The sequence below is a fragment of the Undibacterium sp. FW305-107 genome, from assembly GCF_058788535.1.
The window spans coordinates 388939-504281 of the sequence record NZ_JBYTAV010000005.1 but is presented as its reverse complement, the minus strand read 5'-3'; the positions used below and the strand labels follow the sequence as shown (position 1 = coordinate 504281).

Annotated in this window: 104 protein-coding genes (1 of these 104 running past the window's edge); 74 read left to right on the top strand and 30 right to left on the bottom strand. The window is 49.8% G+C overall.

Annotated elements, in window-relative coordinates; translation table 11 throughout:
• Positions 1–502 precede the first annotated feature (502 nt).
• Positions 503–754, top strand: coding sequence for an acyl carrier protein (locus tag AC3WQT_RS14020; RefSeq protein WP_492704564.1), 252 nt, complete (start codon positions 503–505; stop codon positions 752–754).
• Positions 755–756: 2 nt separating this feature from the next.
• Complete coding sequence (locus AC3WQT_RS14015) at positions 757–1974, top strand: beta-ketoacyl-[acyl-carrier-protein] synthase family protein (RefSeq protein WP_492704563.1); 1218 nt, start codon at positions 757–759, stop codon at positions 1972–1974.
• Positions 1975–2034: 60 nt separating this feature from the next.
• On the opposite strand, the gene AC3WQT_RS14010 is transcribed toward AC3WQT_RS14015, so the two are convergent.
• Positions 2035–3480: an eCIS core domain-containing protein gene (locus tag AC3WQT_RS14010; protein ID WP_492704562.1), complete on the bottom strand. Its 1446-nt coding sequence runs from the start codon at positions 3478–3480 to the stop codon at positions 2035–2037.
• Positions 3481–3515: 35 nt separating this feature from the next.
• Entirely contained in the window at positions 3516–3899 is a 384-nt protein-coding gene (locus AC3WQT_RS14005; RefSeq protein WP_492704561.1) for a Rap1a/Tai family immunity protein, read from the bottom strand.
• A gap of 465 nt (positions 3900–4364) precedes the next feature.
• On the opposite strand from AC3WQT_RS14005, the gene AC3WQT_RS14000 reads away from it, so the two are divergent.
• The 31 genes from AC3WQT_RS14000 (at position 4365) to AC3WQT_RS13850 (ending at position 38577) form a co-directional block, all read left to right on the top strand.
• On the top strand, positions 4365–4772 hold the full coding sequence (locus tag AC3WQT_RS14000; protein WP_492704560.1) for a hypothetical protein: 408 nt from the start codon (positions 4365–4367) through the stop codon (positions 4770–4772).
• Positions 4773–4813: 41 nt separating this feature from the next.
• On the top strand, positions 4814–5698 hold the full coding sequence (locus tag AC3WQT_RS13995; protein ID WP_492704559.1) for a hypothetical protein: 885 nt from the start codon (positions 4814–4816) through the stop codon (positions 5696–5698).
• Positions 5699–5708: 10 nt separating this feature from the next.
• The gene (locus tag AC3WQT_RS13990; RefSeq protein WP_492704558.1) at positions 5709–6515 is read left to right on the top strand and encodes a hypothetical protein; all 807 of its coding nucleotides are present in this window, start codon (positions 5709–5711) and stop codon (positions 6513–6515) included.
• The gene (locus tag AC3WQT_RS13985) at positions 6512–7162 is read left to right on the top strand and encodes a Pvc16 family protein (RefSeq protein ID WP_492704557.1); all 651 of its coding nucleotides are present in this window, start codon (positions 6512–6514) and stop codon (positions 7160–7162) included. The genes AC3WQT_RS13990 and AC3WQT_RS13985 overlap by 4 nt, the downstream gene beginning before the upstream one ends.
• Positions 7159–7740 carry a peptidase associated/transthyretin-like domain-containing protein gene (locus AC3WQT_RS13980; RefSeq protein ID WP_492704556.1) on the top strand — a complete coding sequence of 194 codons (582 nt, stop codon included), beginning with the start codon at positions 7159–7161 and terminating at the stop codon, positions 7738–7740. The genes AC3WQT_RS13985 and AC3WQT_RS13980 overlap by 4 nt, the downstream gene beginning before the upstream one ends.
• A 20-nt stretch (positions 7741–7760) precedes the next feature.
• The gene (locus tag AC3WQT_RS13975) at positions 7761–9419 is read left to right on the top strand and encodes a phage tail sheath C-terminal domain-containing protein (RefSeq protein ID WP_492704555.1); all 1659 of its coding nucleotides are present in this window, start codon (positions 7761–7763) and stop codon (positions 9417–9419) included.
• Between the two features lie 50 nt (positions 9420–9469).
• Positions 9470–9916 carry a phage tail protein gene (locus AC3WQT_RS13970; protein WP_423004975.1) on the top strand — a complete coding sequence of 149 codons (447 nt, stop codon included), beginning with the start codon at positions 9470–9472 and terminating at the stop codon, positions 9914–9916.
• Positions 9917–9933: 17 nt separating this feature from the next.
• The gene (locus tag AC3WQT_RS13965) at positions 9934–10260 is read left to right on the top strand and encodes a hypothetical protein (protein WP_492704554.1); all 327 of its coding nucleotides are present in this window, start codon (positions 9934–9936) and stop codon (positions 10258–10260) included.
• 17 nt (positions 10261–10277) lie between these two features.
• On the top strand, positions 10278–10445 hold the full coding sequence (locus tag AC3WQT_RS13960) for a DUF6760 family protein (protein ID WP_422640262.1): 168 nt from the start codon (positions 10278–10280) through the stop codon (positions 10443–10445).
• A gap of 1 nt (position 10446) precedes the next feature.
• Positions 10447–10959: a phage tail protein gene (locus AC3WQT_RS13955; protein WP_492704553.1), complete on the top strand. Its 513-nt coding sequence runs from the start codon at positions 10447–10449 to the stop codon at positions 10957–10959.
• 11 nt (positions 10960–10970) lie between these two features.
• Positions 10971–12860: a hypothetical protein gene (locus AC3WQT_RS13950; protein WP_492704552.1), complete on the top strand. Its 1890-nt coding sequence runs from the start codon at positions 10971–10973 to the stop codon at positions 12858–12860.
• Positions 12860–13504, top strand: coding sequence for a CIS tube protein (locus tag AC3WQT_RS13945; protein ID WP_492704551.1), 645 nt, complete (start codon positions 12860–12862; stop codon positions 13502–13504). Before AC3WQT_RS13950 ends, AC3WQT_RS13945 begins: the two co-directional genes overlap by 1 nt.
• The gene (locus tag AC3WQT_RS13940; protein ID WP_492704550.1) at positions 13497–14543 is read left to right on the top strand and encodes a phage late control D family protein; all 1047 of its coding nucleotides are present in this window, start codon (positions 13497–13499) and stop codon (positions 14541–14543) included. The genes AC3WQT_RS13945 and AC3WQT_RS13940 overlap by 8 nt, the downstream gene beginning before the upstream one ends.
• Positions 14540–15154 carry a phage baseplate assembly protein V gene (locus AC3WQT_RS13935; RefSeq protein WP_492704549.1) on the top strand — a complete coding sequence of 205 codons (615 nt, stop codon included), beginning with the start codon at positions 14540–14542 and terminating at the stop codon, positions 15152–15154. The genes AC3WQT_RS13940 and AC3WQT_RS13935 overlap by 4 nt, the downstream gene beginning before the upstream one ends.
• A gap of 16 nt (positions 15155–15170) precedes the next feature.
• The gene (locus tag AC3WQT_RS13930; protein ID WP_492704548.1) at positions 15171–15578 is read left to right on the top strand and encodes a PAAR domain-containing protein; all 408 of its coding nucleotides are present in this window, start codon (positions 15171–15173) and stop codon (positions 15576–15578) included.
• Positions 15579–15580: 2 nt separating this feature from the next.
• Entirely contained in the window at positions 15581–15973 is a 393-nt protein-coding gene (locus AC3WQT_RS13925) for a GPW/gp25 family protein (protein ID WP_492704547.1), read from the top strand.
• Positions 15974–15991: 18 nt separating this feature from the next.
• Positions 15992–16177, top strand: coding sequence for a hypothetical protein (locus AC3WQT_RS13920; RefSeq protein WP_492704546.1), 186 nt, complete (start codon positions 15992–15994; stop codon positions 16175–16177).
• Positions 16178–16188: 11 nt separating this feature from the next.
• Entirely contained in the window at positions 16189–19521 is a 3333-nt protein-coding gene (locus tag AC3WQT_RS13915; RefSeq protein WP_492704545.1) for a baseplate J/gp47 family protein, read from the top strand.
• A 5-nt stretch (positions 19522–19526) separates the two neighbouring features.
• Positions 19527–20642 (top strand): hypothetical protein, encoded by a 1116-nt coding sequence (locus AC3WQT_RS13910; RefSeq protein ID WP_492704544.1) that lies wholly within the window; start codon positions 19527–19529, stop codon positions 20640–20642.
• Complete coding sequence (locus tag AC3WQT_RS13905; RefSeq protein WP_492704543.1) at positions 20639–21619, top strand: phage tail protein; 981 nt, start codon at positions 20639–20641, stop codon at positions 21617–21619. The genes AC3WQT_RS13910 and AC3WQT_RS13905 overlap by 4 nt, the downstream gene beginning before the upstream one ends.
• Entirely contained in the window at positions 21616–22440 is an 825-nt protein-coding gene (locus tag AC3WQT_RS13900; protein ID WP_492704542.1) for a hypothetical protein, read from the top strand. The genes AC3WQT_RS13905 and AC3WQT_RS13900 overlap by 4 nt, the downstream gene beginning before the upstream one ends.
• Before the next feature lie 13 nt (positions 22441–22453).
• Positions 22454–26671 carry a beta strand repeat-containing protein gene (locus AC3WQT_RS13895; RefSeq protein WP_492704541.1) on the top strand — a complete coding sequence of 1406 codons (4218 nt, stop codon included), beginning with the start codon at positions 22454–22456 and terminating at the stop codon, positions 26669–26671.
• Complete coding sequence (locus tag AC3WQT_RS13890; protein ID WP_492704540.1) at positions 26671–27315, top strand: hypothetical protein; 645 nt, start codon at positions 26671–26673, stop codon at positions 27313–27315. The genes AC3WQT_RS13895 and AC3WQT_RS13890 overlap by 1 nt, the downstream gene beginning before the upstream one ends.
• 27 nt (positions 27316–27342) lie before the next feature.
• Positions 27343–28116, top strand: coding sequence for a hypothetical protein (locus tag AC3WQT_RS13885; RefSeq protein WP_492704539.1), 774 nt, complete (start codon positions 27343–27345; stop codon positions 28114–28116).
• Positions 28117–28123: 7 nt separating this feature from the next.
• Positions 28124–28618, top strand: coding sequence for an aspartyl/asparaginyl beta-hydroxylase domain-containing protein (locus AC3WQT_RS13880; RefSeq protein WP_492704538.1), 495 nt, complete (start codon positions 28124–28126; stop codon positions 28616–28618).
• A 2-nt stretch (positions 28619–28620) separates the two neighbouring features.
• Positions 28621–30858: an ATP-binding protein gene (locus AC3WQT_RS13875; protein WP_492704537.1), complete on the top strand. Its 2238-nt coding sequence runs from the start codon at positions 28621–28623 to the stop codon at positions 30856–30858.
• Positions 30859–31058: 200 nt separating this feature from the next.
• Positions 31059–31946, top strand: coding sequence for a hypothetical protein (locus AC3WQT_RS13870; RefSeq protein ID WP_492704536.1), 888 nt, complete (start codon positions 31059–31061; stop codon positions 31944–31946).
• Positions 31947–32097: 151 nt separating this feature from the next.
• Positions 32098–34929: an eCIS core domain-containing protein gene (locus AC3WQT_RS13865; protein WP_492704535.1), complete on the top strand. Its 2832-nt coding sequence runs from the start codon at positions 32098–32100 to the stop codon at positions 34927–34929.
• A gap of 164 nt (positions 34930–35093) precedes the next feature.
• Positions 35094–37403, top strand: a complete 2310-nt coding sequence (locus AC3WQT_RS13860) for an eCIS core domain-containing protein (RefSeq protein WP_492704534.1) — start codon at positions 35094–35096, stop codon at positions 37401–37403.
• A gap of 355 nt (positions 37404–37758) precedes the next feature.
• The gene (gene dksA / locus AC3WQT_RS13855) at positions 37759–38226 is read left to right on the top strand and encodes an RNA polymerase-binding protein DksA (protein ID WP_492704577.1); all 468 of its coding nucleotides are present in this window, start codon (positions 37759–37761) and stop codon (positions 38224–38226) included.
• 87 nt (positions 38227–38313) lie between these two features.
• Entirely contained in the window at positions 38314–38577 is a 264-nt protein-coding gene (locus AC3WQT_RS13850) for a GlsB/YeaQ/YmgE family stress response membrane protein (protein WP_492704533.1), read from the top strand.
• Positions 38578–38670: 93 nt separating this feature from the next.
• Here the strand turns inward: AC3WQT_RS13850 and AC3WQT_RS13845 are convergent, their stop codons facing one another.
• Positions 38671–39660, bottom strand: coding sequence for a lipase family protein (locus tag AC3WQT_RS13845; RefSeq protein ID WP_492704532.1), 990 nt, complete (start codon positions 39658–39660; stop codon positions 38671–38673).
• A 349-nt stretch (positions 39661–40009) separates the two neighbouring features.
• Here AC3WQT_RS13845 and AC3WQT_RS13840 point away from each other — a divergent pair, with 349 nt between their 5' ends.
• Positions 40010–41755, top strand: coding sequence for a patatin-like phospholipase family protein (locus AC3WQT_RS13840; RefSeq protein WP_492704531.1), 1746 nt, complete (start codon positions 40010–40012; stop codon positions 41753–41755).
• A 92-nt stretch (positions 41756–41847) separates the two neighbouring features.
• Here AC3WQT_RS13840 and AC3WQT_RS13835 read toward each other — a convergent pair whose 3' ends face one another.
• Together AC3WQT_RS13835 and AC3WQT_RS13830 are read right to left on the bottom strand one after the other, a co-directional pair.
• A complete protein-coding gene (locus AC3WQT_RS13835) occupies positions 41848–42081 on the bottom strand; it encodes a hypothetical protein (RefSeq protein WP_422639042.1) in 234 nt (77 codons plus the stop codon).
• Between the two features lie 264 nt (positions 42082–42345).
• Entirely contained in the window at positions 42346–42621 is a 276-nt protein-coding gene (locus AC3WQT_RS13830; protein ID WP_492704530.1) for a hypothetical protein, read from the bottom strand.
• Between the two features lie 323 nt (positions 42622–42944).
• Here AC3WQT_RS13830 and AC3WQT_RS13825 point away from each other — a divergent pair, with 323 nt between their 5' ends.
• Positions 42945–43235, top strand: coding sequence for a helix-turn-helix domain-containing protein (locus AC3WQT_RS13825; RefSeq protein ID WP_492704529.1), 291 nt, complete (start codon positions 42945–42947; stop codon positions 43233–43235).
• 199 nt (positions 43236–43434) lie between these two features.
• On the opposite strand, the gene AC3WQT_RS13820 is transcribed toward AC3WQT_RS13825, so the two are convergent.
• Positions 43435–44490 carry an AraC family transcriptional regulator gene (locus AC3WQT_RS13820; protein ID WP_492704528.1) on the bottom strand — a complete coding sequence of 352 codons (1056 nt, stop codon included), beginning with the start codon at positions 44488–44490 and terminating at the stop codon, positions 43435–43437.
• Between the two features lie 112 nt (positions 44491–44602).
• Between AC3WQT_RS13820 and AC3WQT_RS13815 the strand changes: the two genes are divergently transcribed.
• Genes AC3WQT_RS13815 through AC3WQT_RS13795 form a run of 5 tightly spaced genes read left to right on the top strand, consistent with a single transcriptional unit; the run spans position 44603 to position 51153 of the window.
• Positions 44603–46213 (top strand): FAD-binding oxidoreductase, encoded by a 1611-nt coding sequence (locus AC3WQT_RS13815; protein WP_492704527.1) that lies wholly within the window; start codon positions 44603–44605, stop codon positions 46211–46213.
• A complete protein-coding gene (locus AC3WQT_RS13810) occupies positions 46210–47835 on the top strand; it encodes a glycerol-3-phosphate dehydrogenase/oxidase (RefSeq protein ID WP_492704526.1) in 1626 nt (541 codons plus the stop codon). The genes AC3WQT_RS13815 and AC3WQT_RS13810 overlap by 4 nt, the downstream gene beginning before the upstream one ends.
• A 17-nt stretch (positions 47836–47852) precedes the next feature.
• On the top strand, positions 47853–49415 hold the full coding sequence (locus AC3WQT_RS13805) for an FGGY-family carbohydrate kinase (RefSeq protein ID WP_492704525.1): 1563 nt from the start codon (positions 47853–47855) through the stop codon (positions 49413–49415).
• 38 nt (positions 49416–49453) lie between these two features.
• Positions 49454–50146, top strand: a complete 693-nt coding sequence (locus AC3WQT_RS13800; RefSeq protein WP_492704524.1) for an alpha/beta fold hydrolase — start codon at positions 49454–49456, stop codon at positions 50144–50146.
• Positions 50143–51153, top strand: coding sequence for an AraC family transcriptional regulator (locus tag AC3WQT_RS13795; protein WP_492704523.1), 1011 nt, complete (start codon positions 50143–50145; stop codon positions 51151–51153). Before AC3WQT_RS13800 ends, AC3WQT_RS13795 begins: the two co-directional genes overlap by 4 nt.
• Positions 51154–51224: 71 nt before the next feature.
• Here AC3WQT_RS13795 and AC3WQT_RS13790 read toward each other — a convergent pair whose 3' ends face one another.
• The 5 genes from AC3WQT_RS13790 to AC3WQT_RS13770 form a co-directional block, all read right to left on the bottom strand.
• Positions 51225–51758: a response regulator gene (locus AC3WQT_RS13790; RefSeq protein WP_492704522.1), complete on the bottom strand. Its 534-nt coding sequence runs from the start codon at positions 51756–51758 to the stop codon at positions 51225–51227.
• Complete coding sequence (nosR, locus tag AC3WQT_RS13785) at positions 51755–53068, bottom strand: response regulator c-di-GMP phosphodiesterase, NosR family (protein WP_492704521.1); 1314 nt, start codon at positions 53066–53068, stop codon at positions 51755–51757. The genes AC3WQT_RS13790 and nosR overlap by 4 nt, the downstream gene beginning before the upstream one ends.
• Positions 53065–54621, bottom strand: coding sequence for an ATP-binding protein (locus AC3WQT_RS13780; protein WP_492704520.1), 1557 nt, complete (start codon positions 54619–54621; stop codon positions 53065–53067). Before AC3WQT_RS13780 ends, nosR begins: the two co-directional genes overlap by 4 nt.
• An 85-nt stretch (positions 54622–54706) precedes the next feature.
• Complete coding sequence (locus AC3WQT_RS13775) at positions 54707–56332, bottom strand: EAL domain-containing protein (protein ID WP_492704519.1); 1626 nt, start codon at positions 56330–56332, stop codon at positions 54707–54709.
• A gap of 64 nt (positions 56333–56396) precedes the next feature.
• Entirely contained in the window at positions 56397–57719 is a 1323-nt protein-coding gene (locus AC3WQT_RS13770) for an ATP-binding protein (RefSeq protein ID WP_492704518.1), read from the bottom strand.
• A 632-nt stretch (positions 57720–58351) separates the two neighbouring features.
• On the opposite strand from AC3WQT_RS13770, the gene urtA reads away from it, so the two are divergent.
• From urtA to AC3WQT_RS13740, 6 genes are all read left to right on the top strand, one after another.
• Positions 58352–59605, top strand: a complete 1254-nt coding sequence (gene urtA / locus AC3WQT_RS13765; protein ID WP_423032630.1) for an urea ABC transporter substrate-binding protein — start codon at positions 58352–58354, stop codon at positions 59603–59605.
• Between the two features lie 99 nt (positions 59606–59704).
• On the top strand, positions 59705–61303 hold the full coding sequence (gene urtB, locus AC3WQT_RS13760) for an urea ABC transporter permease subunit UrtB (protein ID WP_492704576.1): 1599 nt from the start codon (positions 59705–59707) through the stop codon (positions 61301–61303).
• Positions 61300–62409, top strand: a complete 1110-nt coding sequence (gene urtC, locus AC3WQT_RS13755) for an urea ABC transporter permease subunit UrtC (RefSeq protein WP_492704517.1) — start codon at positions 61300–61302, stop codon at positions 62407–62409. Before urtB ends, urtC begins: the two co-directional genes overlap by 4 nt.
• Positions 62410–62420: 11 nt before the next feature.
• On the top strand, positions 62421–63263 hold the full coding sequence (urtD, locus tag AC3WQT_RS13750) for an urea ABC transporter ATP-binding protein UrtD (protein ID WP_492704575.1): 843 nt from the start codon (positions 62421–62423) through the stop codon (positions 63261–63263).
• Between the two features lie 12 nt (positions 63264–63275).
• Positions 63276–63974: an urea ABC transporter ATP-binding subunit UrtE gene (gene urtE, locus AC3WQT_RS13745; protein ID WP_422640600.1), complete on the top strand. Its 699-nt coding sequence runs from the start codon at positions 63276–63278 to the stop codon at positions 63972–63974.
• 28 nt (positions 63975–64002) lie between these two features.
• Positions 64003–64881: an urease accessory protein UreD gene (locus AC3WQT_RS13740; protein WP_492704516.1), complete on the top strand. Its 879-nt coding sequence runs from the start codon at positions 64003–64005 to the stop codon at positions 64879–64881.
• Here the strand turns inward: AC3WQT_RS13740 and AC3WQT_RS13735 are convergent.
• On the bottom strand, positions 64825–65892 hold the full coding sequence (locus AC3WQT_RS13735) for an NAD(P)H-binding protein (RefSeq protein WP_492704515.1): 1068 nt from the start codon (positions 65890–65892) through the stop codon (positions 64825–64827). The genes AC3WQT_RS13740 and AC3WQT_RS13735 overlap by 57 nt on opposite strands.
• Before the next feature lie 99 nt (positions 65893–65991).
• Here AC3WQT_RS13735 and AC3WQT_RS13730 point away from each other — a divergent pair, with 99 nt between their 5' ends.
• Entirely contained in the window at positions 65992–66888 is an 897-nt protein-coding gene (locus AC3WQT_RS13730; protein WP_492704514.1) for a LysR family transcriptional regulator, read from the top strand.
• A gap of 4 nt (positions 66889–66892) precedes the next feature.
• Here the strand turns inward: AC3WQT_RS13730 and AC3WQT_RS13725 are convergent, their stop codons facing one another.
• The 5 genes from AC3WQT_RS13725 to AC3WQT_RS13705 form a co-directional block, all read right to left on the bottom strand.
• Entirely contained in the window at positions 66893–67837 is a 945-nt protein-coding gene (locus AC3WQT_RS13725; RefSeq protein WP_492704513.1) for a VTT domain-containing protein, read from the bottom strand.
• A 178-nt stretch (positions 67838–68015) separates the two neighbouring features.
• Entirely contained in the window at positions 68016–69089 is a 1074-nt protein-coding gene (locus AC3WQT_RS13720; protein ID WP_492704512.1) for a threonine ammonia-lyase, read from the bottom strand.
• A 395-nt stretch (positions 69090–69484) separates the two neighbouring features.
• Entirely contained in the window at positions 69485–70696 is a 1212-nt protein-coding gene (locus AC3WQT_RS13715) for a hypothetical protein (RefSeq protein WP_492704511.1), read from the bottom strand.
• Positions 70697–70762: 66 nt separating this feature from the next.
• On the bottom strand, positions 70763–71257 hold the full coding sequence (locus AC3WQT_RS13710) for a hypothetical protein (protein ID WP_492704510.1): 495 nt from the start codon (positions 71255–71257) through the stop codon (positions 70763–70765).
• An 8-nt stretch (positions 71258–71265) separates the two neighbouring features.
• Positions 71266–71868 carry an RNA polymerase sigma factor gene (locus AC3WQT_RS13705; RefSeq protein ID WP_492704509.1) on the bottom strand — a complete coding sequence of 201 codons (603 nt, stop codon included), beginning with the start codon at positions 71866–71868 and terminating at the stop codon, positions 71266–71268.
• A 289-nt stretch (positions 71869–72157) separates the two neighbouring features.
• On the opposite strand from AC3WQT_RS13705, the gene AC3WQT_RS13700 reads away from it, so the two are divergent.
• The 14 genes from AC3WQT_RS13700 (at position 72158) to AC3WQT_RS13635 (ending at position 84070) form a co-directional block, all read left to right on the top strand.
• Entirely contained in the window at positions 72158–72460 is a 303-nt protein-coding gene (locus AC3WQT_RS13700) for an urease subunit gamma (RefSeq protein WP_492704508.1), read from the top strand.
• A 9-nt stretch (positions 72461–72469) separates the two neighbouring features.
• Positions 72470–72775 carry an urease subunit beta gene (locus AC3WQT_RS13695; protein ID WP_492704507.1) on the top strand — a complete coding sequence of 102 codons (306 nt, stop codon included), beginning with the start codon at positions 72470–72472 and terminating at the stop codon, positions 72773–72775.
• Positions 72772–74469 carry an urease subunit alpha gene (ureC, locus tag AC3WQT_RS13690; protein WP_492704506.1) on the top strand — a complete coding sequence of 566 codons (1698 nt, stop codon included), beginning with the start codon at positions 72772–72774 and terminating at the stop codon, positions 74467–74469. Before AC3WQT_RS13695 ends, ureC begins: the two co-directional genes overlap by 4 nt.
• Before the next feature lie 3 nt (positions 74470–74472).
• Positions 74473–74991, top strand: a complete 519-nt coding sequence (gene ureE / locus AC3WQT_RS13685; RefSeq protein ID WP_492704505.1) for an urease accessory protein UreE — start codon at positions 74473–74475, stop codon at positions 74989–74991.
• Between the two features lie 2 nt (positions 74992–74993).
• Positions 74994–75674 (top strand): urease accessory protein UreF, encoded by a 681-nt coding sequence (locus AC3WQT_RS13680; RefSeq protein WP_492704504.1) that lies wholly within the window; start codon positions 74994–74996, stop codon positions 75672–75674.
• A 24-nt stretch (positions 75675–75698) separates the two neighbouring features.
• A complete protein-coding gene (gene ureG / locus AC3WQT_RS13675) occupies positions 75699–76343 on the top strand; it encodes an urease accessory protein UreG (protein WP_492704503.1) in 645 nt (214 codons plus the stop codon).
• Between the two features lie 20 nt (positions 76344–76363).
• Positions 76364–76966 (top strand): HupE/UreJ family protein, encoded by a 603-nt coding sequence (locus AC3WQT_RS13670; protein ID WP_492704502.1) that lies wholly within the window; start codon positions 76364–76366, stop codon positions 76964–76966.
• Positions 76967–77291: 325 nt separating this feature from the next.
• Positions 77292–78188, top strand: a complete 897-nt coding sequence (locus tag AC3WQT_RS13665; RefSeq protein ID WP_492704501.1) for a dihydrodipicolinate synthase family protein — start codon at positions 77292–77294, stop codon at positions 78186–78188.
• A 41-nt stretch (positions 78189–78229) separates the two neighbouring features.
• Positions 78230–79357, top strand: coding sequence for an NAD(P)/FAD-dependent oxidoreductase (locus AC3WQT_RS13660; protein WP_492704500.1), 1128 nt, complete (start codon positions 78230–78232; stop codon positions 79355–79357).
• Complete coding sequence (locus AC3WQT_RS13655; RefSeq protein ID WP_492704499.1) at positions 79350–79634, top strand: 2Fe-2S iron-sulfur cluster-binding protein; 285 nt, start codon at positions 79350–79352, stop codon at positions 79632–79634. Before AC3WQT_RS13660 ends, AC3WQT_RS13655 begins: the two co-directional genes overlap by 8 nt.
• 2 nt (positions 79635–79636) lie before the next feature.
• Positions 79637–80929, top strand: coding sequence for an FAD-dependent oxidoreductase (locus AC3WQT_RS13650; RefSeq protein ID WP_492704498.1), 1293 nt, complete (start codon positions 79637–79639; stop codon positions 80927–80929).
• A gap of 65 nt (positions 80930–80994) precedes the next feature.
• The gene (locus AC3WQT_RS13645) at positions 80995–82425 is read left to right on the top strand and encodes an aldehyde dehydrogenase family protein (protein WP_492704497.1); all 1431 of its coding nucleotides are present in this window, start codon (positions 80995–80997) and stop codon (positions 82423–82425) included.
• A 237-nt stretch (positions 82426–82662) separates the two neighbouring features.
• Complete coding sequence (locus tag AC3WQT_RS13640) at positions 82663–83037, top strand: hypothetical protein (protein ID WP_492704496.1); 375 nt, start codon at positions 82663–82665, stop codon at positions 83035–83037.
• A gap of 40 nt (positions 83038–83077) precedes the next feature.
• Positions 83078–84070: a hypothetical protein gene (locus tag AC3WQT_RS13635; RefSeq protein WP_492704495.1), complete on the top strand. Its 993-nt coding sequence runs from the start codon at positions 83078–83080 to the stop codon at positions 84068–84070.
• Between the two features lie 3 nt (positions 84071–84073).
• Here the strand turns inward: AC3WQT_RS13635 and AC3WQT_RS13630 are convergent, their stop codons facing one another.
• Positions 84074–84730 (bottom strand): TetR/AcrR family transcriptional regulator, encoded by a 657-nt coding sequence (locus tag AC3WQT_RS13630; RefSeq protein ID WP_492704494.1) that lies wholly within the window; start codon positions 84728–84730, stop codon positions 84074–84076.
• A 141-nt stretch (positions 84731–84871) separates the two neighbouring features.
• On the opposite strand from AC3WQT_RS13630, the gene AC3WQT_RS13625 reads away from it, so the two are divergent.
• Positions 84872–86014: an acyl-CoA dehydrogenase family protein gene (locus tag AC3WQT_RS13625; RefSeq protein ID WP_492704493.1), complete on the top strand. Its 1143-nt coding sequence runs from the start codon at positions 84872–84874 to the stop codon at positions 86012–86014.
• A 27-nt stretch (positions 86015–86041) separates the two neighbouring features.
• On the top strand, positions 86042–87193 hold the full coding sequence (locus AC3WQT_RS13620) for a CaiB/BaiF CoA transferase family protein (protein WP_492704492.1): 1152 nt from the start codon (positions 86042–86044) through the stop codon (positions 87191–87193).
• 5 nt (positions 87194–87198) lie between these two features.
• On the opposite strand, the gene AC3WQT_RS13615 is transcribed toward AC3WQT_RS13620, so the two are convergent.
• The gene (locus AC3WQT_RS13615; RefSeq protein ID WP_492704491.1) at positions 87199–91095 is read right to left on the bottom strand and encodes an ATP-binding protein; all 3897 of its coding nucleotides are present in this window, start codon (positions 91093–91095) and stop codon (positions 87199–87201) included.
• Positions 91096–91341: 246 nt separating this feature from the next.
• On the opposite strand from AC3WQT_RS13615, the gene AC3WQT_RS13610 reads away from it, so the two are divergent.
• From AC3WQT_RS13610 to AC3WQT_RS13590, 5 genes are all read left to right on the top strand, one after another.
• On the top strand, positions 91342–94614 hold the full coding sequence (locus tag AC3WQT_RS13610; RefSeq protein ID WP_492704490.1) for an amidohydrolase family protein: 3273 nt from the start codon (positions 91342–91344) through the stop codon (positions 94612–94614).
• 259 nt (positions 94615–94873) lie between these two features.
• Positions 94874–96067, top strand: coding sequence for an amino acid aminotransferase (locus AC3WQT_RS13605; RefSeq protein WP_492704489.1), 1194 nt, complete (start codon positions 94874–94876; stop codon positions 96065–96067).
• 81 nt (positions 96068–96148) lie between these two features.
• The gene (locus AC3WQT_RS13600; RefSeq protein ID WP_492704488.1) at positions 96149–96646 is read left to right on the top strand and encodes a hypothetical protein; all 498 of its coding nucleotides are present in this window, start codon (positions 96149–96151) and stop codon (positions 96644–96646) included.
• Positions 96647–96741: 95 nt separating this feature from the next.
• On the top strand, positions 96742–97257 hold the full coding sequence (locus AC3WQT_RS13595) for a hypothetical protein (RefSeq protein ID WP_492704487.1): 516 nt from the start codon (positions 96742–96744) through the stop codon (positions 97255–97257).
• Between the two features lie 15 nt (positions 97258–97272).
• Positions 97273–97620: a hypothetical protein gene (locus AC3WQT_RS13590; RefSeq protein ID WP_492704486.1), complete on the top strand. Its 348-nt coding sequence runs from the start codon at positions 97273–97275 to the stop codon at positions 97618–97620.
• A gap of 18 nt (positions 97621–97638) precedes the next feature.
• Here AC3WQT_RS13590 and AC3WQT_RS13585 read toward each other — a convergent pair whose 3' ends face one another.
• From AC3WQT_RS13585 to AC3WQT_RS13555, 7 genes are all read right to left on the bottom strand, one after another.
• Positions 97639–98196, bottom strand: a complete 558-nt coding sequence (locus tag AC3WQT_RS13585) for a redoxin domain-containing protein (protein ID WP_492704485.1) — start codon at positions 98194–98196, stop codon at positions 97639–97641.
• A 68-nt stretch (positions 98197–98264) separates the two neighbouring features.
• Positions 98265–98813 (bottom strand): carboxymuconolactone decarboxylase family protein, encoded by a 549-nt coding sequence (locus AC3WQT_RS13580; protein ID WP_492704484.1) that lies wholly within the window; start codon positions 98811–98813, stop codon positions 98265–98267.
• 30 nt (positions 98814–98843) lie between these two features.
• The gene (locus tag AC3WQT_RS13575) at positions 98844–99608 is read right to left on the bottom strand and encodes a hypothetical protein (protein ID WP_492704483.1); all 765 of its coding nucleotides are present in this window, start codon (positions 99606–99608) and stop codon (positions 98844–98846) included.
• Between the two features lie 237 nt (positions 99609–99845).
• Complete coding sequence (locus AC3WQT_RS13570) at positions 99846–100505, bottom strand: MarR family winged helix-turn-helix transcriptional regulator (protein ID WP_492704482.1); 660 nt, start codon at positions 100503–100505, stop codon at positions 99846–99848.
• 140 nt (positions 100506–100645) lie between these two features.
• Positions 100646–101500, bottom strand: coding sequence for a glutamate racemase (gene murI, locus AC3WQT_RS13565; RefSeq protein ID WP_492704481.1), 855 nt, complete (start codon positions 101498–101500; stop codon positions 100646–100648).
• Between the two features lie 46 nt (positions 101501–101546).
• A complete protein-coding gene (locus AC3WQT_RS13560) occupies positions 101547–103070 on the bottom strand; it encodes a fumarate hydratase (protein WP_492704480.1) in 1524 nt (507 codons plus the stop codon).
• A gap of 58 nt (positions 103071–103128) precedes the next feature.
• Positions 103129–103728, bottom strand: coding sequence for a TIGR00645 family protein (locus AC3WQT_RS13555; protein WP_492704574.1), 600 nt, complete (start codon positions 103726–103728; stop codon positions 103129–103131).
• Positions 103729–104064: 336 nt separating this feature from the next.
• Here AC3WQT_RS13555 and acs point away from each other — a divergent pair, with 336 nt between their 5' ends.
• The gene (gene acs, locus AC3WQT_RS13550; protein ID WP_492704479.1) at positions 104065–106059 is read left to right on the top strand and encodes an acetate--CoA ligase; all 1995 of its coding nucleotides are present in this window, start codon (positions 104065–104067) and stop codon (positions 106057–106059) included.
• Positions 106060–106128: 69 nt separating this feature from the next.
• Here the strand turns inward: acs and AC3WQT_RS13545 are convergent, their stop codons facing one another.
• A complete protein-coding gene (locus AC3WQT_RS13545) occupies positions 106129–106992 on the bottom strand; it encodes an AAA family ATPase (RefSeq protein ID WP_492704478.1) in 864 nt (287 codons plus the stop codon).
• Between the two features lie 282 nt (positions 106993–107274).
• Here AC3WQT_RS13545 and AC3WQT_RS13540 point away from each other — a divergent pair, with 282 nt between their 5' ends.
• The 3 genes from AC3WQT_RS13540 to AC3WQT_RS13530 all read left to right on the top strand — a co-directional run bounded on the left by AC3WQT_RS13540 (position 107275) and on the right by AC3WQT_RS13530 (position 108384).
• Complete coding sequence (locus AC3WQT_RS13540) at positions 107275–107598, top strand: c-type cytochrome (protein ID WP_492704477.1); 324 nt, start codon at positions 107275–107277, stop codon at positions 107596–107598.
• Between the two features lie 15 nt (positions 107599–107613).
• A complete protein-coding gene (locus tag AC3WQT_RS13535; protein ID WP_492704476.1) occupies positions 107614–107961 on the top strand; it encodes a c-type cytochrome in 348 nt (115 codons plus the stop codon).
• A 165-nt stretch (positions 107962–108126) separates the two neighbouring features.
• Positions 108127–108384: a hypothetical protein gene (locus tag AC3WQT_RS13530; protein ID WP_492704475.1), complete on the top strand. Its 258-nt coding sequence runs from the start codon at positions 108127–108129 to the stop codon at positions 108382–108384.
• A 306-nt stretch (positions 108385–108690) separates the two neighbouring features.
• On the opposite strand, the gene AC3WQT_RS13525 is transcribed toward AC3WQT_RS13530, so the two are convergent.
• Positions 108691–109824 carry a JmjC domain-containing protein gene (locus AC3WQT_RS13525; RefSeq protein WP_492704474.1) on the bottom strand — a complete coding sequence of 378 codons (1134 nt, stop codon included), beginning with the start codon at positions 109822–109824 and terminating at the stop codon, positions 108691–108693.
• A 78-nt stretch (positions 109825–109902) separates the two neighbouring features.
• On the opposite strand from AC3WQT_RS13525, the gene AC3WQT_RS13520 reads away from it, so the two are divergent.
• Entirely contained in the window at positions 109903–110460 is a 558-nt protein-coding gene (locus tag AC3WQT_RS13520) for an FKBP-type peptidyl-prolyl cis-trans isomerase (RefSeq protein WP_492704473.1), read from the top strand.
• 65 nt (positions 110461–110525) lie between these two features.
• On the opposite strand, the gene mutS is transcribed toward AC3WQT_RS13520, so the two are convergent.
• The gene (gene mutS / locus AC3WQT_RS13515; RefSeq protein WP_492704472.1) at positions 110526–113156 is read right to left on the bottom strand and encodes a DNA mismatch repair protein MutS; all 2631 of its coding nucleotides are present in this window, start codon (positions 113154–113156) and stop codon (positions 110526–110528) included.
• 259 nt (positions 113157–113415) lie between these two features.
• On the opposite strand from mutS, the gene AC3WQT_RS13510 reads away from it, so the two are divergent.
• Entirely contained in the window at positions 113416–114213 is a 798-nt protein-coding gene (locus AC3WQT_RS13510) for a bestrophin-like domain (protein ID WP_492704471.1), read from the top strand.
• A gap of 64 nt (positions 114214–114277) precedes the next feature.
• Here the strand turns inward: AC3WQT_RS13510 and AC3WQT_RS13505 are convergent, their stop codons facing one another.
• On the bottom strand, positions 114278–115343 hold the 3' portion of the coding sequence (locus AC3WQT_RS13505; RefSeq protein ID WP_492704470.1) for a DEAD/DEAH box helicase. Its footprint extends 317 nt past the window's final position; the window shows 1066 of its 1383 coding nt (coding positions 318–1383); its start codon lies beyond the right edge, outside the window — the gene reads right to left on this strand; the stop codon is at positions 114278–114280.

Here is a 115343-nt window from a genome sequence, read left to right as displayed (position 1 = left end):
CAAACCAGCTCATCGGATTTGCCGGGTTCTTGCATAGTTTTCTGGGAAATATTTGGCAGCACGATGAACCAATAAACTTGAATCAGAAGTTTTATCATGACTACCATGCAAATCAAACATGAGTCTTTCATTTTCCAACGCAGTGGCTTTGGCCTGGTCCTGGGTAATACGGGCTGTGAGCTTAGCCAGCGACCCCTGCATGAGTAGCGCATTTTTTAAAACTTGTAAGCGTCATTCCAGCCTCACACATCCAAAGGATGCGGCAATCAAACAACACTTCGCCGCTGAGTGTTGAACCTTGTGCCTGGAAATGGGCGCATATATCCGTAGATGTTAAAATTGCATTTTAATTGCCATTTAATTACTCAATGACAAAGGCACTTGGCGCATGCTGGCAGCCAATATTTTAAGTAAATTATTGAGCAAATAATTCGGTGGCACCTGTGGTACGCATATGTGCAGGTCTTCATCATCAACTGATCTAAAATTATCGGGTGCTTCTATGTTGAAAAATACTGAGTTAAAAGAACGTCTTTTCTCAATGTTGCCGAAAGAATTGACGTTGCCACATGAAGAGTTGACGCGCGAATCTAAGCTTCAGGAAATTGGATTTGATTCGTTGGCTCTCATTGAATTTAAGTTTGAAGTTGAAGATGCATTTGGTATCCGTTTTGGTCAATTCGTCAGTCCACCAGTTACATTGGGCGAAGTATTCGACCAAATTGAAGAAGCGATCAATCTGGCGGCAGGGTGATCATGAATTTAACGCGTGTTGTTGTCACCGGGATAGGCATCGTCTGTCCCTCCGGTAATTGGCCTGGGCAGGTGTTTGATAACGTTGCTGCCGGGCGCTCTGCAATTCGGCTGTTGCCTGCATCTGCCCGTCAGTCACCTGTGCTGTTGGCAGCCTTTGTTGATGAAGCCGTGGCGCAGGAGAGTGCTAGCAGCGATCGTGTTGCTCAGTTATCACTGGCCGCTGGGCGGCGTGCTTTGGACAATGCCGGTCTGCTGGAACGTCCAGATTTGTTGACCGAAATGGCTATCCATTTGGGTACGGGCAGTGGTGGCAACGCAACGCAAGATGCTGCATTCCATCGGCTATACGCGGAGAATAAAGATCGCATTGCGCCAATGTCTTTACCGCGCGGGATGATGAGTGCTTCTGCGTCAGAGATATCGATCAAGTTTGGTATTCGCGGCCAAAATAATACCTATGCGGTGGCATGCGCGTCTTCTTCTGCGGCTATTGGCGAAGCCTCGCGAACTATCCGGCACGGGTATGCCGATCGTGTGCTGGCCGGGGGTAGTGAAGCATTGCTTACTTATGGTGTGCTGCATGCCTGGCATGCACTATGTGCCTTGGCTCCGGCGGATCAGGATGTTGCTGCTTCGTGCAGACCATTTTCAAAAGACAGGAATGGGCTGGTGTTGGGGGAGGGGGCAGCATTTCTTGTGTTGGAGTCTTTGGATTCTGCATTGTCACGTAAGGCAAGCATACTTGCTGAACTTGTCGGTTTTGGCAGTTCCTGTGATGCCAGTCATATTACCCACCCGTCGGTGGATGGGCAGGTAAGAGCCATGCGCCTGGCTTTGAAGGATGCAGGTATAAACGCGGACGCAGTTGATTACATCAATGCTCACGGTACGGCGACAGTGGTAGGGGATGCCATTGAAGCGGAATCGATACGAACGGTATTTGCTCATCGCAGCGAGGCAGTGCCGGTCAGTTCAACGAAGGCCGTGCATGGTCATTTGATGGGGGCTGGTGGCGCAGTTGAACTTGCTCTCTCGTTGTTGGCGATGGAGCATGATCTGATTCCGCCAACGGCAAATTGTCGTGAGCCGGATGAGAGTTTGGGAATCGATGTAGTGACTTCGGCTCGCCACAAAAATATTGATTGTGTCATGTCGAATTCTTTTGCGTTTGGCGGAAGTAACAATGTGCTGATTGCGAAAAAATACCGGGCCACATAGGCACTGCGCAATCAGATTCAAGGTCAGGAAAATGTCTTGCCACAATCCTTGCGCCAATGATCAATCAAAATTATTTTCATCATCAGATTTGTCACTGACATATTCCGATTTTTCAGACTCCGATTTTTCAGATTCATTATCTGCCTCTTCTTCCTTTTCATCGTCCAGTCTTTGTTTTTTTAGCGCTTGTTTCTCTTTCAGTGCGATTTTTTTGCGTTTTTTCTTGCCTTCATCCGACAATTTGCGCTTGCCCTTCACTTTGGGTACGCCTTTAAGGTTACCCAGGCCATTTCTGCGCATGTACCGACCCGCTTTGGTTCTGTCTCCTGCAAATTCAGCAATAACAAATTCGCTAAAACTGCTGTACTTGTTGTACAGTTTCCGCGCTTCGTCAATTTGCTCTTGACGGGCCAGTAATTTAAGTTGTCGCTGCCTGTCGGCCTCTTTTTTGAGAGTTTTGGCATGTTTTTTTGTTATACCACCTTCTTTGATGGCATTCTTGATGTTTGGTATGTCTTCCTTGGTGACGGATTCGAAGTAAGCTTCTGCGACGTAGACATAGCGTTCGCTAGTGGTCCAGCCACCACTTTTACCCAGGATGTGACGACGGTCTGAGGTGATGTCGATCAATCCTTCTTTTTTGTCATCCAGATGGAGAACGATATCGGGATATGAGACACTGCCCATGTCTTCGGAACGCTGCCTGGTCCAGTTCAGTGGCAGGTCGGCTTCATTCATCAGCGCATATACCCGCTCTTCCATGGCATTACCGACATGCGTGACAGCCATATTGCTATTACGCTGAAGTAAATTGAGGAAAGTGGCAATTTTTGCGCCAGTCCAGTCCTGGATTTTGCCTGTCATCAATTCATCATAGGCTTGGTCGACCAAGTCGCTGACAATGTTGGCAAAGTCTTTGCAGGCCTTCAGGTTTTTTTTGCTGGTGGTTCCGGCGGCATCAAAATCTTCATCCAGTTGGCGTTGGATCAATCCCCTGTCGCTGGGTAGTACGAATCTCTGTGGTTGAGAGGCGCTGCTCTGCAGTTGCATGGCCTGGCTGCCACGCTGGTCGGCCTCTTGTTCCAGTTGTTGATTGTCGTTAATGGCAAGGCCATTGGCATGTAGCGTGGGCTTGACCCGGCCTTCGGCTTGTTGTACTACGTGCCAGGCTTCATGTGGCAAGTGCTGCTCTTGCCCCTTGGCCAAATGGATATTGCTCCCTTGGGCATAGGCCAGTGCATTGAGTTGTCGCGGTTTGCTGGAGTTGTAATGGACGCGAACATGATCCATGGACATGCCGGATAAAGTTTCTATGCCAGTCTTGAGTGAGTCTGACAAACCAGTCTGGTTAGGCTTGTTGCGCAACTGCATGGGGCTGCGTGCATATTGGTAGTTGCCCATGGGATCAAACCCGGGTTGTTGGGCTGATGCTGGTTCGGCAGCGTGTGCAGGTTCATCTGCCTTGACCCTGGTTTGTTTTGCCGGGCGAGTGAATTGACCATGCATGTTTGTCTCGCTTGGCCGGTAAACTGGTCAGCGCATCAGGAGCCAACGCATGGGTAGTTCTTGCTAAGTGCTATGTACAATGACAGGCTGCCACTTTGGCTTAAGGATTCCGGGTTGCTCTGCAAGAATTTGGTAAACACGCGGGCCACTTGCTCGTGGGTCACGCCACCTTCGGGTGGGCAGTAGAGTTTGGGTGTCTTGCTGATTTTGCTGTTAAGCGCCAGGGCCTCGCGAAAACCGGAAATATAGGTCATGCAATTGAGGGCGGACAAGCTGTCTTCCAATGTCATTTGCGCTCCATCTGCCTGTTTCACAGCAGCCTCACATGCCCTGAGAAAATATGCGCCGTCTTTGGCTTGCACCTGTGGCGTCAGGCTAATGCTGCAAATGAATATGCATGTCCAGAATAATTTTTGCATGTCAATCTCCGTTGCTGTTGAATGCAGGGTGCATGCCACGGCACGATGCGTCGCCGGAATCCGGCAAACTCTTTTACATCACCTGATCAGACCAGTTTTTTGCAATGCCTGTCTTTATCAGGATGAGAATCCTGCACAACCTGCCATCGACAGAACTTGCAGGGAACCCCCTATCAATTCAAACAGGCAAATTAAAAGCCGATTGCCATATTAGCATTTAAAATAATAAATAAGCTAAATAAAAAGACAATATTGTTGCGAAAAAGCTAAAAAATATTTAGTTTTAAAAAGATAACTTTACTTATGGATTTTTCATCTAATTCGGATGTACGATGACCGCTCGTAATTGAATCGGTTACGAGAGAAACAGGAGCGACGAATTTAGCCATGCTGCAAATGTTCTTTGCTTTTGCGATGTTTAGAAGTCTTTTTTGGAATAATTTTCTAATTTAAAAGGATGCTATTATGTCTACTTTTGCGTCAGGTACTATTACAGTCAGTAATGCAACTCCTGGTCAGTCAGTTGCAATCAATATTGCTCCTCAACAGGGCTTCGCATGGAGCTCAGGTAACCCAAGTGATCCCAATAATAGTGGCATCACGCTGTCAACAACCTCTGGTTCGCCTGTTCCTGTCAATTCTTTCAGCATGACAAATCAGGTCATGCAAACAATTACGGCTTCCGGTGGCTCCAGCTCGGGCTCTTCAACTGTTTCGTTCAGTATCGCCACTTATATTTCTAATGCGAATACTGGCGGTTACGTTGGCATGAGTTGTACTGCAGATCCAGGTGTGACGGTGACGTTTGCATTCTCCAATTCCAAGTCAGTCACTCTGACCAGCGCACAAGTTGGTGTGATGTGGCCATCCTGAGTCTGATGACCAGTTAGCCATGCCCGAACCCCGCACTCAGGTTGCCGTCAGACCTGTTGGGCGGGTATGGGGAAAACAAGAATCGAAATAATTGTGGATGTGATTTTTCCAACACGAAGGAAAGTTTCATGAGTGCCCGCAAAAATGGTGCCCCATCCAAGACAAAATCGCCTGAGGTTGCTGCAGGTGATTCGACTGTTCCGGCTGCGGAGGCAGCAATAGAGCAGGTGGCACCAGTCCATGTTGAAGATGCTGCTGTAGAACAGGTGGCCTCAATTCATGCTGAGGGCGCTCCAGTTATCGATGTGCCTGAACCGCAGGCTACATCGGCAGCTGCACCCGTGATTCTTCCCGAGGTTGCCATTCCACCTGAAATAGGCAGTCATCCGGACTCGGATGTTTTGCGATTATTGCAGGAGCAAGCCAGCTCTTTAGGTGCAGACGGTAGTGACGATGTTGATGTTGAATTGAGCGAAGAGGAACGGCTTTATCTAAATTCGCACCTGAAAGCCAATCCCCTGCACCAAGTTAATGAGCATTGCTTTACCGAAGTCAATGTATTCCGGCAAATGAATATCACGTTTTATAACTTGCGGGCCAACAGCAAGGCGTTTCTATCTATCCGGCCTGATCAAATGGCGATCTGGAGCGAAGGGGGGGAAAGCAGCAAGATGGTGGGCTTGAGTTTTTCAACCAGTACTCAACCAACCCTGTATTTGCGTAATTTTCTGATCAATGCACGTGAAATGTATTTGGAAACTTATCAGGACTGCAGTGAAATCAATATTGGCCTGTACGTACGCACTGAACAGTTTCAGTTAAAAGGCCGAGTCGATTTGCCTCCTGGTGCAAGCGTCACGATGCAATCGCGTTGCGACCGCACCAGCATCATTGGCCTGAGCTCGTTTGGTATTGATCTGGAATAGGGAAAACACCATGATCCGTGAACTAATACCTGTTGTTCTGAAATTTGACAACGTCGCGGCCAATTCAAATATCAATTTCATGTTTACCACGGCAGGGGTGAGTTGGTCCTTGGGTGCACGTTCAGGTGACAGTTTGGGGTTTTCCATGTTATCCGAACAAACGGACGACAGTTTTGAGTCTTGTATCCAGAAAATCGAATTCAATGAGCAAATGCTGGCGATTACGACCGCCAACAACAATGGAGGCTTAAGTTCGTTTGCTCTGGCTTTGTCTCTGAAGGTGACACCAGGGGTTGATTATCTGCAAGGGTATTGCACGCTCAATAATGAAGCCAGCGTGATGGCGTATTTTGGTGCGCAACGTGCCAACGAATGGCGTAACGGCCGCATCAGCGCGGCGTTGCGTGATCCTGCTCATGAGTATCGCAGTGTCTTGATTTCAGTGCATGGTGCGCGACCTGGAAACCGGATTTCGCTTGATGTCACTACCAAAAAAGGCTTGGGTAATGTCTATTGGTGCCTGGGACCACCGTTCTCAGAATCGGGTGGTATACGGCTCATGGGCTTGAACGGCGGAGTCCCCCTCAACTACATGTCGTATGGCACTTCGGTGTTGACCTTTGAAACCGCGAAAACCCAGGACAACGATAATGAAGAGATGGAGTTTTTAATGCTGGCATATATAGGCTGGAATCCTGAGACTTTACCTTACATTTATCTGAAAGCCAGTTGTGACGGTCATATCAGCATGTATGCGCATGTCGGCAATCGTCAACCACAATTGGTCAGTCAAACCTATACGGTGTTTACGCTATGAGTGACGCATCGTCCAGCGTTGACAGTGGCCAGGTGCTGCGCTGTGTCAGCGAATCGCTGCGCAACCTGATTCGCGCTCATATTTCGGAATTGTCGTCGGAATCGGCGGTGGTGTTTGAATCGCCTGCTGACATCGACAGCCAAGGGGAAACCAAGCTGTCATTATTTTTGTATCAGCTTGAAATCAATCCGTTTTTGCGCAATACACCGGCGACACTTAATCGCCAGCAAGGTGCAAATGGCATGCCAAATTCACTGACGGTGACGGCACCTCCGCTGGTGGCAGACCTGCTGTATATGATGGTGCCGTATGCGCGTTCGGCAGAACTGGAACTGGTACTGGTGGATAAACTGGTGCGACTGTTTCATGACGTGCCAGCCTTGTATGGACAATGGCTGCATCCGGTGTTGCGCCAAAGCGGCAATGAAGTGATTCCCATTGTGCCGGACTTTAGCAATTTTGAACGCTTGCATAATATATGGAGCGGCTTTCCCAACAAGCCCTATAAATTAACCAAATTGTATACGCTGTCCCCTGTTCGCATACCGTCAGGGGATGTAAGCCAGGTCAATATGATCACGGAAGGTGATTTAGTGGCGGAGCAGCGACCAGTTGACACATTGCTGCAAACGGTGGAGCAAACATGATCAAGCTGTCGGCAGTGGTGCAGTTGATTGACGGTTTTACAGGTCAACCAGCAGAAGCGCTGGCGGTGAGTTTTCTGCTGGACGGCAAACCAGTGGCAGCACAGGCAAAGCAGCAGGCGTTCTATGCATTCCCTGACCTTGATGATGGGCAATACCATCTCAGGATTATTTGCCATAAGCCGTGGTTTCTGGATCAGGAAGTCAAGTTGCAGGTGCCGTTGAGCGAGCCATTGGTTGATGCCATTACGGTTGTCACGATGCTGCCCGGACCAGCCTACCCTTATCCGCCGGGCACTACGCTGATTGCAGGGCAGGTGCTCGCAGCCCGACAGCAGCCAGTGTCAGGAGTTGACGTGATGGCGAATTACCAGACTGCACGCGCCAACGCCAAAACGGCCAGTACGCGTTCTTTTGGTGATGGTCGTCATGCGGGCTGTTTTACTCTGGCCCTGAGGGGTAATCTTGCGCCACAAAGTGCGGTGGTATTGAGTTTCAGTAAACCCGGTTTGAAGAGTGTGCAAAAGAGCGTCACAGTGCAAAGCGGAATAATGCAGTGTGTGTCTGTTGAAATGCAATAATTGATAAGGGAAGAACTATCTTGGCTACTTATAAACATCCCGGCATATATATACAGGAAGTGCCAGGCACTCGCAGCATTCAGGGCGCCTCTACTTCAACTCCGGTCTTTATTGGGGTGACCGAATTCGGGCCCATTGAACAACCGACACTGATCACCAGTTGGAATGCCTACCAAAGTGCGTTTGGGAATCTGGCCTGGTACGCGATGGTGTCCTGGACTGTCTATGAATTTTTTAACGAAGGCGGTACGGCATGCTGGGTGGTGCGCTGTTCCGATACGGCTGCGGCCAAGGCGGCGACCGCGACCCTGAGCAGCCTGGTTGTCAATGCAGTGACCGCCGGTACCTGGGGTAATTCGCTGGGCGTCATGATCAGCAATGGCAGTACGCCGCTTGCCGCTGGTGGTAGCACGCCGGTATTTAATCTGAGCGTCACGGTAGATCAATCTAAAATTGGCCTGAGCAGCACGGCGGCACCGACGCAGATCGGGATGCCGAATGCTTTATTGCAGCGCTATGTGCTGCAGAATAATCTGCAAGTTGAGTCTGGGCAAACCTATTATGTGCTTGAGTCGTTTAACGGATTTACTGGCAACAGCTTGATAGGCGATGCCGGAGCATATAGTCCGATCGCGACCAAAATCAACAGCAGTTCCATGTTTATCCGCATTGCACCGAACGCAAAGGCGATTACCACCAGTTCGCGGCCAGCCAATACCGCCACGCCGTCGGCTTTAAAAGGTGGTACCTCACCCAACTACAATTTTACCGCGGCCACTGCCTTGCTGCAAAAAGTCCAGGGTATCAGCCTGCTTTCTGTTCCTGATATCACTACCTACGAAAAAACAGGGGACAGCAATCCATTATTAACTCAGGGCACGCTGATCAACCAGGAGCTGTTATTCTGTGAAAACTCGCAACAGCGAAATCTGTTTTATGTCATTGATCCTCCATTTGGCCTGGATGTACAAGGTATTTTGTCATTCAAAACCGGCCAGGGTAGTGCCACATCAGGCAACCCCAATGCATTGAGTTCGGACTTTGGTGCAATTTACTATCCGTGGGTGTACATCTACAACCCGATTGCTGGTGCCAATGTGCCGATTCCTCCCTCTGGCCCCACTTTAGGTCGTTATGCTTATACCGATACCAATGTCGGGGTATGGAAGTCACCAGCTGGCGTGGATGATGGTGCCTTGTTGACGGCGGTGTTGCTGGATCAGAGCATTACTGATTCGGATCAGGATCAACTCAACCCTGAAGGCATCAACGCGATTCGCAACTTTATCAATTACGGCAACGTGATTTGGGGCGCGCGTACACTGGCTTTGAATACTGAATGGACGTATATCAGCATTCGCCGTTTGTTCATCTATGTCGAGCAAAGCCTGAAACAAAGCTTGCAATGGGTAGTGTTTGAACCTAATGACCAAACCACCTGGTCGTCAGTGACGCGGGATGTGACCGCTTTCCTGACTACGTTATGGCAGCAGGGTGGCCTGTTTGGTGCGACTGCACAGGAGGCATTTTTCGTGACTTGTGATGCGTCGAACAACCCGCCCAATACCAGGATGTTAGGGCAGATGTTCATAGATATTGGTCTGGCACCGGTTTATCCGGCTGAGTTTGTGATTTTGCGGATGTCGCAAAAAACGGCTGCGCCGGATTCGGGCGGTTAATCTGACCCGACTCCCCTCAAAAAACCAGATGACAGATTGCGGAGAAAACAATGGCTACAACTTTAACTGACCCCTACCGTGGGTTTCTCTTCCGGGTTGAAATTTCCGGCATTCAGATTGCAGCATTTTCTGAGGCAACCGTGCCTGATATCACGGTTGAAACCGTGGACTATCGCGAAGGCACCGATCCGGTGTGGAAACGGCCATATTCTGGCCTGACCAGCTATGGAAAACTGACCTTGAAAAAAGGGCTGACAGATTCCATGGATTTATATAACTGGTTCACCCTGGTATCGACCCAGGGTTCAACTGCCACAGGTGCCCAGAAAAATGTGTCCCTGATCCTGGTGGATACCACCGGGGCTGACAAGGCACGCTGGAACGTTATTAATGCCTTTGCCAGTAAATATGAAAGTACTGGCTTGAATGCATCGACCAGCGATGTGATGGTGGAAACTTTTGAATTGACCATGCAATACATGGTGCGTGTCTCTTAACCCTGGAGTTATGTCTCATGAATGTGATCAGTACAGAAGTGGAATTTACCTTGCCCATAGGCTATCGCGACGCCGACGGCAATTTGCACAAGAACGGGGTGATGCGGCTGGCCACTGCAGGGGATGAAATCTTGCCGCTCAAAGATCACCGGGTCCAGAATAATCCGGCTTATCTGATCATCATCGTGCTCTCACGTGTGATTGTGCGTTTGGGAAGCCTGGATATTATTAATACTAAACTGGTGGAAGATTTGTTTTCTGCCGATTTTACTTATTTGCAAACACTCTACAACAAGATCAACCAGGTTGATACGGACGAAGGGCAGGGCGGGGCGGGAAAGTAGGGCGCGTACCCGAGCAGCTGTATGCAGAAATCGCTTTTATTGCTTATCACTTTCACTGGTCGTACGAGGCAATTTTGGCGATGGAGCATGCAGAACGGCGACGGTGGTGCGAGCAAATTTCCAAAATCAACAAAGCCATGAGCAGTGATGATAATCATAAGAGTTTGAAAAATCTGGGAGTATGAGATGGTACTGGGTGTAAATGCTGCCGCTGGTTTAGCTCAACGTCAGTTGGGTGTGCATATTGACCCGTTCAAGGCTTACAATTTTTTTGTGGAAGTCGAAGGTATCCTGGTAGGCGGGTTTTCATCGGTGGAGGGGCTGGAGTCTCGCACGGAAGTCAAAACCGTACGCCAGGGTGGAGTCAATGATTCGGAATACAAACTACCCGGTCAGATGACTTATTCCGATATCGTGTTAAAAGCTGGAGTCACAGCACTTGACCCTATGTGGCTGTGGTATCAATCCACCTTGCAAGGACAGATCAAACGCAAGAACGGTTCAATTTATATTCTGGATGATTCCGGTTTGCCCAGTGTGTGGTGGGACTTCTTCAATGCCTGGCCAATATCCTGGCAGGGGCCAAGTCTGGATGCAGGGCAAAACATGATTGCGACCCAAAGTTTTACCCTGGCGCATGAAGGTATCAAGAAAAGCCTGGCAAGCGTCGCATATTCAGCCGCCAAGGGGATACTTTGATGGCACTGGGCATGCGCACCGCTAGTGCCAATGCTGCCAGGGCGAACAGGCCGCAGGTACTACGATTGATCAGCCTGCTTAAACTGAGTCAGACCATGCAGGTAAATCACGATGCAGATATGCCACCCACCATGGCGTATTTGAAGTTGCCGCAGAATGTCACCCAGAATCATTTCACCCATATTGTTCAACGCATTCAGTGGCTACAAATGCAGCAACGATTGCTGGCGCAGGGCGTGGGTAAATTCCTGCAAAAAGAAATGCAGGCCAGCAGAAGCCCCTTGCAGAAAGGGGGCAAGGCCGGACGGCAGGCAGAAAGTAATGCGTTGGGTAAGCGACTTTCTCATGCCATGCTCTCGCAACAGACCTGGGTGCGCTGGCTGCAAACTTTAATCATCAAGTCGCAAGCCCGCAATGCCGGGCTAGTGCCAGTGCTGGCTCCTGCATTACTGACCATGCCGAGCATGCCACTGGGTAAACTGGCCGGACAAGGTTCATCACCTTTGCTGACACGTCTTTTGATGCAGCACAGCGCTGCGCTCATGATGGAACTTTCTGGTCAACGGAGCAGGCAGACTGCCCATGCGCAACTCAGTCCAGGCATCCATGCCGGAACCAGTTCTGCTTTGGTCCTATTGCAGCGTCAGGTTATGGCGCGAGCTCGCCCGGTCAGAAGCAGTATTGGGACCGACAGAAAAATATCAAAAATCAATTCCAGGTCCACAGCGCAAAGCCATGTCGGCAGCATGTTTTCAGCCATGCACGCACTGAGTGTGACACGTAGCAACAGGCTTGAACGCATGTTACTGCGCCTGCTGACACCACCGGGCAAGATGAAATACGAATTTGCTGAGCAGGGGCGACATCTGATCAATGTGATGCGTACTCATTCGAGTGTAGCGTTGGAAGTGCGGTCTGGAGCAAGAGCGCTCATCGAAACCCTGTTACCCTGGTATTTGCGTTCCCGTTTACGTGATGTTGGCAATTCATTGGCGCAAACTTTTTTGCAACAAGGGGCGCAGAAACGCTGGCAACGCACTGTGATGCGGGCACATGAAGTACGCGGAGCGGCTGCCGAGAGTATGTTGTTGCGTGTATTACATATGCGACCGGCCACAGTTAAGGGCATGTCAGGTGCAGCCCGCCAGAACCAGTCAGCGGGGCACGCAGTGGCGTCGATGCTACGTGCGCAAGTTGATATGATCTGGCAAACCAGCTTGCGTCAATATGTATTAAGACAAACTGGACGTCGCTTGCCAGCCTATTCGTCATCACCAGTTCTAGGGCGACGACAGGCGAATCTGGAACAGCCCATGCTGCGTCAGTCTGATGCAGACCGTGCCAGTCTGTCACATTTGGGTAAGGTGGCGCGCTGGCGTGAAATGGCGAGTCGTATGAATGTTCCTGACATGTTGGCATTGATCAGGCGGCGTAGCTCACTGGTCGCCGTGCATCGTATTCATCCGCCAGCACAAGCCGAGCACAACACGATGTCTGAGCCAGCATCGGTGCGACTTACTTTAGCGCAGCAGGCATTAGGACCACCTATGGTTCAGCCACTGTATCAACACGGTATAGCTGCACAGAATGCAGAACTGATACCTTATCGTTCACGTCAGAGCGTGACACAGGTGTTGCGCGAAACCCATACCAACCGTTCCTGGCAAGCTGGTTTGCAAGTTGAAATGAAAAAACTGATAGAAAGCCAGTTGACGACAGTAGAACGTTCTATTCAAATGAAAGTCGTTCAGGAGCTGACTCAACGCAATCAAAATACCATGCATCAGGTAGTGGTTGACTCACTGTTTTCCCCACCCGTCATGCGGGTTTTGACGGACCGCTTGTGCAGCGCAGTTGAAAAGCGTACTGCGATTGAACAATATCGCAAAGGAGCCAATTGATGCTGGAAATGGCCAAGATCGTGGTGCAGCAAACCCGCGAAGAAATTCCGGTGATGTACAACCCGACAGAGTTGTCGCTCAACAAAACCGTGATGGTGCAGGGTGAGGGTTCGAACATCCAGTTTCAGCGCGTCAATAACGATGACCTGACGGTATCACTATTTTTTGATACCTACGAACAGCAAATCGATGTGCGTACCAAGACCAATAAAATTGTAGCATTGACAGTACCCAGCGTAGGTACCAATATCCGCAAGGAACCACCAGTGGTGGTGTTTACCTGGGCCGGGCCATTGTTTACCGGTATTGTGACCAAGCTGGATCAAAAATTCACGATGTTTTTGAGTTCCGGCATACCGGTTCGGGCAGAGCTGTCGGTGACGTTCAAATCCGTTCTGACGGAAGAAGAAGATTTGCAGGCGCGCGGTTATTTTAATTGTCGCCAGTTATGGCGCATCAAGGAAAGTGACCGTCTGTACCTGATTGCCCAGGATACGTTGGGTGATGCCAATCAGTGGCGCTTGATTGCTGATGCCAACCAGATTTACGACGTACTCAATTTCCCCCAGATTAAGGATATCGGACGCAACCTGATTATTCCCGACGTGCATGCTGATGGTTTTCCGGGAGTGAGCAATGCTTAGCGTCAATACTGGGGCTTTCAAGATTCTGAAAAATCGCAGTGCCTTGCCCAATTCGATTTTGGCGAATATTCATGACGTGCAAGTGACCAATGAAATCAATGTGCCAGGCATGTTCAGTTTTTCGCTCAACATTGTTTCCAGTAATGGTACATGGGAAGATGTTGATCTGGATGTGTTCAAGCCAGGTGATGAAATTACCATTTTCATGGGCTTGAATACGCTGCATCAATTGATCAGTGGCGATATTACCGCAGTCGAACCGAACTTCAGTACCCGCTCATCCAATGCAGTGATCCGCGGGTTTGACCGCATGTACCGACTGAAGTTTGGCAAGCAAACCAAAACCTATGAAGACTTGAACGACAATGCCATTGTCACCCAAGTCGCACGCTCTTGCAGCCTGACCGTTCAAACCCCTGGTAACCCGGCACTGGTGAATCAGTACGTTTTGCAAAGAAATATCTCCAACTACAAGTTTGTGCTAAATCGCTGCAAGCAATTGAACTATGAAATCCTGATGGATGATACTGCGTTGATATTCCGCCCTTCTGCAGAAGGTGGCAGTGCACTCAAGACCTTGCAGTTTCCACGTGACATGGATGATGTCAACCTGAACATGAAGCTGCCTACGCAGGGGGATGAAGTCACGGCTACGGGTTACGACATTGAGACCAACAAAGTGCTGATAGCAGTGGCAGCGTCAAGCACGCCACAGGAAACCATGGGAGGCAGCGAAACCGGATATCAGGCGGCAAATGATTTTCCCAGTAGCCAGATTTTGGTGGAGTGCCCCAATATCAGCGACCCGCAAGCCTTGCAGGCGGTGGCCAAAGCGCAGTATCAGGCCAATTTACAAAGCTTCATCGAAGGCAGCGTGAACCTGGTAGGTGACAACCAACTGGTGGCCGGCGTCAATATCAAGCTGACCGGCCTGTCAACCCGCTATAACGGTATTTATTACATTACCTCCAGCACACATAGCTACGACGATAGTACGGGTTACAAAACCACGCTGAAGATCAGGAGAACCGGCATATGATGAATGACGATATGGGCGAATTCAGCCCAGGGGTAGCACTGGCGACGGTCAGCAACACCCGAGATGAGCAAAATCTGGGGCGTATCAAAGTGAAGTTCTCACTCAAAGGCGCACAGATAGAATCGGACTGGGTTCAAATCATGAGTTTCTTTGCCGGAACCAGTAGCGGGGCTTTTTTCTTGCCGCAAGTCGGCGATTCTGCGCTTGTGGCTTTTGCCGATGGCGATCCGAGCAAACCCTATGTACTGGGCTTTTTGTGGAATGGACAGCAAAAACCGCCGGTTGCCAATGTGGAGCAACAGCAAACTATCCGTGTGATTAAAACCAAAGGTGGCAAGACCATTACCTTTGACGATTCTGATCAAGGAAAAATCAGCATTGTCGACAACAAAAATAATCAAATCCTTATTGATACCAGCGCTAATAAAATCAGCCTGATCAGCCAGGGTGATATCAGTATCAGTGCTGTTGGCAGCATCAATATCAAAGGTGCCCAGGTGGTGATACAAAATACCGGTGGCAGCGTCAAGGCTGATCTCACTGCAGCCAGCATGCAACTGACAGGCGGTACCAGTCTGAAGCTGTCGGCCAGCATGATCGATATCAACTAGGGAGCAGGGAATGGGTATGCCAGCGGCAAAATTGGGCGACAGCATAGTGAATGCGGCCGATATTCATATTGTACTGGTGCCTTCGCCAGGCGGCCCGGTACCGACTCCACAGCCGTTTCCATTTAACGGCAAGATCAATGCCAATACCAGTTTGAATGTGCGTATCAATAGCCGGCCTGCAGCTACTGTCGGATCGATGGCGACTAATATTCCACCGCATATTCCAACCAGTGGTACGTTTCAGGTGCCACCAACCAATCTGGGGCGGGTGATCATAGGCAGCATGCGGGTGCGCATCAATGGCAAGGCTGCGGCACGTGCGGGTGATTTTTGCGAGACCTGTCACGATATTCCACCTGTGGGGCCACAGGCGCCACCGCCTACAGTGCAGGTATTGGGTATGTCCACCGTCCTGATAGGCTAGTCATGGCCAACAGCGCAGATTTTCTGGGGAAAGGTTGGGCCTTTCCGGTAGCCACCCAGGGAGGGCGGGTGTTGATGGCTAGTGATGCCACAGACATTGAGCAGGCAATTTTGATCATCCTGCAAACTGCACCTGGCGAGCGTGTGATGTTGCCCAGTTTTGGTTGTCGCATCAATGAACTGGTGTTTGCAGCGGGAAATGCCACCTCGGTCAGTCTGGCACAGTTGTATGTCAAGCAGGCACTGGATCGTTGGGAGCCGCGCGTCGTCGTGACTCAGGTGGCCGCAGGAATTGATCCTAAAACGCCGAATTGCCTGACCATTTCGGTCAGTTATGTCATTCGCACCTCGAATCAGCCGGGTAATCTGGTCTACCCATTTTTTCTTAAATCATAAGTACGGAGTCAAACCAGCATGGACATGGAAATTATCAAAGCAAGGATACAAGATCTGAAACGCAATCAAGAAGCCGGAGAAGCGCAAATGCTGGACATGGATCAGAAAAGACGTGAGTTGCAGGCCACCCTGATACGCATCAGCGGTGCGATTCAGGTGCTGGAAGAATTGATGGCCGAACATGAGCAGGCGACCAAAAACTGACTGAACTGACAATGACAGACCCTATCCTTGATTTTCGTGATGACGATGCTTTTTACAGCCAGGTGCTGGAATTGGCATTGGCGTATGCGCCAGAGTGGGCCGACTACTGGCCCACTGCTGTGCCGACCAAACAGGATATTAATCAGGATCCGGGGTTGGTACTACTGAATCTGTTTGCACACCTGGCAGCTTATACGGCCAAAATCGAAAACCAGATGCCCTTGCAGAGACGGCTGGCATTTTTTCAGTTCATGAACATGAACCTGCGCCCGCCAATTCCAGCCCAGGCGGTATTGCAATTTCAATTGCAACAGGATCAAGCTGCGCAAATGGTAGCAGCCCAGACGCCAGTGCTGGATGGCGACAATCAATCTCTGCGTTTTCAAACAAATAGCGATTTGCTGGTACTGCCAGCCAGCCTGGTGGCAGCCATGACCATCATTCCGGCACAGGACCAGTACATCGATGCCTTACCCTTGATTTTAGGAGGGCAGGTCGGGGTGGTCGCCAGCACTGCCGCCAACGGTGGCAGCGTAGTATCCCCTGCTGCCAGCATTCCCTTGTTTGTCGCTGATCAAAGCAGTGATCCGGTTGAGCAAGCTTTGGGACACTGGTTCATGATGGGGGACAGCCAGTTATTTAAACCGGACGATTCCTTGCAAAACATCGTCATCAGCTTGACCGGCAAGAATCTATATCCCGAATATTTTGAGCAATGGTTCGATGGTGCCATGCAGCCTCTGGAATCGACAGTTGTCGCTTCGCCAGACAATCTCAGGCTCGATATCAGCTTGCAGAGCACACCAAGGGCAGATGCACTGACAACAGCGCAGTTGCAAGAGGAGTTGTATCACGCCGAAGAGATTGAAGCCGGATTTGCAGCTTCACCCAAAACCAGTAGCGATGACCCGGCGATGTACTGGTTGCTGGTCCAGCCTGCACCTGGCATGAAGGTTTTGTCAGCGCAGGAAGCGCAGTTGCCGGTGATTACAGGCTTGCAATGTACGATGAATGGCAAGCAAATTCAGCCTCAACAGGCTGCCTATAACACGGTGTTGCTTGATGTTGGCAATGGTGTCTATCCCTTTGGCGAAACGCCTGCTCAAAACGATGCGTTTTACCTGCGTTCCGATGCGGTGTTTGGTAAAACTGGTGCCAGGATAACGATCGCGTTTCAGGTGGTACCGGTCAAAGTCGTCATGCCCGTCGTGTTGAATTGGCAGTTTTGGGATGGCGCGGCATGGCAATCGTTCAATGAAACCCAAACCGATGTCAGTACCTATGATTTTGTCGATCAATTCAATAATCTGCAACAGAATAATGCCAACGGTCCTGCATATATCCAGTTTCAATGCCCGGTTATTAGCGAAACCACGGTAGCTGGCGGTAAAGGATTGTGGGTGCGGGTAGTGATCGCCAGTGGTGGTTACGGCCAGGATGGCGGCTTTGAGACCAGTAGTGTCAGTGCGACGATTAATGGTATTCCTGATTCCATCCTTGACTCCAGCGTCAAACCAGATGTTATCAATTACCTCAATAATACGGCTGGAGTGAATTTTTCTTATACCTTTACCAGTTCCAAATATTTTCCACCTTTTATCCAGTCGACACAAATTACCTATGCATATGTCAACAAGCCAAGTAGCTACTGGTGCTATAACGCATTTGACCTGAGTCGTTTTTTGTTCAGCCCATTCAAGCCCGTGAAAGAGTTGCTGACCAGTTTTTTCTTTGCCTTCGCGCCCGGTGATTTTGGCAGTATGAGCCTGGGCAATAAAATGACGCTGTATTTTTATCTGCAACAGGAACAGGCCCAGGCAGGCGGCACTTTGGTCTGGCAATATTTTGATGGGCTGGGATGGCAAAAACTGTCGGTCGATGACAGTACCTATGGCTTGTCACGGTCAGGCATAGTCAGTTTTACGATACCCGCCACCATGCAAGAAGCGTATCTGTTTTCTCAGTCCGCTTATTGGTTCAGGATTGTCAATGCGTGTGTGGATCGTACTATCCGCATTTATGGCATGTACCCCAACACGGTGATGGCCAGCAATATTACCAGCGTGATCAATGAAGTTCTGGGTTCTGGTAATGCGCAGCAGTTTCAGACTTTTGAATTGAATTACACACCTGTGCTGGCCAATCTGAAAGTGGTGGTGCTGGAGCCAATAGGCTTGCTGGTAGAAGACCTGGTCGCAACGGATGCCGCCAATACTGCCAGCGGTACTGGCTTTGACAGCAATAATGCAAAAACAAACAGCGGCAAGAATGGTATCAGTCTGGGCGATGTGATCGCCAAAGTGGCCAAGACCAATGCCAGTACATCAAGTTCCACAGCCAGCACCAGCAATAACTCAACAACAGATGGTGCCAGTATGGTGACGGATGGCCCAAACAGCAGCAACACCCTCAGCGCGCAAACCGGTGCAGCTGTGGCAACTGAATTTGGCATCAGTGTCGGCAGTGATGAAGTGGCAATGGCCTGGGAGATGGTAGATAATTTTGTGTTCAGTGGCCCTGACAGCCGGGTGTATACACTGGATTTTCAAACTGGGCTTGTCACCTTTGGCGATGGTTACCACGGCATGATTCCACCCGTTGGTCATAATAATGTCATTGCGGCTTATTATGAATATACCCAAGGCTTGCGAGCCAATGTCCCCGCGCAGACCATTAACTTGCTGCGCCCCGGTATTAGTAATATTACGGCGGTATTCAATCCCGCGGCGGCCAGTGGTGGTGTAAATGGTGACACCATTGCCAATATCAATGCTACCAGCCCCGCTAAGATCCGCAGCGGTGGCTATGCCGTACAATTGGCAGATATCACCACTATCGCGGCAGCAGCCAGTGCTGAAGTGGCTAAAGCCCGTGCGGTCGAAATCGGTAGCATGATACAGATTTCCGTGTTGGCCTTGTCGGCAGATCCTGTGCCTTATACCACACCCGCCCTGCAAAATACCGTACTGACTGCTGCACGCCAGCATTGCCTGGCAGCTCTGGCGCAGCGCATTACCGTCTCGCCGCCCGATTTTGTGCCCGTGACAGTGACGGCCCAGCTTTTGGTCAATATCTCACCGGACCAACTCAATGCAGTGCAAGAACAGATTATCAGCCTGTTACAGGCATTTTTTCAGCCAGTATTTGGTGGCCTGCGCGGACAGGGTTGGGATTTCGGGCAAACCGTATTGGCTTCTTCTGTCAGTACATTCCTGGCGCATATCCCGCAAGTGGTACTGGTACAGGGCTTGAGTCTGAATAACAAGCAAAATGGCAATGTGACGCTGGGGCAAACTGAATTACCTGTTGCAGGACGTATGCAAATTTATCTTTCGCTGGGGTAATCGCCATGTCTTTCGAATTGCCTAACTTGGATAGAAAAAACTGGCAGCAATTGGTGCAGGACTTGATGCGGCGCATTCCGCAATATACCAGTCAATGGACTGATTACAATGATTCTGACCCCGGCATCACCTTGCTACAGTTATTGGCCTGGTTGGATGAATCGCTGTTATACCAGGCAAATGCCATCCCGCTTGCCACTCAGCAAAACGATTTGCGCTGGGTGCTGGGTCTGGCATTTTCGAGCAACCAGACGGCTTACAGCCAGGCCGCGATAGATAATTATGACTTTGCATTTTTGGCCTTACAAGAGGTGCTGGCCAAAATGGAGGCTGGTGCCAGCCTCTCGGCCACAGACTTGCAAAAAGCAGTGCTCAGTTATGTTGATCATCCCTATCTGGCACTGACGCTGGACAACATTGAAACCCTGGCGCGTGAAACTAATCAGATGATTGCCCAAAATATGGGCGAATCTTCAACCAGACCCTTGCTGGTGGCCAATGCGTATGCCCAGGTAGCACAGGAGGGCAGTACTGCCTATATCTTGAGCGATGCCCGGCCCAGCTATCAATTTCCAATATACCCAAATCAGCAACAATATCAAGGCTCTGCCAATACCATGCGTAAGCTGGCGATGGTAGTTCCCAATAACAATAGCGCAGCATTGCAAACCTTGATCAAAAACGTACAGCAATATCTGGCGGCACGGGTCATAGGTGGCAATGTCGTCCGGGTGCGGCCTGCGCAAAGGACAGATATCAATTTGTCGATTACGATATTGTGTGCTGCCAATACCCGTATCGATGTGACCCTGAACGAAGTGTTTGGCAAACTGTTTCGTTATTTTTTACCTTTGCTGGGTGGCCCCAATAACCAGGGCTGGGAATATGATGTGGCTCCTGTTGCCGACGCGGTGCAACACCTGGTATTGAATGTGGCAGGGATAGAAGCGATTTCATCCTTTGACATGAATTATTTCCCTACCATTGAGTTGTCGCAAACTGCTTGCCTGGACGTGAACGCGCAACTGGCCAATTTGCCATCGGGTACCGCAGGTCAGTTTTATCATGGCTTGCCGCGTTTGCGCTGTCTGGATATTACTGCCATGGGGAGCCAGGCATGAGCCAGACACCAGGTTACCTGCGCTATTTACCGGCGGTCTACAGCACCACCAGCCCGGCTTTCCTGACCCAGTATTTGCAGATTTTTGAAAAAATTCTGACTGGCATCCCCGATACCGAACTAGATAGCCGCAAGGGCATTGCCGAGCTGCTGGCCGCGCCAGTGATTGGTAATCTGTTTTATCCGCGCTTGTCATTCTTGTTTCCGCCTGCCGACACTGACTTCGTTCCGCCCATTTCGGGAGCGGGTACGAATGATGAGAACCAATTATTGATTGAATTAAATACTTATATCGGCGTGCCAGATAGTACCGATCTGATGGCTGGATATAGTAATACTGAACAAACTGCACAGACTGATCCGCTGGCAGGGATTACTGGTTGGTTGAATGATTTCCTGATATGGCTGGGGAGTTGGGTTGATCTGGTGGTGGACAATAGCTGGAGTATTGATAAGAAACGTACTGTAGTGGCCGAAATCATGGCCCTTTACCGGCTGCGAGGTACCCCACAGGGTATGAGCATGATGATCAATCTGCTGCTTGATTTGCCAACGACAATGACAGGTGTGAGCTTCAGTGCGAATAACACGCAAAGCAGCATCACCGGTCAAATGTCTGTCGTCGTCAGCAACCCGACCGTACCGGCATTCCCGGTCAGTAACCAGGTCAGCCAGGCGTTTGTGCTGCAAAGTGCATATCAGACTGGCTCGCCCGTGGTATCGGGATATTTGCCGTGGTTGTTTGTGGTCAAGCTGCTGTTACCGAATGCCTATAACAGCAACTATATCCTGACCAGTGAGAACGTAGCACAGATCCAGTCGGTATTGAGGCAATTGCGCCAGATATTACTCAAGATCAGACCTGCAGGCAGTCAATTCGATATCTTGTTGATCCCCAGCATGCAGTTGCAGGCAAGCGGTCATGCTTCGCAACTGGGCATCAACTCTTTACTTGGTGAACAAGGAATAACAACATGAGTCTGACCATACCTTCCAATATCATGCAAAGCCTGTTGTATACCGATGGCATGTTTTTGACTTCGGCCAACATGACGGCAGAGCAGGCATATTTCAACAATTGGATTTACCTGCAAAACCAATGCACGTTTACGCCAGGGGTATTTGCCGGGGGGATGCAGGTAACACAGCAAGGTAATTCCCTGATCGTGTCATCGGGTGTCGGGATTGATAGTGCCGGGCACTTGCTCGTGGTAGCCAGTAACGGCACACCTGTCTCTATGCCTGCGACCCTGACCAATCCATTTTATGTATATGCCCAGTACCCCGCTATTGGTACTCCCATCGCTGCTGGTTCGCCAGTGCTGAGTTATACCGCACAGGTAATGATAGGTAGCAGTGTTCCCAGTGGGGCGGTGCAGTTGGCAACTGGGGTAGCCAGCGGTACCACCATCAGTAGCGTCACCAACAACAGCCAGCCAGTGTATTTGCAACCGACAATGCTGAATTCATCGCTGGTGAGTATGGCCAATGCATTGAAAGGTAGTGTCACTGTTGATAGCAGCAATATGAAAACGGCGGGCAGCAGTACCACCGCGACGGTAGTGTTCCCAACCACGGGTACGACGTTCACCTCCGCACCCATGGTCACAGTAACGGTGCAGGGCAGCATTCCTTATGCCTTGGCAGTGGCATCTGATACTACCCAGTTTGTCGTGACCCTGACTGCTGTACAAAGTGCACCAGCCACCGACAGTAAAACCGCCAGCACCACCAGTACCACCAGCTCAACCACTAGCAGCAGTGTGGTGTTGAACTGGATTGCCGTTTCCAATCCTTGAAAATGCTCTGTTCATGAACTCTTTACGTATAGAACGCCCACATTATTTCACTGGCGAAGCATTGCTGACCGATGATTTTGTGTGCGAACAGTCATTTCAAATGGGTATGCTGGCGACCCATAATGCCAGCTTGTATACCTATGGCATTGCGACCGGGCTAGTCGTATCAGAGCCGGAAGCCAATAATGGTGTGCAACAGGTACAGGTGTCTGCCGGAGTGGCGATTGACCAGCTTGGGCGGCAAATCATTTTATTGCAAAAGATGGCATTGCCATTGAATGACATTCAACCATCCACCACCTATTTCATTACCATCAACTATGCTGAAGTTTTTGCCGATTACAGTGATGAGACCGGCACGCCAGGTTACAAGCGTATAGTCCAGCAACCACAATTGAAATACCTGCGTAATCTGGATGAGCCGGGCATCAACATCTTGCTGGCTGCGGTGTCGTTTGATGACAATAGAAACATCAGCAATCTCACTTACCAGTCGCAAAACAAACAGCGCCAGTATGTGGGCACCAGTGTTGGTGCCGTGCGCTTCATTACAGCTGACTCGGGTGTCAATACCAATGAAATTGTGGCTGAAACAACGGTAACGCCTGAAGCAGGGCACGCCCAGATTTTGGCCCAAACCGAAGGTTCGGGTGATCAGACCAATTACTATCTGGAATTTGATGCGCCGCGCAGCCAGTTCATGGGGCACTTGAGTAGTCGCGGCAATTTCGGAATCGGAGTGGACCAGCCGGTCGCCAATTTACAAATTGACGCAGTCACTTTCAAGGGGCGTGGGACTTTTACCACCAAGGGTGTGCAAGTTAGTTTTGATGTGCTGACATCACCACCTTTCCAGGTGGGTGACGTCCTGATTTCTGACCAGTCGGTTGGCAATGGTGTACAGCAAAAACGCACCATCAAAACCGTTATAAACCAAGGTTCCTTAGTCAAAGTCGATACACCGTTCTCACCTGATCTTACCAACACTACGTACACTTACATTCGTGCCGCCTTGGCCCGTTTTGCTGTCAATAGCAGTACCAGTAGCCTGTTTCAGGTTAATTATGATGGTTCAGTCGGCCTTGGCGCAGTAGCAGCAGCCAATAATCAGCAAACCGGCCCCAATGCCCTGACCATCACCCCGGATCGCAAGGTCGGCATTGCCTTGAGTGGCGGGGCACCGACAGCCACGCTTGATGTCAATGGGAATATCAATACTACCGGCATTACTTCCAGTGGCAAGATTGTTGCACAAAGTTTCGAGGGGAATGGTTCAGGTCTGAAAAACCTGAACATCATTAGCGACTGGGTCAAGGAAACACCTGGTTCCAATGCCAGTAATTTGTACTATAACTCTGGCAATGTCGGTATCCAGGACAGTAACCCGGAAGCCTCGTTGAGTGTCGGTGGGGGACTGGCTATTATTGGTAGCGGTGTGATTTCGCGCATCAACAATACAGTTGTCACTGGCTACAATACCGCGTTTGTGGATCAGGTCAAACCGGGCGATATGCTCGCCATTGGTACCTTGAACGAACAACGTGCCGTCCTGGCCAGCCAACCAACCAGCGACATCGTCATGAAAGTCAACCCGCAGTTTGCAATTCCGGTCATTGCCTCGGCGTTCTCCGTGTTGTCTGCTGCTACCGGGGACGTGACCAGTGGAACCGGTACGATTACCAGCGATGGCACTACTATCAATGGTAATGGAACTACATTCACGCAACTCAACGCGGGAGATACATTGATCATCCCGCGTTTTACCGCGTCGGCAGCAATTGTACAAACCTGTAATGTAGTTTCCGTGGCCAGCGATACTTCATTGACTTTGAGTAGCGCATTTTCAGGTGCCGTAAGCGGGCTGACCTGGCAATATGTGGTGACCGGTTCTAACCCGGTTAAAGGGAATGGGACAATCACTGTTGCAGAATCAGGTAGCCTGATCGTGACTGGTGATGGCAGTAATTTCAAGACGGCATTTCCCAATGGCACAGGTCAGATTATCGCTTCCCCCGTGGTTAGTGGCGCACCGCAATCCTGGCGGGTGGAGAGCGTCACCGACCAGAATACCTTGACCCTGGTGCCTTCGCGTGACAATTCGACACCGCTGTTTAATGCTGCGACATCAGCATTTATGGTGACCAACGGCTTGCTGGCCAAGTTCCAGACGAATAGTGATAATGGAGTTCTGGATGAGGAAACTGAGGCTACATTACCGCCCGCGATGTTGATCGTGAATAACAGCAACCCCGACTTTCCCAATACTGTTGGCATCAATGTAGAATTGACAGACCTCCTTCCTAAATATGCTTTGCAGGTTAGCGGCGCTGTCAGTTTTTCTGGCGGTGGCAACTTTGATGACCTGACTGTCAATACCTTGCTGGCCAAGCAATCGGTCACCATCAGCAACACTGCCCCCAGTGGCAATTTATTGGCTGTGGGGGCGCCTGTCGGAACTAATAACCTGTTGACAGTAAATGCCACGGCAGTGACAGTGAGTCCCACATTGACTGTACAAGGAACAGTCACTGCCACTGGCAATGTGAGCAGTACTACCCAGTTGCAGGCACCCGTAGTGGTTGGCACCACCAGTGTGCAAACGCCCACCGCGATCAGCAATGCCTTGAACGTGACTGGTTTAAGTATTGATGCTGCGGGTACGGTCAGTTTGCTTGGTTCACGCCAGTCCTGGTCATTATCTAGCGGCAATACTGCTGTCAACTCAATCCAGGCTGTCACTGATGGCTTAGTCTATGGAGTGATTTCGCAAAAGAATATGGATGGCTTGTATTGGGGAGTGATTACTGCCACCAGCCGCACAGGCAGTTCCAACGGTGCAGTGGTTTGTACCATGGCGGCGGCCACAACCACGGTGCAGTACACCACGCCAGATGGTAAAGGGTCGACGACTGCATGGGTTGCTGTTCCTGGTTCGTTTACCATGCCGGTGCGAAAAGGGGAATTCTGGAACGTCGCGTTCCAGTCCGGTATTCGCGGCTTTTCGTCTCCTAATGCTGCCATCTATTGGATTCCGCTGGGGAGTGGCTCTGCTTCTCCTTATACGCCGCCTGTTGCATCTGATTCACCTGCTTCACATGAAATATCGGTTGCGTCAGCTGATTCAGTGACCTCGCTTACTTCTGATACTGCGGTTGCTTCAGCAATGACAATGCCTGGAAATGACGTCAGTACGGTCAAAGCCATGCCGCAAGCAGTTTCTGCCAGTTCCACGATTACTAATGCACCCGGCCCATCGGTTGATGATCTGAACCAGTTGGCTGTTCAACTTTCTTCTATCCCCAATTCTGAAATCAGCGGTGTATCGAGCAGTGCAAGTGTAGCTCCTGTAGCCCCGGAATCCCCAGAATCCGCTCAGGGTAATGCGGCGACTGCATCGGACAAGATCGATGCCAACAGCCAACCTGCAACACCGGGCGACATGGTCCGGACGGATGTCGACACGGTACCTGTGGGCACAAATACAAGCAGCACAGAAGCACTTGACAGTAGCAATGTGGCAGACCAATTTCACCAGAGCCTGCACAATATGGTGGTGCCAACACCGGGTGCTAACGGGGGATTGGCAACCAGCGTGCAAGACACCATAAACCAGCGCGTCAGCAATTTGACCAAGGTACTTGATTCCGTCACGCATACCAGCGCTAGCGAAGCCGAACGGCAGCAATTCGTACAGGAATTACAAAAAATTGTGTGCTCTACCGCGCCAAATGGCGACGTGGTGGCCAAGCCACTGGATGAGCAAAGTGTGCAGGACTTGATCGATACAACCAGCAAACTTACTGGTCACCAGTTCACACCGGAGCAGGAGGCGGTGTTGGGGGATGGGATCAAGGCGCTGGTGCAGATCAATGAAAGTGATGCCAATCGAAATAACCTCAGTCTCATCAAGAAAAATGTGGACATGTTTATTGATAGCTTGCAGCAATCACTCGATATGCAGTTTTCAAGCGACGACAGACGTAGCTTGTTGCGCGGCCTGGTGACGCTGGTGGGAGATGGCAGAACTCGCCCCGAGGTGGCGATGACGCCCCCGATCACTCCGCCTGTTTCTGCAGATGCTGCAGCACCGGCAATTGCTGTACCAGTCACCGAACCTGTCACCAATACTACAAGCACACCGGCGCCAGTTGCACAACCAGGTGCAGAGGCGACTTCGGAGGAAAAATCCCCACCTGCAAACACTGAAAACGATGCCGGAGGGAACAACTAATGAGTGCGATGGTCCACCTGCCTTTGCTGAAAGACGATGAATGCGAAGACTGGGTTCTCACTACCTTGTTCCTGAACGGGCATTGGCGCAAACGGCGACAAGAAGTGCCGTTTTATACGCTGGGCTTGACGGCCTACCTGGATTGCCGCGATGGATCAAGGTCCCTGTATCGTGATCAAGCGATGCTGGATGCTAACAACCATTTTTTGGGAAGCCATTTTCAAGCCTTGCTCGATCTGGTGCAAGCCGGAATGCAAAGGCATTTTGAGGAGCCAGTGCATTTGGCCAGTCAGGCGGCGTGGCCAGGGTTTCATATCTATCAGCCGCATCCGGTGTTTGCATTTCCTGTCGCCAAAATCCATCGTGATACCCAATACCGTGATGTCTTCCCCGAGCAGGTCTTTGCTGACAATGATGTATACACTTTTACTTTGCCAATAAGTAATCCCGATGGCAGTGGTTTGAACTGGTGGCCAGAAGAGGGCGGCGATCCAGTGTTTGTACCGTACCGCAATGGTGAGCTGGTAGTGCATGATGGTCTTCAATTGCATCAGGCCGTACTCAATTGTCACAGTAAACTCGAACGTATCACTCTGCAAGGCCACGCCGTACGCAAAGATGGGCAGCTTTTGCTGTACTGGTAAAACAGCGCAAACACAGAAAGCCAGAACATGGACCTTGGTATTTCAGAAGATTTTATCCATCCGGTATTTGACGAAGAAACCTGCCGTCAGATTCTGGAGCGGGTGCTTGATATCGACGCGTTCTGGCTGCCTCGTCATGCCCAGCTGCCTTTGTTTACCCTTGGTGCCACCAATTACTATGATATTGCCGCTAACCCCGGGCGTCCTTACGAACGCCTGATGCAGCAGTTCAATCCATTTCTACTCGATCAGTTTGGAGATGTATATGATGCCGTGCTCACTGCCTTGCAGGCGCGCTTGAATCAACCGATTATCTTCTCGCCTGGTCTGGCCCTGCCAGGTTTTCATATACTCACTTCTAATCCCTTATTTGTGTATTCGGACTATTACGACATCATGCATGCACCGTGGTTCAAGCGTCGTGATGGGGCGGGTGTGCCTGGTAACCCGATTCATGTTGATACTGCCCACATGGCGGTTGGTTTACCTGATGTTGTCAATGGTCTCAAAGTGCCTACCTTGTCCTTTACTCTGCCAATAGCCATGCCAGCACATGGGGCCGGCATGAAGCTATGGTCGTACACGGAATCTGATATCGGAGATATGGACAATGAAGAAGCATTGAACTTGCTGAAACAGGCTGACAGCAGGTTTGTACCATATTCTCTGGGTGGTGCATTCGTGCACTCCGGCGTTACTTATCACCAGGCCAGGGGGTTTCCTTCTGGGGCTGGGCAGTATCGCATTACGCTGCAAGGACATGGTGCATGGCTTGATGGCCAGTGGCATCTGTTTTGGTGAGAAAAAAATGTTTTTTTCATCATCCCAATTTGCCTTTGTCCACGAGCTGGAGCAGCAGTGGCAAATGGTGCGTGATGAATGCATGGCCTTGCCTCTGAATGAGTTTGATCCCTGGCCAGAAAAAAGCTTTTGCAAGCAGGGTTGGGACGTATATGGTCTGGTATTGGCATCACGTTTTATTCTTGCAAATTGTGTTTTTTGCCCCGTTACTACAGGATTGTTAAGGCTTATTCCTGGCATAGTCAATGCAGGGTTTTCCCGGCTCGCTGCTGGTGCTGTCATTACTCCGCATGTCGGCTATTCAAGCGATGTCTTGCGGCTGCACCTGGGCTTGCTCGTGCAGGCGCCAAGTGGCATACGCGTGGGCCAGCAGGTACGGAACTGGATGCCGGGCAAATGCCTGATTTTTGACGACACCGTTGAACACGAAGCCTGGAACCGAAGTGACAGCGACCGTCTGGTATTGTTACTTGACTTCGTTAAACCCCAGGGACGGGTCTGACCATGGCACAAATTGAATCCTATCCTGACAATGCCGCCCTGTTGCAAGACTTGCATCGCATAGGCGAAGCCATGGTTGAACGTGCGTTGCTGGTGCGCCAGTTGCAATCTGAACCTGCTGCAGATACTGGCAGCCAAGCCAGCAACCCGTCTCCAAAGCCGGGCAAGCTCGACAGCTTGCTTTTGCAAGCGGTCAAGCAGCAGGCACCGCAACGCCAATTGCAAGCTGAGCTTGATACCATCAATGCCGAGTTCGACACGCTCTGGCAGAGCTACCGGCAGCGCAGCGGTGCAAGCCTGCAAAGCAATACATTCATTCCCTGGATACATGTTGTGCAACTGTTTCGTCCCTCCGAGTTTGAGCAACAGTTATTGCTGTTCGGTTTGTTGGTGGAAATGGAGCCACGCTATGCCGCCATATTACGTGCTCTGGATGCACTCACCGCAGGAAACGAACCAACAGATGGCGTCAAGCTGCGAGGTGCGTGGCAAGTGCTGGGTGGAGGCGTGTCCCAGCGCTTGCAATTGCAGCAAAGCCTGGCTCCGGATGCCTGCTTGCGTAACTGGGATTTGCTGGCCCTGAGTCCGGAAACCAACTTGGGCACGCTGGATGGCAGTTATCGCCTGCCAATGATCATCAGCGCCTATTTGTTGGGGCAAGCTGCTCCGCAACTGCGTCTGGAGCAAGTATTGCAGGCGTGTCCCGCCAACCGGCCCTTGTCAGAGCACCCGGTAGATCCGGCAGTATTGCAGCAGCTTTCGTTTCTTGTTGAGCGTTTTCAGACCGATACAAGTGCCGCCGATAGCTACATCCTGCAACTGCAAGGGCCAGACATACCACTGCTATGCAGTTTGGCAGGCGCAGTGTTTGGCCCGGTTGGCATGGCCTGCGTGCTGCTCGATGGCAGGCAAATTGCGCAGGTGTATGTGCAAATGCAAAAAAGTCGCCCGGCTCTGCTGCGTAGATTGCGTTTGTTACTGCGTGATGCTTTGCTATGCAACCGTGTGATCGTGCTGCAAAACTGCCAGTGGCTCAGTAGTGCCGAGAATAGTGAAGATTTGCTCGACGATGTCCTTAACCTGGCATTGGAAAGCCAAATGTTTTTAGTCGTCATCAATGGTCCGGCGCGAAGAATTCATGAGACGGCACATCGCTTTGCCGAACACAAGGTGGCGTCCATCTTGCTAAAAATTGCCATGCCCGACACGCGCTTGCGCCAGCAGATATGGCAAAGCGAAGCAGCAAGCCTGCAACTGGGGCAAGAAGTGATAGATCAACTGGTCAATAATTACCTGTTTACGGAAGAACAAATCCGGCTGGTGTTGCGTGAAGTGGCCAGCAGTCAAATGCTGGCACCCGATGCCAGTACCCTGGAATCGGTTCTGTTTGACACTTGCCGGGATCAAAGTAATCGTGAGCTGATGACGGTGGCACAAGAGGTAAAAACACCACACAAGATGGGCGATATCATCTTGCCCGACAGCACTCGTCAATGGCTGGGTGAAGTCTTGCAGTACGCACGGCAACGACACCAGGTGATTGAAACCTGGGGGTTTGACGCAAAAAACCAGAATAGCAAAAATCTGTGCGTGCTTTTCTACGGCCCCTCGGGCACAGGTAAAACCATGGCAGCCTCCATCATTGCCAATGAACTCAATCTGGGCTTGTACAAAATTGACCTGGCCAATGTCATCAGCAAATACATAGGCGAAACAGAAAAACAACTTGCGCAATTGTTCGACCAGGCTGAAGCGATGAATATTGTGCTGTTTTTCGATGAAGCCGAGAGCCTGTTTGGCAAACGCACCGAATCCAAGGATTCACACGATCGCTACGCCAACCTGCAAACCGGGTATCTGCTCCAGCGCATAGAGACCTATCCCGGCATCGTGATTTTATCGACCAATCTGCTGGCCAATATTGATCAGGCATTTACCCGTCGCTTCAAATTCATGATCGAATATCCGTTCCCCAGTACCGACCAGCGACTATTGCTGTGGCAGAACGCGTTTCCCAGAGCCACACCGCTGGCTAAGGATCTGGACTTCCCACTACTGGCCAACCGGGCTCCATTGAGCGGCGGTAACATCAACAATATCGCGATTAATGCAGCATTTTTGGCAGCAGCAGAAAAGCAAAGCGTGGCGCAAAAACATGTGTTGCAGGCGACCGAGCGTGAATATCATAAATTGGGCAAGGTGTTTTTGGCGCGTGAATTTGAATGGGGAGAGGATGAATAAATATGGTTGGAAATTATCGTCAAAACTCAGCCTGATTGTTTGGACTAATATTAAGCAAGCTAAATTAATTTCAATCCCGAGTTATCACTGACAGAATTTATTTACACAGCTTATCCGCTCAATCAGACACAGGGGGATACAACAAGGATGTAAATCAGCAATTTCCAATTTGACGTTTCGGCAATGTGAAGGGAAATCATATGCCAACCGTGTTTCAACCCAAAGCAAAACGAAATGGGCAAGCTCAACCGTCGACATCGGTTGGGCAGGCTTCCAGTACCGTGTATTCAGCAGGTACAAGCTTTGGAAATTATCATTACGCCAATAGCCCACTGCGCAGCAGTGCAGCTGTGGGGGACCCGTTAACCGCTGTTGCCGGGGTATGCCAACGTGTGCCAAGCCCCGAACAGGAGAGGGCTAGCCCGTCTGCGCCACCAGTGCAACTGACTGCAGCGCCGATCCAGTTTGGGCGAACCAAGAGACGCATAAAACGCATCAATTCCCGTGGCTTTAACAAGCGGCTGAAAAAAGAAATTGGTGGAACAAAAAGCGGTTATGACATCAGCCATAAAGTATCCGCAAATCTGTTTGGGATACTGTTCAAGCGTATCTCAAAAAATCCACGGAAATTGTCACGGACTTTTGCGAAGAAAATCGCCAGGATAATGGATAGGAATGCACTTGATGCCAAGGATGAAATTCTCTTCGACACGGGTGCCAGTTCATTGCTCAAGGTTGCGAAAACCAAGAAAATCACTGAAGACCAAAAAGACGAAATTGCTGAATTGTTTCGCCTGTTTGCCAATCGCAACCCTAAAAATCTGCGCAATAAACGAGCGGGTGAAAATCGATCGATTGGTGCTTACCCTCATTTCAATATTGAGGATGGCGAATTGTCGGATGACGGCGAGGAAATTCAAGATACCGTAAATCCTCAGCTGGACAGGTTTGGCGATGATGAATATTCCGATGACGAAGAGCAACGCGTGGTCCACGGATACCTGCAACTTCCAGATAATCTGGATGAAATACAGGAAACCGAAGATCAAGTGGACTATCGCAAGGTGGGTAATGCATTCATTGATTAGTTATAAAAGTATCTGAAGATGGTATTGCAAAGAGACGGGGTAAATTCAATTATTGAAACTTCCTGAAAGGTAGCGGACTTGGAAACATGCAATATGGCCCCCCAATCGAAATGAAATCGATGTTCGGCTGATTGAACTTGAAAGACCGTCCATGGAAATGAAGACACAGATGAAGCTGGCACGAAAGCCGGACGTTGAAACAAGAACAGCGTCCGGGGAGATCGCATTGCCGGAATCAGGGCAAAATTTGCCAGCATCGACTGCGTTTGGTGATTATTACTACGCCCCTAGCCCGATACAAAGGCGCGCAACTGCTAAGGCACAGGACAACCAGCCAGTTGCTCAGCGCCAAGTCGTCAAACCGAATAATACAGGCATGTCTGATCAACTCAAAACTGGCATAGAATCCCTGTCCGGCATGAATATGGATGGCGTGAAGGTTCATTACAACTCCTCGCGTCCTGCGCAACTCAGTGCGCTGGCGTTTGCACAAGGGCGTGACATTCATCTGGCACCGGGGCAAGAACAACATTTACCACATGAAGCCTGGCATGTGGTGCAACAAGCCCAGGGACGTGTACGTCCAACCATGCAAATGAAGGCAGGAATACCGGTCAACGATGACCATGGACTGGAAGACGAGGCAGACAGGATGGGGGCCAGGGCTGCGCAGTCTGGCCCTGCGCAATTGAGTGGCAATATCACGGGTACTTCCAGAAATATAGGTGAGGAAAATTCTCTGCCGATGGCAAGCATCAATGATCAAGTTCCGATACAAAGAAAAATAGATTTTTCGGGAGAGGCGCCTCTGCGTGCGGATTTTTATCAGGTTCATGAACGGGCTGGAGCATTGCACGACAAGGTCATGCGAGCGATAGAAGAAAATGCTACTGAATTAAAGGAGCTGTTTCCTGATTATGCAGAAGTAAAAGCAGAATTGGATAGAAATCTGGCATTTGCCAATAATCTCTGGGATTTGGTGAATAGCTCTATCGATTACGGTGAAATCAATCTGGATAATCCCCAGCACGTGGCCAGTTATTTCCAAAGCGCCAAAAAATTCCTCAATAAGAACTACCAGGCACAGCAGGGAAAAGATCAGCTAGAGTCCTCAAAGCTGGACAAAAAGAAAAAACCTTGGGAGTTGCATAAGGAATTTGAAGCGCAAAAAAATGAAACGTTAGATCCAGATAAAACATTTCAAGTCGCGTTGCTGGGGACTGGAGCCAGTATTGCCAACTACATCAATGTAAAAGGTCGCTCTTTGGACCCACGTAGTACCGTCATTATTGGTGAGATGCAGCCCTGGAATCCACTAGCACCCAAGAGCAGGGGAATCAGCTTTGTCAATCATCCTATGCACATGATTTCGCCAAAGCGCAGTCATACACAATTGCCCAAGAAATCAGATGGAACAGATGAAGTGTTTGAAGGGAATGCCTTAGAGCTGTCAAAGGATATTGCATACTTCCGCAGTCGTTTCAATGATCCGGTAAATGCGACGATCATCAAGGTAAGCAGATTGCCAAACAAATGGTATGAGATACAAAGTTCTGCTGGCACCTACTATGCACTCAAAGTGGTGTCAGGACTAGGTATAGGCCCACATAAATTCGATAATATTAATAAACACAAAGAAAAAATAAAATCTGAAAGGGATCAGAATACGGAAAAACGCCGGGTAATGGATCTTGATGAATTCCAGCGACAATTAAAAGATCCTCGATCAAACATCATGCAAGACCGTGCCAAGCGAGAATTGGAAGGGGGCATACTTTTAATTGGTGTTGCGGGGCCCAATGCAGGTGTAGACGCCGCTTATACTGCAAGTAATCTTGGCATGGGGGTAGACTGGGTAGTGACTGGCGGCCCTGCTATTGCTGAGGGGATGGGGAACAAAATCAAGCGCAAAGGTTTGGTGGATTTATATTTTGATTATTTAGATGGCTGGACTATTTCTGGCGATGACGTGGAGATGCATATTTCAGGAAAATGGAAGAACGCTGAGGATCGTGTAAAAGCAGGGCAAGTATTCGTTAGCAAAAATAAAGGTTGGTACGTTTCGGAAGCCAAGAATAAGTTGGTCGATTACCTGGTGATAGCCCAAGGACCGGACGTAGAAAAAGTATGGAATACTTTTGATCCCAGTGCCAGAAAGGATTTAGGCTTGCAATATGATACGAATGGCCGGTTTGGCACGTCAGGTGGTTCCAGTGTATGGAGCAATGATGTCAGGGTATCACTGAAGTATAGTAACTACAATATCTACGAGCATGGCATTGAGCAGCGAGTAAAAAAGGTGTTGAAATATAGTGATACGAAGACTCGGGATGAGTTAATGAAATCGGCATTGAGGATTTTGGGCGTCGAAGAGTTCGCACCAGTCACTTTATCAGTGGACACCGCAACAGGCCTGGCTGCCAGTGATAACTCACTGGAAATCATAGGTGGCTCGGTCATCCGCTTACTTGATTATATTGATGGTCTGGTGAAGGAAAGAGATGGAAAAAGAGAAGATTATTGGAAAGATAAAGCAGATAAAAGTAAGCTGATCAATAGAATAGTTGAGTTGAATAATACTATTCCAGACAAGCTGGATCAGCCTGGTAATGCACAAAAAATGCGGCAACTTGTCAAAACCTTGTCTGCACCTACTATTTTGAATAATGACCAGCTTACACCTTTGCGTAGCCAGATAGAAGCGCTGGCTGATTATGTACCTGGTTACGTAGGTATGGAAGAATCGAATTTTGTCACTGATGACCAGACTATGATTGCCATACAGATTGTTGATCGCTACGGGAATATCCCACCTACGCTAGCCAATTGGGTAACCCAGAAAATCATGGAAGACAGGCAGTTGAATCATGTGGAACCTGGTACGAGCAAAGGTTCGCGGGCATTTGTCAACAAATGGAAGAGTAAGCTCAATAAATTAAATGAACTTTTTTCTATCGAGACGATTGAACAAATCGCTAAGTAATTCGAACAATAATTCAAATAACCGATATTAGCCCGACCCAAGGGCAACACTGGTTAATGTGCATGACAATCTTGAGCTCGCCTGGGTATTGATTTGCTGGATTTTTCACGAGAGTTTGAGTGGTTTTTATGCACAAACCTCGTGAAGACAAGTGGAGGTTTGCCATGCAAACAAAAATACTGACTAAGGAAAAGCGAGAAACAGTACTGCAACGACAGTCAGAAAATGTTAGTTTGCGCCAGCAAGATCTGCCACCGGGAGAAACCTTTGGCGACTACAGCTATACACGTAGCCTGCTTGCGCAGGGTAATTCAGATTCCATGCCCATGGCACGGCCAGTTGTCCAACGTCAAATGCCTGCTACCAATGACACGGGTTTACCCGATCAACTCAAAGCTGGTATCGAAACCCTTTCTGGTATAAGTATGGATGGAGTCAAAGTACATTACAACTCGTCCAAACCTGCACAATTGAGCGCATTGGCCTACGCACAAGGACGCAATATTTATTTGGGACCAGGGCAGAACCATCAATTGCCGCATGAAGCATGGCATCTGGTACAGCAGCGACAACAGCGGGTTGAGCCTACGATGCGTCAAGCCGGTTTAGCGATCAACGATGATCCTCATCTTGAGCAAGAAGCAGACCGCATGGGCGCGCAAGCTGCAACCATGAATATGCACACTTTACCTGATCACTTCACTGGCGACCAAGTCAAGCCACAAGGCAGCGCTGTGACGCAGCAGGTGGCACAACGTGCGATTTCAGTCAATGTGCATAACAAGATGGATGATTACGTGGTTCGCATCAATAACTTTATGCAGGCATTAAGTGATGCGGTGGAAAAAGCAAGGCTGTATATTTTGAACGTCCCGGAATTGGGTGCCTACAATGTGGATGGGCATACGCAACACTGGGTCGATACCTGGAATGACTACAAAAAATATGGTGACGCCAATCTGATTAATGCAGCTTTTGGTTATGCCGTCGAAACTATCGCCACCCAAATTTATCTGCCCAACGCCCCGGCGGGTTTACAAGTGATTACACAGGTGCCTCGTGGCGGTACGCGTCCTGATCTGATTTTGGCTAGTGAAGACACGCATGAGGACGTTGCCTGGCTTGACATTACGTCCGATTCACCGCAGTCGGTTCGTCATATCATTAACGACAAAGTGTCCTGGGAGCTTCAGGATCACTATGGCGAGGTGACTTATCCTGCATTGTCCAAGGTCGATTTGACTAATATGTTGACGGCTCCCGGTGTTTTTGACGATAAGATGGACAAAGGCGAATTCTGGGCCAAGCGCAAATTTGCCATGTATGTTCAAGGTATCCGTGAGCAAGCATGGAAAGAACTGGGGGCAAAAAAATTCAATAATCCGAAACAAACCAGAGGCGATGAAATCGTTCGTTACCCAGCTAACAGGGAGGATGTCAAAGAAAGACTGGCAAAGTATTTTAATACACCATTTGACGACCGCATGGCCGCCAGTATTTTGTATGCCATGGGCGTTGGTCGCAGCAAATTTGGGCTCAGTGATTCGGTCAGCATGAATTATGGCCAGTCCTTGCTTTTGAATCATGATCCCAACTTGCCCGTCATCCCGATGCCGCGCTTTGGGGTGCCAAGACCAATGCCTTTGCAGAAAGAGGAGCGTGAGTTTTTTGCATCGCCGCTATCGTATGGATCAGGAATGACTCAGGAATTGACTTTGCCTGCTACTAGCACTAGCAAAAACAATGCTATTGTCACTTTGCTTGGCTCTGGTTCTGACTTCAGCGGGACTTTTGGGCAAAGCAGCAGTTTTTCAGGTTTTGGCGGTCTTTTCGGATCAGGTAACAGTGGTTTTACTGGTTTTTCCAATTTCGGCAGTGGATCCTTCTCCCCTTTCAGTTTTGGGAATAGCACAATGCCCAACCTGCCGGGTTTCGGTAGTGGTGGATTTGGGGGATTCACCGGATATTCTGGTTTCGGTAGTCAGTCCGATTCAGGTATGAATTCGATGAGTGCCCTGTCCGGTGGCAAAGCCAGCAACAAACGATTATCAATTAGCGAGATATTAGCCAAGAGCTTTATTGGACGTGAAATGACGCCTGAGCAGTTGTTGAACGTTGAGAAAATGATTGGCAAGCTGGCAAAGTCAAGAGTGGGGCAACTGAAACTGGTCAGGGTCATTTTACGTAGCCGAAATGGTGATTTTTTCGAGGTTAAATCCAATTTGCTCAACCAGTCCAGAAAAATCATGCACTTCTCGCGCGAAGGCAAACGTTCGACCATGAAGCGGCGTGGTTTGGGTGGTATGCAGCCACCCGGCATGTCGACTTCTCTCTCTACCCAGCCCTCTCTGGAAATCAGATCAGCCAATCTACCAGCATTCGATTTTTCTCAATCATATCGTCTGATGGCAATCCAGCTGGATTATGGCGAAGATAATTCCGAAGCTATTAGCTCGACAGAAAATTGGGATTAACTGGGATTAACACTAAGGGTGTGTAATTAAGCGAATCTCCCAAGCTAAGGCCCTACGTCGTCCACATTGGGCTTTGTCTGGTGTTCTGACAATGTCTTCGCTAATATCCTCTGGTGAGTCTTTAAGCTGGCCATTCATTAAGCTTGATGTAGGAATTCACTGACAGGTTTTGTGGCCTTGGTCTTGTAGATGTCGTGAAAATTGATTGGTATCTTGCCATACGTTTTAAATATTTCTTAAGCAGGCAACCCAAACCAGGTCATCGGATTTACCGGATTCTTGCATAGTCTTATGGGAAATATTTGATTGCACGATGAACCAATAAACTTGAATCAGGAGTTTTATCATGACTACCATGCAAACCAATTCAGTATCAAAAAAACCGGCAAGCAGATCAAAGAGTGCGTCTCCTAAACCAAAATTGACGGAAGAGAAAATCCTGCACATGGGGGAGATGGAGTACATGAACGATGCACAGCTGGCATTTTTTAAGTCACGTCTGCAGGAAATTGAATTGACCCTGATTCAGAATGCCAATGAAACCACCATGCATCTTCAGGAAAACGACATCATCGCAGACCTTGCTGATCGCGCCACGATAGAGGAAGAGCATGCGCTGGAATTGCGTGCGCGGGACCGTGAAAGCAAGCTGCTGAGGAAAGTGCGTGCTGCTATCATACGTATAGATGAGGGAGATTATGGCTGGTGTGAAGATTCAGGCGAACCCATAGGCATTGAACGCCTGCTGGCACGCCCTACGGCTACGCTGTCGCTGGAAGCGCAGCAGCGTCATGAGCAAAGGCAAAAATTATTTGGGCACTGATTTGGTCATTATTAGAGCCGCGTAAGGGCACTGTTATTGGACTGGGTAATATTCTCATGTGTTATCCAGAATGGGCAGGGAGGATATATGGGCTTGATTTTTTGGGTTTTCGTCGGTGGCATTGTCGGATGGATTATTTTGACTACCTCGACTGGTGATCATCAGAATATTTACCTGAATGTTCTTGTCGGTATTGCTGGCGGCTTGATTATCGGATGCCTCATGCCATCTTATTTAAGTACGGAAGCATCTGCGGATACTGGTTTTGATTTCCAGGCACTAGGCAGCCTGATCGTTGGCGCATTGGCCATATTGAGCATTGCCACTTTGTTTGCCCAACGCGATTCATGACAGCTGGTATTTCAGCAAACACAAACAAGCCCATGATGATCAAGGGCTTGTCTGTGTTTGGCGCTTGGGCCAGCCTGGGCGGTTTGTCTGTATCTAAGTGGGCGCACATGTAACTGGCGGCAGCCCAAAGAATGACAGGTAAGTGCTTTGCACATGTTGTGAGGCGACCTGATCGAACCACTGGTCTATCAACGGTTTGCTGGTATCGACAGAGTTGATGGTTTTCGACGTATTCAGCGCAACGCTACCGCTGGATTGATTTGTCTGGGCGTAGAGGGAACCGTTGCTGCCCTCAGATACATCGATAGAATCAGCAATCAGACCAATCGCGTCCTTGAGTGTGACGGTGAGTTTCTTGTAAGTGGTTTCTATGCTGCTGGCTTCGGGTGCCGGGGCGGAGTAGAGCAGTTCTGCCGAACGCAGTGAATCAGATGCCATAGGCACGACGTCGATCTCATTATAGTAACGCCATGAATTGGGGAAGCTCTTGTCATAGGCTGCCGCAAAGGCGGCGTTGCCAGCTGTGGGGGCGGCGAAGGTCAGCACAGGGAATAATGTCGGGGGAGCGATCTTGTCTTGTTGGAGCTGATACAGCAGCCATGGCGCAAATACTGTGGCGAGGTTGCCACCCAGGCTATGTCCGACAACGCCAATAGAGATATTGCTGCCTATGGCATTCGCCGTCAGGTACTGATAAATGGTTTGGCCAGATGCATTGACGAGTTGGGTCAGGTCTGTCAATCCATCAGAGGAGCCCTGCGACACCATGGGTTGCGCATTGCTGGCAGGATAAGCCCAGGCCGTCTGTTTGTAGACATTGAGATCCTGGATGAACCAGTTATCAAAAGCTTGCCAGCTAAAGTTCAGCAGTGATCCACGTATGGCTACTATGTATTGTGAACTACCGTTGTAGGCGATGAAGGCGATATTGCCATTGATATCGGTAGTGGCTGTCCAGACCGCTGTCCAGCCATTGTCCAGATTATTGAGGGTCGTGGTCGGATCTGTGCAGTAGGCAGTTGCTGCCAGCGTCATTGCCAGGCCCGGATTTGGGTCAGATGTATTGCCTATCGCTGTCGTCATGGTGTTCTCCTGATGAAAGTGTGTACTATGGCTTCAATTGTGTTGGGCATTGCGGACGCTACTTGCTGCTTGTATCAGATTCAAATTCTAATTTGGCAATTTAATCGACAATGATTCATAAGACAAGTCGATTTTCATGGTCATGCCTTATCTTTGTTGTGGCATCGCTTGCCTGATAGGTGAGGCGGGGTAACTGCGCGTGGAATAGCCTGGCTTGCAGCGACTCTGTGAGATATTGAGGAACCTATGCAATAATTGATAGTCTATTAAGTTTGCGCCTGAATTTTCTGTAGTATTTTTTTGTATTGGCCAGGGAATTCAAGGTTTCAAGTGATTCATGGAGTATTAATTGTTGAATATTTCCCCGATAAAAAATGCCATTGTTGGCTCTTCAATCTGGGCGACGATGCTTTTATCAGGCTGTGCCTCTTTGCATCTGGATGAAAGAAATCCTCATATAAACGTCAAGGCTACTGGTGGGGACACCAGTGTTCCACGGGCACATTACGCTTCCAAACTTGGTTGCACAACGGCAGCTGCAACTGAAAATGATCCGTGCCCCCACCCCATGTTTGTGGGCGTAGCAATTTCTGGCGGGGGATTGCGTGCAGCAAATTTTGGTTTGGGAGTGGTAGCACAGTTGCGTAATTTTGGTTTGTTTGATGAGGTCACCGCACTGTCTTCCGTGTCCGGCGGCTCGCTTGCTGCTGCGGCGATCAGCTTGAAACCTTTAAATAGTGAGGCGGATTTTGATCTGATGTCGGCCCAGTTGCGCAGGGATTATTTGTCTTCATGGGTATATCGCTCAGCCAATCCTATTAATTTCGTACCTACCCTGACCTCCGGAAAAAACGCCACCAGAATACTGGCAGATGTGTTTGATGCCGGGATTTACAAAGGTGCGGTGTATGGCGATTTGGGGGAGCGCAAGCCGGGCAAGCCATCGCTGTATATCAATAGCTCTCATGCACACCGTTTTGTCGGGGCAGATACGCTGACAACCCGCGGGCTTAATTCTTCAGAAGCAAGTCTGCAGGGTTTTACCTTCACTGATGCGGCGTTTAAAGAAATTGGTTCTGATTTAAATCAATTACGCGTTGCCGACGCGGTGGCAGCGTCTGCTGCTTATCCTGGTTTATTCGTGCCTCTGGCACTAAAGAACTTCAATGCTGACATCGATATCTATCATCAACCCAGCCCCAAGTTCTTGCATTTATATGATGCCGGGTCGTCTGATAACCTGGGTGTTGATGCCCTGATCCGCGCATATTCAGAAATTCTGGTTGGTACTCAGGACTTGTCCTGCTTGCTTATTCTGGTGGATGCGCATGTCAACGACAGGGGGGATTTGAGTGGTTCCTTGGCCGATACCAGAAGCAGCATGATTGACTATGTTATTAGTCCTTCCATCTATCGCGCATTTGATTCATTACTGGAACAGCGGCGGGAATGGCAACTGGATATGCTGGGAGTGCCATTGGCATCTGACCAGTCTTACAGGTTCAATCCTAATGTCAACATCCCTTTGAAGAATTATGCGTTTTCTGGGGCAGGGACTTCGTCTGCACGAGGGCGTCATTTTGCTCCCGACGAATTTCCCGGGATGACCGTTGGCAGGTCTATTAATCATGCAAACTGTGCAGTCTGGCATATAGGTCTGGATCGCTTGCTTGAGCTCACCAAAAAAGGCAATCCGCGCAAACGCAATGCGTTTTTTCAACAAGCTGCTGCAGACGAGTACAGGGATGAATCCCATCGCGATAACCAGCTCATCAAGCTGGACAGGTTTGTTAATTCCATACAAACAAACTACAAGCTTGCTTTGAATGGACCCGGGCGTTGCGATGAAGTACCTATTCAAAATTCCCTGTTTGAAGCGGCGCGGGTGTTGATGACGACTGATACTGATTCAAGTACCAAGCTGGTGACATGGCTGAAAGAAAATCATCGTGAGGGACTGTCGCAAAATATCAGTAATTTGCTGACATCAAAAACTGTGCTGGAGCAGAGGGACGCGGTTCAGGTACCACGTTATTCTGTGCAAGAGCCGAATTCTTCACATCCTTTGGCATCTTGGATCAATTGCAGTAAGTAATTCATCAGCATGCAAGTAAAAAGACCTGAGCTAGCCCAGGTCTTTGCATAATGCATTTGTCATAGAGATGTTGGTGTTGATATGTTTCAGTATCATGCCGCGATCTTGTGTTCAGCCCAGTGATAATCTATAGCCGCGCTTGGTACGCCGACAGAATTGGTATTTTCTGACGACATGCTGATGTGGCGTATATATTCTCCTGCAGCCTGCCTTTGTCTCAGATTGTCAGCGAATTTGAGGGCGGCAATCATGTCGCCGGTATCAAATTCCCTGCAGTGAGACATTTTAATTTGCTTGTGGATTTCTATCCAGAATACAGCAAACATGTTTACCTCCCTTCCTTAGAAATAAAAATAGCTAGGGGAGTTCCCCTTGGCTTTTGCGCGTCTTTGCATTGGATGCGCTTGATAAAATTAAGCTTGTGTACTGACTTACTGGTGTTTCCGTGACCTTGTTACCGGCCACGACCGCTTGCGCGGGTTTTACTGCTGGGTCTGTGTTTTTTATAAAAACAGCAGATGATTAAACAAAAAGCCCGGAGCTTTTCAGGGCATCCGGGCTTTTCAGCTTGAGGTGGGGAGGAGCTATTCTTAATTTGCTCCTGCTACCTGAAGGGCTGGCCTTCGGATGCGGTATTTCGGGTTAGGATTAAACTGCTCGTTACGGGTATTCACATGCTTGGCGACTGTGCGAATAATGCTATCGCTATCACTGCGTTTGGATATCGTGCGAGATACTGTTGTCAGATGTGTTAGCGTATCACGATAGCCCGGTCCCGCCACTGCCTTGGCCGACAATGCTGACAGCAAGCCCTGTGCTGTTAAGCACATATCTTGTTGCAGTTGTGGGAGCCAGGTAGTTTTCACGTATCGTCCTAAAAAATGTATAAAAGTCTTGCCAAAATCGATGAATTGATCTTGCCACAGCTTTTGAAAAAAATCCAGCATGGCGTGGAGAAAATTGAATGTTTCATGTTGTTTTTATGCGGCGACCGCAAAAATTGCTTATATCCTGTATCATCGCAGCCGTTACTTGATGTTCATTCATTAGGCCTTACGCAAAACTGCCCCAGCTGCGTTGCAGCTCCTAGCCGTACTAAAGTACTGTCTTCGTCGCTACGCCTTGCTGGGACAATTTTGCGTAAGTCCTATTCATCTCCAATACAAACCCAGTAATATTAATTACTCCCATGTCCGGACATAAAATAAAAGCCGAGCTCAGAATTCGTGAGTTGATGGTTGAAAACAAGATTCGTTCGGTTTCTGCCTTGCACCGCCTGCTGATCGCCAGGCGGGTGACAGTCTCGCATTCTCAATTATTACGCATCGTCGATAACAAGGCAGAACACTGGAAGGTTGAATTTATTGAAGCCTTTGCCGAATTGTTTAATTGTTCTGTGCAAGACTTGTTTCGTTTTGAAAATGTGCCAGTCACTGAAGTTGCAACTGAAGCCGAAATTGATGCACCTGCTACGGAATGACAGCTAGATTGCAGGTTTGATGTAGCTCAAATTGCAGTTCATGCAGCCGTCATAATTTTGAGTTATAGTATGTCTAGCTGCTGTACATACAACCGATATGTATGACGGTAGTGAGGTGTGCTTGGTTCGCATTTAAGCGGACAAGCCACCGTCCAGAATTCATAAAATGCGGGAGCTGTGTAGACAGCTTCCGCATTTTTTATTTGCGAGGCAAGTTCTTTTCCCGATATGCGCCCGGGCTTATGCCTGTCCATTCCTTGAAGGCATGATTAAAAGCACTTTGTTCCTGATAGCCAAGCAAGAAGGCGATGTCCGCCAGACTGAAACCTGTCTTCTGCAAGTAATCGATGGCAGTGTCTTTTCTGGTTTGATCCAGAATTTGCTGAAAACTGATACCCGCTTCGCTCAATTTACGCTGCAGGGTGCGTTGGCTCAGTAATAATTCTTGTGCGATCAGGGGCAATCTGGCCTGGTCTTGCGCCAAATTATTGCTGATAGCTGCCCTGACCTGGGCAACGATACCGCCATCTTGCCGGGCTTGCTGCTTTTGCCTGAGTAGTTGTTCGGCATGGTGTTGCAAGACCGGGTACATGCTGACATCGGCATTGGGCACAGGCCAACTCAGCAAGGCGGTCGGGAAGCGGGCGCAGTTGATAGCTGCTTCAAAATGTACTTCAGCACCAAACAAGCGATGATGCTCACTCAAATCATCTGGGGCGGCATGCCTGAAATAAACCGGGGCATCTGGCAGGATGGTGCCAGCAAACCAGTTGCCAAATACGCGTATGCCAGCGAATACACTTTCTACCAGATGTCTGTTGGCTTGCGGATAGTGGCTGTGCCACTGGTATTCAGTCATCGCATTATCAATGACCAGGGCTGAGCGGCCCAGGTCATGCGCCAGGCCCTCATAGCGCATGGTTTGCTGGAAAGCCTGTTCAAAGTCTTTGCAACTCATGAGTATCATGCCATAGACATTGTAGGTGCCGAGTTTGACTCTCTCACCTACATGCAGGCCAAAGTGTGGGTCTTTGCTCAGTTCTGCACCGGCATCAAGCAAACACACGTAGTCTGCAGCCGCTATGCTTTCTTGCAGCGTGCTCAGCGCATCTTCGGTCATACCTGCCATAGTCGCCAGATGACGCAAATTCAAACCACGTTCATTCGCCAGTTCAAGCAAGGGTTGCAGATATGCTGCGGCTACCCGTCCAAGCTTATGGCTGCCAGCGATTGAACCTGTGTGTGAATTTGGCATATTAAAACAAGAACCTTGTCATGAAAGCGCAATACCTGGAAGTGACACTTGATTAAGCTACAAGTTAATTATTGAGTATACCAAGCTCAGGCTTCATTCAGGGACAGAAAAAATGCGACGTTGGAACGGTTGGGGGGATGACAGTATTAATTATGCGATTAATGCAGATGCCCTGAGTTTTTTACAGGCACAAATAGGAAAGGGGCTGCCTCAGACGGATGCAGAACTGGACCAGGTATGTCAACGGGTGCCAGCCAGTCGCCTGCCAGCACACTCTTTAATAGGCACAGACGCTATCGGACGCGTCAAACATAGTCTGGGCCAGAGTCTGCCAGACTGGCTGAAAATGCGCTTTGGTAAGATCAGTCATTTTCCTGATGGTGTGGCTTATCCAGAAAGCGCACAGGATGTGCGTGATTTGCTGGATTACGCCAGGCAGCATGGCATAACTTTGATACCTTACGGTGGTGGTACCAGCGTGGTTGGCCACCTTGCGGTGACTGAAAGTGCACAGCCCATCTTGTCTGTCGATATGTCGCGCATGTCCCAATTGCTGGACCTGGACAAAGAGGCACAACTGGCCACCTTTGGTGCCGGGATCTTTGGCCCTGACCTGGAAGCACAATTGCGTGCCCATGGCTATACGCTTGGGCATTTCCCGCAATCATTTGAATACTCGACACTAGGTGGCTGGGTAGTCACACGCTCCTCTGGCCAGCAGTCATTGCGTTATGGCAGGATAGAGCAATTGCTGGCAGGTGCGAGAATAGAGACACCTGCCGGGCGACTCGATATCAAGACTTTCCCCGCATCTGCTGCCGGGCCAGATCTGCGCGAAATCTTGCTCGGTTCTGAAGGACGCATGGGCATACTGACTGAAGTGACAGTGCGTATTACACCTTTGCCAGCGTGTGAAGAATTTCATGCCGTGTTCTTTCCTGATTGGGATGCCGCGCAAACAGCGGTCAGGACTATCGCCCAGAGTAAACTGGGCTTGTCGATGTTACGCCTCTCAAATGCAACTGAAACCCTGACCAGCCTGACAATGGCAGGTCATAAGAAGTTGATAGGCTTGCTGGAATCGTATCTGCGTCTACGGGACTGTGATGAAGGTAAATGCGTATTGCTCATCGGTGCCAGCGGCGAAAAATCCCAGGTGCGTCATGCCATCAAGTCTGCATTAAAGATTGCAAGCCAGCATAAGGGCGTACCCGTCGGTAAGACCATGGGTGAGAAATGGAAGCAAGGGCGCTTCAGAAATGTGTATCTGCGCAATAGCGCCTGGCAGCAAGGTTATGCCATAGATACCGTAGAGACAGCTTGCGACTGGCCCAAGGTCAAGACCATGATGTTGAGTATGGAGCAAGCGGGCAGGGATGCCATGGCAATCGAAAAAGAGCTGGTGCACACCTATACACATTTATCTCACCTGTATGGTCAGGGTGCCAGTGTGTATTCCACCTTTGTTTATCGACTGACGGGTGATTATGAACATGACTATGCGCGCTGGCGCAGGCTCAAGTCTGCAGTCTCTGCCGCCATCATCGCCAATGGCGGCACGATAAGCCACCAGCATGGCGTGGGCAGTGACCATGCGCCTTATCTGGAAGCTGAAAAAGGCAGTTTGGGAATATCCAGCATGCGCCATCTGTTCAAGCACTTTGACCCGCAGGGCATCATGAATCCGGGTAAGTTGTTGCCAGCAGAAGATGTGGTGCAATGAAAAAAACCAAATCGCGCGCTGACGTGCTCAATTCCCTCGCCAATCATGAGCAAGACTGGGACATTGTCGTCATTGGCGGTGGTATCACCGGCGCGGGTATATTGCTGGAAGCTGCCCGGCGCGGTTTAAGGGTTTTACTGCTTGAGCAAAGAGATTTTGCCTGGGGCACGTCCAGCCGCTCATCCAAGCTTGTGCATGGTGGCCTGCGTTACATCAAGGAAGGCAAAATTTCCCTGACCCGCGATTCAGTACGCGAAAGGCAGCAGTTGATGCAATCTGCGGCGGGCCTGGTAGAGCCGCAGAGTTTTGCATTTGCCGACTATCAAGGGCGCAAGCCGGGGCGCTGGATGTTTGCGCTGGGGCTGGTTATTTATGATTTCCTGGCTGGGGTGCGCGGCAAGCACTATTTTTCGACGCGGGATTTTCAAATGCTGACGCCGCACATACCTGCTGCCGACTTGAAAGGTGGTTCTTGCTATATGGATGCCAAGACCGATGATGCTCGTCTGGTACTGAGGGTTTTGCAAGAGGCACGTGCTGCTGGCGCGACAGCCATAAATTATCTGGCAGTGAAAAACGTCGTCTATGCAGAAGAACAGGCCAGCGGCGTGGTCTTGCAAGATGTATTGAGTAAGCAAGAGTATCAAGTTAAAGCCAAAGTCATCATCAATGCAACGGGTGCCTGGGCAGACAGGCTACGCCAGCAACAGGGTCAAAGTGCGAGACTGCGCCCCTTGCGTGGCAGTCATTTATTGTTACCCGCCTGGCGCTTGCCGGTGGCGCAGGCTGTGAGCCTGATGCATCCTCGTGATGGCCGCCCGGTATTTGTTTACCCTTGGGAGGGCGTTAGTCTCGTCGGAACTACGGATGTTGATCATAGCCCTGACATGCAGCAAGAGACGGTAATCACTGCAGACGAAGTCGCTTACCTGATGGAGGCGATGGATTTTCAATTCCCGCAATTGCAACTCAAGCTGGATGACATCATCGCCACCTATGCAGGCATACGGCCTGTCATTGATACCGGCAAGGCTGATCCATCCAAGGAGGGGCGTGACCATGCCATCTGGCTGGAGAAAGGTTTGCTGACAGTGACAGGCGGTAAGTTGACGACTTTCAGGCTCATAGCGCAAGATGCATTGAAACACATCAATCATTTATTTCCTGATCATCAAAGTGATCGTGAAGCTGAAAGCTTGTTTGCCCGCCCTTCAGATTTAGCGAATGAAAAGCAACTAAGTCATACACAAAAAACGCGACTGCAAGGCCATTATGGTGAGCTTGCTGCTGGAATTGTCCAGATCGCCCAGGACGGTGAGCTGGATTACATACCAGGAACACTGACCCTGTGGGTAGAATTGCGCTGGGCAGCAAGATTTGAAGAGGTTGTGCATCTGGAAGACTTGCTATTGCGCAGGACCAGATTGGGCTTATTGCTGCGACTTGGAGGCCTGGCCTTGTTGCCACGCATCAGGGCAATCTGCCAGCCTGAATTAGAATGGGATGATGAGCGATGGGACGTTGAACAGACAAGCTATCTGCAATTGTGGAGTAAGCATTATGCTTTACCAGAGAAAGCCAGTATTCCTGAATGGCGATCATCTCAGCGTCAGTCTGCATAACATCAACAATAAAAATCATGTCCAAACAATATATCCTCTCCATAGACAACGGCACCCAAAGCGTCAGGGCTATCCTGTTTGATTTGCACGGCAATATTGTCGCCAAATCCCAGGTGCATCTGGAAGCTTATTTTTCAGATCAGCCTGGTTGGGCCGAACACCATCCTGAAGATTATTGGCAAGCAGTGTGCACGGCATGCCAGCGGTTGTGGAATGAACAGGGGATTTCACCTGCTACGGTACACGGTGTTGCCGTGACCACGCAGCGCGGCACCATGATTAATCTGGACAAACAGGGCTTACCCCTGCGCCCAGCTATCACCTGGCTGGATCAAAGGCGTACCGACATAGTCCCACCGGTTAACCCCTTGTGGATGACAGCATTCAAACTGGCGGGTGTCGCCAGCACCATCAATTTCTTTCGTGGTGAGGCAGAAGCCAACTGGATCAAGGCGCATCAGCCAGATATCTGGGACAAAACGGATAAATACCTGATGTTATCTGGCTATCTGAACTATCGCCTGTGTGGTAATTTCATCGACTCCATAGGTTCGCAAGTAGGTTATTTGCCCTTTGATTACAAGGGCCTGAAATGGGCAGGCAAGCTGGACTGGAAATGGCAGGCTTTGGCGGTAAAGGCAGAATCCTTGCCAGAACTAGTGCCGCCCGGCACGGTGATGGGACATATCAACCAGGCGGCTGAAGCAGCGACGGGTTTACTGGCTGGCACACCTTTGCTGGCCGCAGCGGCGGACAAGGCTTGTGAAGTGATAGGAGCTGGCTGCCAGCAGCCTAACATCGGCTGCCTTAGTTATGGCACGACTGCCACCATCAATACCACCAGCAAAAAATATCTGGAAGTGACACCCTTCATACCACCTTATCCAGCAGCGATCCCCAATTCATATAGTACCGAGGTACAGATATTCCGTGGTTACTGGATGGTGAACTGGTTCAAGGAGCAATTTGGACATCATGAAAAACTGCAGGCAGCAGAGCAGGGTGTGTTGCCAGAGGCTTTGTTTGATGAACTGGTGAATGCTGTACCGCCAGGCTCCATGGGCCTGATGCTGCAACCTTACTGGACGCCGGGTATCAAGGTACCAGGAGCCGAAGCCAAGGGAGCTATTATTGGTTTCGGTGACGTGCATACGCGTGCACATATGTACCGCGCTATTCTGGAAGGACTGGCTTACGCCCTGCGTGAAGGTAAAGAGCGCATAGAAAAGCGTAGCGGTGTAGCAATCACAGAATTGCGTATTTCTGGCGGTGGTTCACAAAGTGACGCTGCCATGCAATTGACCGCAGATATTTTTGGCCTGCCGACTTCACGCCCTCATATTTATGAAACATCTGGACTGGGTGCCGCGATTGATGCGGCAGTGGGGCTGGGCTTACATCCCAGTTTTGATGTGGCCATCAAAGAGATGACGCGCATAGGCAAGACTTTTGAGCCTATCGCTCACCATCACCAGATCTACAATGAGCTGTATCATCGCGTCTATCAAAAAATGTACGCCCGCTTGCAGCCTTTGTATAAAGAGATACAGCAAATCACCGGGTATCCCAAAATGCACTGATGCCGCATGGTAGTGTCTGGCCTGTTATCATTGTCAGCATGACGACACTAGTTCTCTTGCCTGGCATGGATGGTACAGGCACACTCTATGAGCCTCTGTATAAGGCATTGAATGGTAATTGCAGGTTACTGGTACTGACTTATCCGGTAGATCAGGTGCTAGGCTATACAGAGCTGGAAGCACTGGTTCAGGCTCAATTGCCGGCGGATGAAGACTATGTCTTGCTGGGTGAATCGTTCTCAGGTCCTATCGCCATATCCATCGCTGCTACCCAGCCAATTCGCCTGAAGGCCTTGATACTGTGCGCGACGTTTGCACGCAATCCTTATCCTTTGCTGACAGTTTCCAAATATGCGTTGCCTTATTTGCCAACCAGACTGGCACCATTGAGCGTACTTAGCCATTTGCTGTTGGGGCGTTTTTCCAGCAAAGAATTGCGCAGGCAATTGGCAGACGCTTTGGCACTGGTCAACCCAGCCAGTTTGAAGGCGCGCCTGCATGCAGTACTGAGTTGTGATGTCAGAGAAAAACTCAAAGCCATCAAAGTGCCGGTACTTTATCTGCAAGCTACCAGGGACCGGCTGGTGCCAGTATCTGCCCACGCAGATATCCACGGGCAATTGCATGAAATGGAAACATGCAAATATGACGCGCCACATTTTTTATTGCAGACGAAAGCAGATGAAGTCGTCAACGATATTCTGCGGTTCACATCAGAAATCAAAGCATGAACGCATTCCCCACATCACAATCTCAAACTGATTCCAAGCTTAATGCCCATGTTTATCAGACGGAATACGCCAGACGCTTGAACCGTGTTCTCGATCATATAGACCAGCATCTGGATGCCTCCCTGGAGTTGGGGCAACTGGCCGAAATAGCGCATTTTTCGCGCTTTCACTTTCACAGGATATTTGCTGCCTGGATGGGAGAAACGCTGGGTGATTACCTGCGTCGGCGACGCCTGGAAACTGCGGCCTGGCGTTTGTCCTGTGATCTGCAGGCATCAATACTGGATATCGCACTGGCATGCGGCTTTGCTTCTGGCGAAGCATTCGCCCGTGCATTCAAGATCCGGTTTGACTGTACTCCCAGTCAATGGCGTGCCGATAGTGATGAGCGCAGATTGGCACAGGTGCGTGTTGTTTATGAAAGGCGGGCAAAACAAGACAGCAATCTGAGTCAGATACTCAGCAATCCTGATCAGGTAAACGTGAACGGTATTTGCGAAGATGGTGGCTCTCATCAACCACTTCGAAAGTATCTTATGGAAGTAAATATTGTTCAATTACCGGCAGTACGCGTTGCTTATCAACGTTATATAGGTCCTTATGGGCCCGGCGTCACAGAGTTCTGGCGCAGTAAAGTCGCGCCATGGATGCAAGTACATGGCTTGCAAGATCAAATCTGCTATGGCATAGGTCATGATGACCCCAGCGTCACTGCCAGTAATAAATGTCGCTATGATGCATGTGTCACTGTCTCCGAGAATTTCGTGTCCGGCACTCAGGCAAATGTCAAAACACTACCCGGTGGTGCTTATGCAGTTGCCAAATTCAATGGACCTGTGACAGCTGTAAATGATGCATGGATGGAGTTGATGCGCGAATACTTGCCAGCCAGTGGCATGCAATGTGACGACAGACCCTGTTTTGAGCAGTTTTTGCCAAATTCTGCGCTGGACCCACAGACAGGAATGTTTTCTTGTCTATTGTGCATCCCGGTTAAAACACTATAAATCTGCAGATTCAGAATTTTAAGGGGATGTGCAAGTAGCTTATGTCCCCTTGCGACGAAATGGCGCTTGAGTTAATCCAGTAATACCGAGCCATCCGGCCCCCATTTTACCTTGGTGATCCCTGGCTCGGTTTCTTCCAGTCTCTTCAACTCATGTTCCTGCGGCGTTATCACGCCACGCTGCAGGCGCAATTCGTCTGCCAGTGTTTGGTCTTCCATGATTTGCTGGCGACGTGCTGCTGCCAGTTGTATGGTTTCCAGTAATTCGTCCTGATTCCAGGGTTTTGCTATGTAGCGAAACACTTCTGCATCATTGATGGCACCCAATATGGTCTTGAATTCGGCAGAGGCACTGAGCATGAGGCGTATTGCATGGGGCTGCATTTCTTTGGCAATGGACAAGAACTGTATGCCATTCATGCCCGGCATATGGTAATCAGAGATGATAAAGTCGAAAGCTGTATTGCTAAGGCGCTTTATCGCTTCCTGAGGAGAGTTAAACAATTCCATTGTCATTTCCATCTCTTTTGCGACACTCTTCAAGCTTCTTTGCAGTGCTAGCAAAACATTCTGTTCGTCATCGAGCAATAAGATTTTGTACATCATTTTCTCCTGTTACTGTGTACACGTATGATCAATTTAGCACCCGCAGGGTGCTCGAACAACGTCAATTTATCGATTACGTGCTGGTCTAGGACATAGTCAGCCGGTAAGAGCAGCATACCCTCTTTGGAAATAATATCTGCAGAAAGTATCATGCCAGGCTGTAATTGCGCTATGGTAATTTCTCTATCATCAATATCATCCGCCTGATTACTGATGATTTGCTTGAAAGCAGCAACGACCTTTTCATCATAGCGATTGCCAGCGCCACGTATGATCAGTGCCTGGGCATCTTCCATATGCACGCGTTTTTGAACCAGGCTGCCGTTTTGCAGATTGTCATAATCACTTGCCAGTGACAATATTCGCGCACCTATGGGGATATTCTCACCGACCAGACCGTCAGGGAAGCCCCGGCCATCAAAGCGTTCATGCTGCGCACGTATGATCCTTGCAGCGCCTTGCAAATCTTGCAGTGGCATCAATAACTGCTCGGCGCGCAGGGTGTGTTTATGGAAATGACCTAATTGCTCGCCATTCATCTGATTGACGGGTGTTGCTAATAATTCATCTGAAAAACCTATTTTACCTATGTCAGCCAACAAAGCCGCTACAAAGATTTCTTGTGCTTCGCGTGTATCAAGATTAAGTTTTTTTGCAATTTTTCTGGATAAATCGGCCACGCGCCGTGAATGCCCGACTAGTTTATCGCCGCGCATTTCGACGACATTGGAAAAAACCTTGATCGATGTCAGAAAATTGCTTTTTAATTTATCGTTGGCGTGTAGCAGGGATGCATGGGCTTTTTTCAGGTCTGCGGTGCGTTCATCCACCTTGATTTCAAGGCTGGCATTCAGGGACTTAAGTTCTTCGTTCTGACGCTGGGTTAATTCTTCCAGCCGTTTTTTCTCTATCTCCAGCGACTTGCGTTCCAGCGCTTGTTTGACGACCAGCACAATGTCATTGTCGTTCCAGGGCTTGGTAATATAGCGGTAGATTTCGCCACGGTTGATAGCATCAATCGTCGATTGTATGTCGGCATAACCTGTCAACAACAGACGTATGGTGTCTGGCCATCTGGCTTTCACATGCGTTAAAAATACCGCACCATCCATGACTGGCATACGCATGTCGGAAATAACCAGGTCAATCGTCTCTTTTTCCAGTATCTCCAGGCCTTCCTGGCCACCATTGGCAATGAATATCTTATAAGAGTGCTGTCTGAATAGCCTGCGCAACGAGGAAAGGATATTCGGCTCGTCGTCAACGAAGAGCAATACGGGCATTGCTTCTGATACTGACTCTTCATTCATTGATTTTCACCGCTATCAGCTAGTGTTTGGTCGATGTGTTTAATGGGCAAGCTGATGAGAAAACTGGTTCCTTTATCAATTTCGCTATTGACTGTGATTTTTCCGTGGTGTTTTTGTATGATGCCATAAGACAGGGAAAGTCCCAAACCCGTGCCTTTGCCTATCGATTTGGTGGTGAAGAAGGGGTCAAAAATCCGATTGATAATTTCTTTTGGGATGCCACTGCCGTTATCGGCAACTTCAATAAAAACATGGGTGTCATCACAACTGGTGCGTATGGTGATCTGGCCGCGTTCTGCGGTGATGGCATGGGAAGCATTGACCACCAGGTTCATGACTACTTGATTGATTTGTGATGCCAGACATTCGACATCGGGAATTTTGCCATATTCCTTGATCACTTCAGCCTTGTACTTGATCTCGTTATTGACGATATTAAGAGTCGAATCTATGCCCTGATGAATGTTTGCCCATTGCCATTCCTGTTGCGAATCTACTCTGGAAAAATCTTTCAAGTCCTGGACTATTTTGCGTACTCTTTCTATACCTTCACGCGATTGCTGAACCAGTTCGGGAATGTCTTCTTTGAGAAAAGATAACTCTTTTTTCTCCTTGATTTCAGTCAACTCGTTTTTAATGCTGGCAGAAGCTATATGCTGCTCAGAGGATTCATAGACATGGATGATGGCAAACAAATCTTTAATATAGTTTTCCAGGGTAGTAAAATTAGAAAATATATAACCTATGGGATTATTGATCTCATGCGCCACACCTGCGGCAAGCTGGCCTATGGACGCAAGTTTCTCTGATTGTAGCAACTGTTCCTGTGCCATTGATAATTTGGCATTGAGCTCTGTCAATTCCGTATTCCTGCGCAAAAGCTCGCTTTCCATGGCTTCTCTTTGCTTGATATCCGCCTCCAGACGGTTATTGGTTTCAGCCAGTTGCAGGGTACGTTTTTTTATCAGGTTTTCCAGATTGCTATGGGCTTGCCGCAAAGCGTTCTCTGCATCGCGGCGCTCGGTAATATCTTCCAGGGTTTCCATTGCGCCGACAATTTTTCCTTCATTGTTGTACAGCGGTGCTGCCGTAAAGTGCAACCACAGACCGTGTTCATGCAAGTCAGGAAAGAAATCGATAGCTTCATAAGCACCGTGTATCAATTGGGATTGCGAGAATTTATTATGGTAAAACTTGTGTACCACAATATCATCGTGACCTGATAACACCAGGTCAGCCAACACAGGCCGGTTATCGCGGTAAAAAGGTTTCCACTGATTGCGGGTTGAGATCATGCTGGCTGCAGAGTAGCCAAGAACAAATTCACAAGCCTTGTTCCAATGGGTGATGACGTGATTGGAATCAATGACGAAGGTTGGTACCGGACTACTATCAAGAAACTGTGCGAGTTCTATGCCCATCTTGTTGAGCAGAGGGGCATCAGCTTTCACTTTGTCTTGTTCTACATGAAAGACAGGGATGTGAGCATCTGGAACCGGGGTTGCAGATGCAGGCAGATCACCACTTCCTGACAAGGGAAATTCTTTGTTCATTGTTTTACCTGGTCTCCGATAATGCAAAAACTCTTTTATTTTGCCCTGATCTGTGACTGATGTTTAATGTGCTGTTTCCCTCTTTTTAATGGCGATTACGATCATCCATAAGCATGACTATTTTTCCTGTTGACTTATGTTTTCCTCCCAGGTTTTTCCACTGCGCATTGTAAAGTTGGCCGTGTACCTGAACGGGAAACCATAGTCCTTCAGAAAATTCGCGGATTCCCGGGCCAGCATCCGGTATCATGTATTCGATCTGACAACCCAGTTCCAGTCTTGATGGCGGAATAATTTTTTCAGCAGAATTGTTGATGAAAACCACCATGTCTTCATCATCCACTGCAATAATGGGCAAGGGCACGTATTGCAAAACTTCGCGTACGATGCTCAAGCTAAGTTCATCACGGCTGATTTGTTTTTGTTTTTGTTCCAGCATTTCAGCCAATAGTTTATTGGCACTGATCAGTTCCTGATTTGTCGTTTGAACTTGCAAGGTCAGCCGCCGGTTTTCATCTTCCATTTCCTTATAGTGAAATGCTTCCCGTATATTCGCGCGTATCAGCTCATCGTCCCATGGCTTGGTCAGGAATTTATAGATGGCTCCTTCATTGATGGCATCTGTGATGTATTGTAGTTCGGTATAGCCGGACAAGATGATGCGAACCGTATCAGGGTAATTTTTCTTGGCATTCCGTAGAAAGTCTACACCCGTCATTATTGGCATTCTCTGGTCGGAAATAATGACATCGACCCTGTTTTTTTCAAGGATTTCCAAACCTTCATGACCACCACCAGCGGTCAGTATGCGGTATTCGTCCCTGCGTAACAGACGCTTGAGGGCACTCAGTATATTGGGTTCATCATCGACAAGGAGCAGGGTACGATCAGGTTTGCCTAAACGCAGCAAATGCTTGTCCAGAATGGGGTTTTCTTGGAGAAAAACTTGCATGTGCTCTGAGTCCAGGGGTTTTGCGAAGAAATGTCCCTGTATCTGATCACACATATTGTCACTCAGAAATTTGCATTGGGCCTCGGTTTCGACTCCTTCGGCAATGACTTTGATGCCCAGACTGTGAGCCATGGATATTACTGCTCTGGTAATGGAAGCATCGTCAAGATTGTGAGGTAATTCCTGAACAAAAGACTGATCAATCTTGACATAGTCAAACGGGTAATGCTTTAGATAGCTCAGGGCTGAATAACCGGTGCCGAAGTCATCCAGTGACAGAGTAAACCCTTGTTTTTTGAAGTCGCTGAATACCTTATCTATGCTATCGCTACGATACATCAGTATTTGTTCTGTTATTTCCAGCGATACTTTATCTGGCGTGACAGCCATACTTTCCAGTATTCCAGAGAGTCGATTGTTAAAGTCATTACTTTGCAATTGTATGGGGGAAATATTAATGGCAATACAGGGTGGATGCAGTCCGGCCAAATTCCACTGGGCGATATCCTTGCACACCTGCTTGATAATCCATTCGCCCAGGCGCACGATGAGATCAGATTTTTCGGCAACCGGGATCAGTACTGCAGGCGGGATCCTGCCGTGAATCGGGTGCTGCCAGCGTAACAAGGCTTCTGCTCCAACCACATGCCCTGTCTGCAAATCAACGGTAGGTTGATAGTGCAAATGCAATGCATTGGTATCAATGGCGACATTGAGCTCAGCTTCTATATCGATACTGTCGTGTTCTATCGTATTCATGGCGATAGCCCTGTCTGGACTTCAATATGTTGTAGGTGACTCTGCTGAGTGATAGAGAGCAGTATCATGACTCAGTCGATGCATTTGTCTGGTGCAAAGGTAGCCAGACGGTGAAGCACGTGCCTTTTCCCATGACGCTTTGTACATCTATGCGTCCGCCATGTTTTTTGATGATGCCGTAGGAAAGCGATAAACCCAGGCCAGTGCCACTACCTACGGGTTTGGTCGTAAAAAAAGGTTCGAAGATGCGATTCAGGTTTTCTTGCGGGATGCCAGAACCAGTATCCAATACCTTGATCCATGCCATGTCTTTCTCGCACCCTGTGCTGATTTTGATCATGCCGTTTTCTTTGATGGCATGTGAGGCATTAACCAACAAGTTCATGACAACCTGATTGACCTGGGAAATAATGCATTTCACCAAAGGAACCTGGCCATATTCTTTGACAACATTGGCTTTGTATTTGATCTCGTTTTTGACGATGTTCAGGGTGCTGTCTATTCCCTGGTGCAAATCAGCTTCCTGCCAGTCTGTTTCGCCGACATGGGAAAAATCCTTCAGAGACTGCACGATATCTTTCACGCGTTTGAGTCCATCCATGGATTCGCGCACCAGGTCCTGTATGTCTTCCTTTAAAAATTCCAGGTCCGCCTTTTCTTTTAATTCGTCCATTTTGCTGACGGCAGCTGGCGGGGACTGTTGCTGTATTAAATCCTCATACTGATTGATGACTTCAAATAATTTTTCTACGTAGTTTTGCAAACTACCGATATTTGAATTGATAAAACCTATGGGATTATTAATTTCATGAGCGATACCAGCGGCTAGTTGGCCGACTGAAGCCATTTTTTCTGATTGCAATAACTGTTCGTGAGCTTCTTGCAGTTTTTTTATTAAAAGCTGCTGTTCTTCACCTTTCTTGAACAGAGCTGCTTCCATCTCCTTGCGTTTGGTGATGTCGGTCAATGAACCCACAACTTCAACAGGATTGCCATCCTTGTCGCGTATCAGCCTCAGCATGTCGTGCATCCATACATACTGGCCGCTGCGGCTCATGAAGCGATATTCGTAGGTTCTTTCACCTTCGGTAAACAATTTGGCAATGCTGGAGAAAATCTCAGGTACATCACTAGGGTGTATATGCTCAAACCAAAAATTAGGGTCAGCAACCATTTCATCAGGATGGTAGCCAAGCACATGCAAGGCATTGTTACTGACAAAAGTCATTTTGAAATCACCCGTAGGTACGCTGCTATAGATGATGGCTGGGGTATTGTCGATCAGGTATTGCAGCCTGGCATCCGTGGAAATGCCTACGACCGAGGCGGGCTGTGGGGCGGCATTAGCCGCCGGTAGAACACTGAATTCATCAAATTGATTCACCATGACCACCATTAGGAAAAAACCAATAGAAATATTGCTTTTTTTAAAATTCCCTTATATCTACATATTAGAGCAACAAGTATGTAAAGTGCTATTTTTTTCAATCAGGTTTTATATGTTTTAGCTCTGCCCCGGATAAATATCCTGAAAATTCCATATTTTTACTAATAACTTATGAATTAAGTCCAATAAAACATGGACTTACATCATATGAAAGAAAATTATTTTTGAATCGATTGTTGCTTTTTGATATGTTTTCAATTGGCACTTTTTTTGTTTTGCTTAGTTTCCAGGTAAAACCATGCGAAAGAAAATGATCTTATTTTCTGCACAATTTCAGCGCGCAAACGCACCGAAAAGTGGAATTGGCATATTTTAAAGTTATTTTTGCATCATTTTCGTCAATTATTTCTGATGTTTTCATAGTTCACATGCACTGGAATAGTTAGTAAATTTCGCTTATTGAAGTCTTGGCTGACGTCCTGCGTATCTATCCAGACCGGATTTGCAGCGACTGAATTACTTACGTGCGGGATTCGTTTTTTTTGTTTTTAACAGTTGGCACGTTATCTGCTACCTGCCTTGGTGGAAGTTCGGTTTTTCTTTCCATGACCTCACCACTATCAGGAGAAAACATGTCACGTCGTACTGTTTTGAAAGCAACTGCTGTTGCCGCAATGACCCTGGCCGCTTCTGGCTGGCTCACGCAAGCACAAGCCGCCGATACCATCAAGGTCGGCATTCTGCATTCCCTGTCTGGCACTATGGCGATCTCGGAGACATCGCTCAAAGATGTGGCCCTGATGACGATAGATGAAATCAATGCCAAGGGCGGTGTCATGGGCAAAAAATTGGAAGCGGTGATCGTTGATCCGGCCTCCAACTGGCCGCTGTTTGCAGAAAAAGCCCGCCAACTGGTATCGCAAGACAAGGTATCCGTCGTGTTTGGTTGCTGGACATCGGTGTCGCGTAAATCAGTTTTGCCGGTCTTCAAGGAACTCAATAGCCTGCTGTTTTATCCGGTTCAATATGAAGGTGAAGAGCTGGAGAAAAATGTTTTCTACACTGGCGCTGCACCTAACCAGCAAGCTATTCCAGCGACTGAATACCTGATGTCGAAAGAGGGTGGCGGCGCCAAGCGCTTTGTCTTGCTGGGTACAGATTATGTGTACCCGCGCACCACCAACAAAATCCTGCGCGCCTTCTTGCATAGCAAGGGTGTCAAGGATACTGACATCGATGAGGTCTATACCCCATTTGGCCATTCTGATTACCAGACTATCGTTGCCAATATCAAGAAGTTTGCTGCGGGTGGCAAGACTGCGGTTATCTCTACCATCAATGGTGACTCCAATGTCCCATTCTATAAAGAACTCGGCAATGCTGGCCTGAAGGCGACGGATGTACCTGTTGTCGCCTTCTCTGTTGGCGAAGAAGAGTTGCGCGGTGTCGACACCAAGCCACTGGTCGGCCACCTGGCAGCCTGGAATTACTTTCAGTCTGTGAAAAACCCGGTGAATACTGAATTCATCAAAAAATGGAAAGACTATGCAGTCGCCAAAAAACTGCCTAATGCTGCGACAGTGGTGACCAATGACCCTATGGAAGCGACTTATGTAGGCATGTATATGTGGAAGCAGGCCGTTGAAAAAGCCAAATCCACAGATACTGATAAAGTCATAGCCGCCATGGGTGGGCAAACTTTCAAGGCGCCATCCGGTTTTGAATTGACGATGGATAAAACCAATCATCACCTGCACAAGCCAGTCATGATAGGCGAGATCAAGGCTGACGGTCAGTTCAGCGTCGTCTACAAAACCAAGACACCTATCCGTGCGCAACCATGGAGCCCTTTCATCCCGGGCAATGAAGGTAAGCAAAAGCTGTAATTCAAGGAGTGATATTTAAGGAATGATGCAGATACTCAGGGCATATGCATGTTCGCCCTGAGTACTGTTCCGGATTTTCCATCCCTGACCTGGTTGCCTATGATATTTCGTAAAATCTGCGCGGGCATAATCTTGCTCGTGTTCAGCCTGACAGTGCACGCGGCTATTGATGGCAAGCTCTTGCGGGCGCTGGCGGGTGAAGATCCTGATGCACGTATTACCGCCGTCAACTCCATTGCGGCCCTGGGCAATGAAGAGGCTGTGGAAGTATTGACTGCACTCAAAAATGAACAATTGTTTGCCAGGGACGTCGCTGTTTACCTGGTCGATGGTGAGCAGGCAAAAGACCTTAGCAATGGGAAAATGCAAAAACTGCCGGATGATGCAGAAGCAATCACCATCAATAACCGCCTGCGTGCCGCACTCGATAGTGCGCTGTCAGGCCTGAGATTATTTTCACCGGACAAAAATACCCGCCTGGTCGCAGCAACTGCATTGGAAAAAGAAGCAACGCCAGAACAATTGCCCTTGCTGAACAAAGCCTATCTGAAAGAAAATGATAGCGAAATCAAATCCCGTCTGCAAATGTTGATTGCCACCGCCAATTTGCAGGCCAGTGACCCGGTGGTGCGCAAGGCTGCCGTCAAGGCTTTGCTGGATAGCCCCAACCCCAATTTAAAACCTGTGCTGCAAAAAATGCTCGCACAAAATCCTGATGGCAGTTACAACGAAGCCGATGCTAGCATACGGTTGGAAGCCGCCAATACCCTGAATGCCATTGATGGCCGCCTGGCGCGCATGGAATTTTTCGGTAATCTGTTCTATGGAGTATCGCTGGGCAGCGTGCTGTTGCTGGCTGCATTGGGTCTGGCAATCACCTTTGGCCTGATGGGCATCATCAATATGGCGCATGGCGAATTGCTGATGATAGGTGCTTACACTACCTATGTCTGCCAGATGCTGTTCCGAAAATTCGTGCCTGGTGCTGTGGATGCTTATTTGTTGCTGGCTCTGCCCGCGGCTTTCCTGGTTTCTGCCGCCGTTGGTATTTTGCTGGAAAGAACGGTCATACGCTGGTTATATGGTCGACCGCTGGAAACCCTGTTGTGCACCTGGGGCATCAGCCTGATCTTGATGCAGGCAGTGCGTTCGATTTTTGGTGCGCAAAATGTCGAGGTTGCGAATCCTTCCTGGATGTCGGGTGGTATCACAGTGCTGGGTTCGCTGGTGCTGTCTTATAACCGTATCATCATTATCTTCTTTGCCTTGTTCGTCGTGCTGGCAGTCTGGCTGATCCTGAACAAGACACGTCTGGGCTTATTCGTACGTGCCGTGACACAAAATCGCCGCATGGCTGATTGCGTAGGTGTGGCAACCGGCAAGATAGACATGCTGACTTTTGGTTTGGGCTCTGGCATTGCAGGTCTGGGGGGAGTGGCCTTGTCGCAATTGGGCAATGTCGGCCCTGACCTGGGGCAAAACTATATCGTCGATTCTTTCATGGTCGTGGTGCTTGGCGGGGTAGGGCAGTTGGCTGGCACCGTGATTGCGGCTTTTGGCCTGGGCGAAGTGAATAAATTTCTGGAGCCAGTAGCAGGTGCTGTCATGGCCAAGATCGTCATCCTGGTATTCATCATCATTTTCATACAACGCAGACCGCAAGGCTTGTTTGCGCTCAAAGGCAGGAGTGTGGAATGAGTGCGACTACGACGATTGCAACAGCAAAGGGGCTGTTTTCCAAGCCTGCATGGACAGGCATATTGGTGTGTGCTGTGATCGCATTATTGCTGCCTATCCTTAACCTGAGTTTTCCCGCTGACCATGCCCTGCATATTTCCAGCTACACGATAGCTCTGGTTGGCAAGTTCATGTGCTATGCCCTGGCTGCGCTGGCACTTGATCTGGTATGGGGTTATACCGGAATTTTGTCCTTGGGACATGGAGTATTCTTTGCATTGGGTGCCTATGCACATGGCATGTACCTGATGCGTGCCATAGGCCGTGACGGTGTCTATCAAAGCAATCTGCCAGACTTCATGGTTTTCCTGGACTGGAAAACCTATCCCTGGTATTGGTCCATGACAGACAGCTTCTGGTATTGCATGGCGCTGGTGGTACTGGTGCCTGGGGTACTGGCTTTTATCTTTGGTTTTTTTGCCTTTCGCTCACGCATCAAAGGTGTGTATTTCTCCATCATCACCCAGGCCATGACGTTTGCCTTCATGCTGCTGTTCTTCCGAAATAATACGGGCTTTGGCGGCAATAATGGCTTTACCGACTTCAAGCGCATTCTGGGTTTTACTATCACTGCGCCAGGTACCAAGGCAGCTTTGTACCTGATTACCTTGCTGATCTTATTGTCGGCTTTGTTCCTGTGTCGCTGGATAGTCACTTCCAAGTTAGGGCGTGTGCTGCAAGCTGTACGTGATTCAGAATCGCGGTTGATGTTCATCGGTTATAACCCCTTGTGGTTCAAGCTGTTTGTCTGGACCTTGTCGGCCATAATTTGCGGTATTGCCGGTGCCTTGTATGTGCCTCAGGTTGGCATCATCAACCCGTCTGAAATGTCGCCAGCCAATTCCATAGAAATGGTGATCTGGGCAGCAGTAGGCGGACGCGGTACTTTGCTGGGGCCTATTATTGGTGCCTTTACCGTGAATGGTCTGAAGAGCTGGTTCACTGCCGCTTTCCCTGATTTGTGGCTGTATGCCTTGGGCTTGCTGTTCATACTGGTGACCTTGTTCATGCAGCAGGGCGTATTGGGCCTGGTGAGCAAGTTCAAAAAACAGCGGGAGCCAGCATGACTTCTTATATGATGAGTGGCGTCTTGCGACCAGGGCAGCAGTACGAGGGGGCTACTGGTGACCAGGGCGTGTCTTATGGCCGCATCAAACCGGAAGGTGTGGACACCACCCACGGCGCCATCCTCTATCTGGAAGATATTGTGGTGTCATTTGATGGCTTCAAGGCTATCAATAATCTGAACCTGGATATCTCGGTGGGCGAACTGCGTTGCATCATCGGCCCCAATGGCGCTGGCAAAACCACGATGATGGATGTGATCACTGGTAAAACCAGGCCCACATCTGGCACTGCATTCTTTGGCCAGACCATGGACCTGACGCGCATGAGCGAAGTGGATATTGCCCATGCCGGGATAGGCCGCAAGTTCCAGCGCCCCACGGTCTTTGAGCAACATAGCGTATTTGAGAATCTTGAACTGGCCATGAAAATGGACAAGCGCGTCAAGACCACCCTGTTTGCCCGCTTGAACAGCGAACAAAAAGACAAGATCGCCGCCATCCTGCAATTGATACGCCTGGATGGGCAAGAGCTAAGGCAGGCTGGTTTGCTATCGCATGGTCAAAAGCAGTGGCTGGAGATAGGGATGCTACTCATGCAGGAGCCACAATTGATCTTGCTCGATGAACCAGTGGCTGGCATGTCAGATGCCGAGACTGCACGCACTGCTGAATTGCTCAATGAACTGCGTGGCAAGCATTCCATCATGGTGGTCGAACATGATATGGGTTTCGTCACTGAAATTGCCCAACAGGGCAAAGTCACGGTATTGCATGAGGGATCTGTACTTGCCGAGGGCACAATGGCGCAGGTACAGGCAGATGAGCGCGTGATTGAAGTCTATCTGGGACGTTAATGAAAGCAAAGCATGCTTGAAGTCAAACAACTACATCAGCATTACGGTTCCAGCCACACCTTGCGTGGCATTTCACTGTCACTCAAAAAAGGTGAGTGCATGGCTTTGCTTGGCCGTAATGGTGTCGGCAAGACCAGCTTGCTGAAATGCCTGATGGGCGTTTTGCCTGTTACTGAAGGCACAGTCACTTTTGAAGGTCGCGACATCAACAAGCTCTCTCCACATGACAGAGCCAGGGCCGGGATAGCTTATGTGCCACAAGGCCGCGAGATTTTTGCCCGTCTTACGGTGGAAGAAAACCTGCTCATGGGCATGGCCAGCCTGCCAGCACGCAAGGCAGGCAAAATCAAGGATGAGGTATATCAGCTTTTTCCCGTATTGAAAGAAATGTTGCACAGGCGAGGTGGTGATCTATCTGGCGGCCAGCAACAGCAACTCGCCATTGCCCGCGCCTTATTGGCTGAACCCAAGCTCATCATCCTGGATGAACCTACTGAGGGCATACAACCATCCATCATAAAGGACATAGGTCGCGTCATCCGCCTGCTGCGTGAGCGAGGTGATATCGGCATCTTGCTGTGCGAGCAGTATTTCGATTTCGCCCGTGAGCTGGCAGATCATTTTGTTGTGCTGTCGCGCGGTGAAGTGGTGGCCTATGGCGGCCAGGAATTGATGGATGGTGATGACGTCAAGCGGCATCTGGCGGTATAGTGCTGTCTTTACCTTTCGCTAGCTGAATATGGATGTCTGCAGTCCGGCACTACCTTCAAGTATCACAAAATCACACTGGCAAGCCAGTCTGCAACTGGGCTTTAGCAAGGATGGCGATATTACGCGTCTGACAGAACGTAAGCACAATGGCCCCTTGCGCGTGCAAAAACCGTTGTATCCTGAAGGCGATGAAGTTTGCCATGCCATCGTCATCCATCCCCCGGGTGGGGTAGTCGGTGGCGATCAGTTAAAGATAGATGTCAAACTGGCTGCTGACACGCATGCGCTGGTAACCACACCAGGCGCGGCAAAATGGTATCGCAGTAATGGCTACATATCCGCACAACATATCAATCTGAAAATTGATGCAGGTGCCAGGCTGGAATGGCTGCCGCAAGAAACCATCTTTTTTGACGATGCCTGTGTCGATTTGCACCAGACCATACACCTGGCGGCAGACGCGAGGCTGATTGCTGCTGATATTTTCTGTTTTGGCCGCACTGCCTCTGGCGAAACCTATGACAGCGGCAGGATCAAGCAGCATTGCAGCATCTATCGTGAAGACAAGATGATCTGGCATGAACAGGGCAGTTTGCAAGGTGGCAGCCCTGCCATGCAAAGCCCGCTGGGTTTGAATGGTAAATCAGTGTCGGCGATGGTACTGGCTTCTGGTGCCATGCTGTCTGGCGAACAATTGCAGACTTTGCGTGAACAAACATCGGCCTTTTTGTCTGAGCGTGAAGCGGATGCCCTGTGCGGTGTCACGCAAATGAAGTCTGTCGTTGTTGCGCGTTACCTGGGCAACTCCAGCGAAGTTGCCCGCTTTTGGATGCAATTGGTGTGGCAGCATTTACGCCCTGTCGTGATTGGGTGTGATGCCAAAATTCCGCGCATCTGGAACACTTGATTCGTAGCCAGCATTACGCTTGATGCAACCCAGACCTGCCAGACTGGAGCGAACTGCCACATCCAGCGGTGTGCGTGGCTCTTCACCCAAAAAGTCTACCAAAGCCTGGTTCGACATTTTGACTTCCGTACGCCACAGGTAGCGCATCTCCAGCATTTCCTTGAAGGTTTGCTGGAAAGGTGCCAGCAGAGCGAACACCGGCCATGGGAACCAGCTTGCCTTCAATGTCGGCTGGGCAGTGACGCGGCCAATTGCGGCGACCATTTGCTTGCCGTCATGATCCCAGTGGCCTTCCATATGGAAGCGGGCGAAATTACCGAGTTCTTTTTCACGCTCCAGCAAACGCACCATGGTTTCCGCCACGTCAGGCAAGTATGCCCATTGATGACCAACGCCAGCACTGCCAGGGTAGCGCACTACACTCACAGGCTTGCCTGGTGTTACCAGACCTTGTGAAAACCAGTTGTTGGCAGCTTTGGGGCCAAAGAAATCACCAGCCCTGACGATGAGGGATTTGATACCCTTGCTGGCAGCCAGACGCAGGCGGTGTTCCAGCTCTACCCGGATTTTCCCTTTCTTGGTGATGGGGAACTGTGACGCGTTTTCTGCAATCAGCGGGAAGGCATCGGGGCCGTAGTTATAAACAGTGCCTGGCAGCAGTATGCGTGCACCACTGGCCTGGGCTGCTGCGATGGTGTTATCTATCATAGGCAGCACCAGTTTTTCCCAGTCGCGGTATCCAGGTGGGTTGACTGCGTGGACGATGACAGATTTTCCGGCTGCAGCTTGCACCACATCGTCTTGCACCATGACATCACCTTTCATCCAGATATGCGCTGCCGTTTTATCTTTCACTTGATCAGGGTTGCGGTGCAGGGTAGTGACCTGCCAGCCGCGCTGCATCAGCAAGCGCGCCACTTCACCACCTACGCCACCAGTTGCACCCAATACGAGGGCTTGCTTGTTGGCTTGCATATTAGTCTGTGTATTGTTTTGTACTTGCTGATTCATGTTGATTCTCCTTTAATGGGGTAGTTGATGTAGCCATTGTGTATCTTTGCCAAGCTATATACAATTCTCTAAAACTGCATAGGTGATATACATTTCTGTATGGATGACAAAAATATCCACTGGGACTACTACCGTACCGCCCTGGCGGTGCTGGAAGAAGGCTCGTTATCAGGCGCTGCCCGTGCCCTGGGTTTGACGCAGCCTACAGTAGGGCGGCATATCGAGGCATTGGAGCAGGCCTTGGGCACGAGTTTGTTTGTGCGCAATCAATCTGGTCTGTCACCGACCATTGCAGCGCTGGCAATGAAACCTTATGCAGAAAGCTTGCGGGCAACTGAAAGTGCCTTGCTGCGCAGCGTGTCAGCAGAAGCAAATGAGGTAAGAGGCACCGTGCGTGTTACCGCATCAGAAGTCATGGGGGTAGAGATATTGCCAGGCATGCTGGCAGGTTTGCGGCAAGGCTATCCTGAACTGAGCATAGAATTACAAATATCCAACCATACCCAGGATTTGCTCAAACGTGATGCAGACATTGCCATACGCAATACCGAGCCCTTGCAGGATGCATTGATTGCGCGTCGTACCGGGATAATCAGTCTCGGCTTTTTTGCTCATGCAGATTATCTGACTCGCCACGGTATGCCCGCTGACATGGACGCGTTGAAAGACCACAGCCTGATAGGCTTTGACCGGGAATTCCCCTATATCAGGGCTTTGCAAAAACGCTATCCGCAGATACAGCGCGCGGCCTTTGCCTTGCGTGCGGATAGTGATCTGGTGCAGTTTTCTGCCATACGCAAAGGCTATGGCATAGGCATTTGCCAGCTTGGCTTGGCCCAGCAGCATACTCATCTGCAACGCGTGCTGGCAGATGAATTTCAAATTGACTTTCCAGTATGGGTAGTCATGCACGAAGATTTACGGTCCAGCCAGCGCTACCGGGTTACCTTTGATCATCTGGTCAAGGAGCTACAGGCATTGCTGCAAAAGGCGTAATCTACTAGGCCTTGACAAGTAAATGTGGGTGCTGGGCAGATAATTCCTGCCATGCATCAAAGCCGCCCGCAAAAGGCCTGACATCTTTAAAACCCAACTGTCTCAGCGTATGGGCAGCGTGTACAGCACCTGCATCGCCAGGGCAGGCGCATATGGTGATGATCATTTCATGCAGTGGCCATTGTTGGGCAGCATTGCCAACCTGCTTGACCTCGCTGACCATGGCATGGGGTATGGTGCCAGTTTCTGCAATCAACGCCGGGCTGCGCAAATCGATGATATGGGGCAGGGTACTGGTTTTCAATGTATCCGACATTTCGGTTGCGCTGAAGTGAGGAATGGACGCGAGCTTTTCAAAGCGTTTCTTTTGCCAGAATTTCCAGGCCAGCCAGCTCAATACCAGGCCAATGAAGATGGCCGCGATACGTATGCCCTGTGCCGACAAAAATACCAGGCCAGCTTCAATTTGCGCCTGCAAGGCAAAACCGGCCAACAGAGCCAAGCCCGCCCATAAAGCGGCACCTGCAGCAGAAGCCAGCATGAATGATGTACGCGGCATACCCAAAGCACCGGCTACCGGCGGTGCCACGGTAGAAAAGCCGGGGATGAATTTGCCTACCACCAGCGACCAAACACCCCAGCGATGAAACCTTGCTTCTGTCTGATTCACACAAGAACCAGGGTTGATTGACATCTTGCATAAAAACTTCAGCACGCTGTAGCCAAATTTCTTGCCAGCCTGATACCAGATCAGGTCGGCAATCAGCGAAGCGCCTACTGCTGCCATCAACAAAACCAGCAATTGCCCGGACTGTGTGGCCTGGCTGGCATTGAACATCATGGTCGGTACTGCTGGCACAGGCAAGCCCAGTTGCTGCAACAGGACGTTGACAAACACCATCAAACTATCGTTTTGGCGAAAAAAATCTGTCAGCCAGCCTTGTTGCATATGCAATTCCATTAATAATCATGCAGTGAACAGGCACAGAGCGGGAAATGTAAAATCCGTCTATGTTTATGCCTGAGTGAACCCCTATTGTAGGGCATTGCGAGGCTTTGCATATCATACGTATGATGCCTGTTGCAAACTGAGCAGCCGCTTTCCAACTGTATCCGAGGTTCCCAGATCAGGCGGCCAGTCCATGTGCTGATGATCCGGCCCTGGTAAGCAATTCTGCATATCTGGCTGGGTCTACATTCGAGCCGCAAACAATTACAGCCACACGTTTACCTGCAAGTCTTTGACGCAATGGGCCAAACAAGCCTGCTGTGGCAACCGCGGCAGCAGGTTCAGCCACCAGCTTGACGTCGTGATACAAGTCCGACATGGCTGTACAGATTTCATCGTCACTGACCCTGACAATCTCGTCCACAAAGCGCTGGCATACCCTGAAACTATATTCCATTGCATAAGGCGCGCACAGGCTGTCGGCTATGCTGTCGACTTCCTTTAACTTCTCTGGCTGACCAGACTGGAAACTGCGGTACATGGCATCTGCGCCATAGGGTTCAACTCCATAGACGGCACAATGCGGTGCCAGTTGTTTGACGGCAGAAGCAATGCCGCCACATAAACCGCCACCACCGATAGGCACGATCACGGCATCCAGTTGCACTACTTGCTGCATCAGTTCCAGCCCCACCGTCGCTGTACCCAGTGCAGTCAACGGGCCGTCATAAGGATGGATCATGGTGCGCTGTTCTTCTTCAACGATATGCTGACCCAGTGCGAATGCCTTATGCATGTCCGCTTCCAGTATCACTTCAGCACCATCTTGTCGGCAAGCCTTGATACGGGTAGGGCTCGCGTGACGTGGCAACACCACTTTGCAAGAGACGCCCGCCAGTTTGGCCGCATAGGCAACCGCCATCGCATGATTGCCTGCACTGACAGCGACCACGCCACGCTCACGCGCATCTGCATCCAGCGCAGATATGCAATTCAAAGCCCCGCGCAGTTTGAACGTGCCGGTTTTTTGGAACAATTCCAGCTTGAGCCAGACTTCAGTATCAGGCTCCAGCTTGTCCAGAGCAGACCCGGTTTGCCAGTGCCAGACAGGGGTATGCAAAACTTGCTGCGATAATCTGGCAGCAGTCTTGCGGATATCTGCCAGTGAGGGATAAGGAAAATCTGCATTTAATAAGGTGGATGACCAGGACGTAGGGGCGTGCAAAAGCCTGTCTGTGGCGACATGGGACATAAAAACTCCAGAATAAAATCAGCAAAAAAAAATCAGAGAGAGTGTGAGCGCAATAGTGATAGCAATAGCGCTCAGGACATCAGAATAGGATGAGCTGAAGGGCCGCCAGGCACCGGCATACGCCGTAGCTTAACGACCCGGAATAATTCGAATAATGGAAATGTCGCAGATGGAAACAGCAGGCAGCGCAATCGCGTGCACGACAGCAGATGCGGCATTAGTTGCGCATAAGTTCGTGCTCAGCAGGGGATGAGTAATTGCGTGCATGGAAAAACTATAACCAATCCCGGGAATATTGGCAAGTAACTTTAAAAAAGAGCGGCAGGGCAGGTCGGGAATCCTGGCCCTGTCCGCTCACAAGCCTTGCAAAAAAACGGCCCGGCTGGTCAGAGGGATCAGGGTTTCTTTTCTTCGCGTCTTTCCACGATGATTTTTGGTGCAGCAGGTATTTCTTTCACTGCATACCCTTCAGGGACGGCAAATAAATTCGCCGCCGGTTCAGTGCGTTTCAAATTATTCAGCTTGTAATTCCATTCACCTGTACGTGGGTCCGTCTGTTTTGCATAGACGGTCATTTGCAGTTCTGGTGAATACCAGCTTTCTGAAGTGACGGTAATCGGATTTTTATTGCCGACTTCACCAGCAGGGATTTGGTAGGAGCGCATTTTTCCTTCTGCGCGTACCCCATCAATATCACGGCTACCCAAGTCTTTGGTATTGCCTTTGGCTGTCCAGCGATTGTCTACGAATGCCATCGACATGGGACTCAGGGCCATGAGGCTGGTGAAATTGCCTGACGTAGAACTCAGACTGGTATGCAGTGCGGGCATGTCGCTGGCGTTGCCAGCACGGATGACTCTGACCTGAACTTCTTCGCGCACATCTTTGTTGCCTTCTGCCTTGTCGCCGCTGGTTTTGCGTTCTATACGCTTGACGATGACTTCGTCACCATTGCGCTGGGTTTCTACGCTGACTGTTTTGCCTTCCTGTTTCAGCTTGTCCAGCTTTTCTTTGGCGGCATCAAGCTTCTCTCTGGCACTCGCCATTTTTTCATCCAGGTCTTTACCCATATGCATTTTTGTTGCTGTCTTTTTTTCTGGCATGAGTATGTAGCGCAGGTTTTCAACCGGATCAACGATGACGATGTGCTGAACATTGCCCTTGCTATCGCGCATCTCCTGACGGGTGCGGCCAGCTGCATCCCTGTAGTTCAGGCTGGTGGTTTTGTTGCTGATCTGGTTGCCATCGGCCAGGGTCTGGGTTTTCTCGGTGACAATTTCTGCGCTGTATGGCGCATTTTTTATTGACCGGATACTGTGCATGCCTTGCATGCTAACAAATGCCTGACTCATGGCGTCAGACACGATTTTGTTGATGTTTTTTGAGTCGGGTATGTCTGCCAGTGCCAGCATTGGTGGCATAGGTGACATTGAGGGCATCGGTGGCATGGGCGGCAGCGGTGGTACTGCAGGCACTTGTATGATTTCCACGTGGCGACGCACAGGTTTTTCTTCGGCTGGGTTTGCAGTGTCACCGTCTGTATTATTGGCATGTGCCATTGCCCAGGCAGAGCTTAACAATATGAAGAGTGGCAGTTTGGTTTTCATGATGCGTCCTTTTCTGTGTGTCATTTTTGTCTTTCTATGCTGCTTTGTTATTGAGTAGCTTATTGCTTATTTCAGGAGTCGCATGGCTAATGGCTCACCATCGGCAGCGACCAGCATTTGTGCCTGCACCATGTCACCGGCTATTTCCGGAGATACTGGCATGCCCAGGCTGGCGAGCCAGGCAGCCGGGACTTCTGCTTCCAGCATGCTTGGCGTTTCGTTATTGAGGCGCTCCAGCGGTACCAGGGCGACGAAAGGAGGAAGCTCTGTAGTTGAAACAGTGGTACTGTCCGGCGTCAATTGATGCTGCGATACTGGAAACACGACCGTCAGCATGACCAGACCAAGGCTGCCACCCAGTGTCAACAAACCTGCCAGCCACGGGCGCAGGCGTTTGCTGCGTGCCTGCTTTTTATCCTTGGCCTGTTGTTTGGCAAAAGCTTGCAATAAAGTCTGCTCTATAGCCATTGGCGTATTCAGCTCCTGCAAATCTTTGCGCAAAAGGCTGAACTGCTGATCCAGCAAGGCATCTCCATTGCTGGCGTCCTGTGGGGTATTCATAAGGTCTTTCATCTTTGTGTTCCGGTTTTTGTCGCTGCGTCGGGTCGCCAGCCCAGTCTTTCGCTGTATTGCAGTATCGCTGCCCGCGCCCGTGACAGGCGAGAGCGAACTGTTCCTATATCTATGTCGCAAATCACGGCTATCTCTGCGTACGACAGTTCCTGCAATTCATACAAAATAATCACGTCACGATAATGAGGGCGCAGTACCGAGACTGCCTGCCGCACATGTTCAGTCATTTGCTGATGGAAGATGACATCCGCCGGTTCTGTCGTTTCACTCATCAAGACTTCTTCTCCATCTTCTTCGCTATAACCTGGTAATGGCTGGCGGCGGCGTTCTGCCTGGTCCTGTTTCAGCAATAAATTCCTTGCTACACCAAACAGAAAATTCTGCAAACTGCCCAGGCCCGCGTCATAACGGTAAGACTTGCTCAGCAATCCCATGAAAACATCCTGCACCACGTCCGCTGCCAGTGCACTCTGACCGCAACGCATCAGGGCATAGCGGTAGATAGGTCCCTGGTGGCGCTGGTACAGACGTTGAAATGCAGCAACATCACCGTCGCGCATTTGTGTCAGCAAGCTGGAATCTGTCTCTTGGTTATCCACGTTTATTTGTTGGCTGTTTTAAGGTATTACTCCCAGGGGCATCAAAAGTTCCAAATATTTTCGCGCTATCTGCATTTATATGAAATGCACTAACTTGGTGAGGTCTTGCCTTTGTTTGGTGCGCATTCCGGTAATCCAGGTTATTTGCCCTTGGTTCGAAACTTGCTGTGTTGCTTTTTATAATGTTTTTAGAGGGCTGGCCTGTCACCTTAGTGGACTTGCTTGTTATTTTGTAAATGGCGATAAATAATAAGTTTGGTGATAGTGCAGACAATAAGCGAAAGAAGATATGGATCTGACACCTAGAGAAAAAGATAAGTTGCTGATTTTTACCGCTGCCTTGCTGGCAGAAAGACGCAAGGCGCGCGGCCTGAAGCTGAATTACCCGGAAGCAGTCGCCCTGATCACCGCCGCCATCATGGAAGGTGCACGCGATGGCAGGACGGTGGCTGAACTGATGTCGGAAGGTGCGCAAATACTCAGCCGTGCCGATGTCATGGAAGGTGTGCCGGAAATGATTCCTGATATCCAGGTCGAAGCGACTTTTCCGGACGGCAGCAAGCTGGTTACCGTTCACAACCCCATTCCTTAGGAGAAAACCATGATACCAGGCGAAATCCTGATAGAGGATGGGGACATAGAACTGAATGTGGGTCGTGCAGTCGTCAGCATTCCTGTGGCCAATAGCGGTGACAGGCCGATACAGGTGGGCTCACATTTTCATTTTTTTGAAACCAATCCGTCCCTGCAATTTGACCGTCAACAGGCCTACGGCATGCGCCTTAATATTGCTGCTGGCACGGCTATACGTTTTGAACCGGGGCAGCAGCGTAGCGTAGAACTGGTGGCCCTGGCGGGTGATAGGAAAGTCTATGGTTTCAGCGGTAAAGTCATGGGGGCGCTATGAAAATTTCACGTCATGCCTATGCTGAAATGTTCGGGCCAACTACGGGTGACCGCATCCGTCTGGCAGATACCAATCTATTCATAGAAATCGAGAAAGACTTTGCCATCTATGGTGAAGAGGTGAAATTTGGTGGTGGCAAGGTGATACGCGATGGCATGGGCCAGTCGCAAAGGCCGCATGCAGAAGTCATGGATACGGTCATCACCAATGCGGTCATTATTGATCACTGGGGTATCGTCAAAGCAGACATTGGCATTAAAAATGGTTTGATTGCCTGCATAGGCAAGGCTGGCAATCCTGACATACAGTCCGGCGTTGACATGGCAATTGGCGGCGCGACCGAGATCATTGCCGGTGAGGGCAAGATCGTGACCGCTGGTGGCATCGATTCGCATATCCACTTCATTTGTCCGCAGCAGATTGAAGAAGCATTGATGAGCGGCGTTACCACCATGCTGGGTGGCGGCACCGGCCCGGCAACCGGGACGGCGGCAACCACCTGTACTCCTGGCCCCTGGCATTTGCATTCCATGCTGATGGCGGCAGATGCTTTTCCCATGAACCTGGGTTTTATGGGCAAGGGCAATGTCAGCCTGCCTTTACCGCTGGAAGAGCAGATCAGAGCAGGTGCCATAGGCTTGAAGCTGCATGAAGACTGGGGCACGACACCACAAGCCATCGATAATTGCCTGACCGTGGCAGACAATATGGATGTGCAGGTAGCCATCCATAGCGATACTCTGAATGAAGGTGGCTTCCTGGAGCACACCCTGGCGGCATTCAAGGACAGGACTATCCACACCTTCCACACCGAAGGTGCGGGTGGTGGTCATGCGCCGGATATTATTGCGGCGGTGGGTGAAGCGAACGTACTTCCATCTTCTACCAATCCTACCCGGCCTTATACCGTCAATACCCTGGATGAGCATCTCGACATGCTCATGGTCTGCCACCATCTTGACCCAGCAATTGCCGAAGACATTGCCTTTGCCGAATCACGCATACGGCGCGAAACCATAGCGGCTGAAGATATCCTGCATGATATTGGCGCCATCTCGATGATGTCTTCCGATTCTCAGGCCATGGGCCGTGTCGGCGAAGTCATCATGCGTACCTGGCAAACGGCAGACAAGATGAAGCAACAGCGTGGCTCGCTGGCAGAAGACAATGCACGTCACGATAACTTTCGCGTCAAACGCTATATTGCCAAATACACGATCAATCCGGCGCTGACCCATGGCATTGCCCATGCAGTAGGCTCGCTGGAAGTCGGCAAGATTGCTGACATCGTCTTGTGGAAGCCTGCTTTCTTTGGTGTTAAACCATCAATGATCATCAAGGGCGGCATGATCGCCGCAGCCCAGATGGGTGATCCGAATGCCTCGATACCGACACCACAGCCTGTGCATTACCGCATGATGTTTGGTGCCTTTGGTGGCGGGCTGAAAAAGTCGTTTACCTTTGTCTCTCAGGCAGGGCTGGATGCCGGTCTTGCAGAACAACTGAAGCTGAACAAGACCCTGATCGCTGTCAAGAATACGCGCCATGTTCGTAAGAAGGACATGATACACAATAGCCTGACGCCGAAAATGGAAGTCGATTCCGAAACTTATGAAGTCCGTGCCGATGGTGAACTGCTGGTATGTGAACCGGCAAAAATCCTGCCCATGGCCCAACGTTATTTCTTATTTTAAACAATGCTGACATTACAAACAAAGATAGAGACTGCCGACAGCATCGCCGGGCAACTGATTTTGCCGTATGAGTTACGTGAAAAAAGCCGTTTGCGCGCTACTCTGGCTAGTGGTGAAGATGTGGCCGTGTTCACCGTGCGCGGCACAGTCATGCGCCATGGTGACCTGATGCTGGGCAATGATGGTCGCGTAATTGAAGTCATTGCCGCTGCTGAGCCAACCTACAAAGTGGAATGTGATACCGCCTTTAACTTATTGCGCTGTGCCTTCCACCTTGGCAACCGGCATACCCAGGCGCAGGTCGGTGACGGTTTTTTGCGCATACGCAAAGACCCGGTGCTGAAGGAAATGCTGCAAGGGCTGGGCGCAGTCGTCACTGAAGAGCAGGCCAGTTTCGAGCCGGAATCAGGTGCTTATGGTGGTGGCCATCATCATGGCGGGGATGACGGGCATCCGCATAATCCACTGGCACCTATACCTTTGCGCCAGCGCATACACCGTCCTTCAGACAACAAGGCTTGAGCATGCAATCTGCGGCCTTACTCCATCTCCTGCAACTGGCCAGCCCGTCTTTGCCTATCGGCGCCTATAGCTATTCGCAAGGGATGGAAGCAGGGATAGAAAAAGGCTTGGTGCGCAATGAAGCCACAGCCAGGGAATGGATCATCAATTGCCTGCATGAGGTGGTGGCCCGTTTTGAGGCGCCGGTACTGTGGCGCTTGTTACAGGCTTTTGAGAGCAGGAACCTGACTGCTGTATCGCACTGGACCAGCTTGTTCATTGCCGCCAGGGACACGGCAGAATTTCGGGCGGAGAGCATACAAATGGGTTATTCGCTGGGCAAGCTGGTGAGCGACTTGAAGATTGCTGATGCTGAGCTACTGGCAATTTTACTGGCACAACACGAATTGCCTTTGCCCACGGCCATGGCTGCTGCTGCAGTTGCCTTGCAGGTGCCGCCGGAGTCAGTTTTGCTGGGCATGCTGTTTTCATGGGCAGAGAATCAGGTGCTGGTAGGCGTGAAATCCATCCCCTTGGGCCAGGTTTCAGGACAACGCTTGCTGCTATCGCTGCGACCCGAGCTGGAAAAAGCAGCAAGGCTGGCGCAAGAACTGGAAGACGATCAATTATCGAACTGGGCCCCAGGCTTGTCTTTGCTTTCCATGCAGCATGAGGTGCAGTACAGCCGTTTGTACAGATCATAAAAATTAAAAACAGGAAACGAATAGATGAACACCCAAAATTTAAGCTTGCCAGAACCAAATCCCTTACGCGTAGGCATAGGTGGCCCTGTCGGTTCCGGTAAAACTGCATTGTGCGAAATGCTATGCAAAAGCATGCGCGACCAGTATGAAATGGCAGTTATCACCAATGACATCTACACCAAGGAAGACATGGAAATCCTGCTACGTGCCGATGCCTTGCCTGCAGAACGATTGATGGGGGTGGAAACCGGTGGCTGCCCGCATACTGCCATACGTGAAGATGCATCCATCAACCTGGAAGCGATAGCACGCATGAGCGCAGACTTTCCTGATCTTGATTTGATTTTGGTGGAATCCGGTGGTGACAATCTGGCTGCGACCTTCAGCCCGGAACTGTCTGACCTGACCATCTACGTCATCGATGTGGCCGGTGGTGAAAAAATCCCGCGCAAGGGAGGTCCCGGAATCACCCGCTCTGATCTGCTGATCATCAATAAAACCGATCTGGCACCGCACGTGGGTGCCAATCTCGACATCATGGCACAAGATGCCAAGCGTATGCGTGGCGAACGCCCCTTTGTATTTACCAATTTGCGTACTGGTGACGGGCTGGAAGCAGTCGTCAGTTTCATTCGCCAGCAAGGCATGCTGGATGAAGTCAAAAACTAATTTTCAATCTGGAGATCAATATGAAACTGAATAAATTGCGCTGTCTGTATGTGGTTGCGGCCCTGGGCTGCGCCATGATTTCATTGCCAGCCTTGGCGCATGATAGTGTGCTGCATTCTATGAATGCTTTGCAGGACGGTTTTCTCCATCCATTCACTGGATTTGACCATATGCTGGCCATGCTGGCCATAGGTATCTGGGCGGCGCAACAAAAACATGCACGAGCCTGGCTGATACCGACCAGTTTTCCCTTGATGATGGTCGTTGGCGGTACACTGGCCCTTGCCGGAATAGCCTTGCCGGGCGTGGAGCACGGTATTGCAGCCTCGGTGCTTATCCTTGGTTTGTTGATCAGTTTTGCGGTCAAGCTGCCTGTTAGTGCGGGAATGGCTTTAGTGTCCATATTTGCAGTGGCGCATGGCTATGCCCATGGGCAGGAAATGCCAGTGAATGAATCTGCCGTGTTGTATGGTGCCGGTTTCGTGCTGGCGACAGCACTGATTCATGCTGCGGGCTGGTTTGCCAGCAATGCGGCTCAAAAAATGCTGACCAGTACATTGCCACGGTATGCAGGAGTGATGATCACTTTGGCAGGTGCTTTTTTCCTTTCAGCACTTGCTTGATACCCAATAATAGTTAATTAAATTTCATCTGCCAGGCAAGGAGAGACGTTTCTCCTTGCTTGCTGCGCCTTGCTGGCTCCGGCTTACCCTTGTCGCACAGTAATAATCGACTGTGCCGATTTCGTCTTTCAAAATGCATACAAACATCAAGACTGGGCCTCTTTGCGGGCTTACACTTTGTCATGTTCGAATCTGGCAGCGCGTGAAATAAGTTTGCAAATAGCTTATATTTACTGTGATCGATTTCTTCGCGATTTGTCAGCATCAGGTTCTTTGATTGATTTTCAAAAATTGACCGGTTTTATCCGGAGACAAGGCAAATATCATGTGGCAAGGCGTCATTCCCGCAGTTACAACAAAATTCAACCAGGACGATACGCTGGACTTCAAGGAAATGGAGCGCTGTTTCCGTTATTTGATGGATGCCGGTTGTGACGGTCTGATCGCTTGTGGTTCTTTGGGTGAAGGCCCTTTGTTATCCCATGCCGAACGTATCGATGTGCTGAAATTGACGAAAGAAGTAACAGGTAACAAGCCTGCCATTTTGACCGTCGCCGAGGCAGCCACACGTGATGCCTGTGCCCTGGCAGAAAAAGCCGCCAAAGCTGGCGCTGATGGCTTGATGGTTGTTCCAAGCACCATCTATCACACCAATCATCGTGAGACTGTAGCAACCCTGCGCAGCATCGCCGCTGCCGGTGATTTACCTGTCATGATTTACTCCAACCGTCTGGCTTATCGCGTTGATGTGACGACGGACATGCTGGAAGAACTGGCTGATGATGCCCGTTTTGTAGCAGTAAAAGAATCTTCCGACGATATCCGTCGCACTACAGAAATCATTAACCGCCTGGGTAGCCGTTATGACTTGTTCACTGGTGTAGATAACCTAGCTTTTGAAGCCTTGACTGCTGGTGCAACTGGCTGGGTAGCTGGCCTGGTTGTGGCATTCCCGCATGAGACAGTCGCCATTTACCGTCTCATCAAGGCTGGCCGTTATAACGAGGCGCTGGATATCTACCGCTGGTTCCGTCCTTTGCTGGACCTGGATGTGTCCACTTATCTGGTGCAAAACATCAAATTGGTAGAAACACTGGCTATTGATTCCAATGACCGCGTGCGCGCCCCGCGTCTGCCGCTGGAAGGTGCTCTGCGCACCCGTGTTGAGCAAGTGGTCAGCGCTTCCCTCGCCAATCGTCCGGTTTTGCCAACGTTTAACTGATCGTTTGTTTTAGTGAATGTGATGGCGCAGGAAGCATGCCTATGAAGACAACAGTGTGTGTCATTGGTGCTGGCATAGTCGGCACTACCTGCGCCTTGAAAATGCAGGAAGAGGGCTATCAGGTCAGTTTGATTGATGCGGCTTCTCCCGGTTGTGGGGTCACCGCTGTAGGTATGGGACATCTGGTTGCTCTGGATGAAAGCGAGCAGGAGCTGGACTTGTGCCTGCTTTCTTTGCGCATGTGGAAAGACTTCTTCACTGAATTTCCTGGCATAGGAGAAGTCAGCCAGTGTGGCACCTTATGGGTGGCAGAGAACGAAGACCAGCTTTCGGAGGCGCATCATCGTGCGCAAGCAATGAATGCGCGGCTATGGCGTGCAGAAGCCTTGACTGGTGAACAGGTGCAAAAACTGGAACCTGCTTTACGCCCTGGTCTTGCTGGTGGTGTCAGAGTCTTTGGCGACAGTGTGGTGTACCCACCCAAGCTGGCGCATTTCATGGCTCAGCTTTTGGTCAAGCGTGGTGGCAATGTAATTCTGGGCAAGCGAGTTGCGCAGCTAGCGGCAAACCAGTTGATTTTTGCTGATGGCAGCAAGCTGACTGCAGATATCATCATCGTCGCTGCAGGCCTCGAAGTAGCTAAACTCTTGCCTGAAATTGCCGTGTTTGGCCGCAAAGGTCATCTGGCGATTACTGATCGTTACCCTGGTCGTCTTTCACATCAGATTGTCAGCATGAATTATGGACAGGCCGCAGTCTCAGCCGATGCACTGGCCGTGGCTGCCAATGTGCAACCACGTAGTAACGGACAATGGCTGATCGGTTCTTGCAGACAGGATCAGCAGACAGATAATGGCCTGGATCCCAAGGCTCTGGGAGCAGTATTGCAATCTGCCATGACGCTATTACCTTGCTTGGCCGACATGCAAATCATACGCGCCTGGGCAGGCATGCGTCCGGCATCACCTGATGGTCATCCCATTATCGGGCCTCATCCTGAACTGGCTGGCGTCTGGCTGGCAGCTGGGCATGAAGGCCTGGGTGTGACGACGGCCATGGCGACAGCAAAAATGCTGGCAGATCAGATTGCCGGACGGGCAGGAGAAATAGATTATCAACATTATTCGCCTGAACGTTTTTTCCTTGCGCAGGAGCTGAAATATGCGTGAACACGATCCGGGCAAAGAAGTAATTGCAAAAATCTGGATTAATGGCTCTCCCTTTGAGGCGACGACGGACATGAGTGTGGCTGCGGCCCTGATGCGGTATGACAATATGCAGACACGTCAGTCGGTTTCTGGCCAGCCGCGCTTTGCTGTTTGCGGCATGGGCGTGTGCCAGGAATGCCGGGTACGTATCAATGGTCAGCCGCATAAACTGGCTTGCCAGGAATACTGTCGCTCAGGCATGGTGATTAATACTGAAACCGCTGGTTTGGGAGTCTGACGATGGTATCAGCGATCTTACCGTTTTCCACGGATGTTCTTATCATAGGCGCTGGCCCGGCAGGCCTGGCAGCGGCGCTGGCCGCCGCTGAACTATCATCCATCGTCACTGTGATCGATGAAAACCCCGCGCCTGGCGGGCAAATCTGGCGCGGTGGTCCAGGCGCATGGCGTGACGGGCGGGCGCATGATTTGTGGCAGGCGCTGGCAAATTGCCTGAATGTACGCATGGTGTATGGCGTGCGTATTGTTGCTGCCTCTGCTGAGAAAGAGTTTCTGCTGGAGACAGCAGACGGGGCGCAGAAATTAAAATGGAATAAGTTGATTATTTGTAGCGGCGCCCGTGAGTTGCTCTTGCCTTTCCCCGGCTGGACTTTACCTGGTGTGACTGGTGCTGGTGGCTTGCAAGCCTTGATCAAGGGCGGCATGCCAGTGGAAGGTAAGCGCGTGGCCGTTGCTGGTAGTGGGCCTTTGCTGCTGGCAGTGGCAGAAACGGTGATACGTGCCGGTGGTCACGTAGTCAGTATCATCGAAACAAAAACAAGCGAACACTTGATACAGTTTTTCTTAGCCTTGCTTAAGTCGCATCGCGGCAAGCTGCTACAGTCGCTGAAGTTGTTTTGGCAACTCAAGAGTGTACGTTATCGACACAATGCCAGGGTGATCAAGGCACATGGCGAGCAACGCCTGCTCGGCATCAGTCTGCAGCATGGCGACAAGAAAATTGACTTGAGTTGTGATTTGCTTGCCTGCGGTTTTGGCTTGTTACCCAATCTGGAAATCGGCACCGTGATGGGATGCGAAATCAGGGATGGCAGTATCGTGGTTGATATCAACCAGGCCAGTACGCGTGCCGATGTCTGGGTGGCGGGCGAGGCTTGCGGTATAGGCGGTGTTGACAAGGCTTTGGTAGAAGGGCACATTGCCGGTTTGGCTGCGATTGGGCAGGCGGCTGAACAAGATGATATTGCGCGCCGCGCCCATGCCAGGCAATTTGCGGATTTACTCAAGCAGAGTTTTGCCACAGATGACAGCCTGCGCAAGTTATGCAAGTCAGATACGCTGGTATGCCGCTGTGAAGATGTCAGTGCCAGGCAATTGCGCGAACATGGTGACTGGCGTACCGCAAAGCTGATGACCAGGGCAGGGATGGGCGCCTGTCAGGGGCGTATTTGTGGTGCAGCCTGCCAGTTCATGTTTGGCTGGGAGGCTCCGGGGCTGAGACAACCGGTTTTCCCGACAAAAACCTCAACTCTCGCTGCACTGAGTGGTACGGCGGGTAATGTTGATCAATAAGCTTGAACAATACGCTTGAAAAGCAAGACTGAACAACAAGATTGAAAAAATAAGGAAGAATAAAGATGAAACAACTGTATATCAATGGTAGCTGGCATGACGGCGCAAACGTAACTGTCACACGCAGTCCCTCTGATTTGAGTGAGGTAGTTGGCGAATACGCCAGTGCGGGTAATGAGCAGGTAGAGCTGGCAATTGCCGCTGCGCGTGATGCAGCAGAAGGCTGGCGTAATTCTGGCGTGCAGCAAAGGGCAGACGCGCTCGACAAGATAGGCACAGAAATCAATGAGCGCAAAGCTGAGCTCGGTAGCCTGCTGGCACGTGAAGAAGGCAAAACCCTGCCAGAAGCGATAGGCGAAGTTGGCCGTGCAGCAGCCATCTTCAAATTCTTTGCACAGGAAGCCTTGCGCATACGCGGCGACAAACTGGCTTCGGTGCGCCCGGGTGTGGATGTTGATGTCACCCGCGAACCGGTAGGTGTTGTTGGCATTATAGCCCCCTGGAATTTCCCCATAGCCATTCCAGCCTGGAAGGCTGCACCGGCGCTTGCTTATGGCAATACTGTGATTTTGAAACCAGCAGAGCTGGTGCCAGGCTGCTCCTGGGCTATGGCAGAAATCATAAGCCGTTCTGGCTTGCCTGCGGGCGTATTCAATCTCTTGTCTGGCCCTGGCCGTATTGTTGGTGAAGCCTTGAGCAAAGACAGCAGGGTAGATGCCATCAGCTTTACCGGTTCCGTCGGTACTGGCAGCAGGGTGCTGGCAGCTTGCGCCGCACGCCGCGCCAAGGTGCAACTGGAAATGGGTGGCAAAAACCCGCTGGTGATATTGGCAGATGCTGACCTGGATGTGGCCGTCAATGCAGCAATTCAGGGCTCTTATTTTTCTACTGGCCAGCGTTGCACAGCATCTTCACGCCTGATTGTTGAGGAAAAAATCTATCCGGCATTTGTTGCTGCGATGATCGATAAATTGAAGAGCCTGAAAGTAGGACATGCCTTGCAGACAGGCATAGATATAGGCCCGGTTGTCGACAAGTCTCAACTGGACCAGGACTTGCGCTATATACAGATAGCCAAAGATGAAGGTGCCAAACTGGCCTTTGGTGGTGAACGGCTATCGCGTGATACCGACGGTTATTTCCTGAATCCGGCCCTGTTCGTAGACTGTGATCCTGCCATGCAACATACCAGGGAAGAGATTTTTGGCCCGGTAGCGTCCGTCATTCCAGCCAAAAATTATGAGCACGCGCTGCAGCTGGCAAATGATACTGAATTTGGCCTGACAGCAGGGATTTGCACGACCTCATTGAAATACGCAACTCACTTCAAGCGTCATGCGCGCGCAGGTATGATCATGGTCAACCTGCCTACAGCTGGGGTTGATTACCATGTTCCATTTGGTGGCAGCAAGGCTTCCAGCTATGGTGCCCGTGAACAGGGAAGTGCAGCTGTGGAATTCTTTACTACGATGAAGACCAGTTATACCGGTAGCTGATCTTGAATTCGCTCTGTAGGAGGCAAAAAAAGCAGCTAGCAGCTGCTTTTTTGCTTTTAGTGCCTGTTTTTTCCTGTTTTTGTCCCATTCCTCCGTCCTTATCACTGTTCAAGCCGTGATTTGCGCATTCTGTCGCAAGCCCATGGAAGCCCCTGATGTTCTTTTATAAGATGCTTACATCGAATCACAGAACACAAGAAATCATCAAATTCACAATTGAGCTAAAGGGAGCCCATCATGACATCTGCTATCACATCACGCATCACTTCAAACAAGCGCATCGCCATTATCCTCTTGTCCATCCTGGTTTTTGCCGTGATAGTCATGTCGTCCTTTCATGGTGTCGATGTGCAGATTGACGGCGACGACATCGATGGCGTAGGTGGATTCTTTGGCTTCTTTGGCGTTTTGTTCGGCTGCGGGGTTGCTGTAGTGGCGGTAGTGTTTGCTCTTGGCCTGACTGGCATGGTACTGGCGGGTGTGGCAATATTGTTATGCGTGATTTTCGCTGTAGTATTGGGTTCTCTGGCACTGGCATTGCTGCCCTTGCTTTTCCCTGTCTTGTTGGTGGTGGGTTTGGTTGCCCTGTTCTCACGCCGTAAAACTGCCTGAACTGAATTCTGGATATATCCATAGCTTGTGGAGTCAATAAATGTACACGCTTGACATCGTTAATCCCGTCAAGCCAGGCAAATACAGGAAGTGGCTTACTTCCTTTTTGCTTTTGAGCCTGGCCTTGTTCCTCTCAGCCTGCGCAACTGGCAGCAAGCTTTCACCTGCACAAGTAGAATTGTCAGGTGACGGTGGCGAAGTGAAAATCTTGTGGAGTGCCCTACCGCGCCCATTGCCTTTGCCGCCACTTGATCATGCTGCCTTGTTGTTACCAGTACACTTTGGCAGTAGCGAGGAAAAAATATTTTATATGCAGTTTGATCTGGGTCATCACTCTACCGTCTTTTATTCTCATAAATGGAAGGCTATTGCCGAGAAATATCAATTTGTGAATTCTGGCGACAAGCTCGCCGCAGTTAATTTCAAACTCGGTGATATGCAAGTGCTGGCCAAAGATATTTCCATCATGCAGCGCGAAGGAGCAGGTGTTGACTGGAGTCAGGACAGCGTAGAAGTAATCGGCACCATAGGTGCAGATTTGATTGATGGCAGGGTAGTAGTGCTGGACTTCAAAAAAGATATAGTGCAATTTTCCCGTGAACGCAAAGGCTTGCATTTGGCAAGCAGCAAATTCCAGCCTTTCAGTTTTTCTGGCCGCAGGATAGTCATGCCTGTTACTTTTGATGGGGAAGAGAAAACAGTGATGTATGACAGCGGTTCCAGCGCTTTTTCCTGGCTAAGCAATGAAAAAACTTTCCAGCGACTGGCAAAGCAGGATGCCAGCCCCGTGGCTTATCCCATTCGTTCGTGGGACAAGGTATTAACCGCGCATACGGTAGAAACCAGCGCAGAGGCAACAGTAGCAGGCATCAAGCTGCCTGTGAAAGAGATCAGTTACATCCAGGATATGGGCTTCTTGCAAGAACTGGCAATCAGCAGCCTGGGCGCAGGTGGGATGGTCGGGAATAAGCTTTTTCTGGGTAAAAAGCTGATTATTGATACGCGCAAACTGGAAATGGCTCTGGAAGAATAAGTTCTATTCAGGTTTGGTGCGCAAAATGAACTGCAGCGCCTGTTCTGCCAGTTCATCTATGCTGATGCCTGAACCGCGTCTATACCATTGCGCTGTCCAGTTCAGCGTGCCAAACATCAGCAATTTATCTATGTGCGTGGGCATGGCCCAATCCCCTGAGGCATGCAGGTCTATGATGACTTTTTCCCATGCAGCTTCATACCTGTCCTTGAGGGCAATGATACGGGCGCGCGCCGGTTTGTCGAGTGCGCGCCATTCGTACAACAGTACCGCAATAAAATCATGTTCGGGAGCCAGCAAGGTATTCAGATGGACTTTGACCAAATGCTGAAACGCCAGGCGCGGAGGCAAATCTGCCAAAGTCAGCTTCTCTATTTCTTCCAGTGATTTTTGCATGCCTTGTTCCATCACGGCGACCAGGATGTCCTGCTTGGTCTTGAAGTGATAAAACCAGCTGCCTGACTGTATTCCTACCGCCGCAGCGATGTCGCGCACGGTGGTGTTGTCATAACCCTTTTTCCTGAATAGTTGTGCTGATTTCCTGATCAAATCCTGGCGTATGCTTTCTGATTCGTCCAGCACAGGGCGGCCGCGCTTTTTTGCGGTTTCTGAGGCGGGCAATGCTGGCTCTGTCGCGTCTGTAGTAATTTCTTTGGGCATTGCTATTGGGGATAGTCTTCTAAAAAATGTGGTGGTGCGCTTTTCTGACAGCTCTTGATGGTAACCTTAAACATAGCTGCCATCAATCAGCCCAGAAAAATCAGGCAAAAAAGCCTGAAACCATAATATAGGAGACACAGTATGCAAATCAAACCAAGCTGGATGACGCCAGAACTGGAAACTTTTCGCGACGCAGTACGCCGCTTTGTCGCTGCCGAAGTCACTCCGCACCAGGAGCATTGGAAAAAACAGCAACATGTAGACCGCGATGTCTGGGGCAAGGGCGGTGCCATGGGGATCTTGCTGGCTGACATACCTGAAGAATATGGCGGTTCTGGCGGCAGCTTTGCCCATCAATCCATCGTGTTTGAAGAATTGACCTATGCCGGTGACATGGCCTTTGGCATACACGTACATGCCATCGTCGCCCATTATATTTTGAATCAGGGGACGGAAGAGCAAAAGCAAAAATACCTGCCCAAGTTGGCTTCAGGTGAAATGATTGCCGCCATCGCCATGTCTGAGCCAGGTGCCGGATCTGACCTCAAAGGCATACGTACCACTGCCAGACGTGATGCCGACAGCTATGTCATCAATGGTTCCAAGACTTTTATCTCCAATGGTTATATGGCCGATCTGGTGGTGGTCGTAACCAAGACTGACCCTGAGGCTGGCGCCAAGGGTGTTTCGCTGATCATGGTCGAAACCAGAGATTGTCCGGGTTACAGAGTGGGGCGCATTCTGGAAAAGATAGGGCAAAAAGGACAGGACACTTGCGAGCTGTTCTTTGATGATGTACGCGTACCGCTGGACAGAGTACTTGGTGGCGTCGAAGGTAAGGGTTTTACCCAATTGATGACCGAGCTGCCTTATGAGCGCACGATACTGGGCGTATCCGGCGTCGCTGCCATAGAGCGGGCACTGGATCTGACGATTACCCATACCCGTGAGCGCAAAGCTTTTGGCCAGGCACTGATAGAGATGCAGAATACCCGCTTTGTGTTGGCGGAAATCAAGACCGAAGCAACGATAGCCCGTACCTTTATCGACCGCTGTATAGTCGATATGATGGAAGGGCGCATGGATACCGAACTGGCATCGATGGCCAAATACTGGATATCCGATTTGCAGTGCAAGGTCATAGACCAGTGCCTGCAATTATTTGGTGGTTATGGCTATATGCTTGAATACCCTATAGCGCAGATGTATGTCGACGCGCGGGTACAGCGCATTTATGGCGGTGCCAATGAAATCATGAAAGAGATCATTTCTCGTAACTTATAAACCAGGATAAAAAGCGGAGAATAAAGCATGGCTGGACCTTTACAAGGTATACGTGTCATAGAAATGGTAGGACTGGGACCTTGTCCCTTTGCTGCCATGATGTTGGCCGACATGGGGGCAGAAGTCATACGCATAGACCGCAAGCTGGCACCGGGCGCAAATAATCCTTTCCCCATGCTGGGCACCAAATACGATGTCATGGCAAGGGGGCGCCGCTCGCTGGCACTGGACTTGAAGCAGACAGAAGCCAAAGCTGTCTTGCTGGACTTGATAGCAAGCGCCGATATCCTGCTGGAAGGTTTTCGGCCTGGTGTCATGGAAAGGCTGGGCCTGGGGCCGGAAGCTTGCCAGCAACGCAATCCACGTCTGGTATATGGGCGGATTACTGGCTGGGGTCAGGATGGCCCACTCGCGCAAGCTGCAGGGCATGACTTGAATTACATCGCCCTCAGCGGCATGTTGCATGCCATGGGGCGGGCAGATAGTCCGCCAGCACCACCTTTGAACCTGGTTGGTGATTTTGGTGGCGGTGCCATGATGCTGGCCTTTGGCGTGGTCTGTGCTGCACTGGAAGCACGTAGCTCTGGCAAGGGGCAGGTGGTAGATGCGGCCATGGTCGATGGTTCGGCCTTGTTGGGCGCGATGATTTATGGCTTCCGTGCTTTTGGTGCATGGTCAGACCAGCGTGGAGCGAACATGCTCGATGGTGGCGCGCATTTTTATGACACTTACGTCTGCGCTGACGGTAAATTCATTTCCATAGGGGCGATAGAACCACAGTTTTATGCCTTGCTGCTGGAACGCGCAGCTATCACTGATCCTGCGTTCCATGCGCAAATGGATAGCCGGAAATGGCCGGAACTGAAAGAAAAATGTACAGCACTGTTCAAAACCAAAACCCGCCAGCAATGGTGTGATTTGATGGAGGGAACAGATATCTGTTTCGCCCCGGTACTGGATATGGCAGAAGCGCCTGCACATCCACATAATCAGGCAAGGGGCAATTTTACTGATATCGAAGGCATATTGCAGCCAGCACCTGCGCCACGATTCAGCAGGACAGCAGCAGAAATCAGCAGACCGCCGGCAACGCCAGGCCAGCATAGTACAGAAATTTTGCGTGACTGGGGAATGAACGAAGAGCGTATTGCCGCTTTAAAAGAAAACCAGGTGATTTGAGGTCGTTATTGCTGCTCTATGAGTTTTGCTGCGGATTCAAATTCAAACTGATGCATGAAATGCCTGAGTTGTATCATGGCATCCGGATTGAATTGAGTAGCAATTGCGGTTTCGTTTTCTTCAAACAAGCTCTGTGCATCAGCATCCGAGGCAGCCAGCAAGCTGCGCAGCTCGGTTACAATGTTTTTTGCCTCGGCTTCATCGACGATGATTTCTTCATGCTGGGGTAAAATTCCCGGCAATACAGCTTTTAACTCATCGAGTACTGCATTGAGCGATTGTGCAAGTGGCTCCAGGGTTTCCAGAATGAATTCCCTGCCTTCTTCCTTGCTGAGTTTATATTCCAGCTCTGCTGCTATTTTTTGCAGTTTCGTGGCCCCTATGCTGCCAGCCAATCCTTTCAGTGTATGGCTTAGTCGTTCTGCATTGCCATACTCACTAATTTGTATGAGCCTGTTTAATTCATGCAAAGTATCGGCCTGACTTTGTTCAAACCTGTGCAACATGTTGATATAAAACTCATGACGCCCGCCCATATAATGCAAGCCAAGGCTGGTATCAAGTTCATTGAATTGCGGGAATCCCGCGTCCTCATCATCAAAGACGGTGCTGGTAATCAGGCTGCCAGGTACCGGCAATTCATGCTCAGTATCCATCCAGTGTGAGACTATGGCGAATAAGGCGTCAGGTTGTATGGGTTTGGTCAGGTAATCCTGCATGCCTTCGCGCATGCAGCGTTCACGGATATCGCCAACGGCATGTGCAGTCAGGGCGATGATGGGCGTGTCATCCATACGAGCATCTTGCCTGATCTTTGCCGCAGCTTCATGGCCATCCATGATGGGCATTTGCAAATCCATGAATATCATGGCGTAATATCCCGGCTCGTTTGCCATGATCAGGCGTACCGCTTCTTCACCATTGTCGGCAACATCAGCGGTAATGCCTACCATGCTCAGTAGCTCAATGGCAATCTGCTGATTGACGGGATTGTCTTCCGCCAGCAAGACGCGGCGACCAGCATGGTTTTGTGCCGAGATATTGGCACTGTATGCATTACGCGATTCCAGGCGCGCTTCTGATTCAGCGTGTAAAGTGAAATCTATTTCAAGTGGCAAAGTGAATGAAAACGTAGACCCATGATTCTCTTGACTGTGGACTTCAATTTGCCCACCCATCAATTCGACCAGGCGACGCGAGATTGATAAACCCAGACCAGTCCCGCCATACTTGCGGGTAGTTGAACCATCAGCCTGGGTAAAGGGCTGGAACAGGCTTTGCTGCTGCTTGGCAGACATGCCTATGCCAGTATCACGCACCGAGAATGTCAGATCAGTCGTTGTGGACGCTGTTGGTGGTCTGACAACACTGAGTTCTATTTCACCGCCGCCGGGAGTGAATTTGACGGCATTATTGACCAGATTGGTCAATACCTGTCCAAGCCTCAGCGGGTCACCACGCAAGCGCGCGGGTACTTCCTCAGCAATGTGTATGATATAGGCGATTTGCTTTTCTATGGCTTTCTGGCTGGTCAGGGTGGACACACTATTAAGCACGTCCTTGATGGCAAATGAAATATTCTCCACATCCAGCATGCCAGCTTCTATCTTGGAAAAATCCAGTATGTCATTGATGATGCCCAGCAGCGATTCACCCGCATGATGGATTTTGCTGACATAGTCGTATTGCTTGGGTGTCAGCCTGGTTTGCAAGGCAAGATGGGCCAGGCCTATGACTGCATTCATGGGCGTGCGGATTTCGTGGCTCATATTCGCCAGGAATTCACTTTTTAATCTTGTCGCATCCTCTGCTTTCTTGCGCGCCTGCCTCTCTGTCATGCTGGCAGATTCCAGTTGCTGCTGGGTCAGGCGTAGCTCACGATAGGCATTGGCATTGTCAAGTGCAATTGCGCCGTAAGAGCAAAGCGTGCGAAAGATCAGGCATTCCCTTTCACCATAGGCATATTCACGCGGCGTCTGTATGCTCATGACACCCAGGATGCGGTCTCCAATGCTGAGGGGGGCAAATAAGAGACTCAGGGTTTCCAGTGTATCAGGCACGACAGGGAAATCATTATCTGGCCGCAGTTCCAGCTTGATTTCCCGTCTTTCGCGTACACAGCGTGCACTGGAGGCGCGCTCATCTGTCAGCTCGACTTCGTGATAGGGGTGGGGCAGGTTTTCTTCTATGCCAAAAGCCTGTGTCAGCATTTGTCCATCTGGTGACAGCATGTAGATGATGAAGGTAGTCGCATCCAGTAAATCTTTGAGATGGAAGTGAATAGCTTCAAAAACTGCCTCAGGTTCCAGGTTGGAGGTGATTTGCTGGCCTATACGGCCCAGACGTTCCAGCGTTGCACCGGCCTCCTGCAAAGTCGCTGCCCGGCGCGCTTCGGATACGGCAACCAGTCTGTGCTGTTCGGCCTCGGCCCGTATTAATTCGGTTTCATGCCTGACCTGTGCCATGGCGGTGCGGTTATTCGCCTGCTTTTTGCTTTCGCGCTGTTCTGCTGTAATGGCTTGTCGGGCGTACAGCAAGGCTTTATTACTGTCGCCCACATCGGCCCAGGCGTCGCTCAGTGCCATCAGTAATTCTGTACTGGCTTGCCAGCCTTCAGTCAGTTCACCTGTCTGTAGCGATTCTTCCAGATAGTGGATGATGGCATTCGGCGCATCCATTTTTTCTGGCATGGTGATGATATGGCGCGCATGTATCTCGGCCAGTGTCTGGTTCAAGGTGACGCCAAGCGCTGTGAACTGGTGCTGATGTATCAGTGATTTGGCTTCGGCGATTGCTGCCAACGCAGCATTGGCTTGACCCGAGACTGACAATGCCCTTGCATAACGTATCAGTGCCTGAGGCAGGTCGTCCATCGAATGGGCAGCGCGAAACAGGGCGATTGCTTCACTAAAAGCAGAGACTGCCTTGTCGATTTCACCCTGCATGAGCAGGCATTCTGCCAGTTCTGCATGAACGATGGCTTTATTGATGCCGCCCGGTGTCCTGGAAAAACCATTCAGTGCTTCTTCCAGCGTCTTCTGACTGCGCTCATATTGTCCCAATTGCCGCAACAGGCTACCCAGATGGGACATGGCATAACCTATCAAGGCAGGCCATTCGGTTTCATGTGCGCGCTCTGCGGCCCAGTCAAATACCCCAGCAGCACCTTCGAGGTCGCCGACGGTTTGCATGGACTCACCAGAATTGCCGGCAGAAATGATCGCCAGCCGTATCAAACCGGCCTGGCGAGCCAGTTCACTCGATTGTAGATAATAAACAGATGCCCGTGCTGGTTCCCGCCTGCCTTGAATTACACCAGATGCTGCCGTCAGATGTGACGCGACGGCGGGATGGTCACGATGTTGGTATTGTTTGTCAAATGCGGCGTGTCTGACCGAGGCCGCCAGAGGATCATAAAATGCCAGCTCGTAGATAACCCAGGATTCGGCAATGGCCAGCCTGAGACTATCATTTGCCCTGGTGTACCAGCTTATTGCTGCTGCACAGGCGCGTGCTTCTCTGGTGGGGTCACCTTGCTCCAGGGCCAGTACTGCGTCAGTCAGGCTGGCGTCTCCCAGGCCGGTGCTGTCATTCAAATCACTGAAGACCGTGATGGCTTCGGCCAGCAAGAGTTCGGCGCTTTTTTTATCGCAAAACAATGCGGCGATTTCTGCCCGGATCAGGCACAGTCGGGCATGAAACTGCCTTCTCAGGGTTTCCGGTGCGTCCAGATCTACAAGATCGGCCAATACTGCCATCGCAAGCGCAGAAGCGCGTTGACTATCCCTTTGGCGCAGATACCAGGCCAGCGTCAGTTGACTGATGAATTTATCCAGCCCTTGTGCCGAAGTCAGCCTGTTTGCAAGCTGGTTTACTTCTTCTTCAGTGGCAAATAGATTCATGGTCGCAGGCGAAATAGAATTGATCAAATCATACCTTATGCCACGCAGCTTGACGGACTATGAAATGTGTTTTGTTGCAAACTCGGCAGGAGTAGGTGTTTAGTCAGTAGCAAAACAGGAACTTTTTAGCAGCTAATGTATCTCATTCGACTTGGTTGATATTCTATTGATATATTATCGCGTACTGATTAATGCAACCAAGTCCGAAATCTGGCAAATTACATAATAATCAAAGAGGGAGAATCTATGCGTGTGTCAAAACTGTTGCCGCTGGCCTGGGCTGTCATGCTGTGCTTGCCAGCGCTGGCTGTTGAGCCAGCGACCAAACCGGATGCTGAGAAAAAGAAGTGGGATGTCAATCATCCTCCCGGCGAAAGCAAGACAGTCAATATTGATACCCGCACCGGCACCTGGATGAGCGTGGATGTCAGCCCGGATGGCAAGCAACTGGTGTTTGATTTGCTCGGTGATTTATACACGCTGCCTATAGCTGGTGGTGAAGCCAAGGCCCTGACACACTCCATCGCATGGGAAATGCAGGCGCGCTTTTCACCAGATGGCAAACAGATAGCCTATATGTCTGACGCGGGTGGTGGTGACAATGTCTGGGTCATGAATGTCGATGGCAGCAATGCGCATGCAGTCAGCAAGGAAGATTTCCGTCTTTTGAATAATCCAGTCTGGCATCCGAATGGTCAGTATATCGCCGCACGCAAGCACTATACCGGCACCCGTTCACTAGGCTCTGGTGAAATCTGGCTCTATCATCAAAGTGGTGGCACAGGCGTGCAATTGAATGAAAAGCCAAACTGGCAAAAAGACCTGGGTGAACCGGCATTCTCACCTGATGGCCGCTATGTCTACTACTCGCAAGACACAACGCCAGGCACCTCCTTTGAATACAATAAAAATTCCAACGGGCAGATTTACCAGATCTTCCGCCGTGACCTGCAAGACGGCAAGGTCAAAGCCTTGGTCAGTGGCCCCGGTGGGGCAGTGCGCCCCGTGCCGTCTCCAGATGGCAAATACCTGGCCTTTGTGCGTCGCATCCGCAACCAGTCAGCCTTGTTCCTGAAAAATTTGCAGACAGGCGAAGAAACAGCAGCATGGCCAGAGTTGGAACGTGATATGCAAGAAGCCTGGGCCATACAAGGTGTGTATCCAGCCTTTGCATGGATGCCAGGCAGCAAAGAGATTGTCGTCTGGGCCAAGGGCAAACTGTGGCGTCTAGACCCGTTCAGCCACAAGGCAGTGGATATCCCTTTCCATGTGCAGGACACCAGGGAAGTTCGCAGTGCCTTGCGCTTCCCTCAAGAAGTTGCGCCTGACCAGTTCGATGTCCACCAGTTGCGCTGGGTGAATGTCGCGCCGCAGGGGGATAAAGTTGTCTACTCGGCGCTGGGACATATCTATGTCAAAGACCTGCCAAATGGCACGCCGCGTCGCCTGACTACGCAAAACACGCATTTTGAATTCTTCCCCAGCTTTTCACGTGATGGTAAATCTGTGGTGTTCAGTAGCTGGAATGATGAAAAGCTAGGTGCCGTCAGAACAGTAGAGCTTGCCAACGGCAAGGAAACCATTGTGACCAAGGCCCCGGGTAAATACCTGCAAGCGCGTTTTTCACCTGATGGCAAACAAGTTGCCTACGTCAAAGCCAAGGGGGGCTACCTGACTACGCCTTGGCATGGCATGGAAACAGGCGTATTCCTGACGAATACAGACGGTAAATCCGAACCGCGCCTGTTGACGGAAGAGGGTGGCTCCCCGCAATTTGGCAAAGATGGGCAGGCTGTGTATGTAACCCGCACCCAGTACACGGGTGAAGTTGACTGGACGACGTCACTGGTACGCGTACCCCTGGATGGCAAGCCTGAGCAGCCAGTCGCAAAAAGTGAGTTTGCCGGTGAATTTGCGATTTCACCGGATGGCGAGTGGCTGGCTTTCGGTGAACGTTATCATGCTTATGTGACGCCACTGCCGCTGACTGGCAAGGCAGTCACCATAGGGCAAAAAATGGATGCATTGCCAGTCAAGCAACTGGATGTGAATGCAGGCCAATACCTGCACTGGTCTGGCGATAGCAAGCGTATCAATTTCTCACTGGGCGATGAATTATTCAGCCGTGAATTGAAAGATGCCTTTGCTTTCGTATCGGGGGCACCAACTGAGTTACCAAAACCTGCAGAGCAGGGGCAAAAGATAGGCTTCCGCCAGGTATCCGACAAACCGAATGGCTATACAGTCATATCCGGTGCCAGAATCGTCACCATGAAAGGTGAAGAAGTCATAGAAGATGGCCGTATTGTCGTCAAGGATAACCGCATCGTTAATGTAGGCAAATCTGTTGATGTAGCGATACCTGCAGGTGCAACTCAGATTGATGCCAAGGGCAAAACCATCTTGCCAGGCCTGGTTGATGTGCACTGGCATGGCCGCATGGGTGAGAGCGGCATCATCCCGCAGCAAAGCTGGGTGAATTATGCATCTCTGGCCTTTGGTGTGACAACTATCCATGATCCATCGAACGATACTGGCGAGATATTCACGCAAAGTGAATTGCAGAGAGCAGGGCAAGTGCTGGGGCCACGCATTTACTCCACTGGTACCATACTCTACGGTGCCAAGGGTAATTTCGCTGCTATCGTCAATAATCTCGACGATGCCTTGACGCATCTGAAACGCCTCAAGGCAGCAGGTGCCATTTCAGTCAAGAGCTACAACCAGCCAAGGCGTGAGCAACGCCAGCAAGTGCTGGAGGCGGCACGCCAGACGCAAATGATGGTTGTGCCGGAAGGTGGTTCCCTGTTCCAGACCAATATGAGCATGGTAGTCGATGGACATACCGGTGTTGAACATGCCTTGCCAGTCGAAAAAGTCTATGACGACGTCAAGCAACTGTGGTCACAAACCCAGGTAGGTTATACCCCAACACTTGGGGTCGCCTACGGTGGTCTCGATGGTGAGCACTACTGGTATGCCCACACCGATGTCTGGAAACATCCTCTGCTGAGTAAATATGTTCCACGTTCAGTACTTGAGCCACGTAGCGTCAGACGTGAAACCGCACCGGAAGAAGACTTCAATGTCATCAAGGTGGCGCAGACTGCAACGGCCCTGCAACGGGCCGGTGTTCCTGTCAATCTGGGTGCACATGGACAACGTGAAGGCCTGGCAGCGCACTGGGAATTGTGGACCTTGGTCAAAGGCGGCATGACACCGATGGAGGCAATACGCAGCGGTACCATCAATGGCGCACGTTATCTGGGCATGGATAAGGACATCGGTTCTCTGGAAGTGGGCAAATTGGCTGACCTGATGATTATTGATGGTGATGTACTCAAAGACATACGGCAATCAGACAAACTCAGTCATGTCATGCTGAATGGGCGTTTGTATGAATCAGGTACTTTGAATGAAGTGGGTAAAACCAAAAAAGTGCGTAAGACTTTCTTTTTTGAAGGCAAGGGCGGTGGTGAAATGCCTATAGAAGCTGATGAGCATGCGCATGGCCATTGATACCCGGATGAGCTACTGGGTTTGATCGTGAATGAAGAATGCAGCTATTGATTAAAAATAGCTGCATTTTTTATATCTTTCATCAGCTAAACATACAGTTTGATTCAGCTATTCAAACAGCCTGTATCCTAATTTGCAGATGGCATGTGTCACAATAGAGGTTTGACGCATTAGTCTGGTGCATTTTATCTTGCTTTAATGATATTTAATTACCGACTTTGCAGCCTTGATTCTATGTCCAACCATCTGGAGTTCTATCATGTTTCAGCACGTCGAAGCCTATCCTGGCGACCCTATCTTGTCCTTGAACGAGGCCTTTGGTAAAGATCCGCGTACCAACAAGATCAATTTGTCTATCGGTATTTATTTTGACGATGCTGGCAAGATTCCCATGTTGCCGTCCGTGCGTGCAGCAGAACACAAGGTTGTGGCAGATGCCGGTGCCCGTCCTTATTTGCCTATGGAAGGCGCAGCAAATTTCCGCACGGCTGTGCAGGAACTTTTGTTTGGTGCAGACAGTGCGGCAGTCAAAGCTGGCCGTGTCGTAACTATCCAGGCGGTTGGTTCCAGCGGTGGCCTGAAGGTTGGCGGTGATTTCATCAAACGTTATTTCCCCACATCGACCATGCTGGTCAGCGATCCTACCTGGGATAACCACAAGGCAGTATTCGAAGGTTGTGGTCTGACTGTTAAAACCTATCCTTACTATGATGCAGCAACTGGTGGCTTGCGTTTTGATGCCATGATAGAAGCATTGAAAGCCGCAGAAAAGAAAAGCATCGTCCTGCTGCATGCCTGCTGCCATAATCCTACTGGGGTAGACCTGACGCAGGAGCAATGGCAACAACTGGTGCCGGTATTGAAAGAGCGTGAACTGATCGCCTTCCTCGACTTGGCTTACCAGGGCTATGGCGACGGTATCGTAGAAGATGCCTATGCCGTGCGCCTGCTGGCCGACCAGGGTTTGAGCTTCTTCGTTGCCAATTCCTTCTCCAAGAGCATGAGCCTGTATGGCGAGCGTTGCGGCGCCCTCAGCGTGGTTTGCCCGGATGCGGCACAGGCAGTGAATGTGCTGGGCCAGATGAAGGCAACTATCCGCCGCAATTACTCCAACCCGCCACTGCACGGCGGTCAGTTGGTTGCCCGTGTATTGAGTGACCCTGAACTGCGTCCTATGTGGGAAGCAGAAGTCGTTGCCATGCGTGACCGTATTCAGCTCATGCGCCGTAAATTGCATGATGTGCTGGCTGCAAAATTGCCAGGCCGTGATTTCAGTTACTTCCTGACGCAGCGTGGTATGTTCAGCTACACAGGCTTGACTGCTGAGCAGTGTGATCGCCTGAAAGAAGAGTTCGGTGTCTACCTGGTACGTTCTGGCCGTATGTGTATCGCTGGCTTGAATACTGGTAACGTTGAAGCGACTGCCAGCGCGATTGCCGCTGTTCTGGCTTAAGTCTGCCCGGTCCCCTGCTTTCTTGAGGCGGGGGATTTTTGCATTTTGAGTCCGTACGCCCTCCCAAAAATCTGCATTGATATGCCCAGATATTTACTATTTTTGCCTTTGGTGCTGTTCTGTACCCAGGCAAGCGCCGATGCCGCATACAAGACTTATGTCAATAAACGCTACGGCTTTGTCGTCGATTATCCTGACTACCTGAAACCACAAGGCGAAGCTGCGAATGGTGATGGTCAGGTATTTAGTTCGGCCAATACAGATGCTGAATTGCGTGTGTATGCGAGAGCCTGCATTGATGAATTGGACACCACTCCAGAAGAATTTATCGCCAGGGCTAATAAGCTGCAAAAGAAAGATGGCAGGCAAATCACTTATCGCGCCAAGGGTAAATCATTCGCTGTTGTTTCCGGAACCAAAGCTGACAATATTTTTTATGACAAGGTCGTCATTGATGGTGGCTGGTGCAGCATTCTGGAATGGACTTATGTTGCCGCTAACAGAGATAAATACGATGAGGCGACCAAACGTATTGCCAGTTCATTCAAGCCAGAATTGGAAAGCAAATCGAAAAAATAAACATGTGCAATCTCGATTGATGTTGTTCGCAGCCACTTGAAACTACATTTCAAAGTGTTAATATTCTGTATCTATATATACGGATGTGGTGACATATGAAGCAGCTAAAATCGGTTTTGTTTAAGCTACAGTTTTGCCTGTTGCTGTCTTGCATCACATTGGCAGGATGTGCGGTTCAATTGGCACCTGGCTACGATAAGGCTGTCGTTGATGGACTTGGCGCAGCCAATACCGATACCATGATTTTGTTTGCCAGCGTCTCTAACGGAACTGATAAAAACAGTTTCCCCACCCGTGAAAATCAATACAATTCCCTGATAGGCCGGTTTGACGCTTTAAGTTTGCAAGCCGGTGCCAGACCTGTGCCCAAGAACAGAGTCACTGACGCCATCAATCGGGTACTGGACAAGCGCGGCAGCACGGCTATGACAGATGACGACAGCACGCCACCTAGTGCTTATGCAATAAAAAAAGTCTCTGAAACCCTGGGTAAAATGCGCGATACCGACAGGTTGCAGGGTGTGACTGCTTTTGAGGCGCAAGCCTTCAAAGGGCAGGCTGTGATCTATCTGGATCAGGCAATTACTTACGAAAATTTCTTGCAACGTTAATTCTGGGGAACAGATATGGCACTCGATCTTGACCAACTCGTTACTGATATGCAGACAGCTGCAACTGGTGTGCTACAAGCTGATGTGACTACCTTGCGCGGATTTACGCAGCAACAATTAAAGGCAATTGCGCAACAGGCTGAACTGGTCAGTACCGGCATATTGACCAAGCAAATTACCAGTGAAACACAGCAATTCTTTCTGGATGGGCTGGAAGATATGGCTTTGAGTTTCGCCAAAACCTTGCGCGGTTTGCTGATGGTCACCATAGAAAAAGTCTGGAATGCAGTCGTCGGTGTACTGTGGACTGCAATTTCCAAGGCGACCAATCTGGTGTTACCTGTTCCTGTCATGAATTCCTGAAGCTTATTTAGCACATTTCTAAGGCAAACTGCACGAATTTTCATTACACCCAATGGCTTGGTTGGGTTTGCCGTTATTCGCGGAGACAAGCTTTTTTGTGGCATCTGTTTCCGCCACCAACTGACCTAGCATGCTGCCCAGTTTAAGGTCATCAATATGACCAAAGTGATGAAATCTGACGCGTCCTTGTCTGTCTATGAGCAAAATGCTGGGCGTACCGTGCAGGCCATATTTCTGCATGCTCAAAGGTATTCCACTGAGCGGATCTGGCATATCGATAGCAATTGGAAAACCTAATCGGTACTCATGGACGAAGGCTAGTAAAGCTGCTTTACCCATCACTTGATGATGTTCAAACACTGTATGCAATCCTATGACTGCAAGCTCTTGCTGAGAAAATGCATTTCTTACTGCGCTTGCCTGGGGTAATGCATGTGTGACGCAGGAAGGGCATAGCATTTGAAAACTATGTAGAAATACGACTTTGCCGCGTAAAGATTGCAAGCTGATCGCAGTATCAGTATTGAGCCAGTCTGAAGTGATTAGCTCAGGTGCGATGTTGTTGATCATAGACATTTTCATTTCCTCCACTTTCATTTGAATTGAGTGCGGAGCTGTCCGCACTCAGAAAAAGCCTGATTAAATTATGCTGATGCGGTGGTCAGTTTAATCTTTGGAAAATCCACAGGAACATCCAGCGCCACATTGATATAGTTGGTGTACAGGTTGAGTGCGACGTGCGCCATGATTTCGACTATATGTTCATCATCATAGCCATGTGACCGCAGTGTTTCGACGTCATACTGGCTGATTTTCGCCCGCTGGCTGACTACCTTCAAGACAAATTTCAATACGGCATCAGTTTTCGCATCATGCGAATTGCCTGACTGGGCTGCTGCCATTTCTGCACCACTGGCACCTGCTTTTTGCCCCAGAACTGTGTGCGCCGCCAGGCAGTATTCGCATTGATTGTAGTTTGCAATTGCCACTGCAATTTGCTCCCCCAGTTTTGCCGGGATGACGCCGTTACCCAGGGCCGCAAACGAAGACCACATGCTATTAAGGGCTGCAGTAGAGTTGGCGACTGCGCGGAACATATTTGGCGTGGCAGCAAAAGCGGTATTGATGTCATTCAAAATGGCATGACGCGTACCAGATGTTTCTTTGAGATTGATGAGTTGAACATTGGACATGGTGATTCCTTTTTGGGTTGTGGTTTCGACTTATTGATTGAATTTACCTGGCAGGCTGAGATTGCCTGAGGCGACTTTGAAAACATTGCTGACGCAAAGTAATGGAGCATGGACACTGGCATTGACGCGCAGGGCTGCGGTGACACCATCAAAACCGGCAGATTGAATGCTGGCTATATCATCAAAGGGCACGCGCACTTCCAGCACCTTGCCTTTGAAAGTTGGGCTCCAGCCAGGGCTGTCTATGAGTATTGGCAAACCTGGCCAGGTTTTGGGCAGGCGGGGTTTGTTACCCTCGGGAATATCAACCACCTTCAGTGCATCTTTGCCACAGGCCTGGTCGGGCTGCAAGACTACCCAATGTGAGTGCCAGACATTGCCATCATTGTTGGGATTGCCATCGCCATTTTCATCGAACAATGGGGTGTCATCAAAGTCAGGATGAGATGTCACAGCAAAAGCCAGGATGCCACTTTTTGGTTCGAAACCAACGGCAGATGGATCTATCGTAGTAGGCCACACATAGGAAAAAACAGAGCTGCCCGCCAGCTTGCCCGACTTGGCAGGCCTGGTTTTGCCAGCCTTGCCAGAGACGGCAATATGAAAAATTGCCACATTGCCTTCAGTCGTTATCTTGGTATGGAAAATATCAAAGTCAGGTTTGATCTTGCTGCTGGCTTCAGTTTGTATGCCACCCTGATGTGCGTGATCATGAGCTGCTGCCCAGTGAGTCGCGCTGGCCATGGTCAGGCCAAGACCAAAACAAAGGAAGAGTTTTTTGTATCTGTGTTTCATGTTTAGCTTTCAAATGTCATGTGACGGTTCTTTTATTCCCACGCATTGCGCGCTTGATTTTTGCTGCGTGTGCTGCTCACATCCGATGCAAGAACCACAGCATCAAATATTATTAGTAGGAGTCCTAATTAAGCGAGTCAAAAAAATAGGCGATCTGCCTTGGTTAACTCATTTTCGGCTACTTCATTCTTACTTATTTCATTTTTATTTCATTTTTATTTCATTTTTATTTCATTTTTATTTCATTTCAATCTTTTTCCAGTTACTGCGAATGATGTTGCTCGCTGTTTGTTGATGTTCAGGACAATCCAGGCGCAATTGCTCTTTGCGTAAAGGCGCATCTACAAGAGCGCAATGGTGGGGTGCCAGTGCATTGTCATGTCTGTCAGGCATAAAATGTGCGCAAGTGACACAGGCGCGTATGTCCGGAAAATGCTCGGCTTGCTGCAATTTGCCTATCAGGTTCAACAGGCTGGTAAAAGTTTGTTCTTGTGCCGCGGGTGATAATTGCTTGATGGCCTCGCTGGCAAAACCGGTTGCACCAGCTATTTTTTTGACCAGGGCATGACCATCGGCAGTCAGTTTCAGGGCTATGGCACGCCCATCGTCGGGAGCGCGGGCTTTTTCTACCAGACCTTTTGCAGTCAATGAACTCACCGAGTCGCTGGCACTGGCCGTGCTGACGCCCAATTGCTCGGCTATCCATGACAGCCTGACAGCATCTTTGCGTGCTGCCAGCATGTCTATAATATCGACTTGCGTAGGGTTCAAACCTTCAGACGTGGCGAATTGCCAAGTGCCCGAGCGCAATACGCCTGCAATTCTGGCAATCGCATCCAGTATGCGTTCGCTGATTGCTGGTGTTTCGTCCCATGGATGCTTGGCTGATTTTTTCATGCACACATTATGGCGTAATAAAATAGATATGTAAAGGAGTCCTAATTAAATTATTTGTGCTTAGCTTTATTGTGGATTTGCCTGCTTCTATGATTGGGTTTTATCAGTGCAGTCGAAACCGGATGCATCCGGTGCTGAAATCAGGTGCGGAAGGTGGAAACACTTAACTTGTCCTCAGGTATGTTAATCCACTGGGTGCAGGCGTGTCGCAGCTTATCTGGAATTCCGCTGGTGTAAGCATTAATGCGGGGAATATCGCTGTTGCTGGTTTTCAGATCGCGCTCAACCAGCAAACGTTGTATTTGAGATGCAACGGCTTTTCCGGTATCAATGAGTGTGATGGGTTCACCGTCAGAAATATGCGCGGACGTGAGCTCATGTATAAGGCGGGCTACAAAAGGATAATGGGTGCAACCCAGTACCAGTGTATCGACTTTTGCATCAAATAAGGGGCTCAGATATTTTCCCAGCAAAAGCCGGGTTTCATCTAAATCTGCTTCGGCTTTCTCTATTTGATCCACCAGGCCTATGCAGGCCTGGGCAATAAATTCCACGCCAGTATCCGCACTTAACTGCATGCGCAAAGCTTGATACTTTTCGCTTTGTATTGTGGACAGAGTGGCTAGTACGCCGACTTTTTTTGTCTTGCTGAGCAGGCTTGCCGGTTTCAATCCCGGTTCCATGCCAACAATGATGAGGTCTGGGTAATGCAGCCGCAGATGCTTGATGGCGGCGGCAGTAGCCGTATTGCAGGCAACGACCAGTGCCTTGATTTTCTTGCTTAACAAAAAATCTGTGACGGCAATACTGCGCTCCAGAATCTCTGCGCTGGTTTTGTCGCCATAGGGTGCAAAACCCGAATCTGCCACATAGAGCAGTGCTTCATGTGGCAGGGTTTGGCGTATGTGCTGCAATACTGACAGGCCACCAAGGCCAGAATCAAATACCCCAATTGGAGCAGAGCGTGCAAATTCCTCTGGTACCATCGGGGACATTGGTTCCTGTTTCAGTTAGTAATATTCAACAATAATCAGAATGCGATCAGGATGCACTGACAGGGATGATGCCTATCTTCGCTTGCCATTCTTTAGGGCCGGTATTGTGTACGGATGTACCGCTGGAGTCAACCGCTACCGTGACTGGCATATCGACGACATCAAATTCATAAATTGCTTCCATACCCAGGTCAGCAAAACCAACCACGGTGGCTGATTTGATGGCTTTGGAAACCAGGTAAGCAGCGCCGCCTACTGCCATCAAGTATGCAGACTGGTGTTTGCGTATGGATTCAATGGCGACCGGGCCGCGTTCTGCCTTACCTATCATGGAGATAAGACCGGTTTTTTCCAGCATCATGTCAGTGAATTTATCCATACGGGTGGCGGTAGTCGGGCCAGCTGGGCCAACTGCTTCATCACGTACAGGATCAACCGGGCCTACGTAGTAAATCACGCGGTTGGTGAAATCGACAGGCAATTGCTCACCTTTGGCCAGCATGTCCTGAATGCGCTTGTGAGCTGCGTCGCGGCCAGTCAGCATTTTGCCGTTCAAGAGCAAGGTCTGGCCTGGCTTCCAGGAAGCGACTTCTTCCTTGGTCAGGGTGTTCAGATCCACGCGCTTGGATTTTTCTGTATCAGGTGCCCAGCTTACATCTGGCCAGTCAGACAGTTTTGGTGGCTCTATGTAGCTGGGGCCTGAACCATCAAGCACAAAATGCGCATGGCGTGTGGCCGCGCAGTTGGGGATCATGGCAACAGGCTTGGATGCAGCATGGGTAGGATACATATTGATCTTAACGTCGAGTACTGTCGTCAAGCCACCCAGGCCTTGTGCGCCTATGCCCAGTGCATTGATCTTGTCGCACAGTTCTATGCGCAATTCTTCAGTCTTGTTTTGTGGGCCGCGTTGCTTGAGCTCATACATATCGATGTCATCCATCAAGGATTCTTTCGCCATCAGCATGGCTTTTTCTGCAGTACCACCTATGCCTATACCCAGCATGCCGGGAGGGCACCAGCCTGCGCCCATGGTCGGCACGGTTTTCATGACCCAGTCAATCAGAGAGTCAGAAGGGTTCAACATGACGAACTTGGTCTTGTTTTCAGAACCGCCACCTTTGGCTGCGACTTTGACATCGACTGTATCACCAGGAACCAGTTCCATGTGTACTACGGCGGGTGTATTGTCCTTGGTGTTTTTGCGTTCGAAATGCGGATCAGCAACGATGGAGGCGCGCAGTTTATTGTCGGGATCGTTATAACCGCGACGCACACCTTCGTTGACTGCATCGATGATAGAACCACTGAAACCTTCAAAGCGTACACTCATGCCGATTTTCAGGAATACATTGACAATACCAGTGTCCTGGCAGATAGGACGGCGACCTTCGGCGCACATGCGCGAGTTGGTCAGGATTTGCGCAATCGCATCTTTTGCTGCCGGGCTTTGCTCGGCTTCATAAGCACGCGCCAGATGGGCGATATAGTCGGCTGGATGATAGTAACTGATGTATTGCAGCGCGGCGGCTACTGACTCGATCAGATCGTCTTGCTTGATGACTGTCATGATTTGGCTCTTGGCTAGGTAATAAAACTAATTGGTAAAAAATAAATGGTCTGTTGAATTAATGATCGTTGCCTGACTGCGCAGTTTTGGTCATGATCTGATCGCAATAGGCAATCGCCAGAGCTGACATCAAAAAGACGATGTGGATGCACGTTTGAGCAACGATGTTTTTCGTTTCATAGTTGCCAGCATTGATGAAGGTCTTTAGTAAATGTATCGATGAAATACCAATGATCGCCATGGCAAGCTTGACTTTGAGTACCGATGCATTAACGTGTGACAGCCATTCAGGCTGGTCCGGGTGACCGTCCAGTCCCAGACGTGAGACGAAGGTTTCGTAGCCACCGATAATAACCATGATGAGCAGATTGGAAATCATGACTACGTCTATCAGCCCTAGCACCACCAGCATGATGGTAGTTTCAGTCAGTTTTGTTGGTTTTGCGCCGCCAGTAGATACGGCATCAATAATATGCTGAAGGGCTGTTTCATTGCCCATTGCTGCGCCAATTAAATCGACCAGTTCTACCCAGAAGTGAAATACATAAACACATTGCGCAAGTATTAATCCGAGATAAAGTGGTAGTTGCAGCCAACGGCTAAAAAAAATCAGGCTGGCAAGGGGGGATAGTTTTGCTGAAGAAACTGGTTTGGTCATGTCGGCAATCGTTGGTGAAAGGGGCAATTTTAGTGCGAACCGATATTTTACATGGGCGGAGCCTGCTCGGGTAGCGTAGCTGATAAAGGCAGGTATGTAGTGGAGATGTAATGGTATCTTTGTGGTATCATTTTTCAAAAATACAACCGTAAGGCTTGAGTAAGTCTCCAAGTTTAAGGTTTGCGCTGTGCTTAACTGTCAAAATTACTGCCACAATCTGGTGCAATATCAGCTTAGGGTGGGGCTGTTAGGATAGTGGCAAAGCGCTTAGGTATTTTGCCCGGACTTAACAGAAGTGAAGATTTCAAACTAACGATAACAAGCTGGAGATAACAAATGTCTGACCTCAACGCTGCGCAAGCTGAAGCTAAAACAGAATCCCGCGTTTTCTATCCACCGGCAGCATTTGTTGCCAATGCGGCTATCCCAAGCATGGATGCCTATAACGCATTATGCAAAGAAGCCGAGCAAGATTATGAGGGCTTCTGGGCGCGCTTGGCCCGTGAGAACCTGCATTGGCATAAAGACTTCAGCACGGTGCTGGATGAATCTACCGCACCCATGTACAAATGGTTTGAAGATGGTTTGCTGAACGTATCGTACAACTGTCTGGACGTGAATCTGCAAAATGGTAATGGCGATAAAGTGGCTTTGATCTTCGAGGCAGATGGTGGCGAAGTTACCAAGGTGACCTACAAAGATTTGCACGCAAAAGTCTGTCAGTTCGCCAATGGCTTGAAGTCTCTGGGCATCAGCAAGGGCGACCGCGTTGTTATTTACATGCCCATGTCCGTTGAAGGTGTGGTCGCCATGCAGGCCTGCGCACGCATAGGTGCAACACATTCCGTTGTGTTTGGTGGTTTCTCGGCAAAATCCCTGCAAGAGCGTATTGTGGATGTGGGTGCAGTAGCGGTTATCACTGCGGATGAGCAAGTCCGTGGCGGTAAACATTTACCCTTGAAGGCCATTGTGGATGAAGCGCTGGCCTTGGGTGATTGTGAAAAAGTAAAAAGCGTCGTCATCTATAAACGTACGGGCGGCAATATCAATGTTGCGACTGGCCGTGATGTGTGGATGCATGAACTGGTAGCAACGCAGTCAGCAGTCTGTGAGCCTGAATGGGTCAGTGCAGAACATCCTTTGTTCATACTTTATACATCTGGCTCCACAGGCAAACCAAAAGGCGTACAGCATTCGTCTGGTGGTTATTTGTTGTGGGCCATTTTGACGATGAAATGGACCTTTGATATCAAGCCATCCGATGTGTTCTGGTGTACTGCTGACATAGGCTGGGTGACTGGCCACACGTATATTACCTACGGCCCACTGGCCGCTGGTGCGACGGAGATTGTGTTCGAAGGTATCCCAACTTTCCCGAATGCCGGACGCTTCTGGAGCATGATAGAAAAACACAAGGCCACCATTTTCTATACTGCACCGACAGCGATACGTTCCCTGATCAAAGCTGCGGATGGTGACGCCAATATTCACCCCAATAAATTTGATTTGTCATCCCTGCGTTTGTTGGGATCTGTCGGTGAGCCTATCAATCCTGAAGCCTGGATGTGGTACTACAATAACATTGGTCGCACCAATTGCCCTATTGTTGATACTTTCTGGCAAACAGAAACAGGCGGTCATATGATGACGCCATTGCCAGGTGCAACGCCCATGGTGCCGGGTTCTTGCACCTTGCCTTTGCCAGGCATCATGTCTGCGATTGTTGATGAGACAGGTCATGATTTGCCTAATGGACAGGGCGGTATTCTGGTAGTGAAACGTCCATGGCCATCCATGATACGTACGATCTGGGGTGATCCTGAGCGTTTCAAGAAAAGCTACTTCCCTGAAGAATTTGGCGGCAAAGTGTATCTGGCTGGCGACGGTGCGATACGCAATAAAGATACGGGCTATTTCACCATCACTGGCCGTATCGATGACGTGCTGAATGTTTCTGGTCACCGCATGGGGACGATGGAAATCGAATCTGCTCTGGTTGCCAATCCTTTGGTCGCTGAGGCTGCCGTAGTAGGTAAGCCTGATGAAACGACAGGTGAAGCGATTTGCGCCTTTGTTGTATTGAAGCGCACACGTCCAACTGGCGATGAAGCGAAACAAATTGCGACTGAATTGCGCAATTGGGTGGCGAAAGAAATTGGCCCTATCGCCAAGCCAAAAGAAATCCGTTTTGGTGATAATCTGCCCAAGACACGCTCCGGCAAGATCATGCGTCGTTTGCTGCGCGTATTGGCCAAGGGTGAGGAAATCACCCAGGATATTTCAACCTTGGAAAATCCGGCTATTCTGGAGCAATTGAAGCAGGCACAATAAGTTGGACTTCCGATCAATATAATAAAAAAATGGCGCTGCACTGCAGCGCCATTTTTCATTGCATCTTGCTTAGCGGTTGGTGCGCGACATGTATACCAGGCGTTCAAATAAATGCACGTCCTGCTCATTTTTCAGTAAAGCACCGTGCAGGGGAGGCACGATGGCCTTATTGTCCTTGCTGCGCATGGCCTCCAGCGGAATATCTTCTGCCAGCAAAAGTTTTAGCCAGTCTATAAATTCTGAGGTTGAAGGTTTTTTCTTGAGACCGGCAACGTCGCGGATTTCGTAAAAAGTTTGCAGTGCTTGCGCTAGCAAATCCGATTTCAATTTGGGGAAATGCACGTCGACGATCTTTTGCATCGTTTCCTTGTCAGGGAATTTGATGTAATGGAAGAAGCAGCGGCGCAAGAAGGCATCTGGCAATTCTTTTTCATTGTTGGACGTGATGATTACCAGCGGACGATGTTTGGCGCGTACCATTTCACGGGTTTCATAGACATAAAACTCCATGCGGTCGAGTTCGCGCAGCAAGTCATTGGGAAATTCTATGTCCGCTTTATCGATTTCATCAATGAGTAAAACCACAGGCTCGTCAGCAGTAAAGGCTTGCCACAACACCCCTTTGATAATGTAGTTGTGAATGTCCTTGACACGTTCGTCACCCAATTGAGAATCACGCAGGCGTGATACTGCGTCGTATTCATACAAGCCCTGCTGCGCCTTGGTAGTGGATTTGATGTGCCACTGCATCAAAGGCATATTCAGGGCCGCAGCAACTTCTTCTGCCAACATGGTTTTGCCTGTGCCAGGCTCGCCCTTGATCAATAGCGGACGTTGCAGACTCAGGGCTGCATTGACTGCCAGTTTCAAATCATCAGTGGCGACATAATTGTCAGCACCGTCAAAGCGTAAAGTATTTGGGGCTTGTGTCATGGATATAAACTCGACATGTTGGTTGCTTGAGGATGTAAATGAGGATGTAAAGAGTATAAGCGAGAATTTACCCTCTTGTGAACGGCTGTTCTTTTTTCTATGCAAGCCGTACGGGAAGACAATAAATTTTTCATTTGAAATTGCATAAATGCAGCTTTTTTGCCCCGCACATAGGGGCTGGCCCCAGGTTTTTTGCGCAAATTTGCTCGTAATCAGCTAAAATACTGAGTTATATCAAAACACTGTATTTATTGATCTGCCTGCTAATTAATAATCGCTAATATGAAAAAATTGTTTGCACTCCTCGCTATGGTGAGCCTCGCTCAAGCTGCTACTGCAGCAGATCCGGTTGGTAATCCTAAAGATGCCGCTGAAAAGAAAATCGCAATGTGCATCGGTTGCCATGCTATTCCTGGCTACAAAGCGACTTTCCCTGAGGTCTATCAGGTGCCGATGATTGGCGGTCAATCTGAAAAATACATAGAAAAGGCTTTGAAAGCTTATCAAAAAGGTGACCGCAAGCATCCATCCATGCGTGGCATTGCCGGCAGCCTGTCTGATCAGGATATTGCGGATTTGGCAGCATATTACTCTCAACAAAAATAAGAATAGGATAGGATTATGAAGAAAACTCTGTTGATGGCAACTTTGTTGTCTACTCTGTCTTTCGCTGCATATGCGGGTGGTGATATTCAAGCGGGTAAGGAAGCTGCAGCAAAGTTTAATTGCGCGTCTTGCCATGGTGAGAATTACAGTAACCCGAAAGAGCCAGCCTATCCAAAGCTTGCAGGCCAGCATGCCGATTACCTGGCTCAAGCTCTGCGTGCTTACCAACGTGGTGGCGATGCTGCGAACGGTCGTTCTGATCCAACCATGGCGACTCAAGCCAAGGCTTTATCAAACAAGGATATACAAAATATCGCAGCTTACTTGCATAGTTTGCCAAGTAATTTGGTATTGAAAAAATAAGTTTTGCCTGATGATGAAAAAGCCACGAATTATCGTGGCTTTTTTTGTATCTTCTGTTTCGCATGAGGGATTTTTTAAGTAATCGTTATTTGTATTTCCCTGGGCGAAAAAAAACCGACCTGAAGGTCGGTTTTTCTTAAGTAATTAAAAATTACTTGGAAGCAGATGCGGAAGCTGCTGCTGGAGCGGAAGCTGCTGCAGATGCTGCAGGAGCTGCGCCAGATGCTGCTGCTGCGTCAGATGCTGCTGCTGGAGCTGGAGCAGCTGCTGGAGCTTCTGCTGGAGCAGATGCTGGAGCTGGTGCTGTTGCAGATGCTGCTGGAGCGGATGCTTCAGGAGCTTTTTTCTCGCCGCAAGCAGCCAGAGTCAATGCCAACAGGGAAACGAGCAAGAGTGATTTTTTCATGTTTGTACTTTCAATAAATAGATCAAAAAAGAAGATCAAAACTTTGCGATGAATAATTACCGGTAATTATCGCTCTATAGGTTAATTCGCGAGCTTCTCGCCAAAACGACATTCGGCCCCTACGAAAGTTTCCTAACCCGGAATTATAATGATTTTTCCATTAATGGAATAGGCATAGATGCATTTTTGCACTCAAATCAGCCATTATTTCTAGACAAGACGCTATTTTTAGTGGGAAATTTCAGGTTTTCCATGAAAATAGCCTACTTGCAGGAAGAAAATTTCCTTTCATATTTTAAAATAATGGCGCGTTGCAGCATTTGTCAGCGTAATTCAAGCCAGCCATCTTCATACCAGAGGCAGAATGTTTCTACCGCATCTGCGGAAACGTGTGCCAGGTCCACACCATCCAGTTCTCTTTGATTTGCCAATTTGCTCAAGCAAATCTTGTCTTCTTTGCCAACAGCAAATGATTCGCCGTTAATGAACACATGTTTTCCTTTGTATAACATCAGTGATTTACGTGATAGTTTTACACCATTTTTCAGCGCAGTCTGATGGAAACGTTTAGGTGCCAGAGGCTTTTCCGGGCCATTAAAAAATACGCTGGGCTTGGGTTCTGTCAGGTGTTCACCCAGGAAAATGAGCACGTCATCGTCGGTAAATTGAATCTTGGCAATCTCTTCAGCAACCTGTTCCAGCATCTCATTACTGATTTCTGCGGGTTTGGTACTGACTTTCAAGTCAGGGTCGGCATATCGGCCTGGCAAATCTATCGAGTCTGACATGAAATGCAGGAAGGACTCGCCCAGCTCCTGATATGAAGGTGCACGGAAGCCTATGGAATAGGTCATGCATTCACCTACAGCGATACCGTCATGCGCATACTTTGGAGGTAGATACAGCATGTCGCCCGGTTCAAGCACAAACTCCTGTTCAGCCTTGAAGTTGCGCAATATCTTGAGGGGCATGCCATCAATCAGCGTTAAATCTTTTTGCGCACCTATACGCCATTTGCGCTGGCCATGTGCTTGTAGCAGGAATACATCATAAGAATCAAAATGAGGTCCAACACCGCCGCCATCTGCCGCGAAGCTGATCATCAGGTCGTCGAGGCGGCTGTCAGGGATGAAGCGGAATTGTCTGAGCAGTGCATCGGCCTTGTCATCATGTAGATTAACGCCTTGTACCAGCAGCGTCCAGTCTTTCTTTTCCTTGACTGGCAGGCTGGCTTGCGGGCCGGACTTCATTTCCCAGTGTTTGTTGAAGAAGCTGATGAGTCTGGATTCAACATCTTCACGGCCAGCCATGTCAAACAGATCAGTTTTAGGGATCAGGGGTTGAAAAACAGGAATAGCCTGGCGTATCAACAAGGGCTTCTTATGCCAGTATTCGCTGAGAAACTCTTCTGCTGTAATGCCGCCCAGCAGGGGCAGGGGAGTGGTATTTTTTTTCATGCCCGCATTATAGGCCGAGGCAAACGACTCGACTAGACGGGTATAATCTCAGGGCAAATAAATTTTTAAGGAATTGCTATGAAGATAGGCAAAAATTCAGTTGTTACTGCAGTCTATACCTTGAAAGACGCACAAGACAATCTGATAGAAGAAGGTCAGGAGCCTATGGTTTACCTGCATGGCGGGTACGACAATGTGTTTCCCAAGATAGAGGAGGCCCTGGAAGGCAAGGAAAAGGGTTTTAGCACTATTATCCAGCTGAACCCCGAAGACGCTTTCGGTGACTATGACGCAGCTTTGGTGAAAGTGGAGCCACGCGAGCGTTTCCCATCACCGCTGGAAGTTGGCATGCAGTTTGAAGGTATGCCCGAAGAGGCAGAAGATGCGGAAGACGATGACAATGCCCATATCTTTACTGTCACTGACATTGCGGATGACAAAGTCGTGCTGGATGGCAACCATCCTCTGGCAGGCATCGCCTTGCGCTTTAGCCTGACGGTGGAAGACGTACGTGCCGCTTCCGATGAAGAAGTTGCTCATGGCCATGTGCATGGTGCCCACGGACATCATCACGACGAAGATGACGAGGACGATGAGGGCATGGGCGATGAATATCGCAGCCATCCTTTGCATTAAACTTGTATAAAAAAATGCCGCTGAATGATTTCAGCGGCATTTTTTCTTTCGGGGGCTTACCCTGATCAGGCCTTGTTTGCCAGATTCTTTAATTCATACAAGGCAGCCAGAGCTTCCCTTGGTGTCATGCTGTCTGGGTCCATGGTGTCAAGGGTATCCAATAGTTCAGTATTGACTGGAATTTGCTCCACGACTTCCGTTTCTGGTACCGAAGCTGCTGAAGAAAACAGATCAAACTGTGGCGTTGATTGCAGTGACTGTGCCTCCAGATCAGCCAGATGCTTGCGCGCGGAGCGTATAACTGCCTGAGGTATGCCCGCCAGTTGCGCCACCTGCAAACCATAGCTTTGTGAGGCAGGGCCAGCTTGTACTGCATGCAGGAAAACGATGTTTTCCTTATGCTCAACTGCCGATAAATGCACGTTTTCTGCAGATGGGTGCACCTCGGGCAATTGTGTCAGTTCAAAATAATGGGTAGCAAACAGGGTATAGCTCTTGGATACCTGTATCAGATGCTTGGCAATCGCCCAGGCTAAAGCCAGACCGTCAAATGTAGATGTGCCGCGACCCACTTCATCCATCAATACCAGTGAATGGTCAGTTGCCCCATTCAGGATGGCTGCCGACTCCGTCATTTCCACCATGAAGGTGGAGCGGCCACCCGCCAGGTCATCCGCTGCACCTATACGTGTGAAAATACGGTCTATCGGGCCTATCGTCACTTCAGAGGCCGGTACATAACTGCCTACATAAGCGAGCAGGGTGATCAGTGCTACCTGGCGCATGAAGGTCGATTTACCGCCCATGTTGGGGCCGGTGATCAGTAATAATTTACGCTCGGCAGAAAAATCGCAATCATTGGCAATAAAGCGCTCTATCTGATTTTCTACCACCGGATGGCGACCCTGGACGATATGCAGGGTAGGCTCATCCACCAATTGCGGCGCACACCAGCTATTCTTGGTCGCGTGTTCAGCCAGGCTGACCAGGGTATCGAGTTGTGCAATTGCATTTGCTACTCTTTGTAGCAGGGGCACTTGTGGCAGTAATTCTTGCAGCAGGCGTTCATATAGCATTTTTTCTCGTACCAGCGCACGTTCCTGTGCTGACAAGGCTTTGTCTTCAAAGGCCTTCAATTCTGGCGTGATATAGCGCTCGGCATTTTTGAGAGTCTGGCGACGACGGTAATTGTCCGGCACTTTATCGCTTTGCCCATTCGTGACTTCAATATAAAAACCATGTACGCGATTGTATTCAACACGCAGATTGGCAATGCCAGTGCGTTCACGTTCGGACGCTTCCAGTTCTATCAGGAATTGACCCGCATTTTCTGACAGCGCACGCAATTCATCGAGCTCAGCATCAAAGCCAGTCGCAATCACGCCGCCATCGCGCACCATGGTAGCTGGTTGCAGCATGAGGCCGCGCTCCAGCAAATCCAGGCATTCAGTTGGCGTGTCCAGGTCAGACAAAACCTTGGTCAGCAGACTGGTCTGATTGTCGGCGATGCACAGACTGACATAATTGCGCAAACCGGGCAGGTTTTGCATGCCATCTCGCAGTGCAGATAAATCACGTGGGCGCGCAGATTGCAGGGCGATACGCGTAGTGATGCGCTCTATGTCCGGAATGGCTTTTAAGGTGGTTGCCAGGCCATCGGTAGAATCCGCCTGTATCAGCGCCTTGATGGCATCGTGGCGTGCCCTGGCAACTGCCTGATCGCGGCGAGCATGGTGCAGCCAATGACGCAGCAGGCGTGAGCCCATGGCAGTGCGGCAATGGTCAAGCAAAGAAAACAAGGTGGGGGATTCTTGCCCACGCAGGGTTTCAGTCAATTCAAGATTGCGACGTGTGGCGGTATCCAGCCCTATGAATTCATGTTCGCTTTCGACATTGAGCGTATTGACATGCTTGAGGCCACGGCCTTGTGTGGTTTCGGCATAGCGCAGCAATGCGCCAGCGGCACCCAGAGCGGCATTCAGGTTTTCTACCCCAAAGCCTGTCAATGAAGCAGTGCCTAATTGGTCTTGCAAGGCTTTTTGCCCTTGCTTGACATCAAAGTGCCAATCAGGCAGTTCAGAAAATTTGCCTGGAAGTTGAGTATAGTGCTCATCCAGTAAAAGCGTACCGGCAGACAGCAATACTTCTGCAGGACTGATGCGCTCCAGTTCTTGCTGCAGGCGTTGCGGCAAGGATTTTTCATCCGTCGATACTTCCATTAACTTCAAAGCGCCACTAGCCAGTGACAGCCAGGCCAAGCCTATACTGACGGTTTTTCTTTGTTGCAGCATGCACAGTGACAACAATGGACGGTCAGATTTCTCTGGCAGCAAATCGGTATCGGTCAGTGTACCTGGGGTAATCACGCGCATGACTTTGCGCTCTACCGGTCCCTTGCTGGTTGCCGGATCACCTATCTGTTCGCAGATGGCGGCTGATTCACCTATCTTGACCAGCTTGGCCAGATAGGGTTCCAGTGAATGAAAGGGCACACCCGCCATCTTGATTGGTTCGCCACCAGAACTGCCGCGCTGGGTCAGCGTGATGCCCAATAGACGCGAGACTTTTTCGGCATCGCCAAAAAACAGTTCATAAAAATCGCCCATGCGATAAAACACCAGAGTTTCCGGATAGTCTGCCTTGATACGCAGATATTGGGTCATCATGGGAGTATGTTGTATTTCTTTTGCGGTCATAAGACTTTGATTTTATTCGTTTTGTTTTCTTGTTTTTGCTTGTCGAAGCGCTGGAATTTATATCCAGTCAGTCCAAATTTGGTGCGCACCATATCATAGACGATTGCCTTGGTCTACGGTTGTCCGGCTTTATTGTTGATATCAATAACTTACAGGTCGCACAATTGACAGGTAAAAGCAAAATTTGTCTGAGATATTGTTAAAATGGAAAAATCTGATTGTAGCAATATCCTCCTTAATATCGAAAGGACATAGGCTGATGGCGAATGAATTTATGTATGGGCAAAGTACTGCCCTGATTGTTTTCCTGCTCCTTGCCAGCATGCTGATTGCTACCGAGCTTGCGTTTAGAAATGGCTTGCGCAAACAAACAGTGGCGAATGATGCTGCCAAGTCGCAGATCAATACTTTACAGGCTTCCATGCTGGGTTTGCTGGCCTTGTTGTTGAGTTTTGCTTTTTCTCTGGCGCTGCAAAGGTTTGATGAGCGCAATCAATCTGTAGTGAGTGAAGCAAATGCGATTGGCACCACCTATTTGCGTACCCAGTTGTTACCCGTCAGCATACGCGAGCAGGCGCAGACCATGCTGATGCAGTATATAGACATACGAGTAGAAGAAGGTCAGGTTAGTCTGGCAGACGTAGAAAAGCGTGATCTTCTGGTGAAAAAATCCAATCACATCACCGATCAATTGTGGGCGCTAGCCATGAAATCGGTAGAGCTGGATAAGAATGCCGTGACCACCGGCATGTTCATACAGTCTCTGAATGACACTATTGATGCCTTTGGGAAGAGAGACGCAGGCTTGCAGAGGCATGTGCCTGAGACAGTTGTTTTGCTTTTATTGATCACCATCATCATGACAGCCGCGACGATAGGTTATGCCTCTGGCCTGACTGGGCAAAGGGCTGTCTTTGCGACCCTGGCATTGCAAATACTGATTGGTATGGCGGTATTCTTGACGATAGACTTGGATCGTCCTCGGCGAGGGTTTATACAGGTAAGCCAGACGAGTATGCTGAGTTTGCAGCAGGCGATTCATGCAACGAATAAATGAATATCCATAAAACACAAAGGACCTGAATGGCCCTTTGTGTTTTTAATCCAATTTAACGCTGATGTTAACCGTTGCCACGGCTACCAGACCTGCGCGGCGCGGATTGTTTTACGGCTGGCCTTGGACCTGCCGGACGAGGCTTGGCAGCCTGCGGTGCAGCGGCTTTGCCTGGTGTACGGGCTTGCTGTCCTCTACCGTCACCGGCAGGGCGTTGACCACGGCCTGATGGCTGGCCTCGGCCGCCGCCACCACGATGATCAAAGCTGCGCAACTGTATAGGTTCAGCCTTGGCATGCGGGTCAGGGATGAAGCCATCAATGATTTCTTGCGGTATCTGACGCTTGATGAGTTTTTCTATATCAGCCAGCAATTTGAATTCATCAACGCAGACCAGGGAAACTGCTTCACCAGTAGCGCCAGCGCGGCCAGTGCGGCCTATGCGATGCACATAATCTTCTGGCACATTTGGCAAATCATAATTGACGACGTGAGGCAACTGGTCAATGTCGATACCACGGGCAGCGATGTCTGTCGCGACCAGTACGGTCAGACTGCCATCCTTGAATTCGGCCAAAGCCTTGGTGCGCGCGGACTGACTCTTGTTGCCGTGGATAGCCATGGCGGCAATGCCGTCTTTGCCCAATTGCTCAACCAGTTTGTTGGCACCATGCTTGGTACGGGTAAATACCAGCACTTGTGACCATTGGTGAGTCTTGATCAGATGAGCGAGCAATGGATGTTTTTTGTCACGGTCAACCGGATGTACTTTTTGCGCAATGATTTCGACAGTGGAATTGCGGCGTGCCACTTCTATCATCGCCGGGTTGTCCAGCAGGCGGTCGGCCAGGGCCTTGATGTCGTCGGAGAAGGTGGCAGAGAACAGCAAATTCTGGCGTTTGGCAGGCAAGATCGCCAGCACTTTTTTGATGTCATGGATAAAGCCCATGTCCAGCATGCGGTCAGCTTCATCCAATACCAGGATCTCGATATTGCGCAGGTCTATCGTGCCTTGCTGATGATGATCAAGCAGGCGGCCAGGTGTCGCCACAAGAATATCTACACCTTGCTTCAATAATTTGATTTGCGGATTGATGCCAACGCCACCAAAAATCACACCAGAATTCAGTGGT

What these genes read in the sequence shown, in the direction of transcription:
- AC3WQT_RS13865 (WP_492704535.1), top strand. Translation starts at nt 32,098, where the DNA reads ATGGAAATGAAGACACAGATGAAGCTGGCACGAAAGCCGGACGTTGAA.
- AC3WQT_RS13965 (WP_492704554.1), top strand. Translation starts at nt 9,934, where the DNA reads ATGAATGTGATCAGTACAGAAGTGGAATTTACCTTGCCCATAGGCTAT.
- AC3WQT_RS13880 (WP_492704538.1), top strand. Translation starts at nt 28,124, where the DNA reads ATGTTTTTTTCATCATCCCAATTTGCCTTTGTCCACGAGCTGGAGCAG.
- AC3WQT_RS13530 (WP_492704475.1), top strand. Translation starts at nt 108,127, where the DNA reads ATGCGGAAGCTGCTGCTGGAGCGGAAGCTGCTGCAGATGCTGCAGGAG.
- AC3WQT_RS13800 (WP_492704524.1), top strand. Translation starts at nt 49,454, where the DNA reads ATGACGACACTAGTTCTCTTGCCTGGCATGGATGGTACAGGCACACTC.
- AC3WQT_RS13720 (WP_492704512.1), bottom strand. Translation starts at nt 69,089, where the DNA reads ATGTCCCATGTCGCCACAGACAGGCTTTTGCACGCCCCTACGTCCTGG.
- AC3WQT_RS13735 (WP_492704515.1), bottom strand. Translation starts at nt 65,892, where the DNA reads ATGAATCAGCAAGTACAAAACAATACACAGACTAATATGCAAGCCAAC.
- AC3WQT_RS13595 (WP_492704487.1), top strand. Translation starts at nt 96,742, where the DNA reads ATGAAGCAGCTAAAATCGGTTTTGTTTAAGCTACAGTTTTGCCTGTTG.
- AC3WQT_RS13525 (WP_492704474.1), bottom strand. Translation starts at nt 109,824, where the DNA reads ATGAAAAAAAATACCACTCCCCTGCCCCTGCTGGGCGGCATTACAGCA.
- AC3WQT_RS13610 (WP_492704490.1), top strand. Translation starts at nt 91,342, where the DNA reads ATGCGTGTGTCAAAACTGTTGCCGCTGGCCTGGGCTGTCATGCTGTGC.
- AC3WQT_RS13740 (WP_492704516.1), top strand. Translation starts at nt 64,003, where the DNA reads ATGGATGTCTGCAGTCCGGCACTACCTTCAAGTATCACAAAATCACAC.
- AC3WQT_RS13950 (WP_492704552.1), top strand. Translation starts at nt 10,971, where the DNA reads ATGCGCACCGCTAGTGCCAATGCTGCCAGGGCGAACAGGCCGCAGGTA.
- urtE (WP_422640600.1), top strand. Translation starts at nt 63,276, where the DNA reads ATGCTTGAAGTCAAACAACTACATCAGCATTACGGTTCCAGCCACACC.
- nosR (WP_492704521.1), bottom strand. Translation starts at nt 53,068, where the DNA reads ATGAATGAAGAGTCAGTATCAGAAGCAATGCCCGTATTGCTCTTCGTT.
- AC3WQT_RS13910 (WP_492704544.1), top strand. Translation starts at nt 19,527, where the DNA reads ATGTCTTTCGAATTGCCTAACTTGGATAGAAAAAACTGGCAGCAATTG.
- AC3WQT_RS13630 (WP_492704494.1), bottom strand. Translation starts at nt 84,730, where the DNA reads ATGCCCAAAGAAATTACTACAGACGCGACAGAGCCAGCATTGCCCGCC.
- AC3WQT_RS13875 (WP_492704537.1), top strand. Translation starts at nt 28,621, where the DNA reads ATGGCACAAATTGAATCCTATCCTGACAATGCCGCCCTGTTGCAAGAC.
- AC3WQT_RS13805 (WP_492704525.1), top strand. Translation starts at nt 47,853, where the DNA reads ATGTCCAAACAATATATCCTCTCCATAGACAACGGCACCCAAAGCGTC.
- urtC (WP_492704517.1), top strand. Translation starts at nt 61,300, where the DNA reads ATGAGTGCGACTACGACGATTGCAACAGCAAAGGGGCTGTTTTCCAAG.
- AC3WQT_RS13895 (WP_492704541.1), top strand. Translation starts at nt 22,454, where the DNA reads ATGAACTCTTTACGTATAGAACGCCCACATTATTTCACTGGCGAAGCA.
- ureE (WP_492704505.1), top strand. Translation starts at nt 74,473, where the DNA reads ATGCTGACATTACAAACAAAGATAGAGACTGCCGACAGCATCGCCGGG.
- AC3WQT_RS13925 (WP_492704547.1), top strand. Translation starts at nt 15,581, where the DNA reads ATGGCCAACAGCGCAGATTTTCTGGGGAAAGGTTGGGCCTTTCCGGTA.
- AC3WQT_RS13835 (WP_422639042.1), bottom strand. Translation starts at nt 42,081, where the DNA reads ATGTTTGCTGTATTCTGGATAGAAATCCACAAGCAAATTAAAATGTCT.
- AC3WQT_RS13620 (WP_492704492.1), top strand. Translation starts at nt 86,042, where the DNA reads ATGGCTGGACCTTTACAAGGTATACGTGTCATAGAAATGGTAGGACTG.
- AC3WQT_RS13850 (WP_492704533.1), top strand. Translation starts at nt 38,314, where the DNA reads ATGGGCTTGATTTTTTGGGTTTTCGTCGGTGGCATTGTCGGATGGATT.
- AC3WQT_RS13795 (WP_492704523.1), top strand. Translation starts at nt 50,143, where the DNA reads ATGAACGCATTCCCCACATCACAATCTCAAACTGATTCCAAGCTTAAT.
- AC3WQT_RS13905 (WP_492704543.1), top strand. Translation starts at nt 20,639, where the DNA reads ATGAGCCAGACACCAGGTTACCTGCGCTATTTACCGGCGGTCTACAGC.
- ureC (WP_492704506.1), top strand. Translation starts at nt 72,772, where the DNA reads ATGAAAATTTCACGTCATGCCTATGCTGAAATGTTCGGGCCAACTACG.
- acs (WP_492704479.1), top strand. Translation starts at nt 104,065, where the DNA reads ATGTCTGACCTCAACGCTGCGCAAGCTGAAGCTAAAACAGAATCCCGC.
- AC3WQT_RS13820 (WP_492704528.1), bottom strand. Translation starts at nt 44,490, where the DNA reads ATGCCAAATTCACACACAGGTTCAATCGCTGGCAGCCATAAGCTTGGA.
- AC3WQT_RS13570 (WP_492704482.1), bottom strand. Translation starts at nt 100,505, where the DNA reads ATGAAAAAATCAGCCAAGCATCCATGGGACGAAACACCAGCAATCAGC.
- AC3WQT_RS13535 (WP_492704476.1), top strand. Translation starts at nt 107,614, where the DNA reads ATGAAGAAAACTCTGTTGATGGCAACTTTGTTGTCTACTCTGTCTTTC.
- AC3WQT_RS13555 (WP_492704574.1), bottom strand. Translation starts at nt 103,728, where the DNA reads ATGACCAAACCAGTTTCTTCAGCAAAACTATCCCCCCTTGCCAGCCTG.
- AC3WQT_RS13945 (WP_492704551.1), top strand. Translation starts at nt 12,860, where the DNA reads ATGCTGGAAATGGCCAAGATCGTGGTGCAGCAAACCCGCGAAGAAATT.
- AC3WQT_RS13625 (WP_492704493.1), top strand. Translation starts at nt 84,872, where the DNA reads ATGCAAATCAAACCAAGCTGGATGACGCCAGAACTGGAAACTTTTCGC.
- AC3WQT_RS13790 (WP_492704522.1), bottom strand. Translation starts at nt 51,758, where the DNA reads ATGATGTACAAAATCTTATTGCTCGATGACGAACAGAATGTTTTGCTA.
- urtD (WP_492704575.1), top strand. Translation starts at nt 62,421, where the DNA reads ATGAGTGGCGTCTTGCGACCAGGGCAGCAGTACGAGGGGGCTACTGGT.
- AC3WQT_RS13940 (WP_492704550.1), top strand. Translation starts at nt 13,497, where the DNA reads ATGCTTAGCGTCAATACTGGGGCTTTCAAGATTCTGAAAAATCGCAGT.
- AC3WQT_RS13545 (WP_492704478.1), bottom strand. Translation starts at nt 106,992, where the DNA reads ATGACACAAGCCCCAAATACTTTACGCTTTGACGGTGCTGACAATTAT.
- murI (WP_492704481.1), bottom strand. Translation starts at nt 101,500, where the DNA reads ATGTCCCCGATGGTACCAGAGGAATTTGCACGCTCTGCTCCAATTGGG.
- mutS (WP_492704472.1), bottom strand. Translation starts at nt 113,156, where the DNA reads ATGACCGCAAAAGAAATACAACATACTCCCATGATGACCCAATATCTG.
- AC3WQT_RS13715 (WP_492704511.1), bottom strand. Translation starts at nt 70,696, where the DNA reads ATGAAAACCAAACTGCCACTCTTCATATTGTTAAGCTCTGCCTGGGCA.
- AC3WQT_RS13590 (WP_492704486.1), top strand. Translation starts at nt 97,273, where the DNA reads ATGGCACTCGATCTTGACCAACTCGTTACTGATATGCAGACAGCTGCA.
- AC3WQT_RS13870 (WP_492704536.1), top strand. Translation starts at nt 31,059, where the DNA reads ATGCCAACCGTGTTTCAACCCAAAGCAAAACGAAATGGGCAAGCTCAA.
- AC3WQT_RS13680 (WP_492704504.1), top strand. Translation starts at nt 74,994, where the DNA reads ATGCAATCTGCGGCCTTACTCCATCTCCTGCAACTGGCCAGCCCGTCT.
- AC3WQT_RS13670 (WP_492704502.1), top strand. Translation starts at nt 76,364, where the DNA reads ATGAAACTGAATAAATTGCGCTGTCTGTATGTGGTTGCGGCCCTGGGC.
- AC3WQT_RS13575 (WP_492704483.1), bottom strand. Translation starts at nt 99,608, where the DNA reads ATGAAACACAGATACAAAAAACTCTTCCTTTGTTTTGGTCTTGGCCTG.
- AC3WQT_RS13585 (WP_492704485.1), bottom strand. Translation starts at nt 98,196, where the DNA reads ATGTCTATGATCAACAACATCGCACCTGAGCTAATCACTTCAGACTGG.
- AC3WQT_RS13935 (WP_492704549.1), top strand. Translation starts at nt 14,540, where the DNA reads ATGATGAATGACGATATGGGCGAATTCAGCCCAGGGGTAGCACTGGCG.
- AC3WQT_RS13520 (WP_492704473.1), top strand. Translation starts at nt 109,903, where the DNA reads ATGAAGATAGGCAAAAATTCAGTTGTTACTGCAGTCTATACCTTGAAA.
- AC3WQT_RS13560 (WP_492704480.1), bottom strand. Translation starts at nt 103,070, where the DNA reads ATGACAGTCATCAAGCAAGACGATCTGATCGAGTCAGTAGCCGCCGCG.
- AC3WQT_RS14010 (WP_492704562.1), bottom strand. Translation starts at nt 3,480, where the DNA reads ATGCATGGTCAATTCACTCGCCCGGCAAAACAAACCAGGGTCAAGGCA.
- dksA (WP_492704577.1), top strand. Translation starts at nt 37,759, where the DNA reads ATGCAAACCAATTCAGTATCAAAAAAACCGGCAAGCAGATCAAAGAGT.
- AC3WQT_RS13600 (WP_492704488.1), top strand. Translation starts at nt 96,149, where the DNA reads ATGCCCAGATATTTACTATTTTTGCCTTTGGTGCTGTTCTGTACCCAG.
- AC3WQT_RS13920 (WP_492704546.1), top strand. Translation starts at nt 15,992, where the DNA reads ATGGACATGGAAATTATCAAAGCAAGGATACAAGATCTGAAACGCAAT.
- AC3WQT_RS13695 (WP_492704507.1), top strand. Translation starts at nt 72,470, where the DNA reads ATGATACCAGGCGAAATCCTGATAGAGGATGGGGACATAGAACTGAAT.
- AC3WQT_RS13885 (WP_492704539.1), top strand. Translation starts at nt 27,343, where the DNA reads ATGGACCTTGGTATTTCAGAAGATTTTATCCATCCGGTATTTGACGAA.
- AC3WQT_RS13930 (WP_492704548.1), top strand. Translation starts at nt 15,171, where the DNA reads ATGCCAGCGGCAAAATTGGGCGACAGCATAGTGAATGCGGCCGATATT.
- AC3WQT_RS13650 (WP_492704498.1), top strand. Translation starts at nt 79,637, where the DNA reads ATGGTATCAGCGATCTTACCGTTTTCCACGGATGTTCTTATCATAGGC.
- AC3WQT_RS13970 (WP_423004975.1), top strand. Translation starts at nt 9,470, where the DNA reads ATGGCTACAACTTTAACTGACCCCTACCGTGGGTTTCTCTTCCGGGTT.
- AC3WQT_RS13915 (WP_492704545.1), top strand. Translation starts at nt 16,189, where the DNA reads ATGACAGACCCTATCCTTGATTTTCGTGATGACGATGCTTTTTACAGC.
- AC3WQT_RS13890 (WP_492704540.1), top strand. Translation starts at nt 26,671, where the DNA reads ATGAGTGCGATGGTCCACCTGCCTTTGCTGAAAGACGATGAATGCGAA.
- AC3WQT_RS13860 (WP_492704534.1), top strand. Translation starts at nt 35,094, where the DNA reads ATGCAAACAAAAATACTGACTAAGGAAAAGCGAGAAACAGTACTGCAA.
- AC3WQT_RS13985 (WP_492704557.1), top strand. Translation starts at nt 6,512, where the DNA reads ATGAGTGACGCATCGTCCAGCGTTGACAGTGGCCAGGTGCTGCGCTGT.
- AC3WQT_RS13815 (WP_492704527.1), top strand. Translation starts at nt 44,603, where the DNA reads ATGCGACGTTGGAACGGTTGGGGGGATGACAGTATTAATTATGCGATT.
- AC3WQT_RS14020 (WP_492704564.1), top strand. Translation starts at nt 503, where the DNA reads ATGTTGAAAAATACTGAGTTAAAAGAACGTCTTTTCTCAATGTTGCCG.
- AC3WQT_RS13645 (WP_492704497.1), top strand. Translation starts at nt 80,995, where the DNA reads ATGAAACAACTGTATATCAATGGTAGCTGGCATGACGGCGCAAACGTA.
- AC3WQT_RS13775 (WP_492704519.1), bottom strand. Translation starts at nt 56,332, where the DNA reads ATGAATACGATAGAACACGACAGTATCGATATAGAAGCTGAGCTCAAT.
- AC3WQT_RS14005 (WP_492704561.1), bottom strand. Translation starts at nt 3,899, where the DNA reads ATGCAAAAATTATTCTGGACATGCATATTCATTTGCAGCATTAGCCTG.
- AC3WQT_RS13730 (WP_492704514.1), top strand. Translation starts at nt 65,992, where the DNA reads ATGGATGACAAAAATATCCACTGGGACTACTACCGTACCGCCCTGGCG.
- AC3WQT_RS13980 (WP_492704556.1), top strand. Translation starts at nt 7,159, where the DNA reads ATGATCAAGCTGTCGGCAGTGGTGCAGTTGATTGACGGTTTTACAGGT.
- AC3WQT_RS13615 (WP_492704491.1), bottom strand. Translation starts at nt 91,095, where the DNA reads ATGAATCTATTTGCCACTGAAGAAGAAGTAAACCAGCTTGCAAACAGG.
- AC3WQT_RS13655 (WP_492704499.1), top strand. Translation starts at nt 79,350, where the DNA reads ATGCGTGAACACGATCCGGGCAAAGAAGTAATTGCAAAAATCTGGATT.
- AC3WQT_RS13635 (WP_492704495.1), top strand. Translation starts at nt 83,078, where the DNA reads ATGTACACGCTTGACATCGTTAATCCCGTCAAGCCAGGCAAATACAGG.
- AC3WQT_RS13700 (WP_492704508.1), top strand. Translation starts at nt 72,158, where the DNA reads ATGGATCTGACACCTAGAGAAAAAGATAAGTTGCTGATTTTTACCGCT.
- AC3WQT_RS13605 (WP_492704489.1), top strand. Translation starts at nt 94,874, where the DNA reads ATGTTTCAGCACGTCGAAGCCTATCCTGGCGACCCTATCTTGTCCTTG.
- AC3WQT_RS13955 (WP_492704553.1), top strand. Translation starts at nt 10,447, where the DNA reads ATGGTACTGGGTGTAAATGCTGCCGCTGGTTTAGCTCAACGTCAGTTG.
- AC3WQT_RS13540 (WP_492704477.1), top strand. Translation starts at nt 107,275, where the DNA reads ATGAAAAAATTGTTTGCACTCCTCGCTATGGTGAGCCTCGCTCAAGCT.
- AC3WQT_RS13725 (WP_492704513.1), bottom strand. Translation starts at nt 67,837, where the DNA reads ATGCAACAAGGCTGGCTGACAGATTTTTTTCGCCAAAACGATAGTTTG.
- AC3WQT_RS13710 (WP_492704510.1), bottom strand. Translation starts at nt 71,257, where the DNA reads ATGAATACCCCACAGGACGCCAGCAATGGAGATGCCTTGCTGGATCAG.
- ureG (WP_492704503.1), top strand. Translation starts at nt 75,699, where the DNA reads ATGAACACCCAAAATTTAAGCTTGCCAGAACCAAATCCCTTACGCGTA.
- AC3WQT_RS13845 (WP_492704532.1), bottom strand. Translation starts at nt 39,660, where the DNA reads ATGACGACAGCGATAGGCAATACATCTGACCCAAATCCGGGCCTGGCA.
- AC3WQT_RS13990 (WP_492704558.1), top strand. Translation starts at nt 5,709, where the DNA reads ATGATCCGTGAACTAATACCTGTTGTTCTGAAATTTGACAACGTCGCG.
- AC3WQT_RS13825 (WP_492704529.1), top strand. Translation starts at nt 42,945, where the DNA reads ATGTCCGGACATAAAATAAAAGCCGAGCTCAGAATTCGTGAGTTGATG.
- AC3WQT_RS13640 (WP_492704496.1), top strand. Translation starts at nt 82,663, where the DNA reads ATGACATCTGCTATCACATCACGCATCACTTCAAACAAGCGCATCGCC.
- AC3WQT_RS13810 (WP_492704526.1), top strand. Translation starts at nt 46,210, where the DNA reads ATGAAAAAAACCAAATCGCGCGCTGACGTGCTCAATTCCCTCGCCAAT.
- AC3WQT_RS13665 (WP_492704501.1), top strand. Translation starts at nt 77,292, where the DNA reads ATGTGGCAAGGCGTCATTCCCGCAGTTACAACAAAATTCAACCAGGAC.
- AC3WQT_RS14015 (WP_492704563.1), top strand. Translation starts at nt 757, where the DNA reads ATGAATTTAACGCGTGTTGTTGTCACCGGGATAGGCATCGTCTGTCCC.
- AC3WQT_RS13510 (WP_492704471.1), top strand. Translation starts at nt 113,416, where the DNA reads ATGGCGAATGAATTTATGTATGGGCAAAGTACTGCCCTGATTGTTTTC.
- AC3WQT_RS13900 (WP_492704542.1), top strand. Translation starts at nt 21,616, where the DNA reads ATGAGTCTGACCATACCTTCCAATATCATGCAAAGCCTGTTGTATACC.
- urtB (WP_492704576.1), top strand. Translation starts at nt 59,705, where the DNA reads ATGATATTTCGTAAAATCTGCGCGGGCATAATCTTGCTCGTGTTCAGC.
- urtA (WP_423032630.1), top strand. Translation starts at nt 58,352, where the DNA reads ATGTCACGTCGTACTGTTTTGAAAGCAACTGCTGTTGCCGCAATGACC.
- AC3WQT_RS13780 (WP_492704520.1), bottom strand. Translation starts at nt 54,621, where the DNA reads ATGAACAAAGAATTTCCCTTGTCAGGAAGTGGTGATCTGCCTGCATCT.
- AC3WQT_RS13580 (WP_492704484.1), bottom strand. Translation starts at nt 98,813, where the DNA reads ATGTCCAATGTTCAACTCATCAATCTCAAAGAAACATCTGGTACGCGT.
- AC3WQT_RS14000 (WP_492704560.1), top strand. Translation starts at nt 4,365, where the DNA reads ATGTCTACTTTTGCGTCAGGTACTATTACAGTCAGTAATGCAACTCCT.
- AC3WQT_RS13660 (WP_492704500.1), top strand. Translation starts at nt 78,230, where the DNA reads ATGAAGACAACAGTGTGTGTCATTGGTGCTGGCATAGTCGGCACTACC.
- AC3WQT_RS13770 (WP_492704518.1), bottom strand. Translation starts at nt 57,719, where the DNA reads ATGGTGAATCAATTTGATGAATTCAGTGTTCTACCGGCGGCTAATGCC.